Source organism: Paenibacillus sp. FSL P4-0176 (assembly GCF_037975265.1).
Taxonomy (GTDB): Bacteria; Bacillota; Bacilli; order Paenibacillales; family Paenibacillaceae; genus Paenibacillus; species Paenibacillus amylolyticus.
The window spans coordinates 3,114,262-3,229,604 of the sequence record NZ_CP150242.1; the positions used below are offsets into that span (position 1 = coordinate 3,114,262).

General features: G+C 44.8%; 82 protein-coding genes, 1 pseudogene and 1 other annotated feature (2 of these 84 only partly in view). Of the genes and pseudogenes, 66 read left to right on the forward strand and 17 right to left on the reverse strand.

Annotation, left to right across the window (positions count from 1 at the left end):
- The 13 genes and pseudogenes from MKY95_RS14325 to MKY95_RS14385 form a co-directional block, all read left to right on the forward strand.
- Window positions 1-2,745 carry the 3' end of a fibronectin type III domain-containing protein gene (locus MKY95_RS14325; protein ID WP_076318043.1) on the forward strand. It extends 4,758 nt beyond the left edge of the window, so 2,745 of the gene's 7,503 nt are visible here — the last part of the coding sequence; the start codon falls outside the window, past its left edge; the stop codon is at window positions 2,743-2,745.
- Window positions 2,746-2,872: 127 nt separating this feature from the next.
- On the forward strand, window positions 2,873-3,583 hold the full coding sequence (gene treR, locus MKY95_RS14330) for a trehalose operon repressor (RefSeq protein ID WP_076249494.1): 711 nt from the start codon (window positions 2,873-2,875) through the stop codon (window positions 3,581-3,583).
- 173 nt (window positions 3,584-3,756) lie between these two features.
- The gene (locus tag MKY95_RS14335; protein ID WP_076318042.1) at window positions 3,757-7,095 is read left to right on the forward strand and encodes a DUF5107 domain-containing protein; all 3,339 of its coding nucleotides are present in this window, start codon (window positions 3,757-3,759) and stop codon (window positions 7,093-7,095) included.
- A gap of 52 nt (window positions 7,096-7,147) precedes the next feature.
- A complete protein-coding gene (locus tag MKY95_RS14340; RefSeq protein WP_076318041.1) occupies window positions 7,148-9,487 on the forward strand; it encodes a beta-galactosidase in 2,340 nt (779 codons plus the stop codon).
- Window positions 9,488-9,852: 365 nt separating this feature from the next.
- Window positions 9,853-10,833: a glycoside hydrolase family 5 protein gene (locus tag MKY95_RS14345; RefSeq protein ID WP_036670707.1), complete on the forward strand. Its 981-nt coding sequence runs from the start codon at window positions 9,853-9,855 to the stop codon at window positions 10,831-10,833.
- Between the two features lie 179 nt (window positions 10,834-11,012).
- Window positions 11,013-13,082 carry a bifunctional aldolase/short-chain dehydrogenase gene (locus MKY95_RS14350; RefSeq protein ID WP_076318040.1) on the forward strand — a complete coding sequence of 690 codons (2,070 nt, stop codon included), beginning with the start codon at window positions 11,013-11,015 and terminating at the stop codon, window positions 13,080-13,082.
- Window positions 13,083-13,101: 19 nt separating this feature from the next.
- Window positions 13,102-14,373: an L-rhamnose isomerase gene (rhaA, locus tag MKY95_RS14355; protein WP_076318039.1), complete on the forward strand. Its 1,272-nt coding sequence runs from the start codon at window positions 13,102-13,104 to the stop codon at window positions 14,371-14,373.
- Window positions 14,374-14,531: 158 nt separating this feature from the next.
- On the forward strand, window positions 14,532-16,205 hold the full coding sequence (locus tag MKY95_RS14360; protein WP_076318038.1) for a ribonuclease J: 1,674 nt from the start codon (window positions 14,532-14,534) through the stop codon (window positions 16,203-16,205).
- A gap of 243 nt (window positions 16,206-16,448) precedes the next feature.
- A complete protein-coding gene (locus MKY95_RS14365) occupies window positions 16,449-17,432 on the forward strand; it encodes a LacI family DNA-binding transcriptional regulator (protein WP_036608469.1) in 984 nt (327 codons plus the stop codon).
- Between the two features lie 145 nt (window positions 17,433-17,577).
- Window positions 17,578-19,053, forward strand: a complete 1,476-nt coding sequence (locus tag MKY95_RS14370; protein ID WP_076318037.1) for a sucrose-6-phosphate hydrolase — start codon at window positions 17,578-17,580, stop codon at window positions 19,051-19,053.
- A gap of 26 nt (window positions 19,054-19,079) precedes the next feature.
- Window positions 19,080-20,471, forward strand: a pseudogene (locus tag MKY95_RS14375) (sucrose-specific PTS transporter subunit IIBC); the annotation flags it as partial.
- A gap of 6 nt (window positions 20,472-20,477) precedes the next feature.
- Window positions 20,478-20,972: a PTS glucose transporter subunit IIA gene (locus MKY95_RS14380; RefSeq protein ID WP_339199968.1), complete on the forward strand. Its 495-nt coding sequence runs from the start codon at window positions 20,478-20,480 to the stop codon at window positions 20,970-20,972.
- A 511-nt stretch (window positions 20,973-21,483) separates the two neighbouring features.
- Window positions 21,484-21,879, forward strand: a complete 396-nt coding sequence (locus MKY95_RS14385; RefSeq protein ID WP_076318035.1) for a hypothetical protein — start codon at window positions 21,484-21,486, stop codon at window positions 21,877-21,879.
- A 128-nt stretch (window positions 21,880-22,007) separates the two neighbouring features.
- On the opposite strand, the gene MKY95_RS14390 is transcribed toward MKY95_RS14385, so the two are convergent.
- Entirely contained in the window at window positions 22,008-23,732 is a 1,725-nt protein-coding gene (locus MKY95_RS14390) for a cellulase family glycosylhydrolase (RefSeq protein WP_339199325.1), read from the reverse strand.
- 322 nt (window positions 23,733-24,054) lie between these two features.
- Between MKY95_RS14390 and MKY95_RS14395 the strand changes: the two genes are divergently transcribed.
- From MKY95_RS14395 to abc-f, 5 genes are all read left to right on the forward strand, one after another.
- Window positions 24,055-24,885: an amidohydrolase family protein gene (locus tag MKY95_RS14395; protein ID WP_076318033.1), complete on the forward strand. Its 831-nt coding sequence runs from the start codon at window positions 24,055-24,057 to the stop codon at window positions 24,883-24,885.
- A 239-nt stretch (window positions 24,886-25,124) separates the two neighbouring features.
- Window positions 25,125-26,567, forward strand: a complete 1,443-nt coding sequence (locus MKY95_RS14400) for a 6-phospho-beta-glucosidase (protein WP_076318032.1) — start codon at window positions 25,125-25,127, stop codon at window positions 26,565-26,567.
- 424 nt (window positions 26,568-26,991) lie between these two features.
- Window positions 26,992-27,822, forward strand: a complete 831-nt coding sequence (locus MKY95_RS14405; protein WP_047842771.1) for a PRD domain-containing protein — start codon at window positions 26,992-26,994, stop codon at window positions 27,820-27,822.
- A 211-nt stretch (window positions 27,823-28,033) separates the two neighbouring features.
- A complete protein-coding gene (locus MKY95_RS14410; RefSeq protein ID WP_076318031.1) occupies window positions 28,034-29,923 on the forward strand; it encodes a beta-glucoside-specific PTS transporter subunit IIABC in 1,890 nt (629 codons plus the stop codon).
- Window positions 29,924-30,410: 487 nt separating this feature from the next.
- Window positions 30,411-31,880: an ABC-F type ribosomal protection protein gene (abc-f, locus tag MKY95_RS14415; protein WP_076318030.1), complete on the forward strand. Its 1,470-nt coding sequence runs from the start codon at window positions 30,411-30,413 to the stop codon at window positions 31,878-31,880.
- A gap of 144 nt (window positions 31,881-32,024) precedes the next feature.
- Here the strand turns inward: abc-f and MKY95_RS14420 are convergent, their stop codons facing one another.
- On the reverse strand, window positions 32,025-32,615 hold the full coding sequence (locus MKY95_RS14420; protein WP_076318029.1) for a biotin transporter BioY: 591 nt from the start codon (window positions 32,613-32,615) through the stop codon (window positions 32,025-32,027).
- A 112-nt stretch (window positions 32,616-32,727) separates the two neighbouring features.
- Between MKY95_RS14420 and MKY95_RS14425 the strand changes: the two genes are divergently transcribed.
- The 5 genes from MKY95_RS14425 to MKY95_RS14445 all read left to right on the forward strand — a co-directional run bounded on the left by MKY95_RS14425 (window position 32,728) and on the right by MKY95_RS14445 (window position 37,158).
- Window positions 32,728-33,582: an ATP-binding cassette domain-containing protein gene (locus tag MKY95_RS14425; protein WP_076318028.1), complete on the forward strand. Its 855-nt coding sequence runs from the start codon at window positions 32,728-32,730 to the stop codon at window positions 33,580-33,582.
- Complete coding sequence (locus MKY95_RS14430) at window positions 33,567-35,330, forward strand: ATP-binding cassette domain-containing protein (protein ID WP_076318027.1); 1,764 nt, start codon at window positions 33,567-33,569, stop codon at window positions 35,328-35,330. The genes MKY95_RS14425 and MKY95_RS14430 overlap by 16 nt, the downstream gene beginning before the upstream one ends.
- A 159-nt stretch (window positions 35,331-35,489) precedes the next feature.
- Entirely contained in the window at window positions 35,490-35,789 is a 300-nt protein-coding gene (locus tag MKY95_RS14435; protein WP_036608432.1) for a hypothetical protein, read from the forward strand.
- Window positions 35,790-35,955: 166 nt separating this feature from the next.
- A complete protein-coding gene (locus MKY95_RS14440) occupies window positions 35,956-36,531 on the forward strand; it encodes a GNAT family protein (RefSeq protein WP_076318026.1) in 576 nt (191 codons plus the stop codon).
- Between the two features lie 45 nt (window positions 36,532-36,576).
- Window positions 36,577-37,158 carry a GNAT family N-acetyltransferase gene (locus MKY95_RS14445; RefSeq protein WP_076318025.1) on the forward strand — a complete coding sequence of 194 codons (582 nt, stop codon included), beginning with the start codon at window positions 36,577-36,579 and terminating at the stop codon, window positions 37,156-37,158.
- A 117-nt stretch (window positions 37,159-37,275) separates the two neighbouring features.
- On the opposite strand, the gene MKY95_RS14450 is transcribed toward MKY95_RS14445, so the two are convergent.
- A complete protein-coding gene (locus MKY95_RS14450) occupies window positions 37,276-37,635 on the reverse strand; it encodes a MerR family transcriptional regulator (RefSeq protein WP_076249478.1) in 360 nt (119 codons plus the stop codon).
- 102 nt (window positions 37,636-37,737) lie between these two features.
- Between MKY95_RS14450 and MKY95_RS14455 the strand changes: the two genes are divergently transcribed.
- The gene (locus tag MKY95_RS14455; RefSeq protein WP_076318024.1) at window positions 37,738-38,448 is read left to right on the forward strand and encodes an SDR family NAD(P)-dependent oxidoreductase; all 711 of its coding nucleotides are present in this window, start codon (window positions 37,738-37,740) and stop codon (window positions 38,446-38,448) included.
- Between the two features lie 178 nt (window positions 38,449-38,626).
- Window positions 38,627-39,097, forward strand: a complete 471-nt coding sequence (locus tag MKY95_RS14460) for a GNAT family N-acetyltransferase (protein ID WP_076318023.1) — start codon at window positions 38,627-38,629, stop codon at window positions 39,095-39,097.
- A 304-nt stretch (window positions 39,098-39,401) separates the two neighbouring features.
- Here the strand turns inward: MKY95_RS14460 and MKY95_RS14465 are convergent, their stop codons facing one another.
- Together MKY95_RS14465 and MKY95_RS14470 are read right to left on the reverse strand one after the other, a co-directional pair.
- Window positions 39,402-40,919 carry a HAMP domain-containing sensor histidine kinase gene (locus MKY95_RS14465; RefSeq protein ID WP_076318022.1) on the reverse strand — a complete coding sequence of 506 codons (1,518 nt, stop codon included), beginning with the start codon at window positions 40,917-40,919 and terminating at the stop codon, window positions 39,402-39,404.
- Window positions 40,919-41,602, reverse strand: a complete 684-nt coding sequence (locus MKY95_RS14470; RefSeq protein ID WP_076318021.1) for a response regulator transcription factor — start codon at window positions 41,600-41,602, stop codon at window positions 40,919-40,921. The genes MKY95_RS14465 and MKY95_RS14470 overlap by 1 nt, the downstream gene beginning before the upstream one ends.
- Window positions 41,603-41,805: 203 nt before the next feature.
- Between MKY95_RS14470 and MKY95_RS14475 the strand changes: the two genes are divergently transcribed.
- The 6 genes from MKY95_RS14475 to asd all read left to right on the forward strand — a co-directional run bounded on the left by MKY95_RS14475 (window position 41,806) and on the right by asd (window position 49,296).
- Window positions 41,806-43,998: a glycosyltransferase family 39 protein gene (locus tag MKY95_RS14475; RefSeq protein WP_076318020.1), complete on the forward strand. Its 2,193-nt coding sequence runs from the start codon at window positions 41,806-41,808 to the stop codon at window positions 43,996-43,998.
- A gap of 279 nt (window positions 43,999-44,277) precedes the next feature.
- Window positions 44,278-45,264 (forward strand): glycosyltransferase family 2 protein, encoded by a 987-nt coding sequence (locus tag MKY95_RS14480; RefSeq protein WP_076318019.1) that lies wholly within the window; start codon window positions 44,278-44,280, stop codon window positions 45,262-45,264.
- Entirely contained in the window at window positions 45,257-45,649 is a 393-nt protein-coding gene (locus tag MKY95_RS14485) for a GtrA family protein (protein WP_076249472.1), read from the forward strand. The genes MKY95_RS14480 and MKY95_RS14485 overlap by 8 nt, the downstream gene beginning before the upstream one ends.
- A gap of 57 nt (window positions 45,650-45,706) precedes the next feature.
- Window positions 45,707-46,579, forward strand: coding sequence for a UTP--glucose-1-phosphate uridylyltransferase GalU (gene galU / locus MKY95_RS14490; protein ID WP_047842782.1), 873 nt, complete (start codon window positions 45,707-45,709; stop codon window positions 46,577-46,579).
- Window positions 46,580-46,728: 149 nt separating this feature from the next.
- Entirely contained in the window at window positions 46,729-47,574 is an 846-nt protein-coding gene (locus tag MKY95_RS14495; RefSeq protein WP_076318018.1) for a class I SAM-dependent methyltransferase, read from the forward strand.
- Window positions 47,575-47,763: 189 nt separating this feature from the next.
- Window positions 47,764-48,041: a binding site (T-box leader), on the forward strand.
- Between the two features lie 169 nt (window positions 48,042-48,210).
- A complete protein-coding gene (gene asd / locus MKY95_RS14500; RefSeq protein ID WP_017688716.1) occupies window positions 48,211-49,296 on the forward strand; it encodes an aspartate-semialdehyde dehydrogenase in 1,086 nt (361 codons plus the stop codon).
- A gap of 257 nt (window positions 49,297-49,553) precedes the next feature.
- On the opposite strand, the gene MKY95_RS14505 is transcribed toward asd, so the two are convergent.
- Window positions 49,554-50,072: a MerR family transcriptional regulator gene (locus MKY95_RS14505; RefSeq protein WP_047842784.1), complete on the reverse strand. Its 519-nt coding sequence runs from the start codon at window positions 50,070-50,072 to the stop codon at window positions 49,554-49,556.
- Between the two features lie 172 nt (window positions 50,073-50,244).
- Here MKY95_RS14505 and MKY95_RS14510 point away from each other — a divergent pair, with 172 nt between their 5' ends.
- Window positions 50,245-51,096 (forward strand): aldo/keto reductase, encoded by an 852-nt coding sequence (locus MKY95_RS14510; protein ID WP_017688714.1) that lies wholly within the window; start codon window positions 50,245-50,247, stop codon window positions 51,094-51,096.
- Between the two features lie 120 nt (window positions 51,097-51,216).
- Here MKY95_RS14510 and MKY95_RS14515 read toward each other — a convergent pair whose 3' ends face one another.
- Window positions 51,217-52,185 (reverse strand): bile acid:sodium symporter family protein, encoded by a 969-nt coding sequence (locus MKY95_RS14515; RefSeq protein ID WP_076318017.1) that lies wholly within the window; start codon window positions 52,183-52,185, stop codon window positions 51,217-51,219.
- A gap of 171 nt (window positions 52,186-52,356) precedes the next feature.
- Here MKY95_RS14515 and MKY95_RS14520 point away from each other — a divergent pair, with 171 nt between their 5' ends.
- The 5 genes from MKY95_RS14520 (at window position 52,357) to MKY95_RS14540 (ending at window position 60,630) form a co-directional block, all read left to right on the forward strand.
- A complete protein-coding gene (locus tag MKY95_RS14520; RefSeq protein WP_143781005.1) occupies window positions 52,357-52,797 on the forward strand; it encodes a DUF6376 family protein in 441 nt (146 codons plus the stop codon).
- 325 nt (window positions 52,798-53,122) lie between these two features.
- Window positions 53,123-53,878: an SDR family NAD(P)-dependent oxidoreductase gene (locus tag MKY95_RS14525; protein ID WP_047842788.1), complete on the forward strand. Its 756-nt coding sequence runs from the start codon at window positions 53,123-53,125 to the stop codon at window positions 53,876-53,878.
- A 488-nt stretch (window positions 53,879-54,366) separates the two neighbouring features.
- Window positions 54,367-55,164 carry a sulfite exporter TauE/SafE family protein gene (locus MKY95_RS14530; RefSeq protein ID WP_339199339.1) on the forward strand — a complete coding sequence of 266 codons (798 nt, stop codon included), beginning with the start codon at window positions 54,367-54,369 and terminating at the stop codon, window positions 55,162-55,164.
- Between the two features lie 187 nt (window positions 55,165-55,351).
- Window positions 55,352-57,733 (forward strand): polyprenyl synthetase family protein, encoded by a 2,382-nt coding sequence (locus MKY95_RS14535; RefSeq protein WP_339199342.1) that lies wholly within the window; start codon window positions 55,352-55,354, stop codon window positions 57,731-57,733.
- 269 nt (window positions 57,734-58,002) lie between these two features.
- Window positions 58,003-60,630: a PAS domain S-box protein gene (locus MKY95_RS14540; RefSeq protein ID WP_339199344.1), complete on the forward strand. Its 2,628-nt coding sequence runs from the start codon at window positions 58,003-58,005 to the stop codon at window positions 60,628-60,630.
- Between the two features lie 79 nt (window positions 60,631-60,709).
- Here MKY95_RS14540 and MKY95_RS14545 read toward each other — a convergent pair whose 3' ends face one another.
- Entirely contained in the window at window positions 60,710-62,476 is a 1,767-nt protein-coding gene (locus MKY95_RS14545) for an ABC transporter substrate-binding protein (protein WP_339199346.1), read from the reverse strand.
- A 329-nt stretch (window positions 62,477-62,805) separates the two neighbouring features.
- Between MKY95_RS14545 and MKY95_RS14550 the strand changes: the two genes are divergently transcribed.
- The 3 genes from MKY95_RS14550 to MKY95_RS14560 all read left to right on the forward strand — a co-directional run bounded on the left by MKY95_RS14550 (window position 62,806) and on the right by MKY95_RS14560 (window position 68,156).
- Complete coding sequence (locus tag MKY95_RS14550; protein ID WP_076249462.1) at window positions 62,806-64,041, forward strand: MFS transporter; 1,236 nt, start codon at window positions 62,806-62,808, stop codon at window positions 64,039-64,041.
- A gap of 603 nt (window positions 64,042-64,644) precedes the next feature.
- Window positions 64,645-66,390 carry an ABC transporter ATP-binding protein gene (locus tag MKY95_RS14555; RefSeq protein ID WP_339199349.1) on the forward strand — a complete coding sequence of 582 codons (1,746 nt, stop codon included), beginning with the start codon at window positions 64,645-64,647 and terminating at the stop codon, window positions 66,388-66,390.
- On the forward strand, window positions 66,387-68,156 hold the full coding sequence (locus MKY95_RS14560) for an ABC transporter ATP-binding protein (RefSeq protein WP_282321579.1): 1,770 nt from the start codon (window positions 66,387-66,389) through the stop codon (window positions 68,154-68,156). The genes MKY95_RS14555 and MKY95_RS14560 overlap by 4 nt, the downstream gene beginning before the upstream one ends.
- Window positions 68,157-68,272: 116 nt before the next feature.
- On the opposite strand, the gene cyoE is transcribed toward MKY95_RS14560, so the two are convergent.
- Complete coding sequence (gene cyoE / locus MKY95_RS14565; protein WP_339199353.1) at window positions 68,273-69,202, reverse strand: heme o synthase; 930 nt, start codon at window positions 69,200-69,202, stop codon at window positions 68,273-68,275.
- Window positions 69,203-69,665: 463 nt separating this feature from the next.
- On the opposite strand from cyoE, the gene MKY95_RS14570 reads away from it, so the two are divergent.
- The 5 genes from MKY95_RS14570 to MKY95_RS14590 all read left to right on the forward strand — a co-directional run bounded on the left by MKY95_RS14570 (window position 69,666) and on the right by MKY95_RS14590 (window position 77,497).
- Window positions 69,666-70,586, forward strand: coding sequence for an NAD(P)/FAD-dependent oxidoreductase (locus tag MKY95_RS14570; protein ID WP_339199970.1), 921 nt, complete (start codon window positions 69,666-69,668; stop codon window positions 70,584-70,586).
- A gap of 298 nt (window positions 70,587-70,884) precedes the next feature.
- Window positions 70,885-74,139 carry a cytochrome P450 gene (locus MKY95_RS14575; protein ID WP_339199355.1) on the forward strand — a complete coding sequence of 1,085 codons (3,255 nt, stop codon included), beginning with the start codon at window positions 70,885-70,887 and terminating at the stop codon, window positions 74,137-74,139.
- A 262-nt stretch (window positions 74,140-74,401) separates the two neighbouring features.
- Window positions 74,402-74,989 carry a TetR/AcrR family transcriptional regulator gene (locus MKY95_RS14580; protein WP_076249458.1) on the forward strand — a complete coding sequence of 196 codons (588 nt, stop codon included), beginning with the start codon at window positions 74,402-74,404 and terminating at the stop codon, window positions 74,987-74,989.
- Window positions 74,990-75,057: 68 nt separating this feature from the next.
- The gene (locus MKY95_RS14585; RefSeq protein ID WP_047844296.1) at window positions 75,058-76,539 is read left to right on the forward strand and encodes a DHA2 family efflux MFS transporter permease subunit; all 1,482 of its coding nucleotides are present in this window, start codon (window positions 75,058-75,060) and stop codon (window positions 76,537-76,539) included.
- Between the two features lie 310 nt (window positions 76,540-76,849).
- Window positions 76,850-77,497 (forward strand): hypothetical protein, encoded by a 648-nt coding sequence (locus tag MKY95_RS14590; protein WP_339199359.1) that lies wholly within the window; start codon window positions 76,850-76,852, stop codon window positions 77,495-77,497.
- An 87-nt stretch (window positions 77,498-77,584) separates the two neighbouring features.
- Here the strand turns inward: MKY95_RS14590 and MKY95_RS14595 are convergent, their stop codons facing one another.
- Entirely contained in the window at window positions 77,585-78,562 is a 978-nt protein-coding gene (locus MKY95_RS14595) for an alpha/beta hydrolase (protein WP_339199362.1), read from the reverse strand.
- Window positions 78,563-78,761: 199 nt separating this feature from the next.
- On the opposite strand from MKY95_RS14595, the gene MKY95_RS14600 reads away from it, so the two are divergent.
- Window positions 78,762-79,739, forward strand: coding sequence for an MBL fold metallo-hydrolase (locus MKY95_RS14600; RefSeq protein ID WP_339199365.1), 978 nt, complete (start codon window positions 78,762-78,764; stop codon window positions 79,737-79,739).
- A 53-nt stretch (window positions 79,740-79,792) separates the two neighbouring features.
- Here the strand turns inward: MKY95_RS14600 and MKY95_RS14605 are convergent, their stop codons facing one another.
- Entirely contained in the window at window positions 79,793-80,374 is a 582-nt protein-coding gene (locus MKY95_RS14605; protein WP_339199369.1) for a LysE family transporter, read from the reverse strand.
- Between the two features lie 130 nt (window positions 80,375-80,504).
- Between MKY95_RS14605 and MKY95_RS14610 the strand changes: the two genes are divergently transcribed.
- Window positions 80,505-81,059 carry an XRE family transcriptional regulator gene (locus MKY95_RS14610; RefSeq protein ID WP_339199372.1) on the forward strand — a complete coding sequence of 185 codons (555 nt, stop codon included), beginning with the start codon at window positions 80,505-80,507 and terminating at the stop codon, window positions 81,057-81,059.
- A 137-nt stretch (window positions 81,060-81,196) separates the two neighbouring features.
- On the opposite strand, the gene MKY95_RS14615 is transcribed toward MKY95_RS14610, so the two are convergent.
- Window positions 81,197-83,614: a family 43 glycosylhydrolase gene (locus MKY95_RS14615; protein WP_339199375.1), complete on the reverse strand. Its 2,418-nt coding sequence runs from the start codon at window positions 83,612-83,614 to the stop codon at window positions 81,197-81,199.
- Between the two features lie 385 nt (window positions 83,615-83,999).
- Here MKY95_RS14615 and MKY95_RS14620 point away from each other — a divergent pair, with 385 nt between their 5' ends.
- On the forward strand, window positions 84,000-87,740 hold the full coding sequence (locus MKY95_RS14620) for an alpha-L-arabinofuranosidase C-terminal domain-containing protein (RefSeq protein WP_339199378.1): 3,741 nt from the start codon (window positions 84,000-84,002) through the stop codon (window positions 87,738-87,740).
- 125 nt (window positions 87,741-87,865) lie between these two features.
- On the opposite strand, the gene MKY95_RS14625 is transcribed toward MKY95_RS14620, so the two are convergent.
- Complete coding sequence (locus tag MKY95_RS14625; protein WP_074094912.1) at window positions 87,866-88,126, reverse strand: hypothetical protein; 261 nt, start codon at window positions 88,124-88,126, stop codon at window positions 87,866-87,868.
- A gap of 221 nt (window positions 88,127-88,347) precedes the next feature.
- On the opposite strand from MKY95_RS14625, the gene MKY95_RS14630 reads away from it, so the two are divergent.
- The 5 genes from MKY95_RS14630 (at window position 88,348) to MKY95_RS14650 (ending at window position 93,946) form a co-directional block, all read left to right on the forward strand.
- Complete coding sequence (locus MKY95_RS14630) at window positions 88,348-90,369, forward strand: catalase (protein ID WP_339199973.1); 2,022 nt, start codon at window positions 88,348-88,350, stop codon at window positions 90,367-90,369.
- A gap of 87 nt (window positions 90,370-90,456) precedes the next feature.
- The gene (locus MKY95_RS14635; protein ID WP_036670754.1) at window positions 90,457-91,209 is read left to right on the forward strand and encodes a helix-turn-helix domain-containing protein; all 753 of its coding nucleotides are present in this window, start codon (window positions 90,457-90,459) and stop codon (window positions 91,207-91,209) included.
- 128 nt (window positions 91,210-91,337) lie between these two features.
- On the forward strand, window positions 91,338-92,501 hold the full coding sequence (locus MKY95_RS14640) for an MFS transporter (RefSeq protein WP_036608348.1): 1,164 nt from the start codon (window positions 91,338-91,340) through the stop codon (window positions 92,499-92,501).
- Between the two features lie 219 nt (window positions 92,502-92,720).
- Entirely contained in the window at window positions 92,721-93,287 is a 567-nt protein-coding gene (locus MKY95_RS14645) for a sugar O-acetyltransferase (RefSeq protein ID WP_339199382.1), read from the forward strand.
- 38 nt (window positions 93,288-93,325) lie between these two features.
- A complete protein-coding gene (locus MKY95_RS14650; protein ID WP_339199975.1) occupies window positions 93,326-93,946 on the forward strand; it encodes a sugar O-acetyltransferase in 621 nt (206 codons plus the stop codon).
- A 158-nt stretch (window positions 93,947-94,104) separates the two neighbouring features.
- On the opposite strand, the gene MKY95_RS14655 is transcribed toward MKY95_RS14650, so the two are convergent.
- On the reverse strand, window positions 94,105-95,538 hold the full coding sequence (locus MKY95_RS14655) for a glycoside hydrolase family 1 protein (protein ID WP_339199385.1): 1,434 nt from the start codon (window positions 95,536-95,538) through the stop codon (window positions 94,105-94,107).
- Window positions 95,539-95,697: 159 nt separating this feature from the next.
- On the opposite strand from MKY95_RS14655, the gene MKY95_RS14660 reads away from it, so the two are divergent.
- Together MKY95_RS14660 and MKY95_RS14665 are read left to right on the forward strand one after the other, a co-directional pair.
- Window positions 95,698-96,666 (forward strand): LacI family DNA-binding transcriptional regulator, encoded by a 969-nt coding sequence (locus MKY95_RS14660; RefSeq protein WP_338594452.1) that lies wholly within the window; start codon window positions 95,698-95,700, stop codon window positions 96,664-96,666.
- A 205-nt stretch (window positions 96,667-96,871) separates the two neighbouring features.
- On the forward strand, window positions 96,872-97,165 hold the full coding sequence (locus MKY95_RS14665) for a DUF3817 domain-containing protein (RefSeq protein WP_036608336.1): 294 nt from the start codon (window positions 96,872-96,874) through the stop codon (window positions 97,163-97,165).
- A gap of 79 nt (window positions 97,166-97,244) precedes the next feature.
- On the opposite strand, the gene MKY95_RS14670 is transcribed toward MKY95_RS14665, so the two are convergent.
- Window positions 97,245-97,382, reverse strand: a complete 138-nt coding sequence (locus tag MKY95_RS14670) for a hypothetical protein (RefSeq protein ID WP_167350856.1) — start codon at window positions 97,380-97,382, stop codon at window positions 97,245-97,247.
- A 118-nt stretch (window positions 97,383-97,500) separates the two neighbouring features.
- Here MKY95_RS14670 and MKY95_RS14675 point away from each other — a divergent pair, with 118 nt between their 5' ends.
- From MKY95_RS14675 to MKY95_RS14700, 6 genes are all read left to right on the forward strand, one after another.
- On the forward strand, window positions 97,501-97,845 hold the full coding sequence (locus MKY95_RS14675) for a thioredoxin family protein (RefSeq protein ID WP_339199390.1): 345 nt from the start codon (window positions 97,501-97,503) through the stop codon (window positions 97,843-97,845).
- A gap of 180 nt (window positions 97,846-98,025) precedes the next feature.
- Window positions 98,026-99,048 carry a LacI family DNA-binding transcriptional regulator gene (locus MKY95_RS14680; RefSeq protein WP_017688676.1) on the forward strand — a complete coding sequence of 341 codons (1,023 nt, stop codon included), beginning with the start codon at window positions 98,026-98,028 and terminating at the stop codon, window positions 99,046-99,048.
- Between the two features lie 119 nt (window positions 99,049-99,167).
- The gene (locus tag MKY95_RS14685; RefSeq protein WP_200868492.1) at window positions 99,168-100,157 is read left to right on the forward strand and encodes an ABC transporter permease subunit; all 990 of its coding nucleotides are present in this window, start codon (window positions 99,168-99,170) and stop codon (window positions 100,155-100,157) included.
- Between the two features lie 15 nt (window positions 100,158-100,172).
- Window positions 100,173-101,060, forward strand: a complete 888-nt coding sequence (locus MKY95_RS14690) for a carbohydrate ABC transporter permease (protein ID WP_017688674.1) — start codon at window positions 100,173-100,175, stop codon at window positions 101,058-101,060.
- Window positions 101,061-101,097: 37 nt separating this feature from the next.
- Entirely contained in the window at window positions 101,098-102,741 is a 1,644-nt protein-coding gene (locus MKY95_RS14695) for a sugar ABC transporter substrate-binding protein (RefSeq protein ID WP_339199393.1), read from the forward strand.
- Between the two features lie 22 nt (window positions 102,742-102,763).
- The gene (locus tag MKY95_RS14700) at window positions 102,764-104,110 is read left to right on the forward strand and encodes a glycoside hydrolase family 30 beta sandwich domain-containing protein (RefSeq protein WP_076249443.1); all 1,347 of its coding nucleotides are present in this window, start codon (window positions 102,764-102,766) and stop codon (window positions 104,108-104,110) included.
- Window positions 104,111-104,223: 113 nt separating this feature from the next.
- Here the strand turns inward: MKY95_RS14700 and MKY95_RS14705 are convergent, their stop codons facing one another.
- Window positions 104,224-104,631, reverse strand: coding sequence for a hypothetical protein (locus tag MKY95_RS14705; RefSeq protein ID WP_235193806.1), 408 nt, complete (start codon window positions 104,629-104,631; stop codon window positions 104,224-104,226).
- Window positions 104,632-104,819: 188 nt separating this feature from the next.
- On the opposite strand from MKY95_RS14705, the gene MKY95_RS14710 reads away from it, so the two are divergent.
- Window positions 104,820-105,911 (forward strand): hypothetical protein, encoded by a 1,092-nt coding sequence (locus MKY95_RS14710; RefSeq protein ID WP_339199398.1) that lies wholly within the window; start codon window positions 104,820-104,822, stop codon window positions 105,909-105,911.
- 61 nt (window positions 105,912-105,972) lie between these two features.
- Window positions 105,973-107,058, forward strand: coding sequence for a glycoside hydrolase family 99-like domain-containing protein (locus MKY95_RS14715; RefSeq protein ID WP_339199401.1), 1,086 nt, complete (start codon window positions 105,973-105,975; stop codon window positions 107,056-107,058).
- Window positions 107,059-107,086: 28 nt separating this feature from the next.
- Here the strand turns inward: MKY95_RS14715 and MKY95_RS14720 are convergent, their stop codons facing one another.
- Window positions 107,087-107,932, reverse strand: a complete 846-nt coding sequence (locus tag MKY95_RS14720; protein WP_339199404.1) for an AraC family transcriptional regulator — start codon at window positions 107,930-107,932, stop codon at window positions 107,087-107,089.
- Window positions 107,933-108,054: 122 nt separating this feature from the next.
- Between MKY95_RS14720 and MKY95_RS14725 the strand changes: the two genes are divergently transcribed.
- The 3 genes from MKY95_RS14725 to MKY95_RS14735 form a co-directional block, all read left to right on the forward strand.
- A complete protein-coding gene (locus MKY95_RS14725; protein WP_076317989.1) occupies window positions 108,055-109,515 on the forward strand; it encodes an alpha-L-fucosidase in 1,461 nt (486 codons plus the stop codon).
- Between the two features lie 282 nt (window positions 109,516-109,797).
- Window positions 109,798-111,306, forward strand: a complete 1,509-nt coding sequence (locus MKY95_RS14730) for an exosporium glycoprotein BclB-related protein (RefSeq protein WP_083669681.1) — start codon at window positions 109,798-109,800, stop codon at window positions 111,304-111,306.
- Between the two features lie 689 nt (window positions 111,307-111,995).
- Window positions 111,996-115,343, forward strand: the 5' portion of a protein-coding gene (locus MKY95_RS14735; protein WP_339199406.1) for a S8 family serine peptidase. The gene runs 1,899 nt beyond the window's last position; the window shows 3,348 of its 5,247 coding nt (coding positions 1-3,348); the start codon lies at window positions 111,996-111,998; its stop codon lies beyond the right edge, outside the window.

The following is a 115,343-nucleotide window of genomic DNA, read 5'->3' on the forward strand; positions in this document are numbered from 1 at the left end:
GTTAAGGTTGCAGTATATGATGTGGCAAAAAACAGCCTGGGTCTGGATTTCAGTAACACTGGTGTCCAAGGGGCAGATCATTACGTCATTGAACGGAATGGAAGAGAGATCGCTCAGATGGATTCAAGTGAAACCCAATTTGTAGACAAGGATCTGTTGCCAGGGACGAAATACACTTATGTGATTCGGGCAGTCAATGCGAGTGGAACGAGTGCACCGCTTAGTTTCAGTGTAATGACTCAAACGTTGCCATTGGTTGCAGAAAGTATCACAGTGAAAGCCGAAACACATGCGGTGGATCTGGCTTGGGATGTTGTTCAGGGAGCGGCTTCATATGAGATTCGAAATCGGGTAACGGGAGATGTACAGAGCGTGTCTGAACCGTCTGTACATCTCAATAGCATGCTGGATGGCACAGCATATGAATTCGAACTTGTTGCGATTAATGAAGATGGTCATCGGTCAGAGCCTATTCAGATTCAGGTTTTAACGAAACCCATATCACCTCAGACGGCAGGCATAACACACATCACAGATCAGACTGCGGTATTGGACCTGACTGGAAGCTCAACACGGGGAGCAGAGCAATTCATTATTATGCGGGATGGTGTTGAAGTTGCTAAGGTTCCAGCAGATCAAGCTTCATTTGAAGATGATGGACTGACACCAGGAGAGCATTACACATATATCATCAAAACATCCAATGCAACGGGAGAGAGTGATTCCGGTTTCGAAGTTCACTTGCGAACGTTGCCTGCGACCATTCATGAACCTTTACATGCAAGCATTATTGGGGAAAAGGAGGGATTGATCTCTTGGCCAAAGGTACAAGGTGCGGAGGGATATACCATACGTATCGGAGATCAGATGTTCACCACGATTGAAGAAGGGGATGTCACAGATGTGAGATTAACTCATCTGGAGAGTGCAACCCGATATGATCAGGTACAGATTATTCCTTATAATACGGCTGGTTCAGGAAGCCCAATGACCGTGACTCCTTTTTACACCTTACCTCATGTTGATTCACTGGAAATGAAGATATATCCGGAGACAGATCACGCCAAATTGGAATGGGACTTCCCTTATGGGAACGAAACTTTCGTTATATTACTGGATGGTACAGAAGTATACCGAGGCAAAACAAAAGAGTTTATTGTTGATCAACTGGATGCAGGCAAACAGTACTCGATTGAAATCTACACAGAGAATGATCAGGGAGATGCATCGGAGAAGCTGGCGTATTCCGTTCTGACCAAACCAGTAGCTCCTGTCAAAGTAGAGTTTAATTCAGCGAAGGATCACATTCGTCTTCTATTGGAACAGAGCCGGGTCGAAGGTGCCGAGCAGTTTATTATTGAGCGTGACGGTGTAGAGGTTGCTCGAGTTCCTGCAGACGAACTGTTCTATGACGACAAGGAACTCGAACCGGGGGTGAACTATATCTATACAGTGAAGACCATGAATGCCTCGGGCAGTAGTGATGGTGGTTATTACCTTCATGCCATGACTTTGCCCGGTAGTGCTGCTTCTCCTCCTGTAGTAGAGGGGCGCTCCATGTATGGTGCAGACATTGTATGGGAACTGATTCCTGGTGCTGCGGGTTATCGAGTTTATCGAAACGAAGAGCTTGTGGGAACAACAACGGAGACATCCATACATGTGTCTGAATTAAACAGTGCCGAGCGTTATACTGACTTTGCAATCATTCCATTTAATGAGGCAGGTGAGGGTCAGGCGCTTCAAGTACCGGAATTCGAGACGCTACCTTCCGAGGAACTGACAGTAGCAGCCATAGCGCAAGGTACTAATACGATTAAGCTAACTTGGGAATTGGAATCAATGAATGAGGTAATTGTGATCACCCATAAAGATCGAGAGATCTACCGTGGCACACAGCGCAGTTATGTATGGACAGGACTAAATGCCGAGCAGCATTATGAGGTGGAAGTATGGACGGAGAATTCAGCGGGTGATAAAAGTGAAAGCAAACGGGCAGCAGCCATGACTTTTTCGTATCCACTATCCGCCTGGAGCGGTGGCGGTGCAACCCCGAGTCCAAACGGTACATCGGAACAAGCCGATGAGGTGAGTTCACAACCAGAACCGTCTGAGCAGCCTGATATACCTGTGAAAAAAAATATCAAATTTATTGATATCAGCCAAACATTCAATAAAGATCAGATCACCTGGCTGGCGGAACAAAATATCATTCAAGGTGTAAGTGAAACTCGCTTCGAGCCACGCCGTCCGATCACGCGTGCAGAATTTACCGCATTAATCGTGCGTCTGATGGGTGTGGACACAACGGTTAATGAACAGCATGGATTTCAGGATGTGAACGATGAGGATTGGTTTGCTCCTGAGATTAAGGCAGCCGTTCACCATGAGATGGTTCAAGGCATGGGGAACGGCAAATTCGCTCCACATGCGCTGGTGACACGGGAACAGGCATCCAAGATTATAGCAAATGTTGTCCGTAAAATCAGACCGGAACCGCTGACTTCCCCAAGAGCGTTTACCGACCAGACTGATGTATCCGATTGGGCCAAAGAAGAAGTACAGGAACTTGCAGGTTTGTACATGATTACAGGATATGAAGATGGCAGCTTCCGTCCCATGCAGCACTTAAGCAGATCCGAAGCTGCAGCGCTGATCTTCCGCTTAAATAAGCTGATTCAAGTTATGGATGAGAAGCGTACAGATCAAGTGGAGAAAGCGTCAGCGTTCGATCGTCATATCTAGACTGAATTGATTCTTACATGTGATACTGCAATCATCGGCAGTAACGACATTACCGCTTGATTGGTTTTTAATGCTATAATGGTTGCCAATATGATAAAAAAAGGGTAATGAACAATGGTGATGAATAATGAATAATAAATTTATCCGGATATATGAAGATATTGCAGATCGTATTCGGACCGGAGAGATAGAGGCAGGGACGCTGCTTCAATCGGAACTGGATCTATCGGAAAGTTATCAAACGTCTCGAGAGACTATTCGCAAAGCATTGAAAATGTTGTACGAAGAAGGTTATATTCAGAAGATTCAAGGCAAGGGCTCGATTGTACTGGACATACGCAAGATCGATTTTCCCATCTCAGGTCTGGTTAGTTTCAAGGAATTAGCCAAAAAAATGGGGCATCGCGCTCAAACGTATGTGAAGGTTTTTGAGGAGCAACAAGTGGATCAGGCGCTGCACAAGAAGATTAACTTTGGCCTGAATGAACAGGTCTGGGAGATCAGACGTGTGCGCAAAGTGGATGGAGAGCATGTCATACTGGACAAAGATTACATTAGCCAGCGGCTTGTTCCTGGGCTCAGCAAAGAGATCTGTAATGATTCCATCTATCAGTACATTGAGCAAGAGCTAGGACTTTCCATTTCGTTTGCCAAAAAAGAGATTTTGGTGGAAGAACCCACCGCCGAGGACAGGGAATTACTTGACCTTGAAGGGTTCCACAATGTAGTTGTGGTGAGGAGCCAGGTGTACCTGGAGGATGCCAGTCAATTTCAGTATACGGAGTCGAGGCATCGACCGGACAAGTTCAGATTTGTGGATTTTGCACGTCGCAGATAAGTTAATCAAGATCGATTAGAGAGTACCTTTCACTGCTTTATTGAGTGGATAGGTGCTCTCTTTGGTTATGGGGGAATCCGAAGATCGTCCATCAAGAACCGCTTAATGTCAATGTTCTTCCTGCATGTCGGAGCGTATGATCACAATATATACGAGGCCGAGGAGTGAGGGAATTGAATCACGTGACAGCGACATCAAATGTTCGCATATGGGAAGAAACCAGAGATATTCCAACCTATGGTACAGGTAAACCGGACAAAAATCCGATGTTTCTTGAAAAGCGAATCTATCAGGGGAGTTCGGGTAAGGTGTACCCGCATCCCGTGATCGACAGCATTGAAGATGAGGCCAAAATGAAGTCGTATCGATTAGTTATTCTCGAAAATGAATATGTACGTATCGAGATGATGCCCGAACTGGGTGGACGGATCTATCGTGCGCTGGATCGGACCAACAACTACGATTTTGTATATTATAACCGGGTGATTAAACCTGCGCTCGTGGGTCTGGCAGGGCCATGGATTTCCGGAGGAATTGAATTCAACTGGCCACAGCATCACCGGCCGAACACGTTTGGTCCAGTCGATTATACATTTGGCAGTAATGAAGATGGAAGCGCTACCGTGTGGGTGGGTGAGATTGACCGCATGTATGGTACCAAAATGACAGCTGGCTTCACATTACATCCCGGCAAAGCCTGTCTTGAAATTCATGCCGAGGTATACAATCGCACCAGCGCACCTCAAACTTTTTTATGGTGGGCCAACCCGGCTGTAGCTGTCAACGATCATACGCAATCTGTGTTTCCACCTGATGTAACGGCTGTGCTGGACCACGGAAAACGGGACGTATCCCGCTTTCCCATCGCAACCGGTACCTATTACAAGATGGACTATTCTGAAGGTGTGGATATCTCGCGATACAAAAACATACCGGTTCCAACATCCTATATGGCGTATAAGTCGGATTATAATTTTGTAGGGGGTTATGACCACGGGGTTAAGGCGGGTTTGTTGCATGTAGCCAATCATCATATTTCTCCGGGCAAGAAGCAATGGACCTGGGGGAACGGGGAATTCGGGCAAGCCTGGGATCGTCAGTTAACGGACGAGGATGGACCATATATTGAATTAATGACCGGGATCTTTACCGATAATCAGCCTGATTTTACATGGTTACAGCCCTATGAAGCGAAATCATTCTCGCAGTATTTTATGCCGTATAAAGGAATTGGCATGGTCAAAAATGCAACGATTGATGCAGCGGTTAATCTGGAAATGGACGAAACGACCGGAATGGTAACCGTAATGGTATATGCGACGTCGGTTTTTGAACAAGTGACCGTTGAAGCGATAGGACCAACCACGGTATATCTCCATGAGAGATGTAATATCTCACCTACGGAACTATATAAATCTTCATTCCCGTGGAGCGGACAAGATGAATGGCATCAGTTAAAGTTAAGTGTTCGAACTGCGGAAGGAAAAGTACTTGTAGCCTATCAACCTGAACGTTCTGAGATTCAGGAAGTTCCAGATCCGGCCACACCACTCCCGCTACCATCCGAGATTCGTACGAATGAACAACTATATCTGGCGGGTCTTCATTTGGAGCAATATCGGCATGCCACGTATGAACCCGAACCTTATTATCTGGAAGGTTTGAAGCGTGATGCAACGGATATTCGTCTAAACATTGCTTATGGCACATTGCTGCTGCGTAGAGGGTTGTTCCAAGATGCAGAGAAGCATTTCAGACAGGCCGTTCAATCGCTGACATGGAAAAATACGAATCCGTATGATAGTGAAGCATCTTACCAACTCGGTCTGAGTTTGAAATTACAGGGGAAACAGGGAGAAGCCTACGCAGCACTGTATAAAGCCGTATGGTCTGCACAGTATCAGGATACAGGTTATTACATGCTTGCTCAGATCGATACGGGGCAACATCGGTACATCGAAGCTTTGGCTCACATCGAACGTTCGCTAATTCGTAACACCAGAAATTATAAAGCGCGGCATCTGAAGGTGGCTCTGTTGCGCAGAATGGGTCAAGATAAACAGGCGATCCAATATGCGCGTGAGACATTGGAACTGGACCCGGTTGAATTTGGAGCTGCACATGAATTAGTCCTGATCTACAGCGGAGCAACTGCACCTTCAGAGAGAGAACAAGCGGGGCAAACACGTGAGTATTTCCATCGTCTGATGCGAGGAGACGTTTATAATTATCTGAATCTAGCCGCAGACTACGCGGATTGTGGATTGTGGGAAGAAGCACTGACGGTACTCTCTTATGTTGAATCCGAAATTGCACAGCCGTATCCTATGGTTGGTTATGTTCAGGCTTACTTGTATCGTCAGCTGGGGGATGTGGAGCAGGCCCGGGAATGTCAAAAGCAGGGGAAAGCTGCTCCAACGGATTATTGTTTTCCTAATACGTTATTTGAATTCATGGTGCTTCAGGATGCATTGGCAGTGGATTTGAATGATGCGCGTGCTCACTATTACCTGGGAAATTGGTTATATGATCATAAACGATACGAGGAAGCAATCACCCATTGGGAAACTTCACGCGAGGTGAATGCTGCATATTCGACTGTACATCGGAATCTGGGACTGGCTTATTATAACAAACTGAATCGCCCCGATCTTGCACTGGCATCATTAGAGGAAGCTTTCCGGTTGGATTCACAGGATGCCCGAATCTTCTACGAGTTGGATCAATTGCACAAGAAGATAGGGTATTCTTGCGAGCGTCGAATCAAATTACTGGAACAACATATGGAGTTGGTTCACCACCGTGATGATCTGTATATCGAGTGGGTGACTTTATTGAATATGCAAGGTAGTCATCAAGAAGCATGGAATGCCCTTCAGACCCGGCGGTTTCATCCATGGGAGGGTGGAGAAGGCAAGGTAACTGGACAATATGTTACGGCACTGACGGAACTGGCAAAGCAAAACCTGGAGAAACAACAACCTGAACTAGCATTGGAGCTGTTGCAGAAGGCATTAGTTTACCCGGAGAACTTAGGTGAAGGTAAGCTGGAGGGAGCCGGAGACAATCCAGTTTACTTTTATCTTGGCTGTGCCTACCATCAACTGAAGAATGATCAGGCGGCAGAGGAGAGTTTCCACAGAGCATCCATCGGTTTGAATGAACCGGCAAGCGCGATGTTTTATAATGATCAGCCGCCGGAATCGATCTATTATCAGGGACTGGCCTGGCAGAAGCTTGGCAATGTGAAGGAAGCAAACCGACGCTTTAACAAACTGATTGATTATGCCGAAAGACATATGCAAGATCACATCCGAATGGATTATTTTGCGGTCTCTCTGCCCGATTTTCTAGTATTCGACGATGATCTCGATCAGCGAAATGAAGAACATTGCAGGTATATGCGGGCATTGGGTCTTCTGGGGCTGGGGCGGACAAGTGAAGCCAAACTTGAGTTGGACCGGGTATTGGAGAAAAACCCGAATCATCAAGGGGCAATCATCCATCGATAAATTGATAATCGTTTCAACACATCCCATTTATATCGAAGGAGTTATATAATCCATGAATGATACTATAGCAGGTAGCCAGATTCGTTTCATATTGGATGCGGAAGATAAAGAGATTCGTGCGGGTCGCATGACTGGCAGTGGCGGCAAAAGTCCACGAGGGGAATCGTATGATTTTACAAACTATTATATGACTCGTAATGCTAAACCCCATATTCCCGTGGTAGGTGAGTTTCATTTCTCCAGATTCGCTTACTTGCAGTGGGAAGAAGAATTACTGAAGATGAAGGCAGGCGGGGTGAGCATTGTCGCTTCCTATGTTTTCTGGAATTTTCACGAGGAGCAGGAAGGCGAATTTAATTGGTCAGGAAATCTGAATTTGCGGCACTTTGTGGATCTGTGTGGCAAACATGAGCTACCTCTGATCGTACGAATTGGTCCATTCTGTCATGGGGAAGTGCGTAATGGTGGAATGCCGGATTGGTTATTCAGTTATCCATTTGAAGTCAGGTCGAACGATGAAGGATATCTGTATTACGCTAAGCGATTATATCGGGAGATTGCCCGTCAGCTCAACGGCTGCTTTTATCAGGAGGGTGGCCCTGTTATCGGGGTACAGTTGGAAAATGAGTATATGCACGCTGGCGCACCCATGGATGCCTGGGGATATACCCGCGAAAAATACATTTCCTCCGGCCGGGACGGGCGAGAACATCTGAAGATGCTTCGCCATATTGCCGAAGAAGTCGGTATGAAGCCGATGTTCTATACTGCCACGGCCTGGGGCAATGCTGCGGTGCCTGAAGAAGGAACATTGCCTATGCTAGCGGGGTATGCGTACACACCATGGATTCCCAATCAGCCTCCAAGCCGGGAGTATTTGTTCCGGGATCTGCATATGAATCCTGTGGAAGAAGTGGATTATGACAGTCTGGAGTACCCTGCTGCGTATTGCGAGCTTGCTGGTGGCATGCAGGTCAGTTATCACGCTCGGCCGGTTGTTGATGCGGACAGTGTCGAGGCGATGACCATTGTGAAACTTGCGAACGGCAGCAATCTGGTTGGGTATTATATGTATCACGGAGGGACCAATCCGATAGGCAAAAATTCATATATGAACGAGCAGGCATTGCCGAAAATGACGTATGATTACCAATCGCCACTCGGAGAATTTGGACGTGTTGGTGAATCGTATGACCGCATTCGTACCTTGTCCATGTTCCTGGAATCATACGGTGAGTTACTTGCACCAATGGGCTGTGTTGTACCGGATGGTCAACATGCGATAACACCGGAGAACACGATGGATATGCGTTGGTCTGTTCGCCAACAAGCTGGCTCCGGATTCCTGTTCATGAATAATTATCAGGATCATGTGGCGATGCCTGATCGTGATATCCAATTGGAGCTGCATACCAGCAAAGGGACTGTTTTATATCCAAGAGAAGGAACGATACAGCTGAAATCCGGCATGGCAGCCATTCTGCCTTTCCATATGAATCTGAATGGAATGAAGATCATTAGTGCTACCGTTCAACCACTGACCCGATTCATGGTAAATCAGGAGCTTACGGCTGTCTTTTATGCCCATGAAGGTATGGCGCCTGAGTATGTTGTTGATGCAACATCTGTTACAAATGTGGATATGCCCGAAGGTACAGTATCAGAGCAGGGGAATGAAGTTGTGATACATCCGATTGTTGGCAAGGACCATCATCTGCGAATCACAACATCGGACGGTATAATCATACGAATCATTACATTGACCCGTGAAGAGGCCTTACAAACCTACCGTTTCCGTGTGGGCGGGGAAGAAAGGCTTGTAATTAGCAGCAGTCATCTGTATGTACAGAATGAGATGCTCCTATGTACATCTGTGGAGCAACCAGAGATGGAGGTATCCTTTTATCCGGCTCCAGAGCATGTTTCAGCTTCGAAATATGCTGTGTCATCCCAGTCGAAGCAGGGAATATTCGGTACGTATACATTCCAAGTTTCGCCTTACGAGCCTGCTGTAGAGGTTGATTATCCGAAAGAGTATGCAGCAACACTGAGATTGGACACAGCGTGGCCGGAACAAGTAGATGACGTGTGGATTGAGATTGATTATGAAGGAGACGTTGCTGCAGCACATATTCATCAACAGATGTTAACGGATCATATTCACTATGGACACAGCTGGATGCTTGGTTTGAAGCAATCCCGTCATTTGTTGGCTGATCAGACGCTTCGTCTGTCTATAACCCCAATTCGAAAAGGGACGACTGAGAGTTATGTGAATCAGGCTTATGTGGAGCGGTTTGAGGGTGTGGAGATCGGAAAGTTTAATGAGATTCGGGTGAGACCACAGTACCGGGTTGGGTTGGTATTGGCGGGAGTTAGGGAAGACACTTAGTCTAAATCAGGGATTAAACAACAGATAGACAAGACTTAAACAAGAGTTAACTGGCGTTTATAATACAGAGGGTTCTTTCTCCGAACGATTGTGAGGGGAGAGAGCCTTTTTTTTGCTGTGTTATGTAAAAACAAATGATTCCTAATCATGGTAAAAAGATCTTGACTGGTAAGCGTTTTCAATTTATTATAACTTCATAACCTTAACGGTAAAGTTTATTTAAACTAAATAATGTAACTATAATAAAGTTATTAGTTGTTTATTTACTAATAAAAAAACTTCTATTACCAACGATTTTAGTTAACTTATTGCCTAGAGCAGGGTTAATTGAAATAAAAAAAACAAATACAGGAGGTTCCAAACGAATGGTTAATCTGAAAAAGTGTACAATCTTCACTGTTATTGCTGCTCTTATGTTCATGGTATTAGGGAGTGCAGCACCCAAAGCATCTGCTGCTACAGGTTTTTATGTAAGCGGTAACAAATTGTATGATTCCACAGGCAAGGCTTTTGTCATGAGAGGTGTTAATCACGGACATTCCTGGTTCAAAAATGATTTGAATACCGCTATCCCTGCAATCGCCAAAACAGGTGCCAATACGGTACGCATAGTTCTTTCGAATGGTAGCCTGTACACCAAAGATGATCTGAACGCTGTTAAAAATATTATTAATGTGGTTAACCAAAATAAAATGATAGCTGTACTCGAGGTGCATGACGCTACAGGGAAAGATGACTATAATTCGTTGGATGCGGCAGTGAACTACTGGATTAGTATTAAGGAAGCTTTGATTGGCAAAGAAGATCGGGTCATCGTTAATATCGCCAATGAATGGTATGGAACGTGGAATGGAAGTGCGTGGGCTGATGGTTACAAAAAAGCCATTCCGAAACTCCGAAATGCGGGAATTAAAAATACGCTCATTGTGGATGCAGCCGGATGGGGGCAGTTCCCTCAATCCATCGTGGATTATGGACAAAGTGTATTTGCAGCCGATTCTCAAAAAAATACCGTCTTCTCCATTCATATGTATGAGTATGCTGGCAAAGATGCTGCAACCGTCAAAGCCAATATGGAGAATGTGCTGAACAAAGGATTGGCTCTGATCATTGGTGAATTCGGGGGATATCACACAAACGGTGATGTGGACGAGTATGCCATCATGAGATATGGTCAGGAAAAAGGGGTGGGCTGGCTGGCCTGGTCCTGGTATGGAAACAGTTCTGGTCTGAACTATCTGGACATGGCCACAGGTCCGAACGGAAGTTTAACGAGCTTTGGCAACACCGTAGTTAATGATACCTATGGTATTAAAAACACTTCCCAAAAAGCGGGGATTTTCTAATCCACCGATGAAACAGGAACACTCTGACGGTTACGTCAGGGTGTTTTTTTAATAAAATAGTTCAATCTATAATGACTTTTGAATATTTCCGTTTGGTTTTAAAATATTTTGTTTTCAAAATAAAACAAAGATGTTAAACTCGGATTAGGAATAAAACAAACATTATCGGAGGGAAACAAATGGTACAGAGTTTATGGAATGCATCGCAGGCATCTGAGAAAACAACAGGACTTGAGCAGTTGGTTTACCGATCGAATCTGATTGGAACTGATCGCAGTGTATGTAACATCTACGGTGGCAATACGTCTACCAAAACGACAGTGAAGGATTTTCGTGGTCGTGATGTAGAAGTAATGTATGTGAAGGGAAGCGGCTCTGATCTGGGTTCCATGGAAGCGAAACATTTTACCGGACTTGGGCTCGAAGACATTCGACCATTAATTGAACGTGAATCCATGTCGGATGAAGAGATGGTTGAATATCTGGGACATTGCATGATTGATGCAAAGCACCCACGTGCCTCTATCGAGACTCTGCTGCATGCATTCCTTCCATATAAACATGTGGATCATACGCACCCGGATGCGATTATCAGCCTGTGTTGTGCGCATAACGGCAAGGAATTGGCGAAAGAGATCTACGGTGATCGATTTGTGTGGGTGCCTTATGTACGTCCAGGGTTTACGTTATCTAAAATGATTGCTGAAAGCGTATTCTCGAATCCTAATGCCGAACTCGTACTGATGGAAAAACACGGACTTGTCACTTGGGGAGAAACATCCGAGGAATGTTACGCTCAGACCATCAAGATTATCAATGAAGCAGAAGCTTTCATCGAAGCACGAGTGAACGAAGAAAGTTTGTTTGGTGGTGTGAAACACCCGGCACTCGCCGCTGATGTTCGTCGTCAGATCGTATCACGTGTGATGCCAACAATTCGTGGAGCGGTATCGGATAGCAAAAAAATGATTTTGTCCTTTGACGATCAAGAGGACGTACTTGCTTTTGTGGGCGGAGCAGATTCACCGGAATTGTCACAGGTGGGTGCAGCTTGCCCGGATCATCTGGTACATACCAAAGTGGTGCCTCTGTTCATCGATTGGACACCGGATGCGGAAGATATTGAAGGTTTAAAAGCCAAGCTGGTAGAAGGTGTGGCAGCCTACAAAGAGCAATACCAGCAGTATTTTGAGAGCAACAAAAACGAAGGTGATGTCATGTTCGAAACGGCACCACGCGTTATCCTCATTCCAGGTGTGGGCATGATCAATACAGGCAAGAGCTGGGCGCTTTCCCAAGTAAGCGGAGCATTGTATCACAGAGCCATTGCCGTTATGCGTGGAGCTACTAGCTTGGGCCAATTCGTATCACTTAGTGCAAACGAGTCTTACAATGTGGAGTACTGGCCGCTGGAATTGTACAAATTGTCCCTGGCTCCAGCAGAAACCGAATTCTCCCGTAAAGTGGCGTTTATTACAGGCGGCGCAGGTGGTATCGGAAGTGAAACAGCACGCAGATTGGTATCTGAAGGCGCACATGTGGTGCTTGCTGATCTTAACCTGGAGGGCGCACAGAAAGTAGCAAAGGAAATTAATGATCAGTACGGTGAGAATCGTGCTTATGCGCTGAAAATGGACGTAACCGATGAGGAAGCCGTTCAATCTGCGTATGCCGATGTTGCGGTGCAGTATGGCGGAGTGGATATCATCGTGAACAATGCCGGATTGGCGACATCCAGCCCATTTGACGAAACGTCCCTGAAAGAATGGAACCTGAATATGAATGTTCTGGGCACAGGATATTTCCTCGTGGCTCGTGAAGCGTTCAAGCTGATGAAACAGCAGGGCATTGGGGGTAGCATGGTATTTATCGGGTCCAAGAACTCGGTGTATGCAGGTAAAAGTGCCTCTGCTTATAGCTCAGCGAAAGCGCTGGAAGCACATCTGGCACGTTGTATTGCAGCAGAAGGTGGAGAGTATGGCATTCGTGTCAACACGATTCTTCCAGATGCCATTCTACAGGGTTCAGCGATCTGGAACGGTTCCTGGAGAAACGAACGTGCAGCGGCATATGGAATTGAACCGGATCAATTGGAAGAGTATTATCGCAAGCGGACGACATTACTCGTGAATATCTATCCAAGAGATATTGCGGAAGGAATTGCATTCTTTGCTTCTTCGAAATCCGAAAAAACAACCGGTTGTATGATGACCATTGATGGCGGTGTACCGGCAGCATTTACACGTTAAAATAGGAGGGTTCTTGCGGATGGATAACCAAGTCAAGCAAGCGTATGAAGCAGCCAAGGCATTGTATGCCCAGCACGGAATTGATACGGACGAGGTACTGAACAAACTCGCGGAGATCAAAGTATCCGTACACTGCTGGCAAGGCGACGATGTCAAAGGTTTTCTGAATAAAGATGGGGAGTTAACAGGGGGTATTTCCGTTACCGGTCAATATCCGGGGGCTGCGACAACCCCTGCGGAGCTTCGTAACGATCTGGAGCAAGCTTTTGCTCTGATTCCCGGCAAACATAAGGTCAATCTGCACGCGATTTACACGGATACAGACGAGCAGGTTGAACTGGATCAGATTGAGCCAAAGCATTATGAGAACTGGGTAAAATGGGCTAAAGAACAAGGACTCGGTCTGGATTTCAACCCAACATGTTTTTCCCATGAAAAATCAAGTGACGGGTTCACGCTCAGTCATCCAGATCCTGAAATTCGCAAGTTCTGGATTGATCACTGCAAGGCATCCCGCCGGATTGGTGCTTATTTCGGGGAACAGCTTGGTCAGACTTGTGTAACCAATGTATGGGTACCGGACGGATTCAAGGATAATCCGGTTGATCGGTTGACACCACGCAAACGTCTCAAAGAATCGCTGGATGAAGTATTCGGCGAACCACTTAACCCGGAGCACAACCTGGACGCGGTAGAGAGTAAGCTGTTTGGTCTCGGTTCGGAAGCATATGTGGTGGGTTCTCATGAATTCTATATGGGTTACGGTTTGCAAAATGATACGTTAATCTGCCTGGATGCGGGTCATTTCCATCCAACAGAGGTTATTTCTAATAAACTGTCGTCCTTGTCTTTGTTTACAAGTGGCATTCTGCTTCACGTAAGCCGCCCGATGCGTTGGGATAGTGACCATGTGGTAATTATGGACGATGAGTTGCTGGAAATTGCCCGTGAACTGGTTCGACATGATCTGCTTGCGACCACACATATTGGATTGGATTTCTTTGATGCAAGCATTAACCGTGTAGCTGCATGGGTTGTGGGGACTCGCAACACGATCAAAGCCCTTCTCCGAGCGATGCTCGAACCAGTGGATGCCTTGAAACAAGCCGAATTGGAAGGGGATTACACGTTGCGTCTTGCCTTAACGGAAGAGTTCAAATCCTATCCGTTTGGGTCGATCTGGGACTACTATTGTGCTCAGCAAGGCGTTCCAGTTCGTGAAAAGTGGATCACCGATATCAAAACCTATGAACAAGACGTATTACTACAGCGTGATAAATCATTGGTGTAACCGCATTTATTTTTCGTATAAACCACTATGGAATGAAAATTCCGTGGTGGTTTTTTTGGCATAATCACGCTGAAATGCATAACTGAGGCGATTGCTTCCATACTAGGAATATAGATCCGTATCGTATACGATTGCCACGCAGAGGAGGAATAATAGAGTTGAATCTAGCCCACAACAAACTGTATATCGCTGCACTTGGCGGCGTGAATGAAATAGGGAAGAATATGTATTTCATCCAGTACAATCAGGACATCATCGTGATTGACTGTGGTTCGAAGTTTCCCGATGAGACATTGCCTGGTATTGATCTGATCATTCCGGATGTAGCGTATTTGCTGGAGAATCTGGATAAAGTAAGGGGTCTTGTGGTTACCCATGGACATGAAGATCACATTGGTGGCATTCCCTATTTGTTAAAACAAATGAACATCCCGGTGTATGCATCCAGGCTCACGCGTGGGCTGATCGAACTTAAACTGAAAGAGCATGGGCTGCTGCGCAAGGCGGACCTGCATACGATCGATGCGCATTCCAGCATTAAGCTGGGAGGGATCGAGGTTTCCTTTTTTGCAACCAGTCATAGTATACCGGATTGTCTTGGTATCTTTTTTCAGACCCCAGCAGGCAATGTTGTGCATACCGGAGATTTCAAATTTGATATGTCGCCTGTACATGGACCTTTCCCAGATTTGCACCGTATGGCCGAGATTGGCAAACAGGGTGTCCATATTTTGCTCTCCGAGAGTACCAATGCAGAAAGACCCGGATTTACACCTTCTGAGCGTGTTGTGGGAGACCACATTCTGGATGCCTTTATCCGTGCAAAACAAAAAGTATTTATCTCGACCTTTGCGTCGAATGTCAGCAGGGTACAGCAGATTGTGAATGCAGCATTCGAGACGGGGCGCAAACTGGCACTGTTGGGCAGAAGTATGGTGAATGTGGTATCGGTGGCCAGTGAATTGGGGTATTTGCAAGTTCCTGACGGATTGTTGATTGAAGCTATCGATTCGGATCAGTTTCCACCAGAACAAGTTGTTGTATTATGCACCGGTAGCCAGGGAGAAGCGATGGCAGCATTGTCACGTTTGGCATCCGGTAAACATCCTCACGTAAGAATTAACGCCGGGGACACGGTCATTATTGCTGCCGGAGCCATTCCGGGCAATGAACGAAATCTTGCACATGTAATTGATAACCTGTATGTTCTCGGAGCACGTGTGATATATGGTTCAAGTGGTGCTGCTGGGATGCATGTGTCCGGACACGGCAGTCAGGAAGAACTCAAATTGATGCTTACCCTGATGAAACCGGATTATCTGATTCCGATCCACGGTGAGTTTCGCATGTTGTATCAACACAGACTGCTTGCTGAATTCGTAGGTATAGAGCGTGATCATGTGTTTATCGTGAATAATGGGGATATGGTCCAGTACAAAGACGGCATTGCTTCGCTGGGTCCCAAAATTGCATCAGGAAATAGTCTCGTAGACGGTCTGATCATGGGTGATGTCGGCAATATTGTACTTCGCGACCGCAGGCAACTGTCCTCCGATGGCATGCTGGTGATTGTGACTACACTGAGCAAAACGGAAAAACAGATGGTCACGTCACCCGAAATTATCTCCAGAGGGTTTGTATTTGTTAAGGATTCGGAAGAATTCATGCATGAGATCCATGAGCTTGTTCTATACCGGATGGGTGAGTTGACCGGGGCTGGGGTGAATCAGTGGAATGTGATCAAAAGAAAGCTGAAAGACGAGATCGGTCACTATATTTACGCTCAAACAAAGAGAAGACCAATGATCTTGCCAATTATTATTGAGGTTTGAGACTGTAGGGATAGGGATTATTCTTGCCCTGATGATCTGTGCAAACGTGTATATGGAAGTTTAACAGCCTGATGAATGTCGGATCATACTTTGGTATGAACGTCACATTGATATCGGGCTTTTGCTATTACATCGGGAATGTTCAATAGATGCGCGATAAATGGAGTTGAATCAATTCGCCATGGGTTTGCGATTCGAAGTATAATAAAGGGAAACTAGCTAATAGAAATAAGAGGAGTCTTTATGAATAAAACGATTTCTGATATCGCTCAGATGGCAGGTGTGGCAAAAAGCACGGTCTCTCGCTTCCTGAATGGCGGATCGGTTAGTGAGGATACACGCCAGAAGATTGAGCGTATTATCAAACAATACAACTATGTTCCCAATACATTTGCACAGAGTCTGAAGGCTAAGAAGACCAGTATCATCGGTACGGTTGTGCCACGTCTTGATTCTTTTGCAACATCCCAGACATTGATCGGAATTGATGAAGAACTGCGGAGTAATCAGTATCAGATGCTGATCGCAAATACAAGTCAGGACATGCAGCGCGAGATTGATGCCATCTATGATTTTGCACGACAGAAGGTATCGGGTATTATTCTGCTGGCTGCTGAAGTGACCGAAGCACATCTGAAGGCCGTTGAGGATATACGGATTCCGGTGTTGTTGGTGGGGCAGCAGCATGAGCAACTGCACAGTCTGGTTCACAATGATGACCAAGCAGGTTATGAGATGGGCAGATATGTCGTCGAACAGGGTCATCGCAAGATCGTGTATATGGGGGTTAGCGAGAAGGATCGGGCGGTAGGAATCTATCGTAAACAAGGGTTCCAGCGAGCAATCGCCGAGTGTGGTGGATGTGAAGTGAAGTATTATGAGACAAGCTTTAAGATGTCTGAAGCCATCGTTACCGCTGAAGCCATACTGAAAGAGACCACACCAACGATCATCGTGGGGGCCACGGATAATATCGCACTGGGTGTGATGAAGATTGCATTCTCCAATAAAATCCGCATACCGCAAGATTTGTCTGTTACGGGATTTGGCGGATATGATATTACGGAGATGATTCACCCCACGCTGACGACTGTGAAATATCATTATTTGCAGGCGGGCAAAGTAGCGGCGAATCACATTATTCGTCTGGTCAAAGGCGAGTCGGTGGAGGAACGAACAACACTCGACGTAGAACTAATTCCTCGAGAAAGCGTTGACAAATTATAAAAACATCCTTTATGATAATTCCATCGAACCGGTTCCATTTTGAATATCCAATGCGGATATGCGAACACGGGCAGGCATTAATGCCATGGAATTATTTTTTCGCGTCGAATGGAACCGGTTCCTATATTTTGAATGGAGAACAGCTATGAAAATGACTAGAGAGCAACGCTACAGACGAATTGAGCAGGCGGAGCCTGGAGAGATTGCGAAGCTTGAAGCACAGATATCCGTATGTCCTTGGAGACAAAGTTATCACATTCAGCCGATAAAAGGTCTACTTAATGATCCTAACGGCTTTGCATATTATCAAGGCTATTATCATCTGTTCTATCAGTGGTTTCCACTTGGGACAGAACATGGCATGAAATACTGGTATCATACCCGCTCAAAGAATCTGGTGAACTGGGAAAATGTCGGGATTGGAATCGAACCGGGTGGCAGGTATGACTCACACGGAGCTTATTCCGGCAGTGCGATTGAAAAAGACGACAAGCTGCACTTGCTGTACACAGGCAATACCAGAGATGAGGATTGGGTCAGACATCCGTATCAATGCTTGGCAGTTATGGATGAAAGCGGTTCAGTAACCAAACTGAATGATCCTGTGATCTCGTCTGTGCCAGCCGGATACACGGAACACTTTAGAGATCCCAAGGTGTGGCAACAAGGAGACACGTATTATTGTGTAATTGGTGCGCAGAGAACAGACGAGACGGGATGTACAGTGCTGTATCGCTCCATTGATCTGAACAACTGGGAGTTTATGGGTGGAATTCGTACGCAGTTAACCTCCTTTGGTTACATGTGGGAGTGCCCGGATTATATGGAGATGGACGGGAAAGGTGTACTTGTCTTTTCCCCGCAAGGCATAGACGCTGCGGGAGATCATTATCAGAATATTTTTCAATCCGGTTATCTGATCGGTGACCCGCTGAATCTACAGACGAGAGAGTTCAATCATGGTGAATTTCAGGAGTTGGATCGTGGATTCGACTTCTATGCGCCGCAGACGATGCAGGGCCCGGACGGAAGACGTATTCTGGTTGGTTGGATGGGACTTCCCGATCTGGAATATCCAACAGACGATAGTGGCTGGGCTCATTGCCTGACCATTCCTCGGCAATTGTCACTCCGTGACGGCAAGTTAATTCAACAACCGGTTGCAGAGATGGTCCAATTACGTCAGCAGGAGGAAGGGACACATATTCGCGCAACGATTGATAATGAGAGTCGATCCTTCGCTGGTTTTAATGGGATTGCCTATGAGCTGATATGTGAGATAAGCCATCTAGAAGCAGAGATTGTAGGCATCGAATTACGGGCAAATGGAACTGAAAAGACGGTTCTTCTGTATGATCGGATTCAGCAGAAAGTTGTCTTGGATCGGACGATGTCTGGTGCCAAGTTGGCAGAGCAGAATGGCGTTGTACGACAGTGCACACTTACTGCGGAAGTGATTAAGTTCCATCTGTTCGTAGATTCGTCCTCGGTCGAGATCTTTGTGAACGATGGGGAAGAGGTCTTTACCAGCCGCATTTTCCCAAGCCGGGACAGCGTGGACATTCGTTTCTTTGCACGCGGAGGCAAAGCTGATTTTGAAGCAACTCAATGGCATTATTAAGTATTACGTGAGAGGAATGAGATAACATGTCGGAGAATCAACGGATTGCCCAGGAAGTCATTCATGCCATCGGGGGCAAAGAGAATATCGCATCATTTGCACATTGTGCAACACGTCTTCGCATCATGGTGAAAGATAAAGAAAAAATTGATCAGAAAACGGTCGAGAATATTGAGAAGGTGAAAGGCGCCTTTTTCAACTCAGGTCAATATCAGATTATCTTTGGTACGGGAACAGTGAATCGAATCTTTGAAGAGGTTGAGAAGCTGGGCATCGAAGGAACGTCCAAGGAAGATGTGAAGAGTCAGGGGAAAAAAGAAGGAAATGCTTTTCAACGGGCTATCCGCACGTTTGGTGACGTATTTGTACCCATCATTCCCGTACTGGTAGCTACAGGACTGTTCATGGGATTGCGCGGATTACTTACCCAGAATGAAATTCTGGCGTTATTCGGTGCAACACCGGATGATATCTCGGCCAATTTCCTGTTGTTCACTCAAATCCTGACGGATACGGCATTTGCATTTCTACCTGCACTTGTAGCGTGGTCCGCATTCCGCGTATTTGGCGGAAGTCCAGTACTTGGTATCGTACTGGGGCTAATGCTGGTCAATCCTGCATTACCCAATGCTTACGCGGTGGCAGATGGATCAGCACAGCCGCTGCATATGTTCGGTTTTATACCTGTCGTGGGTTATCAAGGTTCGGTTCTGCCTGCGTTCTTTGTAGGTTTGATTGGAGCCAAGTTTGAGAAGGTACTAAGAAGACGGGTACCCGAGGCACTGGATTTAATTCTGACTCCTTTTATTACGTTAACGGTTATGATCACACTTGGATTATTCGCGATTGGTCCCGTATTCCATTCCCTAGAAGAGTGGGTGCTGCATGGAACAACTGCCGTATTGGATCTTCCGTTTGGCATTGCAGGTATTATCATTGGATTCTTCCATCAGATTATTGTCGTTACCGGTGTACATCACATCTTTAATTTCCTGGAGATTCAGCTACTGGAGAAAACGGGATTCAATCCGTTCAACGCCATCATTACCTGTGCCATGGCAGCACAAGGAGCGGCTTGTCTCGCAGTCGGTCTGAAGACCAAAAATATGAAACTCAAAGCACTCGCATTACCTTCTTCCTTGTCCGCATTTCTGGGCATTACGGAGCCAGCGATCTTCGGAGTTAACTTGCGTTATATGAAACCATTTATTATGGGACTTGTTGGTGGTGGTGTAGGTGGTTTCATCGCTTCCTTGTTCCATCTGCAGGGTACAGGCATGGCTGTAACGGTTATTCCTGGTACACTGCTCTATCTGAACAGCCAACTGCCGTTGTATATCTTGTCCAATGTAGTTGCCATGGCGATTGCATTTGCACTTACCTGGTTCTTCGGATATAAGGATCAACCGGTTGCAGAAGAATCGGTGAGCCATGAGAACAGTGGAGTAACATCAACTGAAGTTAAAGCAGAGGAATCTAATCCGCGTATTAATTCAGTTACCGAAGCCGTTACAAGCAATCGTCCTAAGGTAGATTTTCTCGAAATCGCTTCGCCAATGAACGGTACCGTCGTTTCTCTGGAGCAGGTTCCTGACCCGGCGTTCTCGGAAAAACACATGGGTGAAGGCATTGCCATTGAGCCCTCAGAAGGAAAAGTGTACGCACCGTTTGATGGAGTCATCGCACATGTCATGAACAAGAGTAAACATGCGGTGATTCTGGAGCATGAGACGGGTGTACAGATGTTGGTTCATATCGGAATTAATACGGTTGGACTGAAAGGGAACGGTTTTACCGCGCATGTGAATAGTGGAGATCGTGTAACTGCAGGTCAATTGTTGATTGAATTTGACATGGATGTCATTCAGTCTGCGGGTCTGCCTTTGATTACACCTGTGTTGATCCCAAGTGGAAACTAAACCATAGCAACTGTTACAGCAGCCTCAACAGGTCATGTTCAAGCCAATGGGGAAGCGGTGCTAGTAGTGAAATTCAAAGAACCTCAATAAGTGATCGTTTGAAATAGAAATGTACTGGAACATGGATGTAGAGAAATACAAATCATACAAGGCAAAGGAACTGATGTATCATCAGGTTTCCTTTGTCTTTTTGTATTACTTTTAGCCAAAGTATTAAGACATTTTGCTTTGAATCTGTGCATGTAAGCGATCAAAAAGAGATATATCTTCGATTAAGGCTCGGTTAATCAGATTTCTTTAATCGCTTATGATTAACGGAGATATAAGGAGATCCAGAGCGTAAAGGGCAGATTACATAGGATATAAAGAGGAATATGGTCTGGAATCAATCAGGAAGGTTCTGAATCGGATACGGTTCAATTGCGGAAAGGCAGACAGAGGACTATGATTCGCACATAACGTACTTGAGATGATATATGCAGGATCTGATGTGAAGGCGAGGTAGACAGCAATGGATGAAGCAATGATTGTTGTATCAGCAGGACACAGTGTAGCGGGGATGAATTTCGTGGATTTATTACTGAAAAAGGGATTAGCCTTCGTTGTGCTTGTACACAGTGAAGAGGAACGGGAACAACTTCAAACCCTTGGAGCATTTCCTGTGCGTTATATTCAAGAAACGGAAGGGATGCAACAGACTCGACCCGAATATATGGTCACCAATGCATTTGTGTTCGAGAACAATCTGCCTCAATGTTGCCAGGATATCCAGTTGTGTGACAGCTGGTATCCGCAACATCTCTATGTCGTTTCCAGTAACAAGGCTCCAGTTGGTCTTGTATATAAAGGGCTTGGTGCAACGTATGTCATTCATAGCCAGAGTGGGGATGTTTCCTTTTTATTGTGAACGGTCATTCATAATGGATACGGATTATCTGATTAAAAGGAAAAACGTTCTGTTCGAACCGATGGCTCTGGACAGAACGTTTTCGTGATTACCACAGGTATAGATCAAGTGGGGAATCCTTATAACTATTATGAAGTTACGCCAACAACGCTTGTTCCATTTTTCGTGATTTTGTACGTCAGCACATCTCCGTTCCAGAAATGGAACTTAAGCGTGACTTCGCCATCATTGGTTTCATTGAAGAAGTTAGGTTTCAGTTCAATCACATTACGTTCGTAATCTGGACTAAATGTGTAGGAGAATTCTTTGAACGAAGTCCAGTTCTGTGGACCGGCGTTCTCTCCGTTTGCATATGTTGCTTCCATCGTTGCCAGTTGGTTCCCGTTAAACGTAGTCGGAATGGCAAATGCACTGGTTGTACCTGTTGCATCGTTCAACTTAGGTGTGTCATATTTAATGATATTAAAGTTCCAGTCAGCACCTTGGTTGAATCCAGCTGTGAGTGTAGCATTTACACCCAAATCACCAGAGGTTGTCAATTTGGTTAACAGATTGGATTTTAACGTAAGCACATCTTTTTTGATCGTATAGTCTTTACCTCTTACAAGAGGGGTAGTGCCATTTTTCAACGAATTGAATTTGTTCCCATTCAGATTGAGTTTTACCTTCTTATCTTGAATGGCTTCATTTTGTTTAAGATATACGAGATCCGTTTCGGCTGTGGATGAGCGACCTGTCCAGCTGGCTTTCATGGTATCAAATAATTCCTGATCAGACCAAGTAAAACTTGTGCGACCGAAGTGTTGACCGTTATCCCACAACATCGTTGTCATCTGTTTTTGACGCAGATATTGTCCAACAAATTCGAAGAATTTCAGTTTTTCGCCTTGCTCAATGACACCTGTGTGTTGGTCAAACCCAAGCAAGCCATACTCACCGACGATAACCGGAATGCCTTTCGCTGTAAAAGCATTGTATACTCGATCAAATGTGTCGGTAACGTCCTTCTGTACTTCCTCGTTATACTTGGTGTAACCTGCGATGTTCACACTGAATGGCCAGAACCCGTAGTAGTGAACGGTTGCAATAATATTGGTGTCATTCAATTTTTGAATGGTCTTATTCAGTTCATCCAGATCAGGTTGAGCGGAAGAGGTATGCATCGTTGGAAGTACAAGAGGACGTGTCTCGTTGTTTCCACCCGAAGTTCTTACGATCTTGTGAAAAGAAGTATTCAATTCGTCCAGCATGCGATATCCAATCGCTGCATCTGTTGTGCCGCCTTCGGAGAAACGTGGTTCGTTAACACTTTCGAACATGAGTTTATCGGATGCATCTTTGAATTTGTCCGCAATCTGAGTCCAAGCAGAGTTATAACGTGCAAGCACGTTGTCATGGTCTTTCTCCATGTAACTGATCCAGCGCCAGGAATCATGGTGAAGATTGACCATGACGTAGAGATCCGCATCAAGGGCCCAGTTTACTACTTCTTGAACCCGATTCATGTAAGCGGAATCAATTGTGTAGTCGGGTGCGTCACCGATATGGGCTTCCCAGGTTACAGGAATACGGATACTGTTGTAGCCCTCATCTGCGATCGACTGAATTAGTTCCTTCGTAATGCGTGGGTTGCCCCAGGCAGTTTCATCTTCACCAACGGCGTCCAGAGAGTTACCCAGATTCCAGCCAGGCTCCATGGCGTTTACATAGGTCTGCATTTTGCTTGGAGCGGGTGATGCATTGGCCTGTTCGCTGTTGTCAGTTGCAGCTGAAGCCATAGCCGAGGAGAATAGAGATAGAATCATGGCAGTCACAAGCGTAAGAGAAAGGACTGATTTGCGGTTTTTTTTCATTAATATAGTCTCCTTCGAATAGAGAATGGTTAAACGTGAATAGCGGTTAAGCAGGGTGGAAATAGAGCTCAACGCAAACAAAAATTCACTTCTTTAATACTAGAATCACCACCGATTTATGTACTGAAAGCGTTTTCGTAATTTACTATATCATGATTTAATATTGGACAATACCTTCACAATTGGAATAAAAATCATGTAAAAATCAGTGATTTTGTCATATTAATAGATTGTGTAGTGAGCGTTTATTTCATTGGAAATGAAAATCATATGGTTGCTTTTGAATGATAATTAGATTTAAATACCCTGGGAGGGATCTAATATGAAGCTGGATGCACATCAACATTTTTGGGAATACAACGTCGCCGAGTACGGATGGATTGGAGAAGAGATGAAAATCATTCGTCAATCTTTTCTTCCAAAAGATCTTGAACCTTTATTGGTCCAATCCGGACTGGATGGATGTATTGCGGTACAAGCCAGACAATCACTGACAGAAACCGAGTGGCTTCTGCAGTTGGCAGATCGGCATGAATGTATCAAAGGTGTTGTCGGATGGGTGGACCTTTGTTCGGATGAAGTTCGGAATCAGCTTGAACTGTTCGCGTCCAATCCATATCTGAAGGGCGTACGTCATGTTATACAGGATGAACCTGATCTAGATTATGTATTGAGAGAAGACTTTCAGCGCGGAATTTCATTGCTAAAAGAGTATGATTTGGCCTATGATCTGTTGGTAACCAAGGAGCAACTGCCTTATGCCGTTGAACTGGTTAAGACTTTTCCTGAACAGCGATTTGTCCTTGATCATCTAGCCAAACCCGACATAAAATCAGGTATACTCTCACCGTGGAAAGAAGCGCTTGAGTCATTGGCCGCACAACCTAATGCGTACTGTAAACTTTCAGGGATGGTGACGGAAGCAGATTGGGCAAATTGGACTCCAAAGGATTTTACAGCCTATCTGAATATCGCCATAGAAGCCTTTGGTGCGGAACGGTTAATGTTCGGGTCCGACTGGCCCGTGTGCAACGTTTCAGCTCCATATTCTGAAGTATACGGTCTCATTGTAAGTCACATTAATGCCCTACCTATATCAGATCACCAGATGATTCTTGGCGGCACATGTGCTGCGTTCTATCAAATATCGTAGTGGGCAACCGAAGCTAAACCGGTTTCAAGAAGTTGACAACTGTTCTGATTCTTGCTAAAGTTTTATGCAATCCGCATAATCATGATCTGGGAATGTTACCGATATGGGCATAACCTGAGCTGGCTTGTTTACACGTAATCGTGTACCCAGGCTGGTTCGGGTTTTTTCTATTTTGTCTTTTTAATATTTTTCAGGATTTGAGCGGATAGCTGAATTACATAATTGGAAGGAGAATGATGATGACGAATTTTAAATTTCCTAAAGACTTTCTGTGGGGTGGAGCCATTGCTGCCAATCAGGCGGAGGGCGCGTATCTGGAAGATGGCAAAGGGCTGAGTATTGTTGACTTGCTTCCGACAGGAGAGAACCGCAGAAGTATTATGAAAGGCAATGTTCCGGCTTTTACACCGCTGGCTACTGAGTTCTATCCTTCGCACGAAGCAATCGATTTCTATCACCGTTACCATGAAGACATTGCTCTATTTGCAGAAATGGGATTCAAAGCACTGCGTGTCTCCATTGCTTGGGCACGGATTTTCCCGACAGGAGAAGATGCACAGCCAAATGAAGCCGGATTACAATTTTACGATAACCTGTTTGATGAATTGTTGAAAAACGGCATTGAACCTGTAGTTACATTAGCTCACTTCGATGTGCCTGTGCATCTGATCGAGAAGTATGGCAGCTGGAGAAGTCGTGAACTGGTAACTCTTTTCGAGACTTACGCTACAACGGTATTCACTCGGTACAAGAACAAGGTGAAATACTGGATGACATTTAATGAGATCAACATGCTGTTACATCTTCCGTTCCTTGGGGCGGGGCTGGCGTTTAATGAAGGGGATAACATCAAGGAAATTCAATATCAGGCTGCTCACCACCAACTGGTTGCAAGTGCACTGGCAGTCAAGGCATGTCATGAGATTATTCCTGGTGCCATGATTGGGTGTATGCTCGCCGCAGGAAGCTTCTATCCGTATACTTGTAATCCGGAAGATGTGTTCCAGGGCATGGAAAAAGATAGAGAGTCCTATTTCTTCATCGATGTGCAGTCACGTGGGGAATATCCGGGTTATGCCAAACGTTTCTTCAAAGATCACGAGTTGAACATTGTTATGCAGCCGGGTGATGCGGAAATCTTGAAGAATCATACCGTAGATTATATCGGATTCAGTTATTATTCAAGTCGTACAACTAGTACCGATCCGGAAGTTATCAAAAATATGACCAGTGGTAATGTATTTGGCTCGGTAGCCAATCCATATCTGGCGAAGTCCGAGTGGGGCTGGACGATTGATCCCAAAGGATTCCGTATTACCGCCAATCAACTACATGATCGTTATCAGAAGCCGCTGTTTGTTGTTGAGAATGGATTTGGTGCCAATGACGAGGTTACACCGGAAGGTGAAGTGGATGATGCGTACCGGATTGACTACTTGAAACGACATGTAGCTGAAATGGGTGAGGCCATTCAGGATGGGGTGAACATCATCGGTTACACCAGCTGGGGACCTATTGATATTGTAAGTGCCTCCTCAGGTGAGATGAGAAAACGTTATGGCTACATTTACGTGGATCGTAATAATGAAGGTCAAGGTGAGCTGACACGACTGAAGAAGAAGAGTTTTAAGTGGTACAAAAATGTGATCGAATCCAACGGAACAAACCTGGGTGACGCGTAGTTTATATTTTTCTGAATTAAAATGATCTTGTACGGTAATAAAACATCGGAAGTTTCATCTATATAAATTGAACTAAACATATACACAAAACGGAGAGGACAGAAAAAAGCTGGAGATAACAGCGATCGGAAGGTTGTTCTGTCATCGGAGTAGCTAGTGTAAATATTCTCTAGTTCAATTTATATAACCATGGGACTTCCGATTGTTCCTGCATTGAAAGCGTTGACATATAGTCAGGTTCGCGCTATACTTGACGCAATTATATCGTTTCTGGGATTGTTACTACTCGAAGTAGGCAAAACCTAAGCACCAAAAAAAGCAGACCACCATGTCTTGTTTATTTTGTGATGCTTCAGGTTTTTTTTGTATGCCCAAAAGACGATGTATAACTGCCAAGAGAGTGGAACGTGACGGGGGGATTGAAGTGAAAATAGCAAAGGTTATCAACAATAACGTCATTAGCATCTATCAGGCGGATGGAGCAGAGCTTGTGGTGATGGGACGTGGGATTGCCTTTAAGAAAAAGCCGGGGGATAAAGTAGACGAGACCCGCATCCAGAAAGTATTTGCATTGAAAAACAAACAAACTTCCGATAATTTCAAAATGCTACTGCGGGAAGTTCCGATGGAACTGATTGAAATTGTGGAAGAGATTATCACGTATGCACGTGAGAATCTGGGCCGAAAGCTGAATGAGAACATCTATGTATCTCTTACAGATCATATTAACTTCGCCATCGAACGTTATCGGGAAGGCGTGGAGATCAAGAACGCATTAATGTGGGAGATCAAACAGTTGTACAAGTCCGAATTCGAACTCGGCCTGAGGACGCTGGAACAGATCAATACCCGAATGAATATTGAGCTTCCACCCGATGAAGCCGCTTTTATTGCTCTTCATATTGTTAACGCAGAGATGAACGAAGAAGTTATTACAACGATGAATATTACGAAGTTTATCCAGCAGATTATTAATATAGCGAAATATCATTTCAAAATGGAATTTGATGAGGACTCTCTCAGTTATTTTCGCTTTATCACACATCTGAAGTTCTTCTCCCAGCGTGTGCTCAGTGGTACGCATTACGACAACAACTATGATCATTTCTATGACATGATTAAGGAGAAACATCCGGATGCCGCAGCGTGCACGGAGAAAATTGAGTTGTTTGTCAAAAAGGAATACAACCATGAGTTGACCAATGAAGAAAAGTTGTATCTGACGGTTCATATCGAACGAGTGGTTAATCGATAATATTTAAATGTTGACAAAAATGGTTTTATTATAATAATATGTGATTAACAGGAATTGAATACGATTTAACTGGGATTGTTACTGGTTATGCAGGCAAAACCTAAGTCATGAGAAGGTCAGGACCATTGTGTCCCCTTGCTCAAGGCTTAGGTTTTTTGCGTGCAAAAAAATCGGTAAGAGGCCTGTTTGAGAAAAAGTGGGGGTGCAGATCATGAGTCAAGAGAAACTGGCCAAAGAGATTGTAGAATTGGTTGGCGGTGAGAAAAATGTGGAATCGCTGGTTCATTGTGCAACACGATTACGGTTTGTATTGAAGGACGATGCCAAGGCAGACAAAGCCAAACTTGAGAAAACAGAAGGCATCATCGCAGTCAAAGAAAATGGAGGACAATTCCAGGTGGTTGTTGGTAACAAGGTGCCTGAAGTCTATAGTGCCATTGGACAGATCAGTAACATTCTGGACGATTCGTCAGATAAAGAAAAACCTCGCAAAGCAGCCAAAGGACTCGGGGGTATTATCGATATCATATCTAGCATCTTTGCACCACTTCTGGGTGTTATGGCGGGAGCCGGTATTCTAAAAGGGTTATTGTTGATTGCAAGCAATATTGGATGGCTGGAAACGACAGAAACAACATATACGATCCTGTATGCAGCAGCAGATAGTCTCTTCTATTTCCTGCCTCTCTTGTTAGCGGTTACAACAGCACGTAAATTCCAGGGGAATATGTTTGTTGCGATGACGATTGCAGGAGCACTGATCTATCCGTCCATCGTCACGTTGAAATCAGAGGGAACACCAACGGATTTCTTCGGTATCCCTGTCATTTTGATGAACTATTCATCTACAGTTATCCCTATCATTTTAGCTGTCATTGTCATGAGCAAGTTGGAGAAGTTCTTTAATAAAACACTTCACGATAGTGTGAAAAACTTTGTTACGCCATTGTTTTTGCTAGTGATTATGGTACCTCTGACATTGCTTGTATTTGGACCATTTGGCGTATACGTTGGTAATGGAATTGCAGCTGGACTGGTTGCCGCATTTGGATTCAGTCCATTGCTCGCAGGAGCCGTTATGGGTGCAAGCTGGCAGTTGCTCGTTATCTTCGGAATACACTGGGGCTTGATTCCGGTATTTATCAACAACGTTGCAGTGTATGGACAGGATGGCGTTAAACCGGCTGCGACAGCTTCGATCTTTGCTCAAACGGGCGCTGCTTTTGGGGTTATGCTTAAAACCAAGAACAAAAAACTGAAAACATTGGCGGGATCATCCACGTTGACGGCTCTGTTCGGTATTACGGAACCGGCTATCTACGGGGTAACATTACCACTGAAACGCCCATTCATTGCAGGGGTAATCGGTGGTGCAGTTGGTGGAGCTATCATTGGTCATGCGGGCACATTGGCATTTGCATCCGGTGCACCAGGGTTGCTGACCTTGCCAATCTTCTACGGACCAGGTGGACAAGGTTTCCCAGGATTGATTCTGGGTATCGTAGTATCGTTTGTTGTTTCGGCTGTACTGACGTACATCATGGGCTTCAAAGATCCAGTTGAAGAAGAAACAAAAACCGAATCTACGTCATCCGCTAAGCAATCTGTTCGTGCAACGAATGCTTCAGACGAAAATGTATTTAGCCCAATCGAAGGAACAATTGTTGAATTGTCGGAAGTTCCAGATCCGGCCTTTGCATCGGGAGCAATGGGTAAAGGGATTGCGATTGAGCCAGCTGTAGGCAGAGTTGTAGCGCCTTTTGATGGTACAGTTACCGTTGCATTCAAGAAAAAACATGCCTTGGCTGTAGTATCAGACACCGGTGCTGAGATATTGGTTCATGTGGGAGTTGATACCGTTAAATTGGATGGGCAGCATTTTGTTTCCCATATCAAGGAAGGCGATCGGGTCCAAGCGGGAGATCTGTTGCTTGAGTTCGATATTGCACAGATTAAGGCTGCTGGTTATCATACGGTGACACCTATTATTGTAACCAACTCAGCCAACTACGAAGAAGTGATTCCGCAGGCTACAGGTCAGGTTAGTAGCCAAGAGCTTCTATTAAAATTAAGTAGCGGTAATGTTCAGGAACAAAAGTAGATTGATGTACTAATCTGATGGTATAGTGTTTTCATCGTTCCGTTGACATGGTGGAATTGGAAAATTATAATTAGAATTGTACATCTATACATCATAATGAAAGGTGGATTATTGAACATGACACATGCAATGAGACTGCGCTTCCTTCCTTTGAATCGGTAATTGAATACGTTCAAAGGCTCTGACTATCGGTTCAGAGTAAACGGGATCAGTCTGTCATTTTCAATCATCCTGACCTTAAGATAAGTGTTATACTCGCTTTCCCGTTTACGTTGAATCACAGGCCGTGGCCTGTGATTCTTTGTTTTTCTTCTGAATATCTATATCAGTTAAATAATTAGGTAAAGGCGCTCAATACAGACTACTGGAGGTAACCGCTATGATGACGTTACTGTTCTATTGATACGAGCTGGCACGATAAGCTCGTATCGATAGAAGCGTGCTTCGCTATCGATACGAAATAAATCTTATTTCGGAGGTAGCGAATATGGAAAAGATATGTTTTGAATTAGAACAGGTTGAGATGACCTATATGGATAAAGTAATACTGAACATTGAGCGACTGGCTGTGCATCAACTGGATCGCATTGGTGTAGTAGGTGTTAATGGTCAGGGTAAAAGTACACTGTTGAAACTCATTGCGGGGCAGATCCAGCCAACAGCCGGAAAGGTAAAACGTTTTGCAGAGTTTGGTTATATGGAACAAGTGGAACCACCCCAGTCTAACGAAAGTATCGAAGTTGACGGGGCTCTACTCAGTAAATTAGCCATACCTCAACACGATCAGCCATGGAGTGGTGGAGAACAGACCCGTTTAAAACTGGCTCAAATGTTCACTCATTATCATGAAGTACTGTTACTGGATGAACCAACAACACACCTGGATCAAGAGGGCATTACATTTTTACTGGATGAATTGCGTTATTATTATGGGGCGCTTGTGCTGATCAGTCATGATCGTGCGGTTCTGGATGAACTGGTGACCACGATCTGGGAAATCCATCAAGGTGAGGTTCACGTATATTCCGGCAACTATAGCGATTACCAGGCACAGAAGAGGCTGGAGCGTGAACAACAAAACCAGGCCCATGAGCAGTTCTCGAAGGAGAAGAGGCGATTGGAGCTGGCCGCCCGGGAAAAGATGAAGAAAGCCGAGAAAATCACGCAGGCTGGAAGCATGTCCAAAAAAGAATCCAAGGCAAAAACAAACCGTATGGTTGAAACCAAATCCAAAGGCACCAGTCAAAAAGCGGTCCACCGCGCAGCCAAAGCGATTGAACAGCGGATGCAACAACTTCTTGAGGTTAAAGCGGTGCAAGAGGATCGGCCTATGATCTTCCGTCAGCCAAAGACACTGGAGCTGCACAACCGATTTCCGATTATGGCAGATCGCCTTACACTTGAAGTGGAAGGTAACGTATTGCTGGAGGATGTAAGTTTTCAGGTTCCATTAAAACAAAAAATAGCGATAACCGGAGCCAATGGCAGCGGGAAAAGTACATTGCTTAACCATGTTTTCCATGCTGGGGATCACATCACAATGTCTCCAAAAGCAAAGCTCGGTTATTTTCAGCAAATGAGCTATCGTTTCACGACAAAAGAGACCGTATTACAATTCCTGAAAAATCGTTCGGAATATGAGGAATCTGAGCTGAGAAGTGCGTTGCATGCGATGCAGTTTACAGGCAATGACTTGCTGAAGAATGTTGGGACATTAAGTGGAGGAGAAGCGATTCGTCTTCAATTATGTCACTTATTTCTTGGACAATATAACATTCTATTGTTGGATGAGCCGACGAACTTTCTTGATATGCATGCATTGGAAGCATTGGAGCGTTTTATTAAGGCGTATGAAGGGACGATTCTGTATGTATCTCATGATCAGAGGTTTGTTGAAAATACAGCGGATCAACAATTTCATATTACAGAGCGCCAATTAATTCAGGTGAATATATAAGTTGAACTAAAGAAGATTTACACGGATCACTCCGATGATAGAATAACCTTCGAGGAAGAGAAGTAACAAAAACAGCCAAAGTGATTTTGGCTGTTTTTTTTTAGAATATGGAGGCTCGTGATCTAATAGGATATGTAGCTTCTATTAAGAATCCACCTTTATAACCGTGGAATGCATGTTACCTGTGAGACGTTGAGGTGGGAAAACCATTCGCACTGGCGCAATGATGATGGCAGCAAATACAGCTTTGATCAGATCCCCAATTATGTAAGGATAGAACCCTTGAATCATGGCCTCAGGTAAGTCCATTTTGAAAGCATAAGCAAGCCAAGGGACCCCCGAGACATACACGAGCAGTGAACCAAATAGTTCAAATACAACAAAAGCGAGTATGAATCCTGTTACACCTTTGATGTTGATTCGTGCAAGCAACAATCCAATCAATAATGCGGAGAACGGCCACATCATCACATATCCTCCGGTAGGTCCAAGAAGTACTGCAAGTCCTCCGGTCCCGTGCAGCAAGGGGAATCCAAGAGCGGTGAGCAGAACAACCATCGTGACACTTAGAAAACCATAGAGTGGACCAAGTAATCCTCCGGCCAGCATGACAGCCAAAGTTTGTAATGTTATCGGTACAGGGGAGAAGCCAATGGGAATGCTTATGTAACCAAAAAGTACTAATATTGCGGCCATAAGTGCGCTGAATACAATGCCTCGCAAAGATAATTTCATGTTTGAACAATCCTCTCCATTTTGGTAATATGATTGTTAACCAATTATATAAATGTGGTTAACGATTAGGATCGTACCACATAACAATAGAAAGGGAAAGGACTAATTTACGATGCAAGGCAACCTGCCTATAATTACATTAGAAGATGTTCGAGTGCATTATGCTTCCGAAGGTGGTCAGGTGAGGAAAGCGCTGGATGGGGTTTCACTTACGCTGCACCAAGGCGAATGGATTAGTATTGTAGGGGCGAATGGCAGTGGGAAAAGCACACTTGCTGGACTACTGATCGGTTTCATTCCGCTATCGGGAGGGGTACGGAATATTTCGGATGAACTTACTGTTCGGGGCGTACTGCAGCAACCGGATGCACAGGTACTGGGTGATACCATTGAAGAGGAATTTCATTATGCATTGTCACCATTAATGAATACTGTAGAAGAACAATTGGAGCAGAGGCAGGACGCATTACATACCGTAGGACTTCAATATCCCCCGGATATGGCCATCTCACAGTTATCGGGTGGACAGAAACAACTGCTTAATATTGCTGTAGCGCTCGCAGCCGAACCGGATATATTAATTCTTGATGAGCCAACAGCCATGCTTGATCCGGGAGCAAGAGACCGTATCGAGGCCATCGTTCAGAAGATTACCCAGCGGGGTACAACGGTGATCTGGATTACACACCATCTGGAGGAAGCAACCCTCTGTGATCGAATCATTGCTATGGAGAGGGGACGTTGTGTGTACAACGGGACGCCGGAGTCCTTTTTCTATGAAACAGAGTTGAATGAGAAGGCTACTCGGGAAAATGTACAGCTATCTCCCTGTGAACGGTTAGGATTAGACCCTCCTTTTACTGTAAAAACTGCGTTATTGCTCAAGCAAAAAGGTATGATGCCAGAAGCCATGCCACTGCGACCCGAGCAACTGGCTAAGGAGGTCGCACGTTGGAGATTGAGCTGACCGATATACGTATAGAAGCATCGGAATCGAGCAAACGTGCACTGCTTGAAGATGTGAGTGTCCAGTTGAACAGTGGGGAAATCACCTTGCTGCTGGGCTGTACGGGTTCAGGAAAAACGACTTTACTACAGACGTTGGCTGGTCTGAGACCGCCCGATGCAGGAAGTATCACATTGGATAGCACTCCTTTCTGGAAAGAAGGAAAAGTGCCGCAGTCGATTTTATTGCAAATGGGACTATTGTTTCAATTTCCGGAACAACAACTGTTTGCCCGAAGTATTCAGCGTGAATTTATATATTCTCTGCGTCCCTATCGACTTTCAGAGAAACAGCAACAAGAGCAAATCACAAAAGCATTGAAGCAATGGGACACGCCAGTGTCCTCAGAGTTGGACCGACGTTTTCAACTGGACAGCTCGCCATTTGCTCTAAGTGGGGGAGAGAAGCGCAGGCTTGGACTTGCTCTCGGAAGTGTGACCAATCCACACTGGCTTCTGCTGGATGAGCCGAGCGCAGGGTTGGAAGCGCAAAGTGTTGGGCTTTTGCTGGATGTATTGGAGCAACATCGTCTGGCAGGTGGTGGGGGAGTGGTAGCAACCCATGATCTGGATACATTCTTGCCTTGTGCGGATCGAGTATTATTGTTGCAGGAAGGCCGTCTAATCGCCGATCTTACGCCGAGAGAACTTCACAAAAGGCCTGAACTGCTGGAGCAAACAGGGATTGGACTGCCACCATCGATGAGACTGGCACAGCAGTTAAGAGAAGCGGGTCTTGAGCTGTCTTTGACCGCGATGACGCCAGAGGAGATGGCTGAAAGTATTGTTCAGTCCACGTCAGTTGAGGTGGGGATTCAGAACGGATCGAAAGAAGCATCAGGGACGGTAACGATGGAAGTCAAGAGCGATGTAATGAAGTATGAAAAAGAAGCACTGATGCTGTCGTCCATTAAACCGGAAGATGATCTAAAGCTTCTTCCGAACACATTGACTCATTCAGGGGAATTATATGGCGTCATGGACCCGCGTCTGAAATGGATTTTGTATATTTTGCTGGTCACCGCAGCTATGCTTCAACAGCGATGGCTGGGATTGACGTTAACACTGGTGCCGGTAGTAGCAGCACTTGCCGTGCTCCCGCGTCAAACTTTGGCTGGATGTATGAAATTATTGAAGCCGTTATTATTATTTTTCATCATATCAACGGCGTTATCTGGGACAACTCTTTCAACAGAGGGAGGAGGTCTGCACTTTGGCTTTTCCCTGATGCAGGCGGAGGGCACTTTGCTGAATGTGTATCGTTTGTTTATCGTCACATTGGCAAGCCTTTGGTTTTCGTTGACGACACCTTATGGGCGAATGGTAGAAGGGCTTAACTGGGTACTCGGTATCGGTAAAAAGATCAGGTTGCCCGTAGCTTCGTTTGCTCTTGCTGTATCGTTAATCTTTCGGTTTATCCCGATGATCTGGAGTGAGTGGCAGCGATTCTCACTGATCGTGCGGGCACGTGGAAAGGCAGCTTTAAGACCAAATACCGTGCGAATTCGTGACCTTGGTCCGATGGTGATTCCCTTGTTAATGGCACTGTTCCAACGTGCAGAGGATATGACCATTGCGATGGAAATGCGTAAAGTTAGAGAGCACTCTACGCTCGGGGGACGTTCATCGTTATTGGTATGGTCCAAACGTGATACCTGGATTAGCATGGCTGGACTCATTGTATTTGTACTATTAATATGGATTCGCTAGTTGTGATGGCGATGATTAACGTGATGGATCCGGTGATGAATAAGACGATGGATTAGAAACATAAACGCAGTGTTTTCCAAAGATCATGCATAAATGCGTTTGTCCTCGCTCACAATAAGTGGACGTTGGTCATCTGAATTGGATCAGGAGGGATAAACGATGAAAGATAAGTTTTTGCGTGAAGAACGGCAAGAATATACCGATGTGTCTACGGTGGAGTCGCAGCGAAACGATATCACACTCGAAGAATTCCCGGAGGGCCCTTACGGTTCATCTTTACTATCCGAGTCTCTTGGGAAAAGTTCTCCGTGGCGGGTGGACCAGCGGTCTGCACATCGTTTTGACTATGAAAATCATGAGCTTCACGAGGGAGACGTACGGGATTATCCAGGTCAGGATGTTTTTGACGAAACGGTTCCGGATAACGTGTCCAAGCCTCAATATACGGAAGAATCGTAAAGAGATTTTGATATAAAATAAAGCGTAGCCTCCGACAGGTTTTATCCTGTTCGGGGGTTATTTTCGTTGTGTTTAATGAAAACAAATCTCCTCCAATTCCACATTATGGGTTATTATATTTGTAGCTCGAAGTAAAAATCTGGTTGAATATGTGGGGAGACTTGGAATGAGAGAGATCGATTATAGTCAATATTTCTGGCAGGATGACAAAGTTAGATTGCGTGCTTTGCGTGAGGAAGATTGGGAAGATCATTATTATAACCGCTTTGATACACCCGCCCGTCGGTTATTGGAGTGTGCAGTAGAGTTGCCGCCAACCCATGTTGAAGCGAAGAGTTTCACGGAAAACTTCTCTGATTTTTCTTTAACCAAAGGACGGATCATGTTTACAATTGTAAACATGGATGGTGAAAATGTCGGAGGTGTGAATCTGAACAGCATTGATGAGAGAAACGGTACCTTTAGCATTGGTATTCAAATTGACAGGGATCATCGAGGAAAAGGATACGGGACCAGAGCCGTACGAATCTTACTGAAGTATGCCTTCTTCGAGCGTAGGCTCAACAAATTCAATGATTCTGTACTCGAAGGAAATGAACCTTCTGCAGCCATGATGAGAAAACTTGGATGTATTCAGGAAGGTGTGCGTCGCCAGGTGATCTACACCGATGGAAAATACCAGGATCTGATCCTCTTTGGATTAACCAAAGATGAGTATATGGAAAAAGAGGGGCTTGCTTGAAGTAAAGGCTAATAAGCTGAAATTAAGTGTGTAGTAGGAGGAACTATGAACCAACCCATACTAACAAATGAATTAATCATCGATTGCAAGGATATTTATTTGCGCGAGTATCGAATTGAAGATTTAGAGAAATTGCAAGAAATTACGTGGCAACCTGAGGTGTATGAATTCTTACCGGGATGGAACGCTACGATTGAAGATAGGAGCCTGTGGCTCACCGAATATGAAATCCCTGAGAATCAACGTTTTAAACAAGCTGTGATGGCGGGAGGGAATATTGGAGAGTTATATTTACGAATGGCTATCGTACTCAAAGAAAATGACGAGTTTATCGGATGGTGCTGCTCAGGGATCAAGGACGAACTGCCAGCACCCAATCGGGAGATTATGTACGGTATTTCGAAACACTTCAGAAATCGTGGTTACACCACGCAGGCGCTCAAAGGAATGACGGAGTATTTGTTTGAACATACAAACGTGGAAGTGTTAAATGCCATCGCTTTGACTACCAATCCAGCATCTAATAAGGTGATACAGAAATGTAATTTTGAACGGGTCAGCTCGATCGAGATCGAGGATGAAAAGTATAACCATTACTACCTGCGTAAGGGCGAAGATCATTTTTGATTGAACTTTTAACCTCATTGAAAATCGCTATAAGTTTCAACATTTCAGATCAGGTTAGACAGTTAATGCTGGCTGCCTGATTTTTTCTGTCATTTAGTTTATAGGACAAGGTTTCTGTTAATAATTTTCCCCTCGATAATAGCGCTCCAGTTTGTTATCCAAATGAACAAGCTGCGCTTTTTTCTCCTCTATATCATTCAGCAACTTTTGCTTTTGATCCTCAATCAGCTTGGTTCTTTCCTTCAGCGTGGAGGTTCCTTCGTTGACCTGATCATAATATTTTTTGATGTCTTCCACACTCATCCCGGTTTCGCGAAGGCATTTGATAAAAACCAGCCAGTTCAGATCATCCTCCAAATAAAGACGGTTATTCTGCTCATTTCGTGCAGCAGGTTTCAGCAGTCCCTTTCTTTCATAAAAGCGGATCGCTCCAATGGAGATTTCAACTTTTTTCGCTACTTCTCCAATCGTTAACATGTTAATCCCCCTTTTTATAAAAATAATTTGACCTACACTAAGTGTAGCATAGTAACTTATACATTGTTAAATATAAATCAAATTACGGAAAGAAGGATTCGCATGAAAAAGACTGTCTTTGTAACCGGAGCGAATAAAGGAATTGGATATGAAATCGTAAAGCAATTGGGTGAAGCAGGTTGGAAAGTTATCCTTGGCGCACGTAGTGTTGAACGGGGTGAAAGAGCTGTTTCCGAGTTAACTTCCAGGGGGTTAGAAGTAGAATTTGTACAGATCGACATGTGTGACATGAAGAGCATTGAGCAGGCAACCGATACGATTCAGAAGAATTATCCCACAATAAACCTTTTGATCAATAACGCAGGTATGCCGGGTGCCTTCTCTCATTCCTTTACGGATACAAAAGAGGAAGATCTGCGGAACGCCTTTGAAGTGAACTTTTTCGGCACCTTCCGTTTGAATCAGCGATTGTTCCCGTTAATCAAAGACAATGAAGGCACAATCATTAATGTATCAACCGACATGGCTTCTCTGGACCATATGCAAAATTCGGAATTCACTTTAAATGCCTTCGACTATAACTCATCCAAAACGGCCAACAGTGCCATGACACTTTCGATGGCCTATGAAGTCAAAAACAGCAGGGCGCAAGTCTTTGCAGTAACGCCCGGATTCACATCAACAGATCTTAATGGCAATGCCGAAGGCGGCAAATCAAAAGAAGCCGGCGCTGCGATTATCGTGGGTTATGCGACGGATGGTAAACGCCATAACGGAGAATTCCTAGATGAAAATGGCGTATACCCTTGGTAATCCACCGTTGCCAAAAGCAGTGATAGATCTAAGAAAAATATGTTAGTTTTAACTTGTTTATATGCTGTAAATGTAACAAACACCAAACGTAGATGAACATTTTTCTTGTACTAAGTTAACTGAGCGTGGACCATGAATCGTATTTCTAACCAGCGTATCAAACGGAGGTATATATTTAATGGAGGTTTCATTATACAAAGCAGATTTAAAAGATGCAGGGACTGTTCATGAAATGAAAATCAAAGTATTTATGCCTTTGTTGGAAAAATATCAGGATTTTGCAACAAGCCCGGCCAATGAAACCGTAGAAAGAATTATTACTCAAATCAATCAATCTTTCACAGATTATTTCATAATTTATCATCTAGAAGTTGCTGTTGGTGGAATCAGAGTCGTGAAAAAAGATAATCGGATCTACAGTATTAGCCCAATTTTTATACTGCCAGAACATCAAGGAAAAGGAATTGCTCAAAAAGTCTTTACAATGGTTGAGCAGATATATGATGATGCAAAGACATGGAAATTAGGCACCATCTTACAAGAGCAAGGAAACTGTTATTTGTATGAAAAGATAGGCTACAAAAAAACGAGTGCAACAAAAGCAATTAACGACGAAATGACAATGGTATTTTATGAAAAGCATTTATAAGCATCATATCCTTAAATATGACGTCTCAGATTCGTAAGCCTGAAAGCCCGAAACCAACTGGCCACTACTCTACACTCTATCAATCGGATACAAAAAGAATCCCCCTTCATTCCTCAACCGAAATGAGAGGGGATTCGTCATGCAATGAAAAGAGGAATTTATGTGAGAATTCGAATGAAGATAAAAGAAAGCATCGTTTGGAGAGCCTGCATAGAGCTTGCGTAATGATCAAGTAGATCTTACGTAAAGCTGCGTATAGCCAACTTATAGCTTACGTATAGCCTACTTGCAGCCGACGCTCAGCCTAGACATCAGCCTTATACAACGGCATTAATATCATAAATTCAGTTCCCAAGCCTACCTGACTTTGTACGGTAATATTCCCACCATGCGACTCCACAATCGAGCGGGTAATGGCGAGACCGAGACCTGCGCCACCTTGTTTGCGCGAACGAGAACTGCTTGTGCGGTAAAATCGCTCAAAGATATGGGGCAGATGTTCAGGTTCAATGCCTGTGCCGTTATCTTTCACGGATAATTCAGCCTTATGATACGTGGCATATAACGTTATGGAGATGGCTCCATGCTCAAGATCGGTGTGCTGCACCGCGTTATGGAACAGATTCAGCACAACCTGTTTCAGCTTGTAAGGGTCAGCCAGTACATACACTTCAGCCGTCAGGTCAAGATGAATGGATCTTTGCTGAGCCATCATGGCGAGTTGTGGTTGCATTTCGAGCAGCAGACTGTCCAGCTGAATGACCTCCCGCTCCTGCTTTGGAGCCTGATCCAGCTTGGTTAGTAACAGCAAATCTTCAACCAGCTTGTTAATTCGGACGGATTCGCCGTGCATGCTGTCCAGTGCTTTATACAATTGATCTTGATTGGTCGCTGCACCCCGTTGTAGAACTTCAATGAAGCCGTGAATGGAGGTGAGCGGGGTACGAAGTTCATGGGAAGCATCAGACAAGAAACGCTGCATCTGCTCTTTCGATTCCCGCTCTGCTTCAAACGAATTCTCCAGCCTTTCAAGCATGCCATTGAATGAAACTGCGAGCTGATCCACTTCCTCTTGTCCCTGAACGACGGGAAGGCGTTCTGCGAGGCTGCCTGCATCGATCTGTTGTACTTTATTCACCATGTTAGATAGGGGGACCAGCGTCCGGCGTAATACCTTAGTGTATAGAATAAGACCGGCTACCATTGCCAACAGCGATAACATGAGGAAGATCAGAAGCTGTTTAATAATCAAGTCTCTAAGTGGCTTCGTAGCCGTGCCCATCTGAACCATCGGTAAACCGCGATTGCGTGGACCGGGTGAAGCGAATACAATCAATTGCTCATTCCCTTGGCTATCCGTGACGATCCGGTAGGGAATGTGTTTTTGTTCTTTCAACTCATCTGTAATGTCCTGATATTCAGCGGTTGATAGTTGAGGGGCTTTCAGACCGTCTTCTCCAAAAACATCCTCGAACGTACCTTGGTTATCAAACAGGGCCAGTGAACGGTCAGGAATAAACAGCACCCGATTACCAGACCCGTTTCCTGCCTGTCCACCAAAAGGATTGTTGGAAGAGCCGTTACGTGACTGGATTCCGAGCCAAACCGGGGGCATGGACATGAGCTGTTCTTCCATGGTTTTTGCCTGATTCCGGTAGAGAAAGCTTTCCATGATCCAGAATTGCAAAATACCGATTAACAATAGTAACCCAGCAAGCACGAACAGGGAACGTGAGAGCAATTGAGAACGTAATGAATGCGGCCTGATCCATTGGTGAAGACGACCTAAACGAAGTTTATTTTTCTTGCGCAGTGAGTTCATCAGAGATCCACCCTGTACCCTACACCCCGAAGTGTGCGAATGAGTCTATGCTCTTTATCCCCGAGTTTGTCGCGCAAGGAGCGAACGTATACCTCCACAATATTTTCTTCCCCGCCAAAATCATACCCCCATACCCGGCTCAGAATGGTCGCTTTACTCAGTACAATCCCATGATTAAGCACTATGAATTTTAGCAATTCGTATTCGGTAGGAGATAACTCCATGACCTGATTCTGATAGGTGATTTCTTTGCGCTGATCATCAATTCGGAAGGGACCGTGGGTGACGGCTCCTATTAATAAAGGAAATTGATTCCGCAGTCTGGCCTGAATCCGGGCGAGCAGCTCGTCAAAGGCAAAGGGTTTGATCATGTAATCGTCAGCACCTAACCAAAGGCCCTTAACCCGATTCTCGACTTCGTCCTTCGCTGTTAGCATAATTACGCCAACCTCGGCACCGGTCTTACGCAGACGCTCGACCACTTCGAATCCATCCATCACTGGCATCATGACATCCAGAATAGCCATATGTGGCTTGAATTCAAGCGCCAACTCAAGCGCAGCCGCTCCATCGGGTGCGGTGCGCACATCAAAGCCCTCATTGCTTAATCCAAGATCTAGAAATTGTAAAATATGCGGTTCATCATCAGCCAATAGTATTTTAATTCCGCTGCTAAGCTTCATAATGTGCTTCTCTCCTTGCCTGATCCATCTAGACTTCTCCCTCACTTCGGAGGGACTGTATGTTGTATTATCGCTTGCCAAACTGAAATTTAGCTGAAAGGAATATGAATTATCCTCAGACAACATTCAGCGGGCACTCATCACAGTTTTATTTTGGCATGTCACAATACTAGACATGAAGAACTTTGAAGGAGTGATTAACATTGAATAACACCAAAAGAAGGATGGATCTTGTCCTTCTGCCGATTGTATTACTGGCGGCATTTCTCAATGGGTACGGTATCTGGAACGATCAATATGCCAATTCCTATTATACGACTGCCGTTGGGAGTATGCTCAGCAACTTCCACAACTTTTTCTATGCTTCACTAGACTCAGCAGGCTCGGTCACTGTAGATAAACCACCCGTTGTCTTCTGGATTCAGACGGCCTTTGCCTATGTCTTCGGACTGCACGGAGGGATTGTTATTTTACCGCAGGTATTAGCGGGAATCGGTTCCGTGCTCCTGATCTATTTCATGGTGAAACCTACATATGGTCTTGCAGCAGCACGAATCTCGTCACTTGCGATGGCAACTGTGCCTGTCGTGGCGGCAGTCAGCCGGACCAACAATATTGACAGCATGCTGGTGTTTACACTACTGCTGGGTTCATGGTTTTTGTTCAAAGGCAGCAAACAAGGCAGTACTTGGCGCATTCTGGTTGCTTTTGGGTTAATAGGCGTAGCCTTTAATATGAAAATGCTTCAAGCCTACATGATTCTCCCGGCTTTTTACTTGTTCTATCTGCTCGCATTTCAGGCGAAATGGAGAAGGAAGATCATCCTGCTGATCGGCAGCACGGCGGTTCTGGCGGTCGTTTCTTTATCCTGGGCGGTCACAGTGGATTCTATCCCCGAAGACGAGCGGCCTTATATCGGCAGCAGTGAGACAAACTCAGTCATGGAACTCGCCTTTGGATACAATGGACTGGCTCGCCTAACGGGTCAGCAGAATACTGCAGGTAACGCAGGTATGCCAAATGGTATGGGACAGGGAAATAATCGTGGCAATCGAGGAGACTTGTCTTCAGGTCCTAATCAGACAGACAGTGGTGTTCCTGGCGCTGGGCAAGATGTCAATGCACCGGATAACGATAATATGAATGGTTCGAACGGCTTGAACGCCATGGGTGGCATGAATGGGCCGAATGGCAATTTCCCGAACGGGCAGATGCCGAATGATATGGAAATGCCAAATGGAAGAAATTTCGGCGGTGGCATGGGAGGCATGTTCGGTACAGGGGAGAAAGGTCCTCTGCGTCTGTTCCAGACTGAACTGTCAGGTCAAGCGAGCTGGCTTCTGCCAGTTGTGCTGCTTGGATGCATTGCCATATTTGCAGGATTAAGACGGAGAAATATAACTAACAAGCACAAGGAGGCCTTGTTCTGGCTGTCCTGGCTGCTTCCCGTTGCTGCCTTTTTCAGTGTGGCAGGTTTCTTCCATCAATATTATCTGATTATGCTTGCACCTCCAATTGCGGCGCTGACTGGCGCAGGATTTGTAGCGATGTGGAAATCATATCGTGATCGCAATGGCTGGCAGGCATGGTTGCTTCCGGTGTCCGTGCTGCTGACGACCCTGTTTGGCTGGTATATCATGCAGGCGTATAACGATACGATTGGTGCAGGCTGGTCCATTAGTGAATTGATCGCAGGCATTCTGGTCACGGTCATCCTTGTCGGTATGCTTCATCGCACACATCAATGGAAACAGGGCTTCATTATCGCAGGATTCATGGCGATGCTGATCGGTCCAATCTACTGGGCATTCACCCCAATTACTTATGGTGGCAACAGCATGATTCCGGCAGCAGGACCTACTGGCTCCAATGGTATGTTTGGTGGAGCAGGAATGAGCATGCCGATGGGTAAGGGTGCAGGAGACACAGAAATGCCTGCAATTGGTGGCCGTGGCGGAATGGGTAATCGTAACGAAGAAGTGGATACAGCTACACTGAATTATCTGAAAGAGCACAATACAGGCGAAACGTATCTATTCGCCACTACGGACTATAATCAGGCAGCACCTTATATCATCGATGAAAGAGCAGCGGTCATTACACTTGGAGGTTTCTCCGGGTCAGACCCGGTGTACACAACGGAGGAACTGGAACAACTCGTCAAGAGTGGTCAAGTGAAGTACTTCATGGTTGGTGGCATGGGTGGACGTGGAGGGAACTCGGATATTAGCGATTGGATCAAGGAACACGGAACCGAGATTCCAACGTCAGAATGGAAGACAGGTACCGACAGCGGATCCATGGATAACGGTGACACGGAGAATGAAGCTGGACTTGGATTTGGATTCGGGTTCGGATTTGGCGGACAGACCACCTTGTACGAAGTGAAATTGTAGCTATATAAATTGAACTTATCATTTACACGATAACGGAGAGGACAGAAAAAAACTGAAAAAGCGAAGCGTTCGCCTACAAGCTTTCTGCAAGAAAGCTACATCGGAAGCATACGCTATCTCCGGATTTTCCCTTAGGAAAAGGGAATCAAAAAAATCTGGGGATAACAGCGATTGGAAGGTTGGTCTGTCATCGAAGTGTACAGTGTAAATATTCTTTAGTTCAATTTGTATAGAATAAAAATCTCGAACGAAGTCCATTGGAAAAGGGAGGGGACAAACATGGCTCACGCGTACCGATACAGCATTATTATTCCCATGTATAACGAGGAAGCGGTGATCGAGGAGACTTATCGGCGTCTGAAGAAGGTCATGGGCAGCACAGGAGAGAGTTATGAACTGTTGTTTGTTAATGATGGCAGCGTGGATCAAAGTGCACAGATGATCCGTGATTACGCCCGTTGGGACGAGAGTGTGAAGCTGATAGATTTTGCCCGTAACTTCGGACATCAGATTGCGATAACAGCTGGTATGGATTATGCAGTGGGGGATGCGGTGGTTATTATTGATGCGGATCTACAGGACCCTCCCGAACTGATACTGGATATGATCGCCAAATGGAAAGAGGGCTATGAAGTCGTATATGCCCGTCGCACCAGACGAAGTGGGGAAACTCGCTTTAAGAAATGGTCGGCGAGTCTGTTCTATCGTGTACTTCGTGCTTCAACGGATACGGATATCCCGGTAGACACCGGAGATTTTCGCCTAATTGACCGCAAAGTATGTGATGAGATGAAACGTCTTCCGGAGAAAAACCGATTTGTGCGCGGGTTAGTCAGTTGGGTCGGATTTCGTCAGACTGCTATTGAATATGAACGTGATGAACGTCTGGCAGGCGAAACAAAATATCCGCTGAAACGCATGTTGAAACTAAGCCTGGACGGCATTACTTCATTTTCGTATAAACCGCTCAAGCTCGCAGGTTATGTAGGTGCGATCCTGTCGGTTGGCGGATTCATCTATATGTTAACGGTTATTGTTTCGGCCATCTTTACAGATTCAACAATTAAGGGATGGCCATCCATTGTGAGTATCATGCTGATGTTTAACGGATTCATCCTGATCATGCTGGGCATTCTGGGCGAGTACGTGGGCCGCATCTATGATGAGACCAAGGCGCGTCCGCTATACATTGTGAGAGATGTGGTGCAGGCCGAGGGCCAGCAAGCGCAATCCCGATTGACAGCCCGAGTTGCTCATCATGACTAAGCGTCTGGTGACACTTTTCAAGTTCGGTATTGTGGGTGTTGCAAATACGACAGTGGATGCGGTGGTGTTTGCTTTGCTTGCAGTGGTCGGTGTACCGGTTCTGATGGCTCAAGTAATCTCGTACAGCTGCGGTGTTGCGAACAGTTATTGGATGAACGGCAGGTGGACTTTTCGAGATACGGCACGAGGAGGTGGCGATAGAGCAAAACTTATTCGTTTTCTAATCACCAATCTCATCGTTCTCGCGTTATCTACCCTCATTCTGATGACTTTGCACGACATGCTGGGTTGGAGTCTCGTGATGAGCAAAATCCTGGCGACCTTGATGGGGATGGTTCTGAACTATATGGCCAGCAGATATTGGGTGTTTCGTATCGCTACTTAGCTGCCCACAGCGTGCAATATTGGTTATAAGAAGCAAATGAAAGGAGTGTATGATGATATGCGAATTAAAAAAGCAGTTATTCCGGCAGCGGGTCTCGGAACCCGTTTCCTGCCAGCGACCAAAGCACAGCCTAAAGAGATGTTACCGATTGTAGACAAACCGGCCATCCAATACATTGTTGAAGAAGCAGTGCAATCAGGCATTGAGAATATCCTCATTGTGACCGGACGCAACAAAAAATCCATAGAGGACCATTTTGATAAATCGGTTGAACTTGAACACTCTTTATATGCCAAGGGCAAACAGTCTTTACTGGAAGAGGTGCAGGCCATCAGCGAGATGGCCAATATTCATTTTATTCGGCAAAAAGAACCGCTGGGATTGGGGCATGCCATTGGGTGTGCACGGCAATTTGTAGGAGATGATGCCTTCGCTGTATTGCTCGGAGATGACATTATGGTGTCTGATCCACCTGCACTTGCACAGATGGTCCATCTCTATGAAAAGACAGGCAACCAGATCATTGGTGTTCGTCAGGTAGACGCGGCAAATGTGAGCAAATATGGCATTATTGATTCGAATGGTGCAGAGGACCGGGTTCACCGAGTCACCAATCTGGTCGAAAAACCTTCCCTTGCAGAAGCGCCATCCCGAACAGCTGTAATGGGACGATACATTCTGAAACCTTCCATCTTTCCAATCCTGGATCAGATCGAGAGAGGTGCTGGAGGGGAATATCAGTTAACGGATGCCTTGAAAGAAGTAAGTCAGGTGGAGGAACTGTTGGCCCTTGAACTGGAGGGGCGTCGCTACGATATAGGCGATCAATTCGGATATATTCAGGCGATCTTGGAGATCGGACTGTTGCGTAAGGAATTACAGCCCATGCTGACACCCTATCTTCAGAAGCTTGCAACTCAGTGGGCATAGGAATTGATATGTAGCAGAGGTTTAGATCTGCTATAGGACGAGTTCTCCTCCGTGCCATGGTTCTGTCATAGACTCTAGTGTTGTACAATTATTCCAGTAACGCTACAATTAGCAAGAAGTTTAGGTTGCTCTTTGAGGAGTGAGGAATCATGAATGAATCTATCATCAGGGACCTTATTAAGTATATGGACGTGGAGGACAACGCCGCCATTCAGTACATTCAGACCGAGCATCGGATGAAACTGGGACTCTTTTGGGGGATAAAGGAAGGCAGCCGGGTTCTGGAAATCGGGTGTGGTCAGGGAGATACAACGGCCGTGCTTGCACATCTGGTGGGGGAGCACGGGTACGTTCATGGTGTAGATATTGCACCGGAGGATTATGGTACACCGCTGACCGTAGGCGAAGCGGCAGCCAAGCTGCGGAGATCTCCACTGGGTGATCGAATTCGAATGGATTATGATTTTGATATTCTGAGTGATCAGACTCAATTCGCCGAGAATGAGTTTGATGTTATTGTACTTTCCCATTGTTCTTGGTACTTGAAATCGTTTGACGAACTCGCTGAGATTCTTAGCAAGGTTAGGGCGTGGGGACATAAGTTATGTTTTGCAGAATGGGATGCCCGAGTTACAGATGTGAGCCAGCTCTCACATTGGTTATCCGTTCTGATTCAGTCCCAGGTCGAATGTTACAAGGAGAACAGCTTCTCCAATGTGCGCACGCTTTTTACACCGGAGGATATCCAAGAGCTTGTCTCTGCGGCAGGCTGGACGATTAAGGAAGAGACTTCGATCCATTCTCCCGAGCTGCAGGACGGTCGCTGGGAAACCGAAATGACACTGGCAGAAGCGCCTGTGGAACTGCAAATGCTTCCAATCCCGGACAAAGTAAAAACACTTCTTCTTTCCGAACTGAAATTACTTAAGACACATCATGCCTCGGGGCCTGGGAGCCCATTGGGAACGTATGCGATGGTTGCCAAAAAGCAGTAAAGAAATAGCCATTTGTAGTATGTTATAATAAAGATGTCTATCGACGTGCTATCACAGAAGATTGACCGTTTAGCTGAAGTTTTTCTTGCGATAATTGAATAGTTCAGCTCCGCTGGAAACATATAAATTCCATAATCTAAAAAAATGTGTTTACTTCATCACAGTAATTTTGATATTATAATCGCAATATCAAATGCGACGAAGAGACGAGTAGATAAAAATCATTCTTTCAAAGAGAGCTCCGGTAGCTGAAAAGGAGTAAAGAACTTTTTATTGAATAAAGACTCAGAGCAGCACATCGGAACTTAGCATTTAAGGGATGGTGTGACAGGAGCTCCTGTTACAGAGCTAGAGTATGAACGGTCTACAGCTTTCAACATGGTTGTAAACCTTTACTTGAAGAGGCTGATATGGTGACATATTGGCGAATCTGGGTGGTACCACGAGAGTTCAATCTCGTCCCTGAGACTATTGTCTTGGGGATGGGATTTTTTGGTTTTTCCGGGGTGTGACTACACGCTTTGGAATTGCCTGAATAGTGTTAATTAGGAAGTCAATTTCATAATACGTTTTTAGTGAGTTATGAAATTGATTTGAAGAGAAGAATCACTTAAACCGAAAGGAAATGATGATTGAATGTCAGCAAAATTGAAAGTTGGTATCGTCGGAGGAACGGGAATGGTGGGTCAGCGTTTTGTGGACCTGCTTGATCAACATCCATGGTTTGAAGTAACAGCTATTTCTGCAAGCGCCAATTCGGCAGGTAAAACATATGAAGAATCCGTACAAGGCAGATGGAAACTCGCAGTTCCTATTCCGGAAGCTGTGAAAAAAATCGTTGTTCAGGATGCTTCCCAGGTTGAGGCTTTTGCCAGCCAGGTTGACTTTATTTTCTGCGCGGTTGATATGAAAAAGAATGAAATTCAAGCGCTCGAAGAAGCTTACGCTAGAACAGGCACACCTGTCGTGTCCAACAACTCGGCTCACCGCTGGACAGCAGATGTACCAATGGTAATCCCTGAGATTAACCCGGGACATCTGGACGTGATTGAAGCTCAACGCAAACGTTTGGGCACAAAAACCGGATTCATTGCTGTAAAACCAAACTGCTCGATTCAGAGCTATGTGCCAGCACTGCACGCCTTGCGTGAGTTCAACCCGACTCAGGTCGTGGCTTCCACGTATCAAGCAATCTCCGGAGCAGGTAAAAACTTTACGGACTGGCCTGATATGCTTGATAATGTCATTCCATACATCGGTGGCGAAGAAGAGAAGAGTGAGCAGGAACCACTCCGGATCTGGGGCAGCATCGAAAATAATGAGATCGTCAAAGCATCGGCTCCATTAATTACAACACAATGTATTCGTGTGCCGGTAACGGATGGACATCTGGCGACCGTGTTTGTAAACTTCGAGAAAAAACCAAGTAAAGACGAAATTTTGGAGCGTTGGTTACAGTTCAAAGGTCGTCCGCAGGAACTGGCTCTGCCAAGTGCACCAAAACAATTCATTACGTATTTTGAAGAAGAGAACAGACCACAGACTAAACTGGATCGTGACATCGAACGCGGAATGGGTGTCTCCACAGGCCGACTGCGCGAAGACTCACTCTACGATTACAAATTCGTGGGATTGTCCCACAACACGCTCCGTGGAGCGGCAGGTGGCGCGGTTCTGATCGCAGAACTGCTAAAAGCTGAAGGATATATTCAACCGAAATAAGCATAAAGGCATCATGAGCAACAGATTTCTGAACAGGATATTTCATGAAAAACCATCACTTGTTGATGGTTTTTTTGTATTGTGAACAGGGACCAGAAAATGGGCAGGAATAGATTAAAGAGATCCCAGCAGAGGGTTGTAGTGGCGAAAAACGCCGACAATGTTGTCGGCGTTTTTTACTCAGGCTCATTTAGATATACATAATGTAAGAAATAGCCTATATGTTTAGAACATACGTGAGCTATATCATGTGAAGTTTAAGATACTATGCTAGTTTGCTGCTTCATAGCAGCTGCTGGGCACTGAGCCGAAACCTCGGCTTCAGGAAGACTGCGACTTTTTAAACGGGATGCAGGACAACTCCCTTCTTCGTCACGCTTGGTTTCCCAATTGACCGGGTTGGTCATATCCGGGATGCGCTGCTCCAAAATAGCCTGATATTGACGTGCTTTCTCTTCCAAATGGGCTACGCGGCTCTTGGCCTCTTCAAGCTGAATCAGCGCCGCTTCCTTATACTCCATCATAAGTGCGAATCGCTGCGAAACGGTTGAATCACCTTCGAGGCAGAGATCGACGTATGTTTTAATATTTTCAATCGGTAAACCTGTCTGCTTGAGGCATTTGACGCCATGTAGCCAATTGATGGATTCTTCATCAAACACCCGAATATTATTTTTATTGCGTTGAATGCTCGGAACCAAGCCTTTATCCGTGTAAAAGCGAACAGCGTGCTCTGTGAGTCCCGTAAGCTGGGCAGCATCCTGGACAGTATACATATGTACACCTCCTTCTAAAAAAATATTGGAGACCGCTTGACTTCGTGTAAGACGAAGGAGCTAGGGTTATTGTAACGCAAGTCGGCCGGAAGTGGAATCCTCGCTTTGTTGCTGAATTTCAGGAATACGTGACCACTTGCGATTCACAATTGGACCATAGGAGGAATTGAATATGCAAACTGTAACCTTGAACAATGGAGTGAAAATGCCGATTATTGGCTTTGGTGTCTACCAGGTTCCCGATGCTGATGAATGTGAGAACACGGTATATGAGGCGCTGAAGGCCGGTTACCGCCTAATTGATACCGCTGCCGGTTACCTAAACGAAGAAGCGGTTGGACGTGCAATTAAACGCAGTGGCATAGCGCGGGAAGAACTTTTCATCACGACAAAGCTTTGGATTCAGGATGCAGGATACGAAAGTGCCAAGCGGGCGTTTGCCAAATCGTTAAGTAAGCTTCAGCTCGATTATCTGGATATGTACCTTATTCACATGCCGTTTGGTGATTACTACGGCGCATGGCGTGCGATGGAAGAACTATACCGTGAGGGCAAGATCAGGGCTATCGGTGTCAGTAACTTCCTACCTGACCGCCTGATGGACCTCATCGTCCACAACGAAGTTGTGCCTGTCATCAATCAGATCGAAACGCATCCGTTTCAACAGCAGGTCGACAGCGCTGTTTTCATGAAAGAACAGGGGATACAGCACCAGTCATGGTCCCCGTTCGCCGAAGGTCGCAACAATTTATTCAGCAACGAAGTCTTGGTTTCCATTGCCGAGAAACATAACAAATCTGTCGCCCAGGTTGTACTGCGCTGGCTTGTGCAGCGGGATGTTGTTGTTATTCCAAAATCAGTACGCAAAGAGCGGCTTATCGAGAACTTCGATATTTTCGACTTTGTACTAAGCCCGGAAGAGATTGCAACCATTTCCACACTGGATACCAAGGAAAGTCTATTCATGAAGATTGATAATCCTGAAGTTGCCAAGATGCTGGGCAATATGAAAGTGGATTTGTAGCCAAGAACTGATTGCTAGGTTTACGAAACGTAGCATTATCGTAGCACTTGAAGTAATAAAAGCAATCCAATGCAAAACGCCGACAATCATGTCGGCGTTTTTTAATCATCCAATATTTTGTTAGGCCGCGGATGTCTTATCCGACTTATGCAGAAGCTGCGAGCGACGACCGAGCAGATAACCTGTCAGGGAAGCGAGCATCTGTTGAAATACCATGCCAAGCACAACCGGGACAGCAACAGGTGGCGGAAAATACGAAACAGCGAGTACTGCACCTGCGCTGATATTACGCATACCTCCATTGAATACGAGAGCGACCTGATCGGCCTCGTTCCAGCCCAGCAATCGGGCGATGAAGTAACTTAGCGCATAACCGAATGATGCCAGGAAAATAATGATGACCGCAAGACCAGCCAACTTCCAGTTGAAATCAGCCAAGTAGGGCGCAACGACAGATCCGTTAATCGCAACGACTGATGCCATGAACAATTTGGATAACGGGTTCAACCTTGGTCCCCAGACCGGGACAATGGCGCCTTTGGTCCACTCATTCAGCAGCATACCGAGCAGGGATGGTACAACAATCATCCAGAACAGACTGCTCATCATGGCTGCTGTGTCCAGTGTGACACTGGTTCCGATTAACAGGGATAACACCCCGGGCACTACAAAAGGAGCAAGCATGGTATCAATCAGGATGATGGATAGCGTAAGTGCGATATTGCCCCGATAAATACTGACCCAGATGAAGCTGCTTATTCCTGTCGGAATCACGGCTGCCAGAACAAGGCCCGTTATGGTGTAAGCATCTGTAGGGAAAATCAGATGACCCATACCGAGAGCAATTAAAGGCATTGCCAAATGCAAAATAAATAGACATACAAACAGGGGGAACGGCTTCTTCAGCACGTTCACAAAATCCCGTATCCCAAGACTGATACTTCCAGCGAACGTCATGAACGCAAAAAGCCAAGGGGATAAAAAGGTATAAGAAGAAAGAAAACTCCCGCATAACACGCCAATAATAATGCTGATTGGGGTAATCAGTGGCATGATGCGGTTCAAGCGTTGGTTCAAAGCTTGAAGCATAATCATGACATCCCTTTACCGTGTGATTTTACTATTATACATCTTAATAACGTTGGCTGCAGACCCATTTGCAATGAAGTAGTCTGAACAAGTATTATGGACTTGGAACAAGGATTCCGATTAGGAGAAGGGGAGATGATCATGTTTATAAGAAAAAGAAAGCACACATTAATGATGACAGGCCTTATTGCATCAAGTATTCTGCTGATTTCAGCCTGTTCTGTCGTGGAACAAGCTAATCAAAGTTTAAATTATGTGAGTGGGGCTACTGATTATATAGAACAGGTATCAACCGCCGGGGCTGATCTGCAAGAGCTTGCATCGGGTGCGGTGAATAATCCGGAGGTTACAACGCAGATTCAGGAGAAAATCGATCTGATCCAAGCAGAGGCAAGCGAATTTTCTCAGTTGACTGCACCTGCAATAGGAGAGAGCATTCATGAGAATCTGGTCAGTTATAATACGCAATTAACAGAAGTCGTGAACAATTTCGAGAATACAATTGCAGAGCAAGGTTTTACGGCAGAAAATTGGGAGAAGACAGGCATTCCTGAACTGATCACCAACATCAATAATTTGAAAGATCCGCTAAGCGGACTTCAGGGTGAATAAGTTGAATTAGTTTTCAATATGGAAGACAACACAGTTTGAAATTCTCATATTTATAAGGGCGAGATATCGGAATGATCGAATTACCGTTATGCTCGCTTTTTTTATTTTCCGAAACCGGATGCATATTTAATATCACAGGAGCTAGACTATATCATGTAAATAGGAGATGTATATGACATTTATCTCATATTTATGTGAAGATGATCTATGGTTTGACAAGGTTGGGACAGAGGCGTATGATAAGTATATAAGTTAATAAAATATAGTTACTTACTATAAGTTTAGAACTGCCCTTAAATATATTTTGCCAAAGGAGAGCTGAGTCATGACTCAACACAATGGAAAAGTAATCATTATTACAGGTGGAGCAAGTGGTATTGGTAAAGAGACAGCACTTCAACTTTCGGATCAAGGTGCGACTATTGTTGTCGCTGACTATAATGAAGACGGAGCGAAGAAGCTTGCGGCAGAGATTGAAGCAGCAGGCGGAACAGCGGGCGCGTACAAAGTGGATGTATCCAAAGGGGACGAGATCAAAGCCCTGATCGACTGGACCGTAGAGCAATATGGTACGTTAAGCGGTATTTTCAATAACGCAGGCATTGGACTTGTGAAGCCATTTCTGGAGATGGACCCGGAATCCTATCACAGAGTCATTGATGTAGATCAGCACAGTGTATACTACGGTATGTATTATGGCGCGAAAAAAATGGTTGAATTGAACGTACAGGGTACCATTGTAAATACAGCTTCGATCTATGGAAGTGTTGCTGCAGTAGGTAGCTTCAACTACAACGCAGCCAAGGCTGCTGTTGTTATGATGTCCAAATCCGGTGCATTGGAACTTGCTGAGCATGGAATTCGTGTAGTTGGTGTAGCACCTGGCTTTATCGAAACACCGATTCTGGGTGATGACCAAGCCATGAAGGATGCGCTTGCTACTCAACATATGCGTGGAGAGCTCATTCAACCGGAGAAAGTAGCCAGTGTGGTTACATTCCTGTTCAGTGATGCAGCCAGTGCAGTTAATGGTACAACTGTAGCCGTAGATGATGGATTCCTCAGCTTCAAAACAAAATAAATAACCTTCTAAAATTAAGAGAACTCATCTCAAAAAAACAGAAAAAAAACGGTGCAGAACGATTAATTCGTTTTGCACCGTTTTTGTATTTTCATTATAAAGTAATCATGGCATATGAGATGGAAATAAGTTTGTCGAATCATCCCGAAATTTCAGAGATCGTGATACAATTAGCAAGGTTGTATCTTTTTATCATTTTGTGGTGTCATATACAATTCGAACTCCGAGAGAGCCATAACTCTCTTCTTTGTAATGACATTGAGAACAGGTTTTGGTCGAGCATAACGCATCGTTATGAACTTGTAATTTTTCGTTGCACTGTGGACATTTATTTTCAAAAAGAGTCTTCAACACGTTAAACATGCTTAATCACTCATTTCGGATTAATTTACTTGGTTTTTATTATAACGGATAATATTCGCTGTGTATAGCACTTTTGAGTGATATCGAAATGAGATTTATATTGCACGAAAGGAAGCACATAACCGATGGATCTTCTGCTTTTTGTCATCATGTGTATACTGGGTCTGGTCGGTTCATTCTTCTCCGGTTTGTTGGGTATTGGTGGGGCCATTATCAATTATCCGCTACTGTTATATGTTCCATCCTGGGTGGGATTGGAGCCGTTCTCAGCACATCAGGTATCGTCGATTAGTATGTTTCAAGTGTTTTTCGCTTCACTTGCTGGTGTGATTGCATTCCGGAGAAAAGTAAAAACGGGTAGAAGTGGTGGGGCAATCGTTCACCGCGGATTGGTGCTGTACATGGGCTCCAGCATTCTTGCTGGCAGTCTGATCGGCGGGTTCATATCCGGTCATCTGGACGGAAGGATTATTAATCTGATCTATGGCATTCTGGCGATCATGGCGATTGTGCTTATGCTGATTCCCGGAAAGGGAAAGCTTGATACCTCAGCTCCACTGGTGTTTAACCGATGGATTGCAGCAGGCACGGCTTTTGCAGTAGGTATTGTATCAGGAATTGTTGGTGCGGGTGGTGCCTTTATCCTTATTCCTATCATGCTGACGATTCTCAATATCCCCGTACGAACGACGATTGCTTCTTCACTGGCGATTGTATTTATCTCCGCAATCGGCGGCGTTATAGGGAAAATTACGGGTGGAGATATTCCGATGGAACCCATCATCTATACGGTGATCGGGAGTCTACTGGGGGCATCCCTTGGTTCACGGGTTAGTTCGATGATTAATGTGAGGGTACTTCGATATGCATTAATCGTACTTATCGCCATCACAGCGGTTAAAGTCTGGTCATCCATTCTGTAAAATCACGTATATGGGAATGAACAATGACGATTTCGTAACCAAACGGTTGGATCGCCGTATAAAGGTTATGAACATGAGCTGAAGCGTTGGATACACGATCAAATGAGTTCAGTTTTCGTCCATGGAGCACCTCATCTCCTTTCATGGATACATGTTTAACATTAATAGAATTTGAGGTATCCACCCTATGAATAACGTACTTACAGAACAGGCTGATGCAGGATATCGGCTAGCTGAGCAGAAAGCATCTCAGTATTTTACTTCTCTTAGGCAGCAACTTATGGATAATACGTATACAACAGCACTTACCCAAGATATTCATGTATGGCAAAAGAAACATATTCATCGTTTTGCCTGGCTTTCTCTTTTATCACCTAGCAAAAGAAAACCGGATCCTCGGGATGTTCATAGATATATCCACTGGCTGAATACGACAGGAAAGCTGGATGATTACCTGGATCGGAGTATCTCCTATATTTATATGCGAGATCTGGGGCAAGCCCTTGATTCTCCGGGTACGCAGGCCCGAATTCAGAACGTTGTCCAGAATACTAAAAAATACTTTATGGGCTCAGCTACTGGGCGAAAAGGACAGCCTGATTATATCAGTCTGGCTGCGTTGTACCGATGGGGACAGAAGGAGCACATTGAAACGGCTGTCATCTGGGTGATGAACAAATTAAAGAATGTAGCATCCAACATCCCGAAGGAGCTGGATGCAGAGCAGGCGCAACGGAAGCTCATCAAGATCATTCTTGGCGTGGTCCTTCATGTGGACGATGAGATGAATGAGCAGACACCACCTGAAGAACGTGCCCGGAGATTTGATGCGGCGATCCGACTTGGTTATTCGTACGGTTTGACGTATCCATTTGTGGATGATCTGCTGGATTCTCAAGCTTTGACTGTTCAAGAAAAAGAACAATATTCCCTGATGATACGCGATGCACTTCTTACCGGGGTCGTACCTGATCTGGGAGATTGGAAAGGCAGCAATCTTGAAGTAATTGAATATGTACATTCCGAGCTTCGGGAAGCATTTGAGTACATCAAGAACTACCAGCATCCAGAGAAACAGCGCACGTTTTTAGAGCAATCCTATGTGTTCTTTCAGTCTCAGGAGATCGATCGCAACAAGAAATTAGCCAATGCGAATTATAGCAATGAAGAACTGTACATTCCGATTATTATCAAATCTTCTTCTTCCCGATTAATCGTCCGGTCTGTTCTCAGTGCACCGGTGGATGAAGGATTTGATCTGCGAACGTTCTATTACGGGATATATAATCAGTTGGCTGATGATTTTGCCGATATGTTTGACGATATGGAAGAAGGGGCAGTAACTCCATATACGTACTATTTGAAGTATCGAGATTTGCGTCCCGACTTGATCAATCCATATGAATTGTATTGGGCAGTCATCTCTCATCTAATCCATGATGTATATAACTCGGACGCCAAGACCCGCGAGGTCATACTGGATCGTGCCATTAACGGTCTGAAGCGTTGTAAAGAACGGTTGGGGCAGCAAAAATATGATGAAGTGATGACGATCTTTGCCTCTGGGCAGCCTGAATTCAATCAACTGGTTCAACAGATGGTGCGAAAAGCAGATGACGTTGATTTCCTTGATAAATTGTTACGAGATCAGGTTGTGCTTCAATTGAAAAATGACAAGCAGGAAAAAGAGGAGTTCAAACAGACCATTCGAACGGTTCGCGAACAGATTAATGTGGAGTTGCAGATTGCGAAGCCCGGTGGCCTTCATGAGATGAAAGAAACGCTGATCGATGCGGCCAATTACAGCTTGCAGGGAGACGGAAAAAGGCTACGTCCGATATTAACTTGGGTTATGGGCGTGCGCGAGTATGGTCTACCTGAGTCATCCATCGTTCCGCTGCTAAGATCGCTGGAGTACATGCATACCGCTTCCCTGATCTTTGATGATCTGCCAACGCAGGATAATGCTTCGACAAGGCGTGGACGTTCCACGCTGCACCAGGTGCACAATAGTGCCACAGCAGAGCTTACGGGTCTGTTTCTCATTCAGAAGGCGATTGGAGAGCAATCCTCATTGGATCGTTTTGATGCGGCGACCGTACTCAGACTCATTCAGTATTCGGCTGAAAAAGCAGAGGATATGTGTATGGGGCAGGCCATGGATCTGAACTCCAAAGGCAAGGCATTGACGTTGGAGCAGTTGAACATGATCTGTTTTTACAAAACAGGCATTGCCTTCGAAGCTGCCCTGGTCATGCCAGCGATACTTGCTCAAGTGAAGGAACCGGAGATGGCTGCGCTGAAAAAGTTCGCTTATCATGCAGGGATCGCCTTCCAGATCAAGGACGACTTGCTGGATTTCGAGGGAAATCACCTCATTCTTGGGAAACCTGCAGGTCAGGATGTGCGGAACAACAATTCAACCTTTGTGTCTATTCTGGGTGATGAAGGCGCGAAGAAAGCGATGTGGGAGCATTATTGTCTTGCTACAGATGCATTGAACGAGATGCCGAAACCTATCCCCTTCCTGAGACATCTATTGGATTATCTTGTTGGTCGCGAGCGCTAATTCATTTAACTAACGATTCCGTGTTGCGTATGACTTATTATGATATATAACGACAAAGGTCAGGATTCCATATGGATGGATTCCAGGCCTTGTTTGACTTTGTAGACACAAATTTCTTGAAAAGATTTGTTTCAACTCCTGTATTTTTGGGTATTAAGCAGGTACTGTTGTTTTAAAACTGACTAATTCTTATAGAACATCTTATATCAGTAAAAATTTTAGATTTCGACAAACTTTACATGGAGTCTATGCCAAAAGGAGAACTTACAATGCAGGTTCAAAAGGTCGATCATCGCGAATTGTTCGAGCAGATATATAACCAAGCGCCTATTGGGATTGCACTCGTTGCTCCAACAGGGCAATGGATGAAAGTGAACCCTGCTTTTTGTTGTATGCTAGGTTATACAAGTGATGAATTAATGGATCTCACGTATCAGGATATTACACATCCGGATGATTCCTCACAAGATATGATCTGTAGTTATGAGCTATTTGAAGGTAAATCAAAAGAAAATCAATACGAAAAACGTTACATTAATAAAAATGGTGACATCTTATGGTGTTCAATACATGTTTCCTTGGTTCGAAGCGAAATTACGGATGAACCGCTTTATTCCGTTTGCCATATTGTTGATATTTCCAATCGTAAACTGTCTGAACAAAAACTCCTCCATCGTGAAGAAATGTTCAAACTTATTACGGATCATGCTCAGGAGATCATCTATATTGCCGATTCAGAGGGAGTTTGTCGGTTCTGCTCACCGTCAGTCCAACAAATATTAGGTTATTCTCCGGAAGAAGTCATTGGCCAAAACAATAATGCTTCCTTTCACCTACAAGATCTGGAACGGATCTCACAGATGGACTTGACTAAAGGTAATCTGTTGAATATTAGAGTCCGCCATAAAGACGGGCATTATCTTTGGTTTGAAACCACATACAAGGTCTTTGGTGATGGGGAGCATGAACAGCAGATTTTTACAATTGGACGAGATATATCAGAGCGAAAAAAACAAAAGGATATCAGTGCAGAGGCTGAACGTATCGCCTTGATTGGTAGTTGGGAATGGGATATGGTCTTAGACCATATTACATTTTCAGATCAGATCTTTGAGATTTTTGAACTTGAACGCACCTGCAAACCATATCGGATAAGTGATGTTTTTGATGTTATGGATGCCGAAGATATAACCTCTTTACAAAAACATATTGCAGGGGTAAAACAGGGTGAACCGCTCGATTTTGAATACAAACACATCAGCTCTGATGGGAATGAGAAGTATCTTCACTTGCGTGGATTAATTACGCTTGATGAGCATGGTCAGCCAGTTCAGCTGAACGGAACACTACAGGATATCACTGAACGCAAGCGCATCGAATTTAAATTGCAGGAATCTGTGGAGCGATACACTTCGCTTAAGAAATACAATCATGACGCCATTATCTCGTTTAACATGGATGGTAATATTATGAATGCAAATCCAGTAGCGGTGAAAATGACGGGTTGTCCCGTGGCTGAAATGATCGGTACAAGCATAAGCAGATTTATCGGAGCCAGTAATCTGGGTCTGATTCTGGGCAGTAACTATGAGATGGCTGAAAAGGAGATCAACGCTGTTCGGCACACGAATGGATCTGAGACAGAAGTCTTGGCTACGCTTGCTCCGATCATTATTAATACATCCAATGTCGGGTTTTACCTGATTGCGAAGGATATTACGGAGCAGAAAAAACTGCTGGTAGCCAAAGAGACAGCGGAGAGAATGAATAAGGCCAAAAGTGAATTTTTGGCGATGATGAGTCATGAAATCCGCACACCTATGAACGGTGTAATTGGGATGACGGATTTGCTTTTGGATACTCCTGGACTTAGCGGGGAACAAAAGGAATACATCGAAATCATCCAGAAGAGTGGAGATTCCTTGCTGGCCATCATTAATGATATTCTGGATTTTTCCAAAATCGAATCAGGGAAAACCGATCTGGTAGAAGATCCTTTTGATCTCGTAGAGATCGTGACCGAGACGGTGCAAATCGTAAAACCACTGGCTCGTGAAAAGAAGCTGGATGTTCGCATGTGCGTAGAAGATGTTATTCCAACTCCGGTGTATGGTGATGCTTATCGTCTTAAACAGGTACTTACCAATATCATCGGCAACGCGGTCAAATTCACTTCAGAAGGCGGCGTAGAAGTTAAAGTGGGAGTTAAGGAGCAGTGCGACAATAACGTGCAGCTTTATTTTCAGGTAAAAGATTCGGGCATTGGCATTCCGGCTGAGAGGAAACAACAATTATTTGAACCTTTCTACCAACTGGAGAATTTTATGACCCGCAAACCTCAAGGTACCGGTCTTGGCCTTGCCATTAGCAAGAAACTGGTGGAGCTTATGAAGGGTGAGATCTGGATCGAGGAATCGGATGAACCGGGTACAATATTTATATTTACCGCCCAATTTAAATTAAATAACGGTGAAGAGAGCAACAGGTTGGATCAACAGCAGAAGAAGAGCAGAACATCAGCCTTACGGATTTTAATTGCAGAAGACAATGAGGTGAATCAACTCGTCCTTAGCAGAATCGTTGAGAAAAAAGGGCATTTCGTGGATCATGTGGCGGACGGTGTTGAGGCAGTCGAGGCGGTCAAACACACTTCATATGATATTGTCTTCATGGATGTGCATATGCCAAGACTTAATGGATTCGAAGCGACAAAAATGATTAAAAATGCTTTGCACCCCGAGAGTTGTCCATTCATTATTGCGGTAACTGCAAATGCCGTAAGAGGAGACATGGAAAACTGCTTGAAGGCAGGCATGGATGCGTATGTCAGCAAACCGATCAAAATTGAGTCCATTATGCAAGCATTGGAGAGCTATTACATCAAAAATAATCTCTGAACGCGTTACAAATGGATTCATGAGTAAAAAGCTGCTAGCTTATCATAAATAGGCTAGCAGCTTTTTTATGCACAAATCTCTAAGGGTTTTTGATCCACAATTTGGAGATGTCCAGATAACCGAATTCTGCGATCTGCATGCCGAAGATGCTCTGATCCAGTTCAGCCTGCTTGTTCATGTGACAGCCATGCAAGATCCAGCAGTGATCACGTAGCAAGGCTTCAGCTTCATCCAGGAGCGCAGTACGTTCTGCCCGATGAAGCGTTGCAAAATGATCCAGTTTGTCATCCAATTGAGACTGGAATGCAGGAGACATACACATATGAAAATGGTTGGACAGGTTTTTGAAAAAATGAATCATGCCGTACTGCCAATCTTCCTCCAGTATCTCTTCAGCGAGGATCAATTGCGCGTTCATGGTCTCCTCTGAGTTGAAGTAATCCACAACGGCCTGCATGCTGATGTTCAGACCAATGTACGCTGCACGACGTTGGAACCACTCCGCAACGTCTGCATCCTTATTATGCTTATACGATAATGTTACCGTCTCACCCTGGTACCCACAGTTATGCAGTAAATCACGAGCATGTTCAAGAGAAGCAACGGTCCAGTCTTGGGCTGCACTTCTCCAAGGAAGGAAGCTGCTGGCCGGTGTGATCCGATTCCCACCGAGATCTCGGACAAGCGCGACCGAATCATAGACGATACGCAGGGCTTGGCGAAATAGGGGATGTTGATGGATGCCTTCCTTGTGAAAATTGAACAGCATATACTGACAACCCAGCGCCGGATAATTGATACTGTTGGTCTGATCACAGCCTGTTGCGAGACTCAATCGATCTGTACCCGGTAGCTCATAATAGCGATCATTCGGACTCAGGTCAGGCACAAACCAGAAATGGACTTGATCCAGATGTGGCCGGATGCCGTAGTACGCATCAAAAGCGGTAAGCTCCAGCACATCTGCATTCAGCTCAGAGATCTGAAAAGGACCGGTACCTATCAATGTATTGGCTACATTGTAATCGTAGGGCAGGATTGTCATCCGAATACAACTGAACAGATGCAAGAAAAACCGATTAGGACGATGTAGAACAAACTTGATGCAGTAATGCCCAGCTACTTCCGCTCGTTCAATATCCCGATACAACCAGATGGACGGACTATGCACATCAATCAATCGTTGCAACGTCGCTTGCACATCCCGGGACGTCATGATACGTCCGTTGTGGAAACGTACACCTTTGCGAAGATAGAAGGTCCATAAGCGATGGTCCTCGCTACACTCCCACATGTGCGCCAGTGCTGGCAGGAATGACTCCGTCTTGGCGTCATAAGTGATCAATGTATTACAGACCTGGCTTAATAGGTAGATTTCAAATGCAGTATAAACAAAGGCTGGGTCCAAATCACCTAACTGGCGTGACCTCATGATGCGCAGGATATCCTGACCAGAGGCAGTTTCATCGTGGCCGTGAAATCCCATCTGTTGATGAAGGGAGAGCATGAGCTGTTCTCGCAATGTATCATCCATCTGAACGGTTCCGATGAGTTCAATGGCATCTTTCATTTTGCCTTTACCCAAAAGTTCGGTAAAACTCGCTTCCAACGCTTCATTCATGCTACGCAGCATTGTTAACTCCGAATGATGTCCACGACCACGCCCAGGCTGCCAATGGATAAAGCCTTGTTCCTCCAATTTTCTGAGAATGAATTTCACATTACGAGGGGTGCAGCACAAGGCAGCGGACAGGCTATCAATCGTTACCGCTACAGGTTCATGAAGTTTGAATGAAAGTTGTTCAGCGCCGGCGAGCCTTATAAAGTGTGTATGTAGGGTATCCATGGTCATGACTCCTTTATTAAAGGTGAAAAGTGTGATCATATGTTTACACTTTTCTTTCCCCCTTTTATCCTTACAATTATACATTAGAAGATGTAGTTCAAAAAGTCCGCTTTTGATTACGAAAGATGCCTAAAGACATCATCAGCATCGAATATGGAATTCAGCCGAAATGTCCGTTGCTCACGTAGTTTTCCCTACGCTCCGCGACTCCATTTCTAGCTTAATCCCATCTTCTCGGTACTGAAAACCGAACTTTTTGAACACGAATTAGTAGAGGTTGTTCAAAAAGTTCGCTTTTGAAGCACTTAGAAAGAATAGGAGAAGTTCGCATGAAGCAATATTTAAGACAAATTCACCCCTTGGCATGGACGATCATTATCGGAACCATGTTTGGACGTCTTGTGACGTCCATGAGTATCCCGTTTCTATCCATCTATCTGACACGTGTGTTAGATGCTACACCGACCCAGACCGGTGTTACTGTGGCTGTTAGCTCGCTGGCAGGTGTCATGGTCAGTTTTTATGGAGGTTATATTTCTGACCGGATCGGGCGCAAAATTGTGATGTTAATCTCGGTATTTAGCTGGGCAGGTGTGTTTTTTATTTTTTCAGCAGCAGAGCATCTATGGGTGTTTTTTGTTGCCAATACGTTAAACGGATTATGCCGCGCAGTATTTGAGCCCACCTCCAGAGCGCTGTTATCGGATATTACTTCTCCAGAGAACAAATTGCTGGTGTTCAACCTCAGATATGCTGCAATTAATCTCGGTGTAGTCTTTGGGCCAATTATCGGATTTCAGCTGGGATCATCTGAATCGACGTTTCCGTTTGTGATTTCCGGCTTGGTATACATAGCCTATGGACTTGTATTATTTCTGCAATTCAAGCTACAGCATGCCAATCTGCCAGAGCGTCACCAGGCAACCGCACCACGTTTGCGTGAAGCACTCATGACCACCGGTCGCGATCGTGTATTTCTGCCAGTATTAATCGGTACCACATTTTGTGTTCTGGGTTACGGGCACTTTAGTTCTACGTTGGCACAGTACTTGGCGAGGAGCCCGATCTTTGAAAATGGAAGTCAGATGTTCTCGTACATGCTATCCCTGAATGCCGTGACGGTACTGATTATTCAGTATCCTCTTGTGAGAACCTTCCGAAACTTCCCACCGCTTGTTCCTCTGATTGTGGGTAACTTGCTGGTGGCAACCAGTCTGATGATGGTTGGAATCGCTGAAGGTGTGCTCATGATGATGATGAGTGTCATACTATTTACCATTGGGGAAGTGTTGTTGTTCACCATGATGGATATGCTCATTGACCGGATTGCGAAGCCGGAATGGAAAGGGACGTATTTCGGTACCATCGGATTCAATAATATCGGTAGTGTCATTGCTCCTGTCATGGGCGGGGTGTTATTAAGTCAATTTGGAGCGGAGAATGGTTTCGCTGTTTTTCTACCGATTGCACTGACGACTGCCCTGGGAGTACCTTTTCTTCTGATAGCACACAGACGTCTTGTTGTTAGAGAAAAACAAACAGAGCCTACATCATTAAGTATGTAGCGAGAATTGAAAAGTTTAATGGCATGAATTAAATAACAATTCAGTTAAAATTATCTTGACGGATGTTAGTCCAGCGAATACAATAAACAACAAATATGTGAAACGGGTGGGATGATGATTATGTTTATGCCTATACAGATTTCGAATCGATAACTGAATACGCATGAGCATAGTGACATTAATCCAATTTTTTTGCAATGATCGCGTTGGGACAGTCATGTTTGTGCACCTCTGTCGTGGACGCTCATCATTATTGCGATGCAGAGGAGATAGTTGAAATGCTTTGCATTTCATTCGATCTCTTTTGGCTACAAGCTGTAGATGAACATTAGTTCATCTATGGCTTTTTTGCATGCATTCCACCCGATTTGTTCACATGGAAAGGAGCGTTTGGAGCGTTATTTTATAAAAAACTAACTTGTTAAAAAGGAGAATGTACAATGGTCAACATGCGTTCTACATATCAATTATGGGCGGGAAATCCCGATTTTAATGTCATTATGTATGACTCATCCTAGTGATCGCAAATTTGCTGTCGTTAAGATCATCAACAAATATGAATAGCCAAGAACAATTAAATAAACCGATAAAGAGGTGGGACCTGTGCCCAAAACAGAGAAAATCTCCATGTCATGGCTGCTGCGTTATCTAAAACCCGTTAAAGGACGGCTGGCCTTACTTTTGATCATGTTGCTCACATCAACGGGGCTTCAGCTTCTAAATCCACAGATTATCAAACGATTTATTGATACAGCAGCAAGTGGGGGAGTCCTCACCAATCTTGTTCAGCTTGCAGGAATATTTCTGGTTGTTGCCGTGTTTAATCAACTCATCACAGTAGCGGTCAGTTATTTGGGGAATGACGTGGCCTGGCGGGCTACGAATCAACTGCGCGGAGATCTGCTGAAGCACTGCCTGCGTCTTGATATGCGTTTTCATAATGAGAAAACACCTGGAGAGATGATAGAACGTGTGGATGGTGACGTAACGAGTATCTCCAATTTTTTCGCAATGTTTATTGTGCAAGTGATCGGGAGTTTTGTACTGCTGGCCGGAATTCTCGGATTCATGTTCAGCGTTAATGTACCCATTGCTTTGGTCATGACCGTGTTCACATTATTATCGATCCTGTTCATGGTCTTCATCCGAAATTTGGGCGTGGACTCTTCCAAAAATGAACGGGCTGCAAGTGCCTCTCTGTTCGGATTAATTGAAGAACGTATTGCCGGAATTGAAGATGTGCAAGCAAATGGTCATGTGCCCTATGTGATGAACCGCTTTTACCGCACGATGCGCACGGTATTCCGTAAGGGGAGAAAAGCCTGGCTGCTACGGGTTATTCCGTGGAATACCACAGTAGTCCTGTTCGCTCTGGCGGTCACTGCGGTGCTTTTGCTGGGTGTGCATTATTATATGGAAGGTCTAATTAGTATCGGAACATTATTTCTGATCTATCAATATACGCAGATGCTGAATGATCCGATTGAGATGCTTGGAGATCAGGTGCAGGAGTTTCAAAAAGCAAAATCAGGCATGCTGCGCTCCAGAGAGCTGTTGTCCATGCAAAGTGTGATTGAAGAAGGCACAGAGGAGCAATTGCCGGAAGGACCTCTTGGTCTGGAATTCAGCCAGGTGCACTTCAGTTATAACCAGGATAAACCGGTATTGCACGACATTACTTTTGCTATTAAGCCTGGTGAACGTCTGGGAATCATCGGTCGCACAGGGAGCGGCAAATCGAGTCTTAGTCGTGTTCTTCTCCGGCTGTATAATCTGGATCGGGGTACGATTCGTGTAGGTGGAACGGATATCACAAAGCTTTCGTTACAAGCACTCTATCGCCGGGTGGGTATGGTGACACAGGATGTACAGCTGTTTGATGGCACGCTGCGTGACAATCTGACCCTGTTCAATGGGGATGTATCGGATCAGATGATCAAGGAGACAACGGATCGCCTTGGACTTAGCCAATGGATTAATTCACAACCAGAAGGACTTAATACGTATCTGGCTGCAGGTGGAGCTTCATTGTCGGCAGGGGAAGCGCAGTTATTTGCCCTAACCCGCGTATTCCTGACCGAACCGAGTCTGGTTATTCTGGATGAGCCGTCGTCACGTCTGGATGCCGCGACCGAAGGTATGCTGCAATCTGCAATTGATCAGTTAATGAAACGATCCACCGGAGTCATCATTGCTCACCGACTGGCTACACTGGAGAAAGTGGACCGGATTATGGTGCTAGGTGATGGGAAGGTACTGGAGTTTGGAGCGAGAGAAGAACTTGCCAGTAACCCGGCATCTCACTATGCCAGACTGCTCATTACAGGCCGAGAGGAGGAATTGGCATGACTGTAGCAGGATTTATAGGCCGTTTGTTTCGATTCAGGCCTTTGTTGTTTATAATCAACGGATTGTTATGGTGTATATTTCATTCCTTGCCGTTAGCTATTGGTATTGGGATGCAGTGGTTTTTTGATCGCACAACAGCGGGTTCTAATGACTACATGTGGCTTGCTGTGCCGCTTATCTTTATTGCTTTGGTCCGAATGGCACGGGTGGGCACATTTTTTGTAGCCTTCTATGCATGGGTTACGTATCTGTATCATGTTCAGGCGATTTTGCGAACCAACATGCTCGCAGCAATCATGCGCTGGCCTGGGCGTAATCTTCCGGCTTCACCAGGGGAGGCGATGAGTCGCTTTCGGGATGATGTCGATGAAGTCGTCGAGTATGTAGAATCATGGGTGGACTTCTGGGGACGGCTCGTATTTGCTGTTGTGTCCATCGTCATTATGGCGAACATTAATTGGCAGATCACATTGGTTGCCGTGCTGCCATTGGTGGTCGTTACCTTACTTAACAACCTGTCCGGAAATCGGGCTCGGAAATATGCACAGGTTAATCGAGAATCGACTGGGCGAATTACCAGTTTTATTGCGGAAACGTTTGGAGCAGTGCAAGCCCTGAAACTGGGTCAGGCCGAAGAGAATGTCTCTTCACGTTTTAACCAGTTGAATGAAGATCGTCGCCAGGCTGCACTTCGAGACAATCTGTTCAAGCAGTGGATGAGATCAATGAATCAGCATGTTCTAAGTATCTGTACCGGATTGATTCTACTGATGTGTGCAGCTGAGATGAAAGCAGGGAACTTTACCGTAGGTGATTTTGCCTTATTCACCAGTTATCTGGCCAATATCGGATTTAGCATTTCACTGTTTGGTTATATGGTGTTTCAGCACAAAAGGCTCAAGGTATCCTATGATCGTATGCGTAAGCTATTCCGCCCAGGGGAAGAAGACCAGATCATGGATTCGAGGGAAATCTATCTGTATGAAGATCCGCCGGAGCTTGTAAGTGAACAGAGGGACCCTAAGGAGAAGTTGCAATCTCTTGAGGTGAACAAGCTGACTTATCAATATCCGAATTCTGCAAATGGCATAGAAGAGATCAGTTTTCGTCTGAAACGCGGACAATTTCTTGTGATTACAGGACGGATCGGATCAGGTAAATCAACGCTTGTACGAACACTTCTTGGACTGTTACCCAAACAAAAAGGGGACATTCACTGGAATGGAGCGGCTGTTGATCCAGCCACATTCCTGATGCCGCCTAGAGCCGCGTATACCCCTCAAGTGCCAAGATTGTTCAGTGATACGTTGAAAGAAAATATCGTCCAGGGCAAACAGGGTAACACCGAGCAAGCCCTTGAAAAAGCCATTCGTCTGGCTGTGATGGAGAAGGATATCAAACATCTGGATCAGGGGCTTGAGACCCCGGTTGGTCCAAGAGGGGTGATGCTGTCAGGCGGGCAGATTCAGCGCGCGGCCACAGGACGCATGTTAATGACGGAGGCGGACCTGTTTATCTTTGATGACCTGTCCAGTGCACTGGATGTGGAGACAGAACAACAAGTATGGGAAGGGCTTTTCCAAGAGCCGGATGTCACCTGCATCGCAGTTTCTCACCGCAGGGCAGCACTTTCCAAAGCAGATCACATTATCGTGATGAAAGATGGACGCATTGAAGCCGAGGGAAGCTTGGCCGAATTGCTTGCCACCAATGAAGAGATGCAGTTACTGTGGCAAGGGGAGCAAACTCCCGCCAAAGTTGGATAGCTTGAAAATTTAGTAAAGATAATAAGAACACAAAAAAGCCTTACAGACTGTACTCTTTCAAGGAGTCGTCTGTAAGGCTTTTTATCGTTATAACGAGTGGAACGATGGTAATATTTTTATCTCATCATTTGAGCAATTAAGGAATACGCAATGATGACCAGGAAGATAATAGTGATATGGTTAATGGAGAAGATAAACATCCGTTTGGACCATTTCGCTGTTTCTTTCTTATCAAAGGTAGCCACACTAAGAATGAGCCAAGCCAAGCTAACCAGAAATGCCACAATAGCGACAAATGGACTCATCGGCCAGAATAAAAAGCTGGAGATCAGTAACAGTAATAGATACACATTTGTCTGAATGTATGTCCGTCTGATGCCTTTAACAACGGGTAGCATGGGAACACCAGCAGCTTTGTATTCGTCAAAACGCCGAATCGCAATCCCGTAGAAGTGAGGCATTTGCCATAAGAGCATCGTAACGACCAATGCCCAGATCTCGAAATGACCCAGTTCCGGTGAAATGGCTGCCCAACCGATGAGTGGAGGCACAGCACCCGAAAGACTTCCCACTTCCGTGTTGTAGATCGTTGTACGTTTGGTCCACATCGTGTAAGGGAACACGTATAGCAACAGACCCAAAATACCAAATACAGCAGCGGATGGGGAAGCGATGTACAACATGATGCCCCCGATGATGGTGATTGCAATACCGAGAATTAGACCCGACTTGGTATCTACGCGTCCCGTAACTGTAGGACGTTTCTTCGTACGTTCCATGATCGCATCAATATCACGATCATACAAGTTGTTAAATACCCCTGCAGCTCCAATAATGAGAGAAGATCCAATAAAGGAAAGGATGATTGGTACAATATTAGCTAAGATTGAAGCATCAAATACATATAAAGCCAAACTTAAACCCGCAAACATGGCGATCAGGTTGGACTTGATGATTCCGATTTTGATCGTATCGAAGAATACTTTCGGAATCGAGCTATACTCCAGGCTGATATTGGTCTGTGAACCATTGTTCAATGTTTTCAAGAACTCACTTCCTATATCTATACTTGTATATTATGTCGCTATTATACCATTCAATACACTATGTGATTTAATTAACGTTTTAGTATTTAAAATAATGTCATTTGATTGTGAACAATTTAAAAACAAGGTTGTTTTTAATTGTTAAATAATTATTTCTGTGTTACAGGAGAGAAATCAAAAATCCGAGTATAACAGTGATCCAAAGTTTGTTCTGTCATTGTAGTGTAAGTGTAAATAATCTTTTATTCAACTCACACAGGCTGGATTGAAGAACGTAGTTAAAGATATATGTTGCAAAATGGTTAGGTTTTGTTTATTGTAGATATAAGATATCTTTAATAGTCTTTTTTAAAATGTGTTCTTGTAAATCTCCGATATTACTTTCTTAAGAGAAAGCGGAGGTTATTTTTAAAACTTAATTAGAGATATTAAATATCTGGAAAGGGTGTATAGTATGAGTAATATGAATCAACTCTTGGATGTACTTATTATTGGTGGAGGACCAGCGGGGCTTAATGCAGCCCTAGTACTTGGCAGGGCCCGCAAGAACGTTGTGGTCATTGATGATGAGACACCGCGTAACTGGGTTACAAGGGAGACTCATGGGTTTGTGACAAGAGATGGGGCAAGTCCACGTGAATTCCGGAAAGCTGCCAAAGAACAGATTGCAGCGTATCCCACAGTTCAATTTGCTTCCGATACGGCAACAGCGATAACAGGTAGCGATGGTGATTTTGAAGTTAAGACTACTCAGGGGGCAAGTTATCGCACGAAAAAGATTTTGTTTGCAGTAGGTAAGAAAGATCTGCCTCTAGATATTAACGGATTAACAGAGGTTTACGGTAAAAGTGCGTTTGTGTGTCCATATTGTGATGGATGGGAGTTAAGAGACCAAGCGCTGGTCATCATCGTTAGTGGAGTTAACGCATTACATATGGCAAAAGTCATATCCGGCTGGACAGAACGTTATACGATCTGTACGAATGGATCAGATTCCTTAACCGATGAGCACCGTGAAGAGCTGAAGCAGCATCATGTTACTGTATTCGATGCACCGATTCAATCCATTAATTCTGAAGAAGGGATGGTACAGCAAGTTGTACTAAATGACGGTACAGGGATTCCTTGCACAGGAGTTTTCTTCCAACCGAAACTGTTTACCGGATCAGAACTGCCAAAGGCTATCGGTTGTGAAATTACAGAATCAGGAACGGTTATCGTTGATGCTTCAGGCAAAACATCTGTAGCGGGTGTATACAGTGCTGGTGATGCAGCATCCGAGATGTATCAGGCAATCACGGCTGCGTCTCTGGGAGCTTTGTCTGCGGTAAGCATTAATAATGAATTGAATTTCGAGAACTGGGATGGGCCAAGTCATCATTAGAATAAATTAAAAGTTTCATAGAATCATAGCGTCATTGCTTCATACAGTAGGGGATTGCATATGCAATCCTCTATTTGTTGTTATTCAACTTAAACATTGACCGGTTCAATTGAAAGTTATTCAGCCGGAAGAAAATTTGATATTAAATCAATTATGGTTTAATGTATTATCAAATGATACATAGTACTATCATTTATAAAATCATCAAAGGAGAGATCACTTATGAATGAAAGCAGAACAGCCATCATCTGGCTAACGAATACCTTGCTCCACGGCGTACAGTTAAGAGGTGATCATCATGAGTGATGCAACTTACATTCCACAACCCAAAATGTATGGACCACTTGGCAATCTGCCTTTGATAGATAAAGAGAAACCAACGCTGTCGCTAGGTGTTCTGGCTGAACAGCATGGACCGATATATCGACTTACCGTTCCCGGTTATTCCGGTTTAATCGTATCTGGACCAGATCTTGTCGCTGAGTTGTGCGATGTGTCCCGGTTTGACAAATATGTATACAATGAACTCGAAAATGTACGTTCCTTTGGCGGCGATGGTTTATTTACAAGCAGAACATCGGAGCCCAACTGGAAAAAAGCCCATAACATCCTGCTTCCCACTTTTAGCAAACAGGCCATGAAAGGTTATCATCCCATGATGGTGGATATTGCGGAACAATTGATCAACAAATGGGCACGCCTCAATTCCAACGATACGATTGATGTTGCGGACGATATGACACGCCTTACGTTGGATACCATTGGACTATGTGGATTCAATTATCGATTTAACAGTTTTTACAGACAGGACCACAGTCCTTTTATTGAAAGCATGGTTCGGGCATTAAATGAAGCTATGCAAAAGAGTTCACGTTTGAAAATTCAGAATCTGCTTATGGTGAAAACCAAACGACAGTTCCAGGAGGATATTCAGACGATGTTCTCTCTGGTAGATCAGATTATAGAGGAACGTAAAGCGAGTTCAGCACCCGAAGAGGTCGACTTGCTCGCACGTATGTTGAATGGCAAAGATCCGGAGACTGGCGAAATGCTGGATGATGAGAACATCCGTTATCAGATTATTACGTTTCTCATTGCCGGACATGAAACCACGAGTGGTTTGTTATCTTTTGCTCTTTACTTTCTACTGAATAATCCGGGATCGCTTCAAAAGGCGTATGACGAGGTGGATCAGATATTGGTCAGTGACTCACCACAGTACGAGGAAGTTCTTCAGCTTTCCTATATTCGCATGATTCTTAGTGAATCGCTTCGTCTCTGGCCAACAGCCCCGGGATTTGATGTATATGCCAAAGAAGACACCGTCATAGGTGGCAAATATCCCTTGAAGAAAGGGGAAAGTTGCAGTATTCTCCTGCCCCAGCTACACCGTGATAGAGAGGCATGGGGAGAGGATGCGGAGCTTTTCCGTCCGGAGCGATTTGAAGATACGGCGAAAGTGCCTCATCATGCGTATAAACCTTTTGGTAATGGGGAGAGAGCGTGTATAGGCATGCAGTTTGCTTTATATGAAGCAACACTTGTGCTTGGCATGGTCCTCAAACATTTTGAGCTGATCGATTATAGCAACTATGAGTTGGATGTTAAACAGACACTGACATTGAAGCCGGGAGACTTCCGGATCCAGGTGAAAGCGCGCGTGGCTTCGCAAACAAGGAATAAGTCGACCGTAACTGCGAAAGAGAAACCTGCTCCTGTTGTTCGTAAAAATATAGCAAGTGACAGCCAGAGGGGAGAAACCCTGGCCGTTGAAGCAGATGGTAAGCCTTCGCTCCTGGTGTTATATGGTTCCAATCTGGGAACGGCAGAAGGCATTGCCCGAGAGCTTGTGGAGAAAGGGCGTTCGTATGGAATCCCAAGTGAAGCAGCCACTCTGAATGAGTGGGTTGGCCGCATTCCCCGCCAAGGTGTCGTTCTCATCGTCACTGCTTCGTATAACGGTAAACCTCCGCAAAATGCTACGGCATTTGTAGAATGGTTGAAGGAAGTAGAGTCAGAGGAAGCAAAGGATGTAAACTATGCCGTTCTGGGCTGTGGAGATCGGAGTTGGTCCGGGACGTACCAGAGCATTCCTCGATGGATAGATGAGAAGCTTGAAGAATGGGGAGGTAAAAGACTGTTATCCCGTGGTGAAGCCGATGCCGGAGGTGATATGGAGAAACAAGTCGAGGCGTGGCAGCATATGTTGTGGCCACAGGTGTTGAGTGTCTTGGGGATTAGCGAGGAAGCAATCAAATCCTCCAAGCCAAGCGCCAGCAGACTTCAAATGGAGTTTGTACGTGAGAAAACGGATATGCCTCTTGCACGAACTTATGATGCCAGCTATGTCACGGTTGTAGTTAATAAAGAGCTTCAGGCGCTGGGAAGTGGAAGAAGCACACGTCACATCGAAGTTTTACTGCCTGAAGGCATGAGTTATAGAGAAGGCGACCATCTCGGCGTGTTGCCTAACAATCAGAAGCAGAATGTGGATCGGATACTCCGTCGGTTCGGACTACGTGGGGATACTTCGATCCAATTAACTTCGGACGTCAGCCATCTTACACACCTTCCACTGAACAGACCCGTCAAGATTCATGAGTTGCTCACTCATTGTTTGGAATTGCAGACACCAGTTTCCAGAACACAGTTGCAGGAGTTAGCTAATCATACGGTATGTCCACCTCATAAGCGTGAACTGGAAGGCATGTTGGACGAAAACAGCTACAGGGATGATATTCTTGCCAATCGTATCACCATGCTGGACCTGCTAGAAAAGTATGAGGCGTGTGAACTGCCATTCGAAAGGTTCCTTGAATTATTACCTCCGCTTAAGCCCAGATATTATTCAATATCCAGCTCGCCAAGCCTGAATTCCGAGCAAGCGAGTATAACCGTATCGGTAGTAAGAGAACCTGCATGGAGTGGTAAGGGCGAATATCTGGGAGTTGCTTCATCGTACCTCGCCGGTTGTCAATCCGGAGGAGATATTCTGATGTTTGTACGTACGCCGGAATCCGAATTTTGTTTGCCGAAAGAGGCTGACGTACCCATGATCATGGTGGGACCGGGGACGGGGGTCGCACCGTTCAGAGGTTTCCTTCAGGCGAGAGCGGTCATGAAACAGAGAGGTTTGCCACTGAGTGAGGCGCATCTGTTCTTTGGGTGCAGGAATGATTCAGATTTCATATATCGTCAAGAGCTTGAACAATACGAAAGGCAAGGGATTGTTAAGCTACACACTGCTTTTTCTCGTGCGGAGGGCGAGCCCAAAACGTATGTACAGCATCTAATGAAAGAGAATTCCGAACAGTTAATTCACATGCTGATAAACAAAGGAAAACTCTACGTATGCGGGGATGGAAGCCAGATGGCTCCTGCGGTAGAAGAGACTTTGCAACAAGCGTATCAGGAGGTGCAGGGAGCAACGGTGCAGCAAGCGAAGGACTGGCTCATTCAGATTCAGGCCGAAGGACGCTACGTGCAAGACGTGTGGGCAGGTAATAAACGAACAGGTGAAACTCCTAAAACTGTGAATGAGGAGGTACATTAAGACGGAGATGACTCCAATATCTACTAATATACAGTCCTTAATATACTCAAGCTAACAAACAGCCGCTTAATCTGGAGCTTTGTCTCCAAATTAGCGGCTGTTATCATGATCTGACCATGAGCCGTCGCTCGGTTCATTTTCTCACTCCTGAACTGTTAGCGTTTACATTAAAATTTGAAATAAAAATGATTGACAGTCCTTATCTGAACGAGTTTAATTATATAGACCGATTGTTATAATTATTTGAAGGAAGTGGCTTTCGTTGAGTGAAAAGTCTAATGCTAGAGAGTCTATTGTCAGCACAGCAGCGAGACTGTTTTTTTCACAAGGATATCATGCGACCGGTCTGAATCAGATCATCAAAGAGAGTAGTACGCCGAAAGGGTCGTTGTATCATTATTTCCCGCAAGGCAAGGAAGAGCTCGCGCACGAGTGTATTCAAAAAGCCAATGAACAAATCTTGCAGACATTTGAGAAAACATTTGCAGCCCACGACAATACGGGGGATGCCATTCAGAGATTTATTCATGATTTGGCTCATGAAACAGAAGCAGCCGGGTTTACCGGATTTCTGCCATTCAGCTTCTGGGCAGCTGTGGAGACATCGTGTATTAGTCAGCAGTTGCGTATTGCATGTCAGGGTGTATTTGCAGATTGGCAGGATGTCATTAAGAAACAACTGATTCTGGATGGCGTTGGTGAAGAGAAGGCGCGGGAGACGGCACTTCTGATCATTTCTTTGATGGAGGGAGCACTGATTATCAGCCTGACGAATCAGGATAAACAGCCTCTGCTGACGGCTGCTGAGTATTTGTCGGTTGTGACGAAGAACGCCAAACAGATTCAATAATTTATACCAAGAGACAGAGAAAAAGAAAGTTCGATACGTTTGAGGAGGATGGGATCGTGGAGGTTTCCATGAAGGCTGATTCTGCACAGAATCAACAAGAAACAAAGCAATACAAGGTATTTCCGATTTTGTTCGCGATGCTACTGAGCGGCTTTATTGGTCTGTTTGGAGAAACGGCATTAAACGTGGCATTGACGCCACTTATGGCTCTACTGGAAGTAGGTCCTACAACGATTCAATGGTTAACTACAGGTTACTTGCTTGTGTTGGGAATCCTGGTACCGGTATCCGGTATGCTGTTGCAGTGGTTTACCACTAGACAGTTGTTTACAACATCTTTGATTTTCTCGATTGCAGGAACATTTGTTGCTGCACTTGCACCTAGCTTCGAAATTCTGTTGGTGGCACGGGTACTGCAGGCGATAGGTACAGCGCTATTGTTGCCACTGATGTTTAACACCATATTGGTTATTTTCCCGATTGAAAAACGTGGTGCTGCCATGGGATTGATTGGTTTGGTTATTATGTTTGCACCAGCAAGCGGTCCGAGTATCTCCGGTCTGATTCTGGCTAATCTGAGCTGGCATTGGATCTTCTGGATCTCCTTGCCGTTCTTCATTATCTCACTGGTATGCGGCTTGTTGTTCTTGCCAAATATTTCGAAATTGACCAAGCCCAAAATTGACGTACTGTCCATTATCCTTTCTACCCTTGGTTTTGGTGGTATCGTATACGGCTTCAGTAGTGCAGGGGGACATGGAGAAACTGGTGGAGGCTGGACGAGTCCGGTCGTTGTTGCCACTCTCGTTATTGGTGTGTTGTCCTTGCTGTTATTCAGTATCCGTCAGTTGAGAATGAAACAGCCAATGATGGATTTGCGAGCGTTCAAATATCCGATGTTTACGATTGGCTTGATCCTGATATTCATCTGTATGATGATGATGCTGTCATCCATGCTGATCCTGCCAATGTATCTGCAACAAGGTATGGCCGTTACAGCGTTAACTGCCGGACTGGTTCTATTGCCGGGTAGTCTGCTGAATGGTTTACTGTCTCCGGTCATGGGCCGACTGTTTGACAAGTTTGGTCCGAAGTGGCTTGTGATTATTGGTCTGGCTGTCGTAACGGTTGTACTCTTCATGTACACTGGAATTACACCTACAACAACACTGGCCAAAATTATTACGCTGCATGTGTTCATGATGGTCGGAATCTCGATGATTATGATGCCTGCACAGACGAATGGTCTGAACCAATTGCCACGTGAGTATTATCCTCACGGTACTGCCATCATGAATACGTTGCAACAGGTATCCGGAGCGATCGGTACGGCTGTTGCGGTAAGTATACTGAGCGCAGGACAATCCCGCTTTTTGAGCGGAGTGGCGAACCCGGAAAGTCCAGAAAATCAACTGGCAGGTTTCACGTCAGGTGTACAGAATGCGTTTGTATTCGCATTAGTTCTGTCGATTATCGGTCTGATTACTTCACTCTTCGTGAAACGGGTCAAAGTAGGATCAACGCCAGGACAACAAGGTCCTATGCATTAATCCATTAACTAACAATAATAATTAGATATTGTATAAGAGCGATGTATCCTTAACTTTAGGGACGCATCGCTTTTTTGCGTACTTATTCTATCTTTTTTGGTGTTGACGTGAAACGGGTTACAGCCTTTAGAGTAAAAATGTAGCCGGAATACAGCGGTTTAAAGAATGAATTTCAGAGCAAATACTTCATGTTCCGGCAAAATTGTATATGTTCATACTAATATAAAAGGGTAATATAGAATGTAATAGTACAATTTTTAACCAATTCGAAAACGGTTTATATTTTATTTTTAATCAAGGAGACTTCATTATGATCATCATCAATCCCATTGGTAATAACATTGAACAGATGCTGTTGCACTACGAAAAAAACGGCCATCTCACTCTACAGGCATCGCTTATTAGTAATAGCTCGGTTGTATATAGATTGCAAGACTATTGTCTCAAGGTATATGCTTCACGGGCAAGATTGGATGGGGAGATGGAAAGTGAGGCACTTAGGGCATTGCAGAGTAATTCTTATGCACCTAAATTGTATGCGTATTCACCAGGGGAGTACACCCTGACAGAGTGGATTGAAGCACTCAAACTGAAAGAGTACCGTGTAACCTATGGACACATTCCTCCCAACTTGATATACGATATGTTTACGACGGAACTTCAGCAGATTCATGCTGGATATTGGGACTGGGATGTCATCCGTTATGAGAATCTGCTCTGGACCAAGACAGGTGATGTGAAAAGAACGAACTTTTGGTTGTGTGAGCCTGTAAACTCCAGACGTGAGAACTTATATAACCAGGTCATTCGAAGAATTGATAACATCTACAATGGCGATCGAACCGAAATGGAGGCGATGAAACAGTACTTTTATCGTCACCAGTTGACTTCATTAGAGATCGAACAAGCTTTCAGCGATTTCAGGTCCCAACGGCCAAGACTGGCGATAGCACAATAAATCACATAAAAGAAACCCCAAAGATATTAGAGAATCTTTGGGGTTTCTTTTATGATATAACATAGTCTTACTTTTGCAGAGTGTACGTTACTTCTTTACCAGGGCCAATATCTCATCCGCAACGATATCAGGGCGATATTGATGGATGTAATGATCGGTATCTTTAATGGTTACCTGTTTAGAATCATCTGACCAGGATTTGAACTCTACTTGGGATTTATCCCATTCGGGTTCACTTGCACCAAGGTAATCAGCCGTCAGTATGGTGAGTGGAAACGGTAAGGTTTGCTTGTGATTTACAACCACTTTGGCATTGGCAGCTATCTCACGTAATTCATCCAACGTGTTCACATTACCATAGTTTTGCAACAGCGCAGTTGTATCCAATTTTTTCAGATCATCGGGTACAAGTTTCAGTTCATTACGATTGGCATTAGAAGTTTCGACAACCATATCAGATTGCATGGAGAGGCGGAATAGTCCGGTTTGGATACGGAATTTATTCGCAAAACCACCAATTGTGTCTGCCAAAGAGTCATCGTCATTCGAATAATATTCGGGGCTTCCACCATCAATCATGACGATACCCTTGACGAGATCCGGGTATTTTTGTGCGAAACGAATGGTTTCCAGCGAGCCGAGTGAATGTCCAACTAATACATAAGGTGGCTTCTGTCCAGATACCTGCAACAACTCATGTAATTCTTCAGCTACGGTATCGACATCACGTTTTTTATCGGTCTGATCGCTATATCCATAACCAAATCGGTCATATACAGCGAATTTTGTGTTGGGAGCAAGCTTTTCATATAATGGATAATAATCTACATAGGGATTAGCGGTCCCCCAGCCAGAGGCGAGTACGACTGTTACATCGCCTTCTCCACCAGTATATAGATGCATATTGTCTCCATGGACTTCGTACAGCTTACCAGGGGGGACGAGTGTTTTGGCATCCTGCCTTAGACCCACTTGTTGGTAGATCACGCCAGTACCCAGAAGCAACAGAACTATCGCCAGGTCGAATATCAAAAACTTAACTAATCTTTTGCGCCATTTCTTCATGTTCTCTCACATACTCTCCATGTATTTTCTCTATCATATATGCCCAATCTTATAGGAGAGAAAACAGAGTCTTAATTCTATCTTAATTAGCCAAAAATTGAATATCAACAGCCAATGAATTAATATATAGCTACGATATGAATAGTTCTCTTCCAAATATTGAACCTAGATTGATTATATAGAACAGAAGGTATGTATAATGACAAAATACGAAAATCAGCTCCCGACATCGGCAGGCATGAACTTCAAGTCCCTGATCAGTATATTGAGAGATTCCATGCGAGGCAATGTAGAGCGGAGGCCATCTGGCACGATGCCTATGGAGATATGTGAACCTGCTGAAACCTTCAGTGCATCCGATAATCCACAGGTTACATGGTTCGGACATTCGGCTTTTTTACTCGAAATTGAAGGGCACAGATTGCTCTTTGATCCGATGCTGGGCAATCGTCCATCCCCCGTATCCTGGGTGGGTACCAAACGATACAGCACCAATCTACCGATTCAACCGGAAGATTTCCCAACACTGGATGCAATCATTATATCGCATGACCATTATGATCATCTGGATTATGACTCCATTCGCAGATTGAAGGATAAAACAAAGCGATTTATCGTGCCGCTTGGGGTACGTCGTCGACTGATTCAACTGGGTGTGCCTTCGGAACAGATTACCGAGCATAACTGGTGGGATGAGTTATCGTTCAAAGGTTTAACATTCGCTTGCACGCCAGCAAGACATTTCTCTGGCAGAGGATTATTCGACCGTAATTCTACCTTATGGTGTTCGTGGGTTATCGCTGGACAACATACGAAGGTGTTCTTTAGTGGGGATAGCGGATATGGTCCTCATTTTAAGGAGATTGGCAGTAAATATAGTCCATTTGACCTGACGTTGATGGAATGCGGGCAATATGACGAGCGTTGGTCCAATATTCATATGATGCCGGAAGAAACGGTGCAAGCGCATTTGGATGTAGGAGGTAAGTTGCTTATCCCGATTCATTGGGCCGCATTTACGCTGGCCTATCATGCCTGGAATGAACCGATTGAACGAATCACGAAGGCTGCACATGCTTTGAACGTTAAGATTGCAACTCCCAAAATCGGCGAGAAGGTTGTGCTTCATACGGAGCATTACCCTACACATCCATGGTGGAGACCGGAATTAGGATAAAAAAATAAAAGCGTTCAGCTCATCAAATGAGTGGACGCTTTTTCTATTGCATTTTACATCAGGATTGATAGTGCACTGTAAATTAACAACATACCCATGACGATATTAACAGGACGCTCGTATCTTAATAAAAAGCTCTGGAATAACATGCCACCGAACGCCCAGGTCATATTGGCACTAATCCCGATGAAGGTGAGCAGCAAGGAAAATACAATTAAATGAACATGGGACTGCCCAAGAGGCAGAACAAAAACGGATATGGCAGTAAGCCCATACAGAATGACTTTGGGATTAATGAATTGCAGAGTGAACCCAAATAGAAATGAATAATGATTGACCTTGTTTTCTTGCGCATCTGCAGGTTTACTTCGCATGATTTTGAGCGCCAGATAGAGCATGTACACACATCCTAACACGTTTAAGACGGGTGTGATCCGTGGAATATATTGATGAAGAATAAGGTTGAAATAACTGGACAGAAACATAATAAGCAGGCAGCCGGTTGCAACTCCACTAATAAACGGAAGGGTCTTGCGGAACCCCTGATTTCTGGCATGCGTCATGGAAATGATATTGTTGGGTCCGGGTGTAAATGAAGCGATGATTGCATAGGTCACTAAAGGTATAATGTTCATGGTTCCTCCACGTTTTTTTAGTTGTGTGATATAATGACCTTAAATGTACGCTATAGCGTACGATCTTTATTATTGTACAACATGTACGTTATATAGCACAATATAATTATAAAATGAGGAGGATGGATTTTTGAAAAACATCAATAGTATTCTTGCTCAGAACCTGAAACAGCTTAGGGAACAAAGAAAACTCAGTCTGGACAAGGTCGCCGAAATGTCTGGTATTAGCAAGACTATGCTTGGTCAGATTGAACGTGGTGAATCCAATCCATCCATTGCAACCGTATGGAAGATTGCTAATGGCCTGAAAACTTCCTTCACTGCTTTGATTCACGAGCCGAAGTCAGATACGACCGTTGTAACGGGCGATGATATTCAAGTATTGATGGAAGACGAGGGCAGGGTTCGAATATATCCGCATTTTCCTTTTGAAGAAGGACGCCGCTTTGAAATGTACATGATGGAGATGGATGTGGATTCTTCTTTAAGTGCTGAGCCGCACATCGAAGGTACGGAAGAATTTATTACGGTCTTTGAAGGGGAAGTTACGATTCGGGTAGGGACGGAAGAATATACCGTGAACCAAGGGGAGTCGATCCGTTTCCGAGCAGACAGGTCCCATGCCTATATTAATCCTGGAGCTTCGGCTATCAAGTTAAGCATGGTCATACATTATTCGAAGTGACAATAAAGCAGCCTGATGTAATGAACTGCAACTCCCTCGTTAGTCGTGTCGTGTCTCACAAAGGGTTCAGTTCAAAACATTGGCTGCTTTATAGGTTTGTTCGCTATGGAGTCCAACGCCTATGATAGGATTCTAATTTATGGCTTTTCTTTGGCCTGACGCTGGATTTCCTTGGCTGTTAATGCTTTATCATATACTTTTACATTATCCAAGCTGCCTTTGTAGAACGGATCAGACGCATAACGACTCTTGCCTACATAAGCTTCCGTTACCTGCAGATCTTTTGGGTTAAAAGTAATCTCAGAGTTGCTTGCAACTGATGTACCATTCACATACAGAGTACCCACATCACCCTGAAGGGTTACAGCGACATGAACCCACTCTTTGGAAGGCAGTGGATTTGCTGCAATCAGGCTCTGATCCCGTCCCTCATTATGAATGGTAAATTGTAATGCCCCATTATGTTGGGAGGGAGTAAGGAACATATGTCTAGTCAAGCCATTTCCAAAGTCGAAAATACGCTGCCAGGACCCGCCACCGTCCCAATTGACCCAGGCGCTAAACGTGAAATCCGTTGTATCTGTAATGAGTCCAGGTAACTGAATGTAACTGTCTGTCCCATTGAATGTAGCAGCCTGATTTTTGCCACTAGCAGCAGAACTGACCACGTTAAAGGCTTGTCCGTGATATTCGTTTTTGCTGTAATCCTGTGCGACTTTGCCAATTTTCTTGTGTTCAAAAGTATACTCCCCGAGCAATGGGCTTACCGCTTGCTGTGGAATGATAACGTTAAACGTTTTGGAGCTTACCGCAGTTCCTTTATGAATCGTTGCGGTTAATTTCACTTTGGCATCACCCTTACCAGCGCGTGGTCGCTGCACTACACCTGTAGAGGATAGAGCCGAAGTGTTGGAGCTTTTCCACGTAATGTCTGCATCACTTGTTCCCTTGGTAGGCAGAGACAGATTGAAGAACACGTGATCCGTATTGCTAATGCTCAGGTCCTTTTTCACCGCATCTACAATGTCCTGATCAGTCCGTTCAACACCTTGACTTCCCCAGATGGCAATCCCGGAAAAGGAGAGGGCGCTAAAGGTCAGAAGCGTACTTTGAGATTCCGAGTTCCATTCATGTGTGAAAACGCCTTTGTACACAACGTTATTCGAAGTGATCTGAACCTTGTTGTCTGCACCAAGACTCCATGTTCCTGTCACGGCACCATGAATCTGCCCATCTGCCGTGAACTGAACGGTCTGGGATGGCTTGATGTCCGCCGTGATGCCCTTACCATGATTCACCCATTGGTACTGACCAGCGATCTCCTGAGTTGTCAGTTGCGTGGTATCCTCTCCCAAAGCCGCATAGCGATATGGAGAAACAACGGGCCAACCATCTGCATTCATATGCATCTCATGCACGCGAACTTCGTGCTCTTCGCCACGCCCTGGAAAGCGGGTATGGAAGATGAGAAATTGTTTGCCAGTCTCCGGATCAACATAAGCAGAGTTATGCCCTGGCGATACATAGCCACTACCTAGGCCTGTGCCCGGATCACCGATCTGTCTCTCGAACAGGAAGTTCCCCATCAATTTGACTCCAAAAGGCTCAATAGAACGATCATCAAACAACGGTTTATCCTTGTCCGCTTTAACGTTGATCATATCGTTTCCTTCCGCATCGAGGAAAGGTCCATCCGGTGTTTGGGAGCGAGCAACACGAATGTTGTATCCTCCATCAGCACCTAGTCCACCGTAAGACAGGTACAGATAATAATAATCGGTTTCGGGACTGTAGAGCATATAAGGGGCTTCAATACGACTATGATTGCCTCCGGTCAGCTTTTTGCCATAACCTTGATTTGGCAGCGGTTTGCCTGTCGTTGCATCCATCTCCAGAATGAAAATCCCCCCGGAGTAGGAGCCATACACCATCCATAACTTGCCGTTTTTATCATAAAAGACATCCGGATCGACCACATTGGGATGAATCGTTGCATCGTAAATGGTACCATCCTCACTAATCTGATCCCACATGCCGGATTTCAACAGAATGCCTTGATCCTTATAAGGGCCTTCGATATTGTCTGCGACAGCAATGCCGAGCGCTGATCGCGGAGAGTCCCCTTTACAAGCATTGTAGTACATATAAAATTTGCCGTCCGCCAATTGAATGACATCTGCTGCCCATAACGTATCTGTCTGCGCCCATTCCAGCGCTTCAGCGAATTCCTTGGTTACATTGGGGACAACAGGGTTGTTATCTGTAACGCCGGAGGCGACCAGATCCCAGTTCAGAAAATCTTTGGACTTAGCCACTTGCAGATGTGAACCAAAAATATAAAACGTATCATCCACCTTAATGACAGAAGGGTCATGAACGGAAACATTTTTAAATGTTGGAGCAGTATTAGCGATAGGTGTGGTGGAACTCTGCGAGTTACCCACGGTTGCCCCTGAACCATTTGCGAACACCGAGACCGGTGCCAAAGTTGTTGCAGTAAGTAAAGTGGTGCTTAGTACAGAAATGTTAAGTACGCGAACCCAATAACGTTTCATACGTTTCCCCTTTCCTATTCCCCGGAATGAAAAATAAACCGATACTTGGCAACACACGATAAAAGGTTCGGCAGACCTCCTTTGAGTATTTCATTATATCAAGCGCTTTCATTTGTTATATTATCAATTGATTTATATGTTTGTAAACCATAAATGTAATGTTTATAAGAGTAAAATTAAATATAAATAAGAGACGGGAAGAGCCGATAAAGGTCATTACATTCAAATAAACCAGTTGTCTTTCTCAAATTTAGGATTGAAATGGGGATCGATGATGCGATATTATTACGTTTAAGAAATGTGTTTAACTATTTATCAATCATTTTATATTAATACGAATTAAAAACGTAAACCGACAATTCCCAACTACATAGGAGGTAAGAACATGAGCACATATCAAAATCAATTAATTGCACAATACACGTTTGAAGATACCGTTCAGATCGGGAAGGACAGCTCCGGTAAGGGCTATGATGGTATAACCAAAGGCGAGATCCCGCCTGTGATATCCGAGTTGAAAGGCAGAACGGCGGTGACTTTCAACGGGGGAGCGAATGGAACTTCTTATCTGCAATTACCCTCGAATCTGCTTCGTGATGTAAGCGATAACACGGGAATCACGATTGCCACTTGGGTGTTTCTGGGCAAGGGGTCTAATGTGTGGGAACGCATTTTTGACTTTGGCAAAGGGGAGAAGGGGCCGTATTTGTTTCTGACACGTCAGCTCTTGGGAACGTTATATGCCGGCGATAATCTGGTTGTCCACCCAAGTGGTGGAGTTGCAAGTGGAGAATGGCTGCATATTGCGCTCTCCGTGGCAGGTAGCCAAGGGGGAACGTTGAGCAGTGCGGGTCCAATTGTGTATGTGAACGGGGAGAAGGCCGCAGACGGCTCGATCAGTCAGACGTCGAGCGGCAATTATGCCAAATTGCGCGAATGGTTTGATTCGTTCACCGATCCTGAGAATTATAGCCAGAATTATATTGGACGTTCCCAGTATGCAGCGGATGTGGACTTTGCAGGTTCGTTATCCGACTTTCGGATCTATGGGGCAGCGCTCACCATGGATGAAGTCATTGAAGTGATGTGTGAATCACTGACAGATGAAGCGATTGTGAAGCTTGCGGCGGACAAGTACTTGTCCTTCCCCAACCGAATCATCACCAAGGATGTATCATTACCCGCAGACTTGCTGGGTGGTAAAGTGTCTGTTGAATGGAGTTCCAGTGCTCCAGAAGTTCTGTCTGAGAACGGAGAAGTTCAGGCAATCACATCGGCACAGGAGGTTACGCTCCGTGCGCTTCTGAACAGAGGTGACAGTAAGCTGAGCCAAAGCTTTGACGTGTCTGTTGTGCCGGCCCATCTTCCGCCTTATACGGTCACCATCCATGGAGATCAGAAGGTGGCGGATATCAGTGAAGTCATGTATGGGCTTTTCTATGAGGATATTAACAACGCGGCAGATGGCGGAATCTATGCAGAGCTTGTTCAGAATCGATCATTTGAATCTTTTGCATTTGATACGTACTCGCTTGACTCTGGAGAATGTGGTTGTTCGACAGGTCGCAATCGTGAGCCTTTGTTTGCCTGGTCAGGGGATACGGAGAAAATGCGCGTGCAGCATACGGATGGACTGAACGTTCACTTTAACGTGGAAGACCCTGAAGTAAATGCTTATTATGTAACGGTTCAGGAAGGGGCAACGATTCGAAATCGTGGATTCTCAGATTCCAACCAGCATTGTGCCATGTCCATCAAGCAGGGTGAATCATATGACTTTACCGTATGGGCAAAAGCAGAATTGGCAGGAACGATCACTGTTCAATTGCAGGATGGAAGTGACACTTCCATCAGTGATTCGGTAACACTGCATGTTGAAGGCGGGAACACATGGAAGAAATACGGTTTGTCTCTAACCGGAACGGAGACTGTATTGGGTCAACTGGCACTTACGTTTGCAGGTGACATTTCCATAGATATGGTGTCCTTGGTCCCTCAGAATGTATGGGGAGCTGATCCGACAGAAGAGGGAATATCGGCTACGGCACATGCTAACTACACAGGTAACCCGAACTATCGATTGAGAAAAGATCTAATCCAGGCACTCGCAGATCTGCATCCAAAGTTCCTGCGTTTTCCGGGAGGATGTATCTCGGAGGGATCTTTTATCTGGGATAACGTATATGATTGGAAGGATTCTGTGGGTCCGGTTGAGCTCCGCAAAGAAAATTATAATGTCTGGGGTTACATGATGACGATGGGCCTTGGTTATATGGAGTACTTCCAACTGGCAGAAGATCTCAATGCCGCTCCGGTTCCAGTCATGGCTTGCGGTGTGTTGTGTCAGGCGCGCTCGGACTATGCTCACCCTGCGGGTGGCGCTTTAAGGGAGTATTATATTCGGAACTTTACAGACCTGATCGACTTTGCGCTCAGTACAGACTTTGAACACAACGAATGGGCAGCGGTACGAAGCCAGATGGGACATCCTGAACCGTTTGATCTTCGTTATCTGGGCGTAGGCAATGAGAACTGGGGCACTGAATTTTTTGCCAATTTCGAAGTATTCAAACGTTCAATAGATGAGTACATGAAGCGGAACTATCCTGATCATGAGTTGCACATTATCTCGACGGTTGGTGCTCAGGCGGATGATGATGCGTACCAGGAAGGATGGAAATTCCTCAGCGGAAACCTCACCGGGTCAGCTCAGGTTGCTTTTGCAGATGGTGCTGAGGTGATTGAGGAGACGGTAACCTGGTATGAAAACCAGGACAATTATATGGACACCATTGCAGATGAGCACTACTACCGCTCCAATGAATATTTGCTGAATAACGCGGATCGATACAACTACTATGACCGGGCTTATCTTGAAGACGGAAGTATCGATTGGAAAGAAACATCCAAAGTATTTGTTGGAGAATATGCTTCCACGGACAAAAACACGCTGGCAGGAGCGGTCGCAGAAGCTGCGATCATGACTGGATTTGAAAATAATGCAGACGTTGTTCGTTTGGCTGCCTATGCGCCATTGTTCAACAAAGTACTCACAGACGGTACTTACCGCTGGACGCCAGACTGCATCTGGTTTGATGATGAAACCGTATGGTATACACCGAATTATTATGTACAGCAGCTTTTTGCAAAATATGTAGGGGATCAGGTGCTTGAGACTTCATTCTCCACCTATAGCAAAGGAAAACCGCTGAATCTCATTCCGCGTGGCGGCATCGAAATTGCAACAGGTCATGCAGATATCGTGGTGAAACGAGTTACAGTGACGTCCAATGTGGATGGCACCATACTGTTAGATGAAGATTTCAGGGAACGTACAGAGCCTAGTGAGGCATGGAGACAGATTCCCGGATCGGAAGGATATGCGTTAACCGCAGGAAAAGGACTCATTTTGAAGGCACAATCAAGTGGATTCAATGGATTGTATCTGCTGAATGACGAATGGACCAACTACCAAGTTCACGTTGAGGCTGAAAGAATTTCAGGTGAGGATGGTTTTTACATTGGCGTGGGATTGACGGATATCTCACCTGAGAACAAGGATGTCATTGAGTACGCAATCAGTTACGGCGGGAACGCAACAGGCGTGAAGGTGTACAAACAAGGGATTGAGGGTTATACCTTGGGAGACTATTCATCCAGCTCGGCAGCAGGTAACCTGAGAGCGGCCAACTATGAACCACTCGAGAATGGAACCGATTATACAATTACGGTTAACTATGGTGGAGATACAGGAAAAAATCTGGTTTGCTCCTATACAGACGGACGTAATACCAGCAAGGTTCTGGATTACAAGCTGGAAGCTTACAACCGGGAAGTATTCCACTCTGTTACGAAGGACGCAGGGCATGTGTATGTGAAACTGGTGAATGCAGATGGTGTAGATAAATCAACCCGGATTTGCCTTCAGGATCTGAAGGTGGATGCTTCAGCCAGACTGATCACACTTACTGGAGAGGATCATTTGGTGCATACTCCGAATGTGAATCAGAAGAATGATGAGAAAGTGGTTCCCCAAGAACAGGAGATTACACTGTCGGATACATCGGTGGTCGTTAACTTAACAGCTCATTCAGTGAATGTATTAGTTATGGATATTCTGAATTAAATTCATATCGTGAACAAGAGACCGCGGTTATCGCGGTTTTTTGGCGTTCGAAATCTGTCCATTGATGATCAAAGAACGAAGAAATGGTGCTCTCCTAAAGGAAGGCACCATTTCTTTGGGTCTGATTATCTGCGTTTTAATAACAGAACGCCACTGATTGCCGACGTTTTATGGCGATAGACCACTTTGAATCCAATATCATTGTCCAGCAAACAGTTCAGTGCATTGATTAGCCGTGCACCGGGAACCAGTGTGAATGTACATGGAGACGTATTACCAATCACACGTACACTTTGGATTCTGCGCGCAGAACCAGGGACGAGCGGATTTCTTGACCAATAGATTAATACCAGATCCGGTTGCGGAACAGCATTGACACGAGCCATACTAATCATCTCTTTTCTATTAGATTCTCTATAGTAAATGACAATGTGATGTAGAAGGTGCTAGACAAAAGACGTCATGAGCAATAAATGGGGTTAACACCTTCCATTTATATCTAGTGCCTGTGGAATTCACATCAATTCATAGGTATAACAGATACTCATAAATGCATTTTCAATCCCATACATATATTCTGGAGGTGATTGGGATGAGCAAGGAACCTATGGATGAGAATAAAAAGATTGAGCAAAGAAATACCTTTCTACGGGATAATAACGGCAAAGAGATGTCTTCCAACGAAGGGGTTAAAATATCAGATGACAGCAACTCGCTAAAAGCGGGGGATCGCGGACCCACGCTGCTTGAAGATTTTCTGATGCGTGAGAAACTGTCTCACTTTGACCGGGAACGCATCCCGGAGAGAGTTGTGCATGCCCGCGGATATGGAGCTTACGGTGAATTTGAGTTATATGAATCACTTGAAGAGTTAACGATGGCTCATTTTCTTCAGGACCCCGGTGTGAAAACACCGCTGTTTGTGCGTTTTTCCGAAGTTGCCGGTTCCAAAGGGGTTAACGAGACGAATCGGGATGTACGTGGGTTCGCCGTGAAGTTTTATACTGAGGAAGGCAATTTTGACTTGGTTGGCAACAATATACCTGTTTTTTTCATTCAGGACGGAGTTAAGTTCCCGGATTTGATTCATGCGGTAAAGCCGGAACCTAACAATGAAATTCCACAGGGCTCTACTGCACACGACACCTTCTGGGATTTCATTGCGAATAACCAGGAGTCGGCTGCTATGGTCATGTGGATTATGTCGGATCGCACGATACCGCGAAGCTTTCGAATGATGCAGGGATTTGGAGTACATACCTTCCGACTGGTGAACAATGAAGGCAAATCCAGATTCGTGAAATTTCATTGGAGGCCCGTACTTGGCATGCATTCTTTTGTGTGGGATGAAGCTCAAAAGCTGGGAGGTGCGGATCCGGACTTTCATCGCAGGGATCTGTGGGAGAACATCAATGCTGGTAATTTTGCGGAGTTTGAACTCGGAATACAAGTTTTGGAGGAAGCGGATGAATTCAAGTTTGATTTTGATATTTTGGATGCAACGAAATTATGGCCTGAAGAAGACATTCCGGTGCGAATCATTGGCAAAATGACGATTAACCGCAATGTCGAAAATGTATTTGCTGAAACGGAACAAGTTGCTTTCCATCCAGGGAACATCGTACGTGGTATTGATTTTAGCAATGATCCTTTGCTTCAAGGGCGACTGTTTTCGTACACGGATACTCAATTGGCGAGGGTGGGCACAAATTATCAGGAACTGCCGATCAATCGTCCGATATGCCCTGTACATAACAACCAGAGAGATGGAGCCTCTCGCTATACCATTGATCAGGGGAGAGTCGCCTATCATGACAATTCGCTTGCCAATAACTCACCTTATACTGTGCCGGGAACAAAAGGGGGATTTGTGACATATCCTTCCCCAGTGCAAGGTCTTAAAGAACGGAAAACGGCACCCAGCTTCCTGGATCATTTCTCGCAAGCACGTCTCTTCTGGAACAGCATGTCAGGCTTGGAGAGAAGCCATATTATTCAAGCACTTACGTTTGAACTTGGGAAGGTAAAGGATGTTTCCATTCGTCAGCAGGTTGTCAATATGTTAGGTCATATCAGCACGGAGCTGGCGACCATTCTGGCCGTTGAACTCGGAGTCAATTTACCTAACGTCCCTGAATCTCCAGTGACGAAGTCGTCACCTGCGCTCAGCATGGCAAATACGGTGTTTTCTCCCAAGACATTGCGTGTCGGAGTGATTGTTGGGGAAGGATTCGATGGCCCGAGCACACAATACATTTTGGAAGAGCTTAAGGGAGCGGGACTTCAACCGGTCATTGTACATGAAAGACAGGGTGTGGTGCGTGGAACAGGGAATGTGGAGCTCAAGGTGGACGACAGCTTTTTGACCGGCTCGCCCTTGGTATATGATGGTCTGTTCATTGTTGGAGGACAGCAGGAAAACGATTATGTTCAGAAATACACCCGATCCTATGCGATCGAAACGTACAATCATTTCAAACCGATCGGTGCTACACCGACGGGTGCAGCGGTGATCCAGCCGGTCGGCATTATAGGCAAACCTGGCGTCATTGTGGAACAGCAGCCTGCGGCGTTTGCAGAGCAATTCATTCAAGCGATGACCCAGCAGCGCTTTTGGGATCGGACATAGCCACGTGGAATAAACTGGACATGGGAAGTTCATGCGTCTAAACTAGATAGACCAGACACACTAAGAAGGGATGCGCCGATCCAAACCATGTTGCAGAAATTCGGGTTTACACAATATGAAAGTCAGGTATACGAGGCTATATTCGCGCAGGATGAACCGCTTGATGCCACATCGATTGTAAATTACTCCAACGTTCCCAAAGCCAAAATCTATGAAGTACTTAATCGCCTGATCGACAAGGGAACGGTGCTGACAACGATGGATGGGAAGAAAAAACTATATATGGCTGTGGATCTTCAGTCTATTATTCATAAGATCAAGGCTGATTTTGAGAAAGATATTGAGGAATTGAAAAGTTACAAAATCAAACGTACATTCACCGATGAACATATCTGGACGTTAAAAGATGAGTCATCCATCGCGTCGAATATAGAACAGCTTATCGAAGAAGCAGATTCATCAATTCTTTTTCTGGCGTGGAATGAGCGAATGGAGAAATATCGTGAACTGCTGGAGCAGAAGGAAAAGCAGGGCGTGTACGTTGAAGTGCTTGCCGTTGGGGGAATGGAGACATCCTTAAACCGGATATACTCGTTGATTCCATTGCTTGATGCGCCAGAACCTTCACAGCTGCTTATTGTGGATCATGCGTATTTGCTGTTTGCCGGTGTGGAGCACGATTCATGGCGAGCGATCAAGACGATGTCCAAACCGATTGTCAAAGCGATGACTGATTATTTCTACCATGATGTTGCCCTTACTCAGATTACCAAAAAATACGGTGACCAACTGTTACAGGATGCTGAAATCGAGAAACTGCTCACCAGGTTGATCTATTAAAACTATTCTCTCGGAGGATAGTTTTTTTTGTTATATCTTTGTTTGAAAACAATCATGAAAATAACTATTGAAACTTTCATTCTTATGGGTTACTATCGTAGTTGTAACTTTTTGAGGAGGATTCAAAAATGAATAAGAAAGTATATGTGCTCGCTATCGCAGCATTTGTGGTCGGAACCGTTGAACTGATCTTGGGCGGAATTCTGGACCTGATTGCTACGGATCTTCATCTTTCCCTGGCCAAAGCGGGGTATTTAATCTCTATTTTCTCACTTGTCTATGCGTTGTCTGCACCGATTTTATTAAATATGACGGCCAGATTCGAGCGTAAAAAGGTATATATGTGTACGCTGTTTGTTTTTCTGATCAGTAATCTGATCTCTGCATTTAGTTCCAGTTTTTATATGCTGATGGCGGGCAGAGCACTCGGAGCCGCCACGGGTTCACTTATTTTTGTGCTCTCCCTGACCCTTGCAGCACGTATTGTGGAACCACAATATAAAGGACGCGCCGTGGGGATTATTACCATGGGAGGCAGTGCATCACTTATCCTAGGTGTACCTCTTGGAATCTTTGTAGGTAACTTGGCAGGCTGGCGTGAGGTGTTTATGTTGATCGCTATTCTCACAGCAGTGGTTATGGTGGCCATCTGGATTGCGATGGATCGTGTACAGCCTATTCCTGCTGTATCCCTGAAGAAACAGCTTACGGCACTGTGGAATCCAAAAATGTTGGCAATCCATGCTACAACTTTGCTTGTGCTTGCGGGTCATTTGACTTTATATGCGTATTTCACGCCATTCTTGCAAGAAACGCTGGGTGCCAGTGCGACGATGGTCACCTTTATCTATATGATGTTTGGGATCGCCGCTGTTGCAGGGGGAGGAATCGGGGGCATGTTATCCGATCGTCTGCACCCTGCTAAAGCCATTATCATTGTGCTGATTCCCTTTATCGTGAGTATGGCTGTCATTCCGTTCAGTGTGGGATTGCCTTTGATCGCCTTCTTGTTATTGTTAAGCATCTGGAGTGCACTGAGTTGGACCGTTACGCCTGTGCAGAATAGTCTCATTATCAAAACTTCGCCGGAAACAGCCGAAACGCTAATCAGCACCAACTCAGGTATTGCACATGCAGGTATTGCACTGGGTACCTATATCGGCGGCATGGTGATCGATCATTCATCGATTCTAAATACTGGATGGGTTGGTTCTGTTCTGATACTGCTTGGTTTGGTGTCTGCCATCTACGCGATTAGCGTTAAGGAAAAAACCGTTCAGGCGGTTGCTTAGAATAAAGAAATTAGACAAAAATCTTGAACCTCTGCATTCCCATAGTCTAATGGGTGTAGAGGTTTTTTTGCTGTTTCGCTAGAGTACGCGTCAGTAGAATAAACCATTTTCATATCGAGCAAAACTTGCTTTATTCATACTAATCTATATAATTAAAAGAGTTTTTAAAAGTATTATTTAATGTTGAATTACATGATGTGTAATGAGGGAGCGGTGATCATGACTACGAAGACGGAAAAACAAAAAATGCTGGATGGCGAGCTGTACATGGCTTCGGATCTTCAATTGTCTGAGGACAGAGAGTATGCCAGGAAAATGACGCGAATGTTCAATCAAACGACGGAAACGGATGGTGAGCTTCGCACCAAGTTATTGAAGGAACTGTTGGGATCTACAGGTGAACACCTGGGCATGGAACCTAATATTCATGTGGATTATGGATATAACATTCATGTAGGCAATCATTTTTATAGCAATTTTAACTGTACGATATTAGATGTGTGTGAAGTTCGTATTGGAGACCATTGCTTAATGGGACCAGATGTACATATCTATACGGCTACTCATCCACTCCATCCGCATGAACGCAATACGGGTGCAGAATACGGCAAGCCAGTCACGATTGGCAATAATGTATGGATTGGTGGCAGAGCCGTTATTAACCCGGGGGTTACCATTGGAGACAACGTGGTCATTGCTTCCGGGTCTGTGGTTACAAAGGATGTTCCGGATAATATGATTGTGGGCGGTAATCCTGCTAGAATTATTAGAGAGATTGAGCTTTAACTTATTTTAGATAGAAGATGGGAAGTGCTTACGAAATGATGACTGAAAAAGAAAAATCTCAATTAGGGCTCTTGTATAACGCCAATTATGATCAAGAGTTAATTGAAGAGCGTTTACATGCCAAAGGACTTTGTTACGATTATAACCAGCTTCATCCAGCCAAGATCAATGAAAGAGAAGCGTTAATCAAGAAACTGCTGGGGAAAACGAGGGATCGTTTCCTGATTGAACAGCCATTTGTATGTGATTACGGCTATAATATTGAAATTGGTGAGAACTTCTATAGCAATCATAATATTGTCATGCTGGATGGAGGCAAAATCAGTTTTGGAGATAACGTTTTTGTTGCTCCCAATTGCGGATTTTATACAGCAGGTCACCCTTATGATGTTGAGCAGCGCAATGAAGGTCTGGAGATCGTTGGACCCATCACGGTGGGCAATAATGTGTGGATCGGTGGCGGTGTGACAGTTCTTGCCGGTGTGACGATTGGAGATAATACGATTATCGGCGCAGGGAGCGTAGTGACCAAAAGTATACCTTCTGGTGTGATTGCTGCGGGTAATCCTTGCAGGGTCCTTCGCAAGATAACGGAAGAAGACAAAACAAAGTACAGCAGGGATGTAGTGAAGAATAGTGAACAACGTGATCGTAGCTAATGGAGAATGCCCGATGTGTATCATCGGGTGTTTCTTTTTGAAAATAAAAATAAAATCCCCCAGACAGAAAACATGCCAAGGTATCGTATAACCGACACTTTTCATGTGATTTGTCTGGGGGATAGAAGAATGTATCTATTACATTTACTTAAAAAGCCTTAACGTTGCAAACTTTTCCCGTTACTGCTGATCACTTCTTTGTACCAATGGAAGGATTTCTTGCGATAACGTTCGAGTGTTCCTGATCCATCGTCATGACGATCCACATAGATATAACCATAACGTTTTTTCAACTGGGCAGAAGACGCACTGACAACATCAATGCAACCCCATGATGTATAACCCATAATTTCAACGCCATCTTCAATGGCTTCGCCAACCTGAACCAGATGATCATTCAGATACTGGATTCGGTAGTCATCTTCAACTGTTTTCTCACCGTTCGCACCTGTGATCAATTCATCAACAGCACCAAGACCATTTTCTACAATAAACAGTGGTTTTTGATAACGGTCATAGAACATGTTAAGCACATAACGCAATCCTTGCGGGTCAATCTGCCATCCCCATTCACTCGCTGGCAGGTAAGGGTTAGGTACACCCCCAAGAAGGTTACCTTCACCCGCGATTTGTTTCTCCGGGTCTGCTGTCTGACAGATACTCATGTAATAACTGAAAGAGATAAAGTCTACCGTATTCAGCAACATTTCCTCGTCGCCAGCTTCCATCTGAATCTCGATTCCATTTTCACGGAAGTAACGTTTCATATAACCAGGGTAGCGACCTCTTACGTGTACATCGCCGAAGAAATAGTTGCTATGTTCGAATTCCATGACTTTGATCATATCGTCTGGATTTGGTGTCAGCGGATAGGTAGGCATACTGAGCATCATACAACCAATCTGTGCCGTAGGAATGATCTCATGACAGAGCTTCACAGCGGAAGCACTGGCCACAAACTCATGATGGATCGCTTGATAGAGATCTTGCTTGCTAAGCTTCTCCTTCGGCGTATAGATGCCACCACTCATAAAGGGTGCTTCAAGAATCGAATTGATTTCGTTAAAAGTAAGCCAGTATTTTACTTTGTTTTTATAACGTTTAAATACGGCAGTTACATAACGCTCATAGAATCCAACCATTTTCCGGTTAACCCAACCGTCGTATTCTTTGGACAAGTGAAGAGGTGTCTCATAGTGGGACAGCGTAACCAGTGGTTCGATCCCGTATTTGTGACACTCGTCAAACAGATCGTCGTAGAATTGCAGACCTTCTTCATTTGGTTCCAGCTCGTCCCCTTTTGGGAAAATCCGGGACCAGGCGATGGAAGTACGGAATACCTTGAAGCCCATCTCGGCAAACAGTTTCACATCTTCCTTGTAGCGATGATACAGATCGATACCGATCAGTTTCATGTTATCTTCGGTTGGTTCTTCCGTGATTGGACCCATGATGCCTTTGGGAGCTACATCCTGAGTAGATAATCCTTTGCCGCCTTGATTGTATGCACCTTCAGCCTGGTTGGCTGCAATTGCGCCACCCCATAGGAAATTTTCCGGGAATTGATAGGTATGATTTTGAGAGTTGCTCATGTGTATCGCTCCATTCATCAAATTGATATTAAGAGGTTGTTCATATATGACATAAAAAAAGCTTAAACGTTGTAACGGGTTACACGTCAAGTTTTACTTTTGACCCAGATCTGAGGCATACTATTATTCTATAGTTCGTTAGCAAGAAGGGAGTCTCCGATGTCCAAGTTTGATGAAATTATGAAGCGATCAGGTTACTCAAAAGCGACAGTGTCACGCGTGATTAATCATTCTCCGCATGTTAGTGATGAAGCAAGACAGATCATAACGGATATTATGAAACAGTTGAATTATATTCCCAACCGAAATGCGATATCGTTATCGACAGGGCAGACAAAGCAGATTGGAATTGTGACCTCTACCACAGGTGAGATCATTCTTACATTCATGAATCAATTCATTGATACAGCCATGGATTTTGGGTTTCAGACGATTATCTATACATCCCGTGGAGATCCGGAGATTGAATTGCAGGCGTTCGAAGATCTGCGCAGTAAACGAGTTGATGGTCTAGTTATTATTGCTTGTGTCAATGATCCTCGGAAATTAAAAGCTTATATGGAGTATGGGCCCATTGTCTCCTGGCAGCGAATGGGGAACGACGAGATTCCGTCTGTTGCGATGGATCAGGCAGAAGGGTATAAGTTAGCTCTGGAGCATCTGGTATCAAGAGGATACACCCGAATTGCCAATGCATTTGGCAGGGCTGAAAGTTTGAATACCCAGAGCCGCCGTAAAGCCTATGAATCTTTCATGAAGAGCAGAGGGTTGCATGTGTGGACTGAAGCATATCAATATTCCGTATTCAGCTCCTCCGACGGCGAAGAAGCGATGCGAAGAATGGCTGAGGGACCAGAACTTCCACAGGCCGTATTATGTTCGAATGATTATGCAGCCATCGGTATTCTGAGTGAAGCACGCAGACGAAATATTCAGGTACCGGAACAACTCGCCATTGTGGGGTTTGATGATATCGAGCTTTCCCGTGTTCTTGGAATCACGACCATACACAATCCGATTGCGGAGCAAGCCACCCAGGCTTTCCATCACTTGTGGGCTGTATTGGGTAAAACAGAGTTGAAGACAGAGCAGCTGACATACCAGCTGATTGAGCGTGAGACAACTTGAATCCATAAGACCTGATGTGGAAATCTGGTTTTATGGATTCAATAATTATTCAAATTTGAAGCATCTTCGAATCGGACACATACGTTATACTGAATATGAGCTTCAGAACGACATATTTGTACGGAGATGTGGCGTGAGGTTTTTGTATCATGTTACAAGTTACATATTTCACAAACGATCTGCGGGAAAGGTGAGAATGAACTTTATGAAGACAGTGACAGGCCGATTCAGAATTGCGGGCATATGGGAGGGCGTATCCTTACTTCTGTTGATTTTTATTGCTATGCCTCTGAAATATTTTGCAGATATCTCTTCCGCTGTAGCCGTAATGGGCATGATTCATGGTATTTTGTTTCCTTTGTACCTAATTGCGCTAGTTCACTTGGCTTTAGTCAAGAAGTGGAAGATAACGCGCTGGCTGATGGGTGGACTGGCCGGTCTACTGCCGTTTGGAACTTTTGTATTTGAATCTTATCTTCGGAAGAGAGATTGGAAATAAAAATCAATAAGAATAAATGAAAGCAGGCGACTAATTCAGATGTTATCCGAATTGTCGCCTGTTACTTTCTGTACAAGTACTACTTTACTGTACCTTGTTGACGATCGGACAATAAGCTGACTCCAATATCGCCAGAGGCATTCGATACAGGTGCATATGCCGAGAAGGAAGTAACAACTACCAGCGCAGTGAACAGAAACAAGAATGATTTTTTCATACCATAACCTCTTTCATATGGGGATATATTCCATTTGATTCTAACGCATATAGGCTATACTTGAAAAGAAAAAGTTTAAATGAGCAAGCTATTGAATGATTGAAAGGGTTGAGCTTCTATGAAAGATATTCATGAGTTAACATCCATAGAAATGGTTGAAGAAGTTATTCAACAACATGAATTGGTTTTTTTGTATGTATCTCGTCCAGAGTGCAGTGTATGTTACGCTTTACTCCCCAAGATCAGGGCGTTGCTGGAACCTTATCCATCAATATACCTCGGTCACATTAATGCTAACGACGTGGAAGAAGTTGCTTCCAAGTTTCTTGTTTTTACCGTTCCAACAATGATCATGCTTGTGGAGCAGAAGGAATATATTCGAGCGGATCGTTTTGTTCGCTTGGAACGTCTGGAAGAGCAGCTGCAACAGATTCACTCCATGTATATCCAGGATGAGGAATAGAAAGCTAAAGCTTCATGAACGGCGGCTCATACATGAGCCGTTTTTTTGCGCCCGCAGTGGCATATAGCTATGAATAAAGTACATGATGTTTGAACTCGCAAATTAAAGTGTTGCCATGAAAACGGTTTTATGATAATTTAAACATTATAAAAACGTTTTTATAGTAAAGGAACAAAACTTATGGCAAAGATAACGATTAAAGATGTAGCAAGGGAAGCGGGCGTATCCATATCTACGGTCTCCAACGCCTTAAATGGTGTGGATGTCTTGAACCCGGAGACAAAATCACATGTTCTTAAGGTGGCAGAGCGTTTAAATTATGTGCCCAATCTGAATGGCAAGCTGTTGAAGTCCGGTCAAACCAAAATGCTTGGTTTTTTCACTACAAGTGTATCGGGTCCGTATTTCTATAAGCTGGTTGAGTCAATGTCTCGCGAATGTGATCGTCTTGGGTATGGTTTGAATGTATTTGTGACCAAGGATAAACACGTTATTATGAGTAATATTTTGGGTCGGCGGGTGGATGGTGTCATTATCTACGAAGAGCTTCGGATCGATGAGCAAGATATTATCGCCATGGAGAAAGACAAGATCAAGGCGGTTTTTCTGGATCGGGTCTATCAGAGTGATACGATGGGAAGTGTCATTTTTGACTCGTATGTGGCTGCTTATGAAGCAACCAAGTATTTAATTGGGCTGGGGCACAAGAAAATTGCTTATATTTCGGGCGTGGACACGATGTTTGACAGTGTGCAGCGTAGAGACGGCTATCTGGCTGCCTTGCATGAATACCAGCTTCCAATCGATGAAGATTACATTATACAAGGGTACTTTGAGGAGGAGAGCACGTATAGTGCGATAAAATCTTTTCTTCATTTGCACCCCGGCAAGCGGCCTGATGCATTTCTTGCAGGGAATGACTTGAGTGCAATTGGCTGTATGCATGCGTTGAAGTCTGAGGGTTTTGAAGTGCCTCAAGATGTTAGTGTCGTGGGTTTTGACGATATTGATATCGCACAGTATTTTTCTCCACCACTCACAACGGTAAGAAATCAAATTGCAAGACAGGGTATCCTGGCAATCAATCAACTGGTGGGTATGATCAAGGAGAAAGAACAAGGGGCTGCACAGAAATTGGCGGGTGAGCTGGTGGTTAGAGGTTCAAGCCATGTGAAGATCGACCGGAAAGACTACCGTACATAAGTTGACTCAGCTTCTTCTCCGGTCTTTTTTTACATAAATAAAAGCAAAGGGGATTTTTATGCCGAAAAATAAAAACGTTTTTATAAACATGTATGCATGATGGAGGGGAGTAAAAAAACGTGGATAAATTAGCCGTAGAGACTTCAACCGGTAAAAATGCGATCAGTCCCAATGGGAAGAAACCCATCGGGCAACGGATTAAAGAATTCATAGTCGATTATCGGAGACAATGGGAGATTCAATCGATGATTATCCCAGGCATTATCTTTATGATTATTTTCTGTTACATCCCGATTTACGGTTTGACAATTGCCTTCAAAAATTACACGGTCATTGATACGCTGGCTACCGCTCCTTGGGTAGGGCTCGATAATTTCAGAATCATTTTATCAGATAAATACTTCTGGGATGCAGTTGTGAATACGCTGGGGATCAGTTTTTTGAAATTAGGTATCGGGTTTGTCATTCCGATCATTCTCGCGATCATGATCTACGAGTTAAACAGCGGACGATTCAAGAAGTTTGTGCAAACGGTTTCATATTTACCTCACTTTTTGTCCTGGATCGTACTTGGGGGAATGCTGATCACCTGGTTTTCGACAACGGGCTTATTTAATCAGTTGTTACTTAGCCTGGGAGTGATCTCGCAACCGCAGAACATCTTGCTGGATGCAGGCAAGTATTGGTGGATTGCTACGTTATCGGATATTTGGAAAGAAGCAGGTTGGGGAACGATTCTGTATCTGGCGATCATGGCAAAGATTGACCCAACGTATTATGAAGCTGCCAAAATTGATGGTGCAAGCCGTCTTAGACAGATCTGGAATATCACATTGCCCAACATGAAATCAATCATAAGCCTAAATCTGATTTTAACTGTAAGCGGTTTATTAGGGTCAAATCTGGATCAGACCCTGGTTCTCATGAACTCCCAGAACCGCGATAAAGCGGAAGTCATCAATTCGTACGTCTACCGTATGGGGATGTCTCAGGGCGACTTTTCATATGCAACGGCCGTTGGCTTGGGTGTCTCCATCATCTCTGTTATTCTACTCGTCACGGCAAACAAAATCACAAGCAAATTAAACGATAATCAATCTGTGTTGTAGAAGGAGGCATCCCGCGTGAATGGAAAGGTGGCAAAAGAAGATCTCGATAGTCGGATCTTTGATACCTTAAATATGATTTTGTTAATCATCTGTACGATCGTTATTCTGGTCCCGCTCTGGAATGTCATCATCTCTTCCTTTAGCTCAGGCAAAGCGTTGGCGGAAGGTGGGTTCATCTTCTGGTCACCGGAATTCTCGCTGGAGAATTACAGAGCTGTATTCAATGATCAGGGCATATGGCAGGCCTTCTTCATATCGGTGTCCAAAACAACGATTGGCGTTGTTACACATGTGTTCTTCTGTGCCATGGTTGGTTACGGTCTGAGCAAAAAGTACATAAGAGGCCGTAAATTATACGTTGCCATGGGTGTTATTACCATGTTCTTCTCGGGCGGCATGATCCCGACATACCTGTTAATCAAATCACTTGGATTGTTAAACAGCTTCTGGGTGTACATTATTCCGGCGTTGTTCAGCTTCTATGATGTCGTAATTCTGATGAATTTCTTCCGGAATGTTCCGGATTCGCTGGAAGAATCGGCCAAGATTGACGGTGCAGGGGATTGGCATATTTTCCTGAAAATCTTCATTCCACTCTCCATGCCTGCCATGGCTACAATTGCGCTATTTAATGGGGTGGGGCAATGGAACGACTTCATGACAACCAAGTTATACATTACCGATCAGTCACTGTATCCACTTCAGATGATGTTGTATGAGATTATCGTTCAGTCCCAGACACAATCCATGCAAAATGTCGGGGGTTCGGCTGTGATAGAAACAACGACCAAAGGCGTGCAGCTAGCCACCATTGTCATTACGACACTCCCTATCGTGCTGATCTATCCCATCGTTCAGAGATACTTTATCTCGGGAATGATGCTCGGAGCAGTCAAGGAATAGGAGCAACCAATAACCCATTTTGAGGAGGAACAAAAATATGTTGAAGTTGAACAAGGCAGCAGGCAAAAAAGGAATTAAATTGCTCGCAACACTGCTCACAGCCGTACTTATGATTACAGGTTGCAGCGGTGGATCGGGGGGCTCCAGTGAAGGGAATTGGGTATCCATTGAAGATCGTTATACGGTTGACCCGGAAAAGCCAGCTTGGCAGTTGGATAAAAAGGAAGAGGCTACCGACCTGACATGGTACGTCAATGCGGACTGGTGGAACACTGATTTTGGCAAGGACATTGTTACCAAGAAAATCAAAGAGGATCTGAACATCAATATTAAATTCATCACGGGTGATGATACCAAGTTAAACACCTTTTTCGCCGGTGGAGATATGCCTGACTTGCTGACCGTATTTGACTCCAATTCTCCTGTGGTACAAAAAGCAGCAACCTGGGCGATGCCGCTGAACGATCTGGCGGAAAAATATGATCCTTACTTTAATAAAGTTGCAGCTGCCGATACATTGAACTGGTTCCAATTGGCGGATGGTAAAACCTATGGTTACCCGAACTATTCCAATACGCAAGAGGATTATGATAGTGGTAACATTCCAGCCAAAACGGCATTTATCATTCGTAAAGATGTGTACGAAGCTTTGGGTAGTCCGGTCATTGGAACGCCAGAAGAATTCCAGAGTGTGATGAAACAGATCAAGGAGAAGTTCCCTGCGCTGATTCCATTCGGCTTTAATGCCGTAGGTGAAGGAACGGGTTCACTCGGAGATACGTTGCAAGACTTCATTGGTGTTCCGCTTGAGAACGAGAATGGAGAATTCTATGATCGTAACCTGGATGAAGATTACCTCACGTGGTTGAAAACATTGAACACCGTGTATAGAGACGGCAATATCAGTGATGACAGTTTTGCCGATGATGGTACGGCTTTTGAAGAGAAAGTGAAATCGGGAAAATATGCAACGATGTTGCTGGATGGCACACCTCAACAGGGAGGAAACCTGCAAATTTATATGAGCGCCAATGAAGGCAAAGAATACGTCGCCATTGATGGGCCACAGAGTACCAAGGGCAATGAGCCAACCTTGAATCAGTCCGGTATTACAGGCTGGATGATCAACTTTATTTCCAAGGACTGTAAAGACCCGGCCAAGGCAATTCAAATCTTTACGTACTTATTGAGTGAAGAAGGACAGACGCTTATGAATTACGGGATCGAAGGGGAGACCTTCCAAACCAAAGCCGACGGTAGTGTAGAATTACTGCCAGCAGTGAAAGACATGCAACTGCATAATGCGGATCAATTTAAAAAGGATTATCGAATGGGTGAGTTTATGTTCTTCGGTCATGACCGCCACAAAGCACTCAGTGCAGATGCTTTTCCTGAAGCGATTAAACAGATGCAGGAGTGGGGCAAAGGCAAGCTGAAACCACACTTTATTCTGGAGAATATTAGCCCGGATCAAGGTACACCTGAAGCTCGTGCGTTGTCAGCAATCAATACGAAGTGGAATACAACACTGGTCAGTATGGTACGTTCCAAGGATGATGCCTCGTATGACAATGCACTGGCTTCTTACAAGTCATTTTTAGGTGAGAATCGTTGGGAAGAGATTGTGAAGGTACGCAGTGAAAAGATGAAATTGAACAAAGAGAAACTAGGCATTCAATAATAGAAATATGAAGGAGAATCTTATGACTACATTTAAAATGTACAAATCTACGGGTGAAGAAGATTTATTTGTATCTCTAACCCAAGATCAATTGAAACCACTGGATGCTGATAAGGAGACAACGACCATCCATCTGGATGATCAGCTAACGTATCAGGAGATGGACGGATTTGGTGCTTCTTTTACCGATTCATCTGCCTATTTGATCAACCAAATCTTGAATGAGGAACAACGGGATGAGGTCATGACCCGACTATTCCATCCGGAGAAAGGGATCGGGCTGTCAGTCATCCGTAATCCGATGGGCGCTTCGGACTATGCGAGAACGGTATACAGTTATAACGATATGCCCGAACAGCAGACGGACCCGGAATTAACCCAATTTAGTATTTCACATGATGAAGAGGATGTTATTCCTTTAACGCAAAAGGCGTTGGCATTGAATCCTGAAATGAAACTGTTTGCTTCACCATGGAGTGCACCGGGATGGATGAAAACGAGCGGATCGATGATTACCGGACAGTTGAAGGTTGAATGGTATCCCGTTTATGCTGAATATTTCGTGAAATACATTCAAGCGTATGGCAAGCATGGATTACCGATCCATGCCATCACACCACAGAATGAGGCGCTTTATGAACCAAGGCACTATCCCGGTATGTTGATGCCAGCCGAAGCACAAGCAGATTTTATCAAAAACCATCTCAAACCAGCCTTTGTGCAAAACAATATTCAAACCAAGATTCTCTGTTACGATCACAACTGGGATCAACCGGACTATCCCCTGACTGTACTTGAACAAGCGGGAGATGAAGTGGACGGCGTGGCCTGGCACTGGTACGGGGGCGATGCTTCCGCTCAAACGAAGGTTTATGAAGCTTTTGCAGGTAAAGAAGTGCATTTCACTGAAGGCTCAGGCGGGGAGTGGATTCCGCCATTTGAGCAAGCCTTCTCGAATGTGATGCGAACGGGAATCCACATTCTTCGTAATTACAGCAAGTCATTTGTACTCTGGAATATGGCACTTGATGAGAACAACGGTCCTACGGTCCCTGGCTTTGGACAAAGTACGTGCCGTGGCATCGTACAGGTGAATCAGCAAACAAAGGAACTTACGTATACACTTGATTATTATGCTCTGGCTCATTTTAGTGCTGTGATCCGTCCGAAGGCTGTTCGGATCGAATCAACATCCAGTTATGATGGAATTTGTTCTGTGGCTTTTAAAAATGCCGATGGTTCCGTAGCTCTAGTCCTCTTCAATGATGGGGAGAAGACGGGTAACATACAGGTTAAGCTACGCGACGATGTATTGATGAAGTTCCAGCTGGAAAGCAAGAGTGTCATGTCCGTATTGATCACAGATTAATAAATGGATGGAGTTATAAGTAGGCTTCATCAGAAAAGAAACCAAAAGAAGCGATATCCGGAATGTACTCGGATATCGCTTCTTTTGGTGAAATTCATCTATTCAGGGTTATATTATACGGGCTGAATAGCGAGATGGGGTGTCCCACTACTCTCATCAACGAACAGTATATATTGGTTGCCAGCTGTCCCTGTTAAGACCAGACCGGGTTGACCTGCAACACCAGGATTGTAATATCTGAATTGTTGCAAAACGGGGAGGGAGACTGGAAGAGTAGGTTGATTAAGTGCCATTAATTGTGTAGCGGCCTTAACGCTATCTCCAGCTTCAATCACTCCGCCTACACCCAAATGGTTGACAATCGAGGAGCTGGCGTTGATTTGAAGGCTGCCTGTTATGGTCTGACTGCCATTGACGTTTAGATCGACACCAACGGTTTGATTACCATTAACTTGCAGATCTTGGTTAATGGTCTGATTACCGGTGACAAGGATGCTATCAAAAGTTGGCAAAGATATCATCTCCTATACAGTATTCATATATTCTATGAGGACAAGATCTGGAATGATCCGGGTGGCCACACATTATATACTTGGGATAAAGCCCCTTTTGCAAAAAAAGAGTTAGCGAAACACTATGTCATGCATATTGTAGGCAGAGAATGTTTTCGTATGGAACGGGAGGGTTTGCTATCCAAAAGAAGTCAAAAATGCAGGTTAAGTCCACGAAAAAGAAACGTTCAGTTCATGATGCGAACCGGTTATTCCTGAGACAGATGAATGTGGTTCTGAACAGGAAACTCAAATCCATGCGTAAACATATGGAAGTACAGCAATTGGAACTGAATCAGCAATGGCTGAAAATGATGCAGGTGGGAAGCATACCTACCCGAGAAGTACCAAAAGTGATCTATAAGGAGTTAAATGTGCTTCTTATCACTCCTTGTAATGACCGAGAAATGTCATCACATTGTGTCCTGATTGAACAGAGTCTGAAACATCTCGTGAGAAATGTGAATGAGATTAAATATATCGAAACCGTGTCAGCCTGTTTGTCTTCCTATGATGTTGACCTGATTATGGTTATCGGAAGCCGAGAAAACTTGCCGGATGAGAATATTACAGCATTAAGGACATCCACCGTGAAAAAGGCCATCTGGTTGTCTGCCGATCAACAAGTGAATCAAAGCGAAACTATTCTACCGATTTTTGATCACGTGTTTACACAACATTCAACCCAAATAAGCGATGATCAGCATCATATGGGAAGCACTGGTAGTCATGAACTGTTCATGCCACCTGATCCACATATATTCTGTCCGCAAGCTGTTCCCTCGGAGTACGAATCGGATGTTTATATCATCGGGGATGCAGAATCGGATGGCATCGTCAACGCTGTTGCCAAATCGGGTCTTTTGGATAACAAAAAGGTTCGGGTAGATGGAAAGGGTTGGGCACAGATCGGGGATTTCAAGCCTGTTCATACGAATGAAGCTCGTCAGATGTTATATAACGGAAGCAAACTGGTTATTCATCGTGGCGAATCAATCAAAAACGTGATGGAAATTGCCGCATGTGGGACGTTTCAACTCATAGGACCATCTGTGAATCAGAGCAACGGGATTGACCTTAGTAACTTTCAACAATACAACTCTTGTGAAGAGCTCACTCAGAAGTTTGAACTTTACTGGCATAGTGTTGATGCAAGGAGACTGGCCGCTAGCCATGCTCTGGCATACATGAAATATAATCAATCCCATCTACAAAAAACATTGCGACTGCTGGATATCATTTTCATATAAATCATCCCAAAAATCACAGGAGCGTAGGCTGCATCATGTTGCTGCATTGGAGGAGTTCTGATTGAAGGTAATTGCTCTGCATCTGCCCCAATTTCACCGGATTGAGGAGAACGACCGATGGTGGGGGGACGGTTTTACCGAATGGACGAATGTAAAAAAAGCCGCGCCTTTATATTCGGGTCATCATCAGCCTAAACAGCCATTTCAGGGGAAATATTATGACCTTTCCGATCCAGATGTACGAAAGTGGCAAGCGGAAACGGCTAAACAGCATGGCATTTATGGATTTTGTTATTATCATTATTGGTTCAAAGGCAAGCGTTTGCTGGAAAAACCAGTGAATGAAATTTTGGATAGTGGGGAGCCTGATTTTCCTTTTTGTTTGTCTTGGGCCAATGAGACATGGACAAGAAAATGGGATGGGCAAGAATCCGATATTCTCATGGCCCAGAATTATGGGGATCGAGAGGATTGGGAAGAACATTTCAATTATTTGGTAAAAGTATTTAAGGACAAACGATATATTCGAGTGGAAGGTAAGCCGTTGTTTGTGATCTATCGACCAGCCAGTATTCCGCAATGTGAGGAAATGATTCAGTTTTGGCGTGAATTGGCTTTGAAGCATGGCCTGAAAGGGATTCATTTTGTGCAGACCATTGGTGGATTCCCTACATTTAATCGTCAGGTCTTTGATGCGAGTATGGAATTTGAACCGCATTATACGTTTGCACATGGACATATGAATGGAATCTGGATCGAAATGAACATCAAGGGACAGCAGCATATTGCTGTGAATTACGACAAGGTATGGTCCTCCATTCTCGAACGAACACCACACCGTAACGGAGAAATTGTCTATCCAGGTGCTTTTGTCAATTGGGATAATACACCGCGGAGAGGTGTTGACGGACAGAGTACGCTCGGGGCCACCCCAGAGAAGTTTGGGCTGTATCTGTCCAGACAGATGGAACGAGCGAGGACGCTGTACAAAAGTCAGTATCTTTTTGTTAATGCCTGGAACGAGTGGGCGGAAGGGGCATATCTTGAGCCGGATCAAAACTATGGTTACGCTTATTTGAGAGAACTCAAGAAAGTAACTCAGCATGAATCGAATAGAAACAAGTCTATAGGAGGGAGTTCCGAATGAGGGAACTCTCTCTCTGCTATGGTCTTATTTATAAACCATGTTTCGTTGTAAGTACCGTTTGTTGTTTGCGGTACTCCGTTGGAGTTAACCCTGTATGCTTTTTGAACTGTCTGGAGAAATAATACAAATCACTGAAACCGAGATGCTCGGCGATGGCAGTGATTGTGTTCGGGGTGCAGGCCAGTAACTCCTTGGCCTTATCGATTTTTTTGCCAGTAATATAGAGGATCGGAGGAACTCCGATCTGCTGCTTGAAGAATCGAATGAAATAATTTGGATGCATGTATGCGATCTGGGCCAGTTCTTGAACCGAAATATTCTCTTCGATGTTGGAATCAATATACGCCAGAATGGTGGATAGTTTCTCCATGACAGGCACGTTAATAAAAGAGATCTGATCCAGATCCAGATTCATTATATAGTGGGACAGTAGCTCGGTTAATTTACTCTTGGCCATCATATGGCCATAGACTTCATCGGATTTTGCATATGTAAGGATACTGCTGAAGATTGCTTGAATCAACTCAGGTTGATCTATCGTACAGATGTGTGGGAATTTCAGAATTTGGAACAAATTGATTCCCCCAACCTTTGCGCTAAAGTGACACCAATATTTGAGAAAAGGACTCTCATTAATGGCAGAGTAAGACTGTTTGATCCCCTCTGGCATTAAAATAAGCTGATTAGGCGCAGGATAATACTCCTCATCCCCAATTTTGAGCCAACCTTCACCTTCGCATATGAAATAAAACTTGCTGTAATCGGGCGTGTAATCCAGATCCCGCCAATCCGTATCGCACCGATTGTAATTGACCATGAATAATTCGACTTGGAGATTGGACAGGTAGTTCGTAAGCAAAGTTTGGTGATTCATACTTTTCATCTCCATACAAGGTTATTATTGTCCATCTAAAAGTTAGTGTTCTGCATGTCTATCTTTCGGCCGTAGCACTACAATACAACTACAGACAATAACAGAAGGGATGAGAACATCTCATGGACAAAAACGAATATTTGCAACATATTGAAGCAACGATTGAGAGCGGTAAATTCAAGGACAACTGGAGTTCGCTTAGCACCTTCCAAGTTCCAGAATGGTACCCAAAAGCGAAATTCGGCATATTCATTCACTGGGGGCTATATTCTGTACCGGCCTATGATAGCGAATGGTATTCGCGAAATATGTACATACAAGGCACCAAAGCTTATGAACATCACCTTGAGGTGTATGGACCTCATAAGGACTTTGGATATAAAGACTTCATTCCGATGTTTCGTGCAGAGAAGTTTGATGCAGACGAATGGGCAACGTTATTCAAACAGGCTGGAGCCAGATATGTTATGCCTGTGGCAGAGCACCATGATGGTTTTCAGATGTACAAAAGCTCTATCTCTCACTATAACACATATGAAATGGGGCCCAAACGGGATCTTCTGGGTGAGATGAAGGTTGCATACGAGAAGCAGGGGCTGACATTATGCGTGTCGTCTCACCGCGCCGAGCACTGGTTCTTCATGTCTCATGGGAAGGAGTTTGATTCAGATATTAAGGAACCTCTGGAGCGTGGGGATTTCTATTGGCCTGCCATGCCTGAACCCAAGGATCACTTCGACTTGTATGACTCACCTCCAACCGAGGAGTATCTGGAGGACTGGTTGATTCGCTGTTGTGAACTGGTCGATCAATACCAGCCAAAGGTCTTTTATTTTGATTGGTGGATTCAAACGGTTGCGTTCAAACCCTATCTTAAAAAATTTGCTGCCTATTATTATAACAAAGGCGAAGAATGGGGTGTGCCTGTAGCTATCAATTATAAACATGAGGCCTACATGTTTGGTAGTGCCGTTCCGGATGTGGAGCGGGGACAGTTCGCTGAGCTTAAGCCCTATTTTTGGCAAACGGATACAGCTGTTGCTAAAAACTCATGGTGTTATACGGAAAATAATAACTATAAAACGGCTGAAGAGATCATTCGGGATCTCGTCGATATTGTAAGCAAAAACGGAAATTTACTGCTGAACATTGGACCCAAAGCAGACGGCAGCATACCGGAAGAAGATCGTGAGATTTTGCTGAGCATTGGCAAGTGGCTGGAAGTGAATGGGGAAGCGATCTATGACACGTCATTCTGGCGTACGTTTGGCGAGGGTCCGACAGAGGTGAAGGAAGGGCAATTCACGGATGGGGATACGAAGATATTTACGAGTGAAGATATACGGTTTACGTTAAAAGAAAGCGATCTGTATGCCACGGTTCTTGCCTATCCAGATAACGGGGTGGTGCAGATTAAATCCCTGAAGGAAAATTCTCACCATTTTCAAGGGGTCATTCAAGATATTCAGGTACTTGGTTACGAGGAACAACCGAAATGGGAGAGAACAGCGGACGCACTGATGATCACAACGACAACTGTGAAAAGTAATGCGCCTATTGTTTTCAAAATTAAATTGGACTAATCAACAAAGATAAATTAAATACTGTAAATATAGAAAAGGGCGCATCCAGGAGTATTGTACTCATCGGATAGCGCTCTTTTGGTTGGGCTATATATAGGGCTGACTTCCATGCAAAATCCTCTCCGTGATAATGGAGGTTTCTCCAAGATGAAACTGTAATTCGGAAATTCACTTATATAATAATCACGAAATTCTTGCTTGCTAATATACTGATATCATCAAACCAGTGATGTTCGCCTGTAATGGATTGATTGAGACTCACTAAGGAGGATCTGCAAAAAGATGAAACCAAAGAAACGCATCAGATATGGTTGGAGCGGATTTAAGAAAAAAAAAGCTGAGGACTGTGACCATCCCCAAGAGCAGCACAAAGAACACCATCACGAGCACCATCATAACCACCACAATCATCATCACAATAACCACCATCATAAGTGTTTTGACAAAGAAGCCGAATTCCTTCTCAAATTAATTGGTGAGTTGAAGGGAGCAATTGTACAGGTTTTTGCCAATCCCTCGCCTCACAATGTTTCACTTCTGATTGAGGTACTGCGTAAATTACTGGCTCTGGTTCATTGCTCGGATTTGAAAAAGGGAACCAAGGCAGATCTCGAAGCGATCTTGGAGCTTACCATTGTATCTGCAGAGGCCGTTCCATTTTCTCCGATCAGTGTGGGAACCAATTTGCAGCAATTGCTGGATGTGCTCCTATCTGTCATTTTACAGGGGAATATCGATTCGGCTGAGAAAGATCAACTGGTCATTTTGATCCGTGCGACCGAATTGGCTATCACAACAGGGCTTAGAAACATAGGCAGTCAAGGTCCGGCAGGACCTGCAGGACCAGCGGGTCCTCAGGGCGTACCTGGTCCACAAGGCCCGGCTGGCGCTGCTGGTGCTCAGGGTGGTGTAGGTCCAGCTGGTACACCGGGAGCTGCTGGTGCCCAGGGACCAGCAGGTGCAACAGGTGTTACTGGAGCAACGGGTGCGGCAGGCCCAGCAGGTGGCGCAACAGGAGCGACAGGTGTAACGGGGAGTACAGGAGCTGTTGGGGCAGCGGGCGTTACAGGAGCAACAGGTGATCCTGGCGTAGCAGGAGCCACCGGAGTCACAGGGAATACGGGTGCAGCTGGACTTGCGGGAGTCACCGGGGCAACGGGTGTGACAGGAGATACGGGTGCAGCCGGAATTGCAGGGGTAACCGGGGCTACCGGCGCAACTGGGATTGCGGGAGTAACTGGCAGCACGGGTGTAACTGGAGCTACGGGTTCTGGCGCCATTATACCGTTTGCTTCTGGCGGACCTGCCATATTAACAACGATTCTTGGTGGACTGGTTGGAACGACAAGCCTTATCGGTTTCGGCAGCTCGGCAACAGGAGTCAGCATTCTGGGTGGCACGATTGATTTAACGGGAACGATTGTCGGACCACTCATTAACTTTGCGTTCTCTGTCCCACGGGATGGCGTTATAACTTCGATTGCTGCCTATTTCAGTACCACAGCAGCCTTGGCCTTGGTCGGTTCAACAGTGACCATCACTGCGCAATTATTCAGTTCACCTACTCCTGATAATGCATTTACTGCGGTTCCGGGGGCGGTCGTTACACTGGCACCTCCACTCACCGGTATTATTGCTTTGGGTAGTATCTCCAATGGCATAACAACCGGATTGACTATACCTGTGACTGCACAGACACGTCTGCTACTGGTGTTCTCGGCAACGGCAGCCGGACTCACACTTGTGAATACGGTTGTCGGGTATGCAAGTGGCGGCGTGAACATTACATGATGAGATATAAATTTTGAGATGAACGACATGAGAGTTCTCATGTCGTTCTTTTTCTTGATTTGAAATTTTGAGTGTCAGGTCTTGGTTGTATAGAACTACTACAAACTATTATTCATCAAAAAAATGCATGAATACGAAAAATAAGCTGAAATACGTAAGCGACATCAGACACATAAAAGCATTAAATAGACTTATTTTCTATATTTTTCAATATAGTGCTTGTGTATATCGAATAATGACTTTATACTATACCAATAAAATCCAATTAAATTCCTAATCGACTATTATATGTAATTAAAATGTTTAACTACTCACCCGAATCACGATCGAAAGTCATATTCACCACTCCTTAGCAAGCGTTCTGCTAACGCTCCAGATTACCCTTCCACATGAATGCTTATAGACATTCACTCTCATTGCATGATTCAAACACCCAAATTATTTACTCACATGTTTTAATCCAATTCATTCAATCTCCTAAACTTCCAAGTAAAAAAACATAGACTGATCTGTTATCTCTTCTGACTCATATTGTTCCCTAACCAGACCTGTAAAGGAGGTGAGGCTTTATGTGAAATCCAGGGCATCTATTTCATCCGCAATAAAGGTTAATTTACCGTTTCATTATGCAGAGAAGGGCATATGTACCAGACTAAATTAAAAAAACCGGGTAAAAGGAGTGGAAAAGTTTGATAAAGATTAATCGGTTACGCAAGCCCATCTCCATGGGGCTCTCGCTTCTCCTTGCATTTTCGATCATTCATCCGGTTTCAGCTGAAAACTCCACATCATCCAAATTGGATATGAAATCTGGACTTGCCAAAGTTACGGAGTCCAAAGTAAACGCCAAGTTGACCAAAGAATTTGATGGTAGTGAATATGTGACCTATCTGGTGAAAATGAAGGAACAGGTGGATACAGCAGCAGTCTCCAAACAGGCCCTTGAAAAGGCGACCATAGCCAAACAAACGGCTTCAGCCACAAAGCTGTCCGTTCGTAATTCGGTCGTCAGCTCTCTGCGAGAAACGGCCTCGCGTACACAATATCCATTGGAAACTTATCTGGAAAAGGAAGTTGACCTGGGTAAGGTCAAAGAATATAAAAGCTATTTTATCGTCAATTCACTGGCAGTAACGAGTACCAAAGAAGTCATGGAACAGATTGCGCTGCTGCCTGAGGTGGAGAAGATTCTACCGAATGAGACACGATACTTACAGAAAGCCGAAGTGAGTAAAGAACCGGCAAATGCAGCATCAGGCAAAGATGTTGTCCAAACGCCAACTAAAGACTCTTCAGTCGGAGTCAAAGACAAAGAGCCTGCTGCAAAAGACAAGCTTGCGACAGAAAACGTGGAATGGAACCTGGATTACATCAATGCGCCAGCCGTGTGGGATCGGGGCATCGATGGAACAGGGATTGTTGTAGCCAATCTGGACAGCGGTGTGGATTATACCCACCCGGCGCTCCGCAGCAAATGGCGGGGACTGGATGCCTCGGGCAATATCGTTGATCCCGAACTGAGCTGGTATGATCCGCACAGTAATGCTTCCCTCCCTGCGGACGAAGACGGGCATGGTACGCACACGATGGGTACGATGGTTGGCTCCGAAGCAGATGGTACCAACCAGATCGGGGTTGCTCCCGGTGCAAAATGGATTGGTGTGCGGATATTCAATCCGGAAACAACAGATGCCATTATTCTCGATGGCGGACAATGGTTGATCGCTCCGGTGGATGCGGAAGGTAATCTGCATCCTGAACTTGCACCGGATGTTGTTAACAACTCGTGGGGCGGAGGCGCAGGATTGGATGAATGGTTCCGTCCTATGGTCCAAGCTTGGCGTGATGCGCAGATCTTTCCCGAGTTCTCCGCAGGTAATGTAAGACTGACGAATCCGGGTGGTCCCGGCTCTGTTGCGAACCCTGCGAATTACCCTGAAAGTTTTGCCACGGGAGCCACAGATATCAACGGAAATCTGGCTTCGTTCTCCCTGCTGGGCCCATCCCCGTATGGGGAGATCAAACCGGAAGTATCTGCCCCTGGTGTGAATATCCGTTCATCAGTTCCGGGCGGTGTATATGAGGGAGGCTGGAACGGAACGTCCATGGCAGGCCCGCATACAACTGCGCTTGCTGCACTGCTGCTTCAGGCCAATCATTCCCTTACAGTGGATCAGCTGGAGCAGATCATTACAGATACAGCCACGCCGAGAACCGATAGTCAGTATCCGACATCTCCTAATAACGGCTACGGTCACGGCATTATTAATGCCCTTGATGCTGTGGGTTCTGTACTCGAAGGGATCGGCACAGTATCCGGCAGAGTGGTTACGGCCGGAGATGATCTGGAAGAGCCAGTACTGGCACATACCCCTGTTAATTCTGCCTTTACAGGCATCGATATACCATTAACCGCTCATGTGACAGATAACGTCGCAGTAGTCTCCGTCGAGGCTTTTGCCAAAACGACAGGCACCAACCAGTACGTTTATCTACCGATGAACCGGATTGCTGGAGATAACAAAGATGGGACATATACAGCGACAATCCCTGCTTTTCTTATTGAACCGCAAGGTGTGGAGTATTATATCCGCGTGAATGATTATGGCAACAACGGATTCGAAAGTCAGGTATATAAAGTGGCTGTCTCCAATGGTGTTCAGCCAGGATACCTTCAGGATTTTGAAGAAGATCAGCTGGGCTTCACGACTGGCGGAACCGGAAGTACCTGGGTATGGGGAGCACCAAGCAGTGGTCCTGGAAGTGCATACTCCGGTGACAAGGTGATTGCAACCAATCTGCAAGGAACTTATGTGGCGAATAGCAATGCATATCTGCTTGCGCCGCCTATTGATCTAACCGAGAGTCCAGAAGGGGCGTTATTATCCTTCAAGCACTGGTATGACCTGGAGAATAACATCGACTTCGGCAAGGTATACATCGCTTCCGAGGATAGCGATTATGTGTTCGAAGAGCTGTTAACCTTCACGGGTACAGGTGGCAATTGGAAGACACAATATGTGGATCTTCGCGAATACGCGGGACAGCAGGTGTTCATCAAGTTCAATCTGACGAGCGATAATTCATTGCAAAAGGCTGGCTGGTACATTGATGATTTCGCTGTAGAAGAACTGGATGAGATTGCTCCGGGCGCTCCTGCCGGATTGTCTGCGACAGCCGATATTCTTGGTAATGTAGCCTTGAGCTGGACGGGTCCGAGCGATGAGGATCTCGAATCCTATATCGTATATCGCTCCACAACCGCAGGTGCAGGTTATGAATCCATTGGAACTGCAACAGGAACAACGTTTACAGATACGGCTACGGTGACAGATTCGACGTATTATTATACCGTTGCCGCACTTGATTATAGTGGCAATGAAAGCGACAAATCGAATGAGGTCTCCATTACCGTAGAGGTGCCTCAGGATATCTACATCGATCATTTCGATGGCAGTGATGATAACGGCTGGACTCATTCAGGAACCAAAGATGAGTGGGAACGCGGTATTCCGGTAACGGGACCTGCCAGCGCGGTTTCTCCACCGAATGTCTGGGCGACTGATCTCGACAATACGTACGAGAGTGGCTCCAACTATTCACTCGTATCTCCGGTCATTGATTTGACGGATGTGTCCGAAGGAACACTCACGTTTAATCATTGGTACGAGATTGAGAGTGGATACGACTACGGGTATGTGGAAGTCACCAAGGATGGTGGAACCACATGGTCGGAACTGGGCAAATTCTCACATAGTACAAACGGTAAACAATGGACACCCGTATTTTATGATCTAAATGCACTTACCGGTAATGAAGTTCAATTCCGATTCCGCCTGACCTCAGATAACAGTGTTGTGAAGACAGGCTGGTTCATTGATGATTTCCGTGTACTGGGAGTTGCTGCGGAGACGGTAACGGAGGACAGTGCGGTTGTGCTTAACAATGACAAACCAAAACCGTCCTATGATAATCCATGGTACAAAATTTCGCGGACAGACAAAGCGGAATTTAACAAAACGAAACAGCAACAACCT

Excerpts from the sequence above, each read along its gene's own strand:
- MKY95_RS14700 (WP_076249443.1), top strand. The coding sequence starts at position 102,764 with ATGACTACATTTAAAATGTACAAATCTACGGGTGAAGAAGATTTATTT.
- MKY95_RS14615 (WP_339199375.1), bottom strand. The coding sequence starts at position 83,614 with ATGAAACGTTATTGGGTTCGCGTACTTAACATTTCTGTACTAAGCACC.
- MKY95_RS14410 (WP_076318031.1), top strand. The coding sequence starts at position 28,034 with ATGAGTCAAGAGAAACTGGCCAAAGAGATTGTAGAATTGGTTGGCGGT.
- MKY95_RS14585 (WP_047844296.1), top strand. The coding sequence starts at position 75,058 with ATGAAGGCTGATTCTGCACAGAATCAACAAGAAACAAAGCAATACAAG.
- MKY95_RS14650 (WP_339199975.1), top strand. The coding sequence starts at position 93,326 with ATGACTGAAAAAGAAAAATCTCAATTAGGGCTCTTGTATAACGCCAAT.
- MKY95_RS14660 (WP_338594452.1), top strand. The coding sequence starts at position 95,698 with ATGTCCAAGTTTGATGAAATTATGAAGCGATCAGGTTACTCAAAAGCG.
- MKY95_RS14730 (WP_083669681.1), top strand. The coding sequence starts at position 109,798 with ATGAAACCAAAGAAACGCATCAGATATGGTTGGAGCGGATTTAAGAAA.
- MKY95_RS14720 (WP_339199404.1), bottom strand. The coding sequence starts at position 107,932 with ATGAATCACCAAACTTTGCTTACGAACTACCTGTCCAATCTCCAAGTC.
- rhaA (WP_076318039.1), top strand. The coding sequence starts at position 13,102 with ATGGATAACCAAGTCAAGCAAGCGTATGAAGCAGCCAAGGCATTGTAT.
- MKY95_RS14725 (WP_076317989.1), top strand. The coding sequence starts at position 108,055 with ATGGACAAAAACGAATATTTGCAACATATTGAAGCAACGATTGAGAGC.
- MKY95_RS14695 (WP_339199393.1), top strand. The coding sequence starts at position 101,098 with ATGTTGAAGTTGAACAAGGCAGCAGGCAAAAAAGGAATTAAATTGCTC.
- MKY95_RS14400 (WP_076318032.1), top strand. The coding sequence starts at position 25,125 with ATGACGAATTTTAAATTTCCTAAAGACTTTCTGTGGGGTGGAGCCATT.
- MKY95_RS14605 (WP_339199369.1), bottom strand. The coding sequence starts at position 80,374 with ATGAACATTATACCTTTAGTGACCTATGCAATCATCGCTTCATTTACA.
- MKY95_RS14675 (WP_339199390.1), top strand. The coding sequence starts at position 97,501 with ATGAAAGATATTCATGAGTTAACATCCATAGAAATGGTTGAAGAAGTT.
- galU (WP_047842782.1), top strand. The coding sequence starts at position 45,707 with ATGCGAATTAAAAAAGCAGTTATTCCGGCAGCGGGTCTCGGAACCCGT.
- MKY95_RS14710 (WP_339199398.1), top strand. The coding sequence starts at position 104,820 with ATGCAGGTTAAGTCCACGAAAAAGAAACGTTCAGTTCATGATGCGAAC.
- MKY95_RS14630 (WP_339199973.1), top strand. The coding sequence starts at position 88,348 with ATGGATGAGAATAAAAAGATTGAGCAAAGAAATACCTTTCTACGGGAT.
- MKY95_RS14590 (WP_339199359.1), top strand. The coding sequence starts at position 76,850 with ATGATCATCATCAATCCCATTGGTAATAACATTGAACAGATGCTGTTG.
- abc-f (WP_076318030.1), top strand. The coding sequence starts at position 30,411 with ATGGAAAAGATATGTTTTGAATTAGAACAGGTTGAGATGACCTATATG.
- MKY95_RS14450 (WP_076249478.1), bottom strand. The coding sequence starts at position 37,635 with ATGTTAACGATTGGAGAAGTAGCGAAAAAAGTTGAAATCTCCATTGGA.
- MKY95_RS14485 (WP_076249472.1), top strand. The coding sequence starts at position 45,257 with ATGACTAAGCGTCTGGTGACACTTTTCAAGTTCGGTATTGTGGGTGTT.
- MKY95_RS14420 (WP_076318029.1), bottom strand. The coding sequence starts at position 32,615 with ATGAAATTATCTTTGCGAGGCATTGTATTCAGCGCACTTATGGCCGCA.
- MKY95_RS14620 (WP_339199378.1), top strand. The coding sequence starts at position 84,000 with ATGAGCACATATCAAAATCAATTAATTGCACAATACACGTTTGAAGAT.
- MKY95_RS14445 (WP_076318025.1), top strand. The coding sequence starts at position 36,577 with ATGAACCAACCCATACTAACAAATGAATTAATCATCGATTGCAAGGAT.
- MKY95_RS14625 (WP_074094912.1), bottom strand. The coding sequence starts at position 88,126 with ATGGCTCGTGTCAATGCTGTTCCGCAACCGGATCTGGTATTAATCTAT.
- MKY95_RS14540 (WP_339199344.1), top strand. The coding sequence starts at position 58,003 with ATGCAGGTTCAAAAGGTCGATCATCGCGAATTGTTCGAGCAGATATAT.
- MKY95_RS14390 (WP_339199325.1), bottom strand. The coding sequence starts at position 23,732 with ATGAAAAAAAACCGCAAATCAGTCCTTTCTCTTACGCTTGTGACTGCC.
- MKY95_RS14530 (WP_339199339.1), top strand. The coding sequence starts at position 54,367 with ATGGATCTTCTGCTTTTTGTCATCATGTGTATACTGGGTCTGGTCGGT.
- MKY95_RS14425 (WP_076318028.1), top strand. The coding sequence starts at position 32,728 with ATGCAAGGCAACCTGCCTATAATTACATTAGAAGATGTTCGAGTGCAT.
- asd (WP_017688716.1), top strand. The coding sequence starts at position 48,211 with ATGTCAGCAAAATTGAAAGTTGGTATCGTCGGAGGAACGGGAATGGTG.
- MKY95_RS14395 (WP_076318033.1), top strand. The coding sequence starts at position 24,055 with ATGAAGCTGGATGCACATCAACATTTTTGGGAATACAACGTCGCCGAG.
- MKY95_RS14550 (WP_076249462.1), top strand. The coding sequence starts at position 62,806 with ATGAAGCAATATTTAAGACAAATTCACCCCTTGGCATGGACGATCATT.
- MKY95_RS14340 (WP_076318041.1), top strand. The coding sequence starts at position 7,148 with ATGAATGATACTATAGCAGGTAGCCAGATTCGTTTCATATTGGATGCG.
- MKY95_RS14440 (WP_076318026.1), top strand. The coding sequence starts at position 35,956 with ATGAGAGAGATCGATTATAGTCAATATTTCTGGCAGGATGACAAAGTT.
- MKY95_RS14515 (WP_076318017.1), bottom strand. The coding sequence starts at position 52,185 with ATGCTTCAAGCTTTGAACCAACGCTTGAACCGCATCATGCCACTGATT.
- MKY95_RS14680 (WP_017688676.1), top strand. The coding sequence starts at position 98,026 with ATGGCAAAGATAACGATTAAAGATGTAGCAAGGGAAGCGGGCGTATCC.
- MKY95_RS14385 (WP_076318035.1), top strand. The coding sequence starts at position 21,484 with ATGGATGAAGCAATGATTGTTGTATCAGCAGGACACAGTGTAGCGGGG.
- MKY95_RS14635 (WP_036670754.1), top strand. The coding sequence starts at position 90,457 with ATGTTGCAGAAATTCGGGTTTACACAATATGAAAGTCAGGTATACGAG.
- MKY95_RS14350 (WP_076318040.1), top strand. The coding sequence starts at position 11,013 with ATGGTACAGAGTTTATGGAATGCATCGCAGGCATCTGAGAAAACAACA.
- MKY95_RS14470 (WP_076318021.1), bottom strand. The coding sequence starts at position 41,602 with ATGAAGCTTAGCAGCGGAATTAAAATACTATTGGCTGATGATGAACCG.
- MKY95_RS14640 (WP_036608348.1), top strand. The coding sequence starts at position 91,338 with ATGAATAAGAAAGTATATGTGCTCGCTATCGCAGCATTTGTGGTCGGA.
- MKY95_RS14600 (WP_339199365.1), top strand. The coding sequence starts at position 78,762 with ATGACAAAATACGAAAATCAGCTCCCGACATCGGCAGGCATGAACTTC.
- MKY95_RS14525 (WP_047842788.1), top strand. The coding sequence starts at position 53,123 with ATGACTCAACACAATGGAAAAGTAATCATTATTACAGGTGGAGCAAGT.
- MKY95_RS14535 (WP_339199342.1), top strand. The coding sequence starts at position 55,352 with ATGAATAACGTACTTACAGAACAGGCTGATGCAGGATATCGGCTAGCT.
- MKY95_RS14570 (WP_339199970.1), top strand. The coding sequence starts at position 69,666 with ATGAATCAACTCTTGGATGTACTTATTATTGGTGGAGGACCAGCGGGG.
- MKY95_RS14520 (WP_143781005.1), top strand. The coding sequence starts at position 52,357 with ATGATGACAGGCCTTATTGCATCAAGTATTCTGCTGATTTCAGCCTGT.
- MKY95_RS14595 (WP_339199362.1), bottom strand. The coding sequence starts at position 78,562 with ATGAAGAAATGGCGCAAAAGATTAGTTAAGTTTTTGATATTCGACCTG.
- treR (WP_076249494.1), top strand. The coding sequence starts at position 2,873 with ATGAATAATAAATTTATCCGGATATATGAAGATATTGCAGATCGTATT.
- MKY95_RS14365 (WP_036608469.1), top strand. The coding sequence starts at position 16,449 with ATGAATAAAACGATTTCTGATATCGCTCAGATGGCAGGTGTGGCAAAA.
- MKY95_RS14560 (WP_282321579.1), top strand. The coding sequence starts at position 66,387 with ATGACTGTAGCAGGATTTATAGGCCGTTTGTTTCGATTCAGGCCTTTG.
- MKY95_RS14665 (WP_036608336.1), top strand. The coding sequence starts at position 96,872 with ATGAAGACAGTGACAGGCCGATTCAGAATTGCGGGCATATGGGAGGGC.
- MKY95_RS14705 (WP_235193806.1), bottom strand. The coding sequence starts at position 104,631 with ATGATATCTTTGCCAACTTTTGATAGCATCCTTGTCACCGGTAATCAG.
- MKY95_RS14505 (WP_047842784.1), bottom strand. The coding sequence starts at position 50,072 with ATGTATACTGTCCAGGATGCTGCCCAGCTTACGGGACTCACAGAGCAC.
- MKY95_RS14495 (WP_076318018.1), top strand. The coding sequence starts at position 46,729 with ATGAATGAATCTATCATCAGGGACCTTATTAAGTATATGGACGTGGAG.
- MKY95_RS14545 (WP_339199346.1), bottom strand. The coding sequence starts at position 62,476 with ATGGATACCCTACATACACACTTTATAAGGCTCGCCGGCGCTGAACAA.
- MKY95_RS14435 (WP_036608432.1), top strand. The coding sequence starts at position 35,490 with ATGAAAGATAAGTTTTTGCGTGAAGAACGGCAAGAATATACCGATGTG.
- MKY95_RS14455 (WP_076318024.1), top strand. The coding sequence starts at position 37,738 with ATGAAAAAGACTGTCTTTGTAACCGGAGCGAATAAAGGAATTGGATAT.
- MKY95_RS14645 (WP_339199382.1), top strand. The coding sequence starts at position 92,721 with ATGACTACGAAGACGGAAAAACAAAAAATGCTGGATGGCGAGCTGTAC.
- MKY95_RS14575 (WP_339199355.1), top strand. The coding sequence starts at position 70,885 with ATGAGTGATGCAACTTACATTCCACAACCCAAAATGTATGGACCACTT.
- MKY95_RS14510 (WP_017688714.1), top strand. The coding sequence starts at position 50,245 with ATGCAAACTGTAACCTTGAACAATGGAGTGAAAATGCCGATTATTGGC.
- MKY95_RS14460 (WP_076318023.1), top strand. The coding sequence starts at position 38,627 with ATGGAGGTTTCATTATACAAAGCAGATTTAAAAGATGCAGGGACTGTT.
- MKY95_RS14465 (WP_076318022.1), bottom strand. The coding sequence starts at position 40,919 with ATGAACTCACTGCGCAAGAAAAATAAACTTCGTTTAGGTCGTCTTCAC.
- MKY95_RS14480 (WP_076318019.1), top strand. The coding sequence starts at position 44,278 with ATGGCTCACGCGTACCGATACAGCATTATTATTCCCATGTATAACGAG.
- MKY95_RS14655 (WP_339199385.1), bottom strand. The coding sequence starts at position 95,538 with ATGAGCAACTCTCAAAATCATACCTATCAATTCCCGGAAAATTTCCTA.
- MKY95_RS14345 (WP_036670707.1), top strand. The coding sequence starts at position 9,853 with ATGGTTAATCTGAAAAAGTGTACAATCTTCACTGTTATTGCTGCTCTT.
- MKY95_RS14370 (WP_076318037.1), top strand. The coding sequence starts at position 17,578 with ATGAAAATGACTAGAGAGCAACGCTACAGACGAATTGAGCAGGCGGAG.
- MKY95_RS14670 (WP_167350856.1), bottom strand. The coding sequence starts at position 97,382 with ATGAAAAAATCATTCTTGTTTCTGTTCACTGCGCTGGTAGTTGTTACT.